General features: G+C 73.4%; 100 protein-coding genes, 6 tRNA genes and 1 pseudogene (2 of these 107 only partly in view). 39 read left to right on the top strand and 68 right to left on the bottom strand.

Annotated features, from left to right (window positions below):
• Window positions 1-421 carry the end of an LCP family protein gene (locus ACIQOW_RS01020; RefSeq protein WP_401078210.1) on the top strand. The gene continues 1,109 nt to the left of window position 1, outside the view, so the window shows 421 of its 1,530 coding nt (coding positions 1,110-1,530); its start codon lies off the left edge, out of view; the stop codon is at window positions 419-421.
• A 7-nt stretch (window positions 422-428) separates the two neighbouring features.
• Here ACIQOW_RS01020 and ACIQOW_RS01015 read toward each other — a convergent pair whose 3' ends face one another.
• The 4 genes from ACIQOW_RS01015 to ACIQOW_RS01000 all read right to left on the bottom strand — a co-directional run bounded on the left by ACIQOW_RS01015 (window position 429) and on the right by ACIQOW_RS01000 (window position 3,327).
• A complete protein-coding gene (locus tag ACIQOW_RS01015; protein WP_401078207.1) occupies window positions 429-1,340 on the bottom strand; it encodes a 1-aminocyclopropane-1-carboxylate deaminase/D-cysteine desulfhydrase in 912 nt (303 codons plus the stop codon).
• A gap of 94 nt (window positions 1,341-1,434) precedes the next feature.
• Complete coding sequence (locus ACIQOW_RS01010) at window positions 1,435-2,103, bottom strand: GPP34 family phosphoprotein (RefSeq protein WP_401078204.1); 669 nt, start codon at window positions 2,101-2,103, stop codon at window positions 1,435-1,437.
• Window positions 2,104-2,142: 39 nt separating this feature from the next.
• Window positions 2,143-2,370: a hypothetical protein gene (locus ACIQOW_RS01005; protein WP_401078201.1), complete on the bottom strand. Its 228-nt coding sequence runs from the start codon at window positions 2,368-2,370 to the stop codon at window positions 2,143-2,145.
• Between the two features lie 9 nt (window positions 2,371-2,379).
• Window positions 2,380-3,327, bottom strand: coding sequence for an SPFH domain-containing protein (locus tag ACIQOW_RS01000; protein ID WP_188296471.1), 948 nt, complete (start codon window positions 3,325-3,327; stop codon window positions 2,380-2,382).
• A 201-nt stretch (window positions 3,328-3,528) separates the two neighbouring features.
• Here ACIQOW_RS01000 and ACIQOW_RS00995 point away from each other — a divergent pair, with 201 nt between their 5' ends.
• Window positions 3,529-5,619, top strand: coding sequence for a hypothetical protein (locus tag ACIQOW_RS00995; protein ID WP_401078196.1), 2,091 nt, complete (start codon window positions 3,529-3,531; stop codon window positions 5,617-5,619).
• A gap of 227 nt (window positions 5,620-5,846) precedes the next feature.
• Here the strand turns inward: ACIQOW_RS00995 and ACIQOW_RS00990 are convergent.
• A tRNA-Ile gene (locus ACIQOW_RS00990) sits at window positions 5,847-5,920 on the bottom strand.
• A 336-nt stretch (window positions 5,921-6,256) separates the two neighbouring features.
• Between ACIQOW_RS00990 and ACIQOW_RS00985 the strand changes: the two genes are divergently transcribed.
• A complete protein-coding gene (locus tag ACIQOW_RS00985; protein WP_401078193.1) occupies window positions 6,257-7,003 on the top strand; it encodes a trypsin-like serine peptidase in 747 nt (248 codons plus the stop codon).
• Between the two features lie 156 nt (window positions 7,004-7,159).
• Here ACIQOW_RS00985 and ACIQOW_RS00980 read toward each other — a convergent pair.
• Window positions 7,160-7,232, bottom strand: a tRNA-Asn gene (locus ACIQOW_RS00980).
• A 61-nt stretch (window positions 7,233-7,293) separates the two neighbouring features.
• Window positions 7,294-7,366 (bottom strand) — tRNA-Asn (locus tag ACIQOW_RS00975).
• A 229-nt stretch (window positions 7,367-7,595) separates the two neighbouring features.
• Between ACIQOW_RS00975 and ACIQOW_RS00970 the strand changes: the two genes are divergently transcribed.
• From ACIQOW_RS00970 to ACIQOW_RS00955, 4 genes are all read left to right on the top strand, one after another.
• Window positions 7,596-7,901, top strand: coding sequence for a hypothetical protein (locus ACIQOW_RS00970; protein ID WP_401078190.1), 306 nt, complete (start codon window positions 7,596-7,598; stop codon window positions 7,899-7,901).
• Between the two features lie 169 nt (window positions 7,902-8,070).
• Window positions 8,071-9,504 (top strand): FGGY family carbohydrate kinase, encoded by a 1,434-nt coding sequence (locus ACIQOW_RS00965; protein ID WP_188298244.1) that lies wholly within the window; start codon window positions 8,071-8,073, stop codon window positions 9,502-9,504.
• A gap of 106 nt (window positions 9,505-9,610) precedes the next feature.
• Entirely contained in the window at window positions 9,611-11,014 is a 1,404-nt protein-coding gene (locus ACIQOW_RS00960) for a glutamate decarboxylase (RefSeq protein WP_401078186.1), read from the top strand.
• A 444-nt stretch (window positions 11,015-11,458) separates the two neighbouring features.
• On the top strand, window positions 11,459-12,613 hold the full coding sequence (locus ACIQOW_RS00955) for a DUF2690 domain-containing protein (RefSeq protein WP_401078183.1): 1,155 nt from the start codon (window positions 11,459-11,461) through the stop codon (window positions 12,611-12,613).
• A 12-nt stretch (window positions 12,614-12,625) separates the two neighbouring features.
• Here the strand turns inward: ACIQOW_RS00955 and ACIQOW_RS00950 are convergent, their stop codons facing one another.
• The 5 genes from ACIQOW_RS00950 to ACIQOW_RS00930 form a co-directional block, all read right to left on the bottom strand.
• On the bottom strand, window positions 12,626-13,807 hold the full coding sequence (locus ACIQOW_RS00950; protein WP_401078180.1) for an RNA polymerase sigma factor: 1,182 nt from the start codon (window positions 13,805-13,807) through the stop codon (window positions 12,626-12,628).
• 133 nt (window positions 13,808-13,940) lie between these two features.
• On the bottom strand, window positions 13,941-15,845 hold the full coding sequence (gene dnaG / locus ACIQOW_RS00945) for a DNA primase (protein ID WP_401078177.1): 1,905 nt from the start codon (window positions 15,843-15,845) through the stop codon (window positions 13,941-13,943).
• 74 nt (window positions 15,846-15,919) lie between these two features.
• A complete protein-coding gene (locus ACIQOW_RS00940; RefSeq protein ID WP_401078174.1) occupies window positions 15,920-17,230 on the bottom strand; it encodes a deoxyguanosinetriphosphate triphosphohydrolase in 1,311 nt (436 codons plus the stop codon).
• 208 nt (window positions 17,231-17,438) lie between these two features.
• The gene (locus ACIQOW_RS00935; RefSeq protein ID WP_401078171.1) at window positions 17,439-18,446 is read right to left on the bottom strand and encodes an SGNH/GDSL hydrolase family protein; all 1,008 of its coding nucleotides are present in this window, start codon (window positions 18,444-18,446) and stop codon (window positions 17,439-17,441) included.
• A gap of 224 nt (window positions 18,447-18,670) precedes the next feature.
• Entirely contained in the window at window positions 18,671-19,615 is a 945-nt protein-coding gene (locus ACIQOW_RS00930) for a PAC2 family protein (RefSeq protein ID WP_401078168.1), read from the bottom strand.
• Window positions 19,616-20,331: 716 nt separating this feature from the next.
• On the opposite strand from ACIQOW_RS00930, the gene ACIQOW_RS00925 reads away from it, so the two are divergent.
• Entirely contained in the window at window positions 20,332-21,066 is a 735-nt protein-coding gene (locus tag ACIQOW_RS00925) for a GNAT family N-acetyltransferase (RefSeq protein ID WP_188298617.1), read from the top strand.
• Here the strand turns inward: ACIQOW_RS00925 and ACIQOW_RS00920 are convergent.
• Window positions 21,056-21,829 carry an ADP-ribosylglycohydrolase family protein gene (locus ACIQOW_RS00920; RefSeq protein ID WP_401078164.1) on the bottom strand — a complete coding sequence of 258 codons (774 nt, stop codon included), beginning with the start codon at window positions 21,827-21,829 and terminating at the stop codon, window positions 21,056-21,058. The two genes, ACIQOW_RS00925 and ACIQOW_RS00920, sit on opposite strands and share 11 nt — an antisense overlap.
• A gap of 131 nt (window positions 21,830-21,960) precedes the next feature.
• On the opposite strand from ACIQOW_RS00920, the gene ACIQOW_RS00915 reads away from it, so the two are divergent.
• Entirely contained in the window at window positions 21,961-22,956 is a 996-nt protein-coding gene (locus ACIQOW_RS00915; protein ID WP_401078161.1) for a hypothetical protein, read from the top strand.
• A gap of 29 nt (window positions 22,957-22,985) precedes the next feature.
• Here ACIQOW_RS00915 and ACIQOW_RS00910 read toward each other — a convergent pair whose 3' ends face one another.
• From ACIQOW_RS00910 to ACIQOW_RS00885, 6 genes are all read right to left on the bottom strand, one after another.
• Complete coding sequence (locus ACIQOW_RS00910; protein WP_401078158.1) at window positions 22,986-23,519, bottom strand: ribonuclease; 534 nt, start codon at window positions 23,517-23,519, stop codon at window positions 22,986-22,988.
• A gap of 245 nt (window positions 23,520-23,764) precedes the next feature.
• Window positions 23,765-26,473 carry a pyruvate, phosphate dikinase gene (gene ppdK, locus ACIQOW_RS00905; RefSeq protein WP_401078155.1) on the bottom strand — a complete coding sequence of 903 codons (2,709 nt, stop codon included), beginning with the start codon at window positions 26,471-26,473 and terminating at the stop codon, window positions 23,765-23,767.
• Between the two features lie 562 nt (window positions 26,474-27,035).
• Window positions 27,036-28,205, bottom strand: coding sequence for a tRNA dihydrouridine synthase DusB (gene dusB / locus ACIQOW_RS00900; protein ID WP_401078152.1), 1,170 nt, complete (start codon window positions 28,203-28,205; stop codon window positions 27,036-27,038).
• Between the two features lie 88 nt (window positions 28,206-28,293).
• Complete coding sequence (locus ACIQOW_RS00895; RefSeq protein WP_401078149.1) at window positions 28,294-29,148, bottom strand: DUF4097 family beta strand repeat-containing protein; 855 nt, start codon at window positions 29,146-29,148, stop codon at window positions 28,294-28,296.
• Between the two features lie 2 nt (window positions 29,149-29,150).
• Window positions 29,151-29,795, bottom strand: coding sequence for a response regulator (locus ACIQOW_RS00890; RefSeq protein WP_401078146.1), 645 nt, complete (start codon window positions 29,793-29,795; stop codon window positions 29,151-29,153).
• Window positions 29,783-30,997 carry a histidine kinase gene (locus ACIQOW_RS00885; protein ID WP_401078143.1) on the bottom strand — a complete coding sequence of 405 codons (1,215 nt, stop codon included), beginning with the start codon at window positions 30,995-30,997 and terminating at the stop codon, window positions 29,783-29,785. Before ACIQOW_RS00885 ends, ACIQOW_RS00890 begins: the two co-directional genes overlap by 13 nt.
• A gap of 135 nt (window positions 30,998-31,132) precedes the next feature.
• On the opposite strand from ACIQOW_RS00885, the gene ACIQOW_RS00880 reads away from it, so the two are divergent.
• Complete coding sequence (locus tag ACIQOW_RS00880) at window positions 31,133-31,696, top strand: hypothetical protein (RefSeq protein WP_401078140.1); 564 nt, start codon at window positions 31,133-31,135, stop codon at window positions 31,694-31,696.
• On the top strand, window positions 31,693-32,079 hold the full coding sequence (locus ACIQOW_RS00875; RefSeq protein ID WP_188298626.1) for a hypothetical protein: 387 nt from the start codon (window positions 31,693-31,695) through the stop codon (window positions 32,077-32,079). Before ACIQOW_RS00880 ends, ACIQOW_RS00875 begins: the two co-directional genes overlap by 4 nt.
• 1 nt (window position 32,080) lies before the next feature.
• On the opposite strand, the gene ACIQOW_RS00870 is transcribed toward ACIQOW_RS00875, so the two are convergent.
• Entirely contained in the window at window positions 32,081-32,968 is an 888-nt protein-coding gene (locus ACIQOW_RS00870) for a helix-turn-helix transcriptional regulator (RefSeq protein ID WP_401078136.1), read from the bottom strand.
• 102 nt (window positions 32,969-33,070) lie between these two features.
• Here ACIQOW_RS00870 and ACIQOW_RS00865 point away from each other — a divergent pair, with 102 nt between their 5' ends.
• Window positions 33,071-34,555 carry an MFS transporter gene (locus tag ACIQOW_RS00865; RefSeq protein ID WP_401078133.1) on the top strand — a complete coding sequence of 495 codons (1,485 nt, stop codon included), beginning with the start codon at window positions 33,071-33,073 and terminating at the stop codon, window positions 34,553-34,555.
• A gap of 162 nt (window positions 34,556-34,717) precedes the next feature.
• Here the strand turns inward: ACIQOW_RS00865 and ACIQOW_RS00860 are convergent, their stop codons facing one another.
• Both ACIQOW_RS00860 and ACIQOW_RS00855 read right to left on the bottom strand, forming a co-directional pair.
• Window positions 34,718-35,521, bottom strand: coding sequence for an alpha/beta fold hydrolase (locus tag ACIQOW_RS00860; RefSeq protein ID WP_401078130.1), 804 nt, complete (start codon window positions 35,519-35,521; stop codon window positions 34,718-34,720).
• Window positions 35,522-35,556: 35 nt separating this feature from the next.
• On the bottom strand, window positions 35,557-35,943 hold the full coding sequence (locus ACIQOW_RS00855; RefSeq protein ID WP_401078127.1) for a MerR family transcriptional regulator: 387 nt from the start codon (window positions 35,941-35,943) through the stop codon (window positions 35,557-35,559).
• A gap of 77 nt (window positions 35,944-36,020) precedes the next feature.
• Here ACIQOW_RS00855 and ACIQOW_RS00850 point away from each other — a divergent pair, with 77 nt between their 5' ends.
• Both ACIQOW_RS00850 and ACIQOW_RS00845 read left to right on the top strand, forming a co-directional pair.
• Complete coding sequence (locus ACIQOW_RS00850; RefSeq protein ID WP_401078124.1) at window positions 36,021-37,256, top strand: MFS transporter; 1,236 nt, start codon at window positions 36,021-36,023, stop codon at window positions 37,254-37,256.
• Between the two features lie 127 nt (window positions 37,257-37,383).
• Window positions 37,384-37,557, top strand: a complete 174-nt coding sequence (locus ACIQOW_RS00845; protein WP_401078121.1) for a hypothetical protein — start codon at window positions 37,384-37,386, stop codon at window positions 37,555-37,557.
• 817 nt (window positions 37,558-38,374) lie between these two features.
• On the opposite strand, the gene ACIQOW_RS00840 is transcribed toward ACIQOW_RS00845, so the two are convergent.
• Entirely contained in the window at window positions 38,375-38,554 is a 180-nt protein-coding gene (locus ACIQOW_RS00840) for a hypothetical protein (RefSeq protein ID WP_401079825.1), read from the bottom strand.
• Here ACIQOW_RS00840 and ACIQOW_RS00835 point away from each other — a divergent pair.
• Window positions 38,520-38,816, top strand: a pseudogene (locus tag ACIQOW_RS00835) (phosphatase PAP2 family protein); the annotation flags it as partial. The gene ACIQOW_RS00840 and the pseudogene ACIQOW_RS00835 sit on opposite strands and share 35 nt — an antisense overlap.
• Before the next feature lie 237 nt (window positions 38,817-39,053).
• On the opposite strand, the gene ACIQOW_RS00830 reads toward ACIQOW_RS00835, so the two are convergent.
• Together ACIQOW_RS00830 and ACIQOW_RS00825 are read right to left on the bottom strand one after the other, a co-directional pair.
• Window positions 39,054-39,758 carry a response regulator gene (locus ACIQOW_RS00830; RefSeq protein WP_401078118.1) on the bottom strand — a complete coding sequence of 235 codons (705 nt, stop codon included), beginning with the start codon at window positions 39,756-39,758 and terminating at the stop codon, window positions 39,054-39,056.
• 85 nt (window positions 39,759-39,843) lie between these two features.
• Window positions 39,844-41,436, bottom strand: coding sequence for a sensor histidine kinase (locus ACIQOW_RS00825; protein ID WP_401078115.1), 1,593 nt, complete (start codon window positions 41,434-41,436; stop codon window positions 39,844-39,846).
• 181 nt (window positions 41,437-41,617) lie between these two features.
• On the opposite strand from ACIQOW_RS00825, the gene ACIQOW_RS00820 reads away from it, so the two are divergent.
• Window positions 41,618-41,851 carry a hypothetical protein gene (locus tag ACIQOW_RS00820; protein ID WP_188298634.1) on the top strand — a complete coding sequence of 78 codons (234 nt, stop codon included), beginning with the start codon at window positions 41,618-41,620 and terminating at the stop codon, window positions 41,849-41,851.
• A 111-nt stretch (window positions 41,852-41,962) separates the two neighbouring features.
• On the opposite strand, the gene ACIQOW_RS00815 is transcribed toward ACIQOW_RS00820, so the two are convergent.
• Window positions 41,963-43,066 carry a serine hydrolase domain-containing protein gene (locus tag ACIQOW_RS00815; RefSeq protein WP_401079753.1) on the bottom strand — a complete coding sequence of 368 codons (1,104 nt, stop codon included), beginning with the start codon at window positions 43,064-43,066 and terminating at the stop codon, window positions 41,963-41,965.
• Between the two features lie 142 nt (window positions 43,067-43,208).
• The gene (locus tag ACIQOW_RS00810) at window positions 43,209-43,655 is read right to left on the bottom strand and encodes an Lrp/AsnC family transcriptional regulator (RefSeq protein ID WP_401078112.1); all 447 of its coding nucleotides are present in this window, start codon (window positions 43,653-43,655) and stop codon (window positions 43,209-43,211) included.
• A 93-nt stretch (window positions 43,656-43,748) separates the two neighbouring features.
• Between ACIQOW_RS00810 and ACIQOW_RS00805 the strand changes: the two genes are divergently transcribed.
• The 6 genes from ACIQOW_RS00805 (at window position 43,749) to ACIQOW_RS00780 (ending at window position 49,348) form a co-directional block, all read left to right on the top strand.
• Window positions 43,749-44,558 carry an LLM class flavin-dependent oxidoreductase gene (locus ACIQOW_RS00805; protein ID WP_401078109.1) on the top strand — a complete coding sequence of 270 codons (810 nt, stop codon included), beginning with the start codon at window positions 43,749-43,751 and terminating at the stop codon, window positions 44,556-44,558.
• Window positions 44,555-44,992 (top strand): nucleoside deaminase, encoded by a 438-nt coding sequence (locus tag ACIQOW_RS00800; RefSeq protein WP_401078106.1) that lies wholly within the window; start codon window positions 44,555-44,557, stop codon window positions 44,990-44,992. The genes ACIQOW_RS00805 and ACIQOW_RS00800 overlap by 4 nt, the downstream gene beginning before the upstream one ends.
• Window positions 44,993-45,144: 152 nt before the next feature.
• Window positions 45,145-46,254, top strand: a complete 1,110-nt coding sequence (locus tag ACIQOW_RS00795) for a threonine aldolase family protein (RefSeq protein ID WP_401078103.1) — start codon at window positions 45,145-45,147, stop codon at window positions 46,252-46,254.
• A 117-nt stretch (window positions 46,255-46,371) separates the two neighbouring features.
• Window positions 46,372-46,950: an NADAR family protein gene (locus ACIQOW_RS00790; protein WP_401078100.1), complete on the top strand. Its 579-nt coding sequence runs from the start codon at window positions 46,372-46,374 to the stop codon at window positions 46,948-46,950.
• Window positions 46,947-48,092, top strand: coding sequence for a hypothetical protein (locus ACIQOW_RS00785; RefSeq protein ID WP_401078097.1), 1,146 nt, complete (start codon window positions 46,947-46,949; stop codon window positions 48,090-48,092). The genes ACIQOW_RS00790 and ACIQOW_RS00785 overlap by 4 nt, the downstream gene beginning before the upstream one ends.
• Window positions 48,093-48,160: 68 nt before the next feature.
• Window positions 48,161-49,348 (top strand): hypothetical protein, encoded by a 1,188-nt coding sequence (locus ACIQOW_RS00780; RefSeq protein WP_401078094.1) that lies wholly within the window; start codon window positions 48,161-48,163, stop codon window positions 49,346-49,348.
• 112 nt (window positions 49,349-49,460) lie between these two features.
• Here ACIQOW_RS00780 and ACIQOW_RS00775 read toward each other — a convergent pair whose 3' ends face one another.
• A complete protein-coding gene (locus ACIQOW_RS00775; protein WP_188298285.1) occupies window positions 49,461-50,843 on the bottom strand; it encodes a glycine--tRNA ligase in 1,383 nt (460 codons plus the stop codon).
• A gap of 191 nt (window positions 50,844-51,034) precedes the next feature.
• Here ACIQOW_RS00775 and ACIQOW_RS00770 point away from each other — a divergent pair, with 191 nt between their 5' ends.
• Genes ACIQOW_RS00770 through ACIQOW_RS00755 form a run of 4 tightly spaced genes read left to right on the top strand, consistent with a single transcriptional unit; the run spans window position 51,035 to window position 54,232 of the window.
• Window positions 51,035-52,081 carry a metal ABC transporter substrate-binding protein gene (locus ACIQOW_RS00770; protein WP_401078090.1) on the top strand — a complete coding sequence of 349 codons (1,047 nt, stop codon included), beginning with the start codon at window positions 51,035-51,037 and terminating at the stop codon, window positions 52,079-52,081.
• A gap of 14 nt (window positions 52,082-52,095) precedes the next feature.
• A complete protein-coding gene (locus tag ACIQOW_RS00765; protein ID WP_401078086.1) occupies window positions 52,096-52,860 on the top strand; it encodes a metal ABC transporter ATP-binding protein in 765 nt (254 codons plus the stop codon).
• Entirely contained in the window at window positions 52,857-53,786 is a 930-nt protein-coding gene (locus ACIQOW_RS00760; protein ID WP_401078083.1) for a metal ABC transporter permease, read from the top strand. Before ACIQOW_RS00765 ends, ACIQOW_RS00760 begins: the two co-directional genes overlap by 4 nt.
• Before the next feature lie 35 nt (window positions 53,787-53,821).
• Window positions 53,822-54,232: a Fur family transcriptional regulator gene (locus ACIQOW_RS00755; protein WP_188298282.1), complete on the top strand. Its 411-nt coding sequence runs from the start codon at window positions 53,822-53,824 to the stop codon at window positions 54,230-54,232.
• 111 nt (window positions 54,233-54,343) lie between these two features.
• Here the strand turns inward: ACIQOW_RS00755 and ACIQOW_RS00750 are convergent, their stop codons facing one another.
• The 4 genes from ACIQOW_RS00750 to leuA form a co-directional block, all read right to left on the bottom strand.
• Window positions 54,344-55,177, bottom strand: a complete 834-nt coding sequence (locus ACIQOW_RS00750) for an isoprenyl transferase (RefSeq protein WP_401078079.1) — start codon at window positions 55,175-55,177, stop codon at window positions 54,344-54,346.
• Window positions 55,178-55,181: 4 nt separating this feature from the next.
• Complete coding sequence (recO, locus tag ACIQOW_RS00745) at window positions 55,182-55,928, bottom strand: DNA repair protein RecO (protein WP_401078076.1); 747 nt, start codon at window positions 55,926-55,928, stop codon at window positions 55,182-55,184.
• Between the two features lie 286 nt (window positions 55,929-56,214).
• Entirely contained in the window at window positions 56,215-56,910 is a 696-nt protein-coding gene (locus tag ACIQOW_RS00740) for a TerB family tellurite resistance protein (RefSeq protein WP_401078073.1), read from the bottom strand.
• A gap of 250 nt (window positions 56,911-57,160) precedes the next feature.
• On the bottom strand, window positions 57,161-58,957 hold the full coding sequence (gene leuA, locus ACIQOW_RS00735; protein ID WP_401078070.1) for a 2-isopropylmalate synthase: 1,797 nt from the start codon (window positions 58,955-58,957) through the stop codon (window positions 57,161-57,163).
• A 340-nt stretch (window positions 58,958-59,297) separates the two neighbouring features.
• Between leuA and ACIQOW_RS00730 the strand changes: the two genes are divergently transcribed.
• Together ACIQOW_RS00730 and ACIQOW_RS00725 are read left to right on the top strand one after the other, a co-directional pair.
• Window positions 59,298-60,320, top strand: coding sequence for a M4 family metallopeptidase (locus tag ACIQOW_RS00730; RefSeq protein WP_401078067.1), 1,023 nt, complete (start codon window positions 59,298-59,300; stop codon window positions 60,318-60,320).
• Between the two features lie 157 nt (window positions 60,321-60,477).
• A complete protein-coding gene (locus tag ACIQOW_RS00725) occupies window positions 60,478-60,744 on the top strand; it encodes a protealysin inhibitor emfourin (protein WP_188298276.1) in 267 nt (88 codons plus the stop codon).
• 169 nt (window positions 60,745-60,913) lie between these two features.
• Here the strand turns inward: ACIQOW_RS00725 and ACIQOW_RS00720 are convergent, their stop codons facing one another.
• The 14 genes from ACIQOW_RS00720 to hrcA all read right to left on the bottom strand — a co-directional run bounded on the left by ACIQOW_RS00720 (window position 60,914) and on the right by hrcA (window position 74,873).
• On the bottom strand, window positions 60,914-61,894 hold the full coding sequence (locus tag ACIQOW_RS00720; RefSeq protein WP_401078062.1) for a GTPase Era: 981 nt from the start codon (window positions 61,892-61,894) through the stop codon (window positions 60,914-60,916).
• Between the two features lie 70 nt (window positions 61,895-61,964).
• Window positions 61,965-62,141: a hypothetical protein gene (locus tag ACIQOW_RS00715; RefSeq protein ID WP_188298274.1), complete on the bottom strand. Its 177-nt coding sequence runs from the start codon at window positions 62,139-62,141 to the stop codon at window positions 61,965-61,967.
• 187 nt (window positions 62,142-62,328) lie between these two features.
• Entirely contained in the window at window positions 62,329-62,682 is a 354-nt protein-coding gene (locus ACIQOW_RS00710; RefSeq protein ID WP_188298273.1) for a cytidine deaminase, read from the bottom strand.
• A 28-nt stretch (window positions 62,683-62,710) separates the two neighbouring features.
• A complete protein-coding gene (locus tag ACIQOW_RS00705) occupies window positions 62,711-63,259 on the bottom strand; it encodes a DUF4383 domain-containing protein (RefSeq protein WP_401078057.1) in 549 nt (182 codons plus the stop codon).
• A gap of 26 nt (window positions 63,260-63,285) precedes the next feature.
• Window positions 63,286-63,522, bottom strand: coding sequence for a hypothetical protein (locus tag ACIQOW_RS00700; RefSeq protein WP_188298271.1), 237 nt, complete (start codon window positions 63,520-63,522; stop codon window positions 63,286-63,288).
• Between the two features lie 33 nt (window positions 63,523-63,555).
• Window positions 63,556-64,878, bottom strand: a complete 1,323-nt coding sequence (locus tag ACIQOW_RS00695) for a hemolysin family protein (RefSeq protein ID WP_401078053.1) — start codon at window positions 64,876-64,878, stop codon at window positions 63,556-63,558.
• A gap of 19 nt (window positions 64,879-64,897) precedes the next feature.
• On the bottom strand, window positions 64,898-65,392 hold the full coding sequence (ybeY, locus tag ACIQOW_RS00690) for an rRNA maturation RNase YbeY (protein WP_188298269.1): 495 nt from the start codon (window positions 65,390-65,392) through the stop codon (window positions 64,898-64,900).
• A 14-nt stretch (window positions 65,393-65,406) separates the two neighbouring features.
• Complete coding sequence (locus ACIQOW_RS00685; RefSeq protein ID WP_401079751.1) at window positions 65,407-66,447, bottom strand: PhoH family protein; 1,041 nt, start codon at window positions 66,445-66,447, stop codon at window positions 65,407-65,409.
• A 277-nt stretch (window positions 66,448-66,724) separates the two neighbouring features.
• Window positions 66,725-67,648, bottom strand: a complete 924-nt coding sequence (locus tag ACIQOW_RS00680) for a ribonuclease Z (protein ID WP_401078048.1) — start codon at window positions 67,646-67,648, stop codon at window positions 66,725-66,727.
• Window positions 67,649-67,654: 6 nt separating this feature from the next.
• Window positions 67,655-68,008: an HIT domain-containing protein gene (locus tag ACIQOW_RS00675; RefSeq protein ID WP_401078045.1), complete on the bottom strand. Its 354-nt coding sequence runs from the start codon at window positions 68,006-68,008 to the stop codon at window positions 67,655-67,657.
• A gap of 318 nt (window positions 68,009-68,326) precedes the next feature.
• Complete coding sequence (locus ACIQOW_RS00670; RefSeq protein ID WP_401078042.1) at window positions 68,327-71,602, bottom strand: PDZ domain-containing protein; 3,276 nt, start codon at window positions 71,600-71,602, stop codon at window positions 68,327-68,329.
• 138 nt (window positions 71,603-71,740) lie between these two features.
• A complete protein-coding gene (locus ACIQOW_RS00665) occupies window positions 71,741-72,490 on the bottom strand; it encodes a 16S rRNA (uracil(1498)-N(3))-methyltransferase (RefSeq protein WP_401078039.1) in 750 nt (249 codons plus the stop codon).
• A gap of 133 nt (window positions 72,491-72,623) precedes the next feature.
• Window positions 72,624-73,763: a molecular chaperone DnaJ gene (dnaJ, locus tag ACIQOW_RS00660; protein ID WP_188298262.1), complete on the bottom strand. Its 1,140-nt coding sequence runs from the start codon at window positions 73,761-73,763 to the stop codon at window positions 72,624-72,626.
• 75 nt (window positions 73,764-73,838) lie between these two features.
• On the bottom strand, window positions 73,839-74,873 hold the full coding sequence (gene hrcA / locus ACIQOW_RS00655; protein WP_401078035.1) for a heat-inducible transcriptional repressor HrcA: 1,035 nt from the start codon (window positions 74,871-74,873) through the stop codon (window positions 73,839-73,841).
• Between the two features lie 287 nt (window positions 74,874-75,160).
• On the opposite strand from hrcA, the gene htpX reads away from it, so the two are divergent.
• The 3 genes from htpX to ACIQOW_RS00640 are packed head-to-tail and all read left to right on the top strand — an operon-like array spanning window position 75,161 to window position 77,549.
• Window positions 75,161-76,081 carry a zinc metalloprotease HtpX gene (gene htpX / locus ACIQOW_RS00650; protein WP_401078032.1) on the top strand — a complete coding sequence of 307 codons (921 nt, stop codon included), beginning with the start codon at window positions 75,161-75,163 and terminating at the stop codon, window positions 76,079-76,081.
• A 24-nt stretch (window positions 76,082-76,105) separates the two neighbouring features.
• Window positions 76,106-76,690, top strand: coding sequence for a hypothetical protein (locus ACIQOW_RS00645; protein WP_188298259.1), 585 nt, complete (start codon window positions 76,106-76,108; stop codon window positions 76,688-76,690).
• Between the two features lie 31 nt (window positions 76,691-76,721).
• Window positions 76,722-77,549 (top strand): DUF3097 domain-containing protein, encoded by an 828-nt coding sequence (locus tag ACIQOW_RS00640; protein ID WP_401078027.1) that lies wholly within the window; start codon window positions 76,722-76,724, stop codon window positions 77,547-77,549.
• 6 nt (window positions 77,550-77,555) lie between these two features.
• Here ACIQOW_RS00640 and ACIQOW_RS00635 read toward each other — a convergent pair whose 3' ends face one another.
• From ACIQOW_RS00635 to ACIQOW_RS00625, 3 genes are all read right to left on the bottom strand, one after another.
• Window positions 77,556-78,113, bottom strand: a complete 558-nt coding sequence (locus tag ACIQOW_RS00635; RefSeq protein WP_401078024.1) for a Uma2 family endonuclease — start codon at window positions 78,111-78,113, stop codon at window positions 77,556-77,558.
• A gap of 41 nt (window positions 78,114-78,154) precedes the next feature.
• Complete coding sequence (gene hemW, locus ACIQOW_RS00630) at window positions 78,155-79,384, bottom strand: radical SAM family heme chaperone HemW (RefSeq protein ID WP_401078021.1); 1,230 nt, start codon at window positions 79,382-79,384, stop codon at window positions 78,155-78,157.
• 93 nt (window positions 79,385-79,477) lie between these two features.
• The gene (locus ACIQOW_RS00625; protein WP_401078018.1) at window positions 79,478-81,400 is read right to left on the bottom strand and encodes an AMP-dependent synthetase/ligase; all 1,923 of its coding nucleotides are present in this window, start codon (window positions 81,398-81,400) and stop codon (window positions 79,478-79,480) included.
• Between the two features lie 361 nt (window positions 81,401-81,761).
• Here ACIQOW_RS00625 and ACIQOW_RS00620 point away from each other — a divergent pair, with 361 nt between their 5' ends.
• The 4 genes from ACIQOW_RS00620 to ACIQOW_RS00605 all read left to right on the top strand — a co-directional run bounded on the left by ACIQOW_RS00620 (window position 81,762) and on the right by ACIQOW_RS00605 (window position 87,906).
• Entirely contained in the window at window positions 81,762-83,495 is a 1,734-nt protein-coding gene (locus tag ACIQOW_RS00620) for an ABC transporter ATP-binding protein (protein WP_401078015.1), read from the top strand.
• A 206-nt stretch (window positions 83,496-83,701) separates the two neighbouring features.
• Window positions 83,702-85,573 carry an ABC transporter ATP-binding protein gene (locus ACIQOW_RS00615; RefSeq protein WP_401079749.1) on the top strand — a complete coding sequence of 624 codons (1,872 nt, stop codon included), beginning with the start codon at window positions 83,702-83,704 and terminating at the stop codon, window positions 85,571-85,573.
• A gap of 94 nt (window positions 85,574-85,667) precedes the next feature.
• The gene (locus ACIQOW_RS00610; RefSeq protein ID WP_401078012.1) at window positions 85,668-86,738 is read left to right on the top strand and encodes a sigma-70 family RNA polymerase sigma factor; all 1,071 of its coding nucleotides are present in this window, start codon (window positions 85,668-85,670) and stop codon (window positions 86,736-86,738) included.
• Window positions 86,739-86,826: 88 nt separating this feature from the next.
• The gene (locus ACIQOW_RS00605; RefSeq protein ID WP_401078009.1) at window positions 86,827-87,906 is read left to right on the top strand and encodes an NAD(P)/FAD-dependent oxidoreductase; all 1,080 of its coding nucleotides are present in this window, start codon (window positions 86,827-86,829) and stop codon (window positions 87,904-87,906) included.
• 105 nt (window positions 87,907-88,011) lie between these two features.
• Here ACIQOW_RS00605 and lepA read toward each other — a convergent pair whose 3' ends face one another.
• Window positions 88,012-89,880, bottom strand: coding sequence for a translation elongation factor 4 (gene lepA / locus ACIQOW_RS00600; protein ID WP_401078006.1), 1,869 nt, complete (start codon window positions 89,878-89,880; stop codon window positions 88,012-88,014).
• A 297-nt stretch (window positions 89,881-90,177) separates the two neighbouring features.
• On the opposite strand from lepA, the gene rpsT reads away from it, so the two are divergent.
• Entirely contained in the window at window positions 90,178-90,447 is a 270-nt protein-coding gene (gene rpsT, locus ACIQOW_RS00595) for a 30S ribosomal protein S20 (RefSeq protein WP_188298251.1), read from the top strand.
• A 421-nt stretch (window positions 90,448-90,868) separates the two neighbouring features.
• The gene (locus tag ACIQOW_RS00590) at window positions 90,869-91,561 is read left to right on the top strand and encodes a hypothetical protein (RefSeq protein ID WP_401078001.1); all 693 of its coding nucleotides are present in this window, start codon (window positions 90,869-90,871) and stop codon (window positions 91,559-91,561) included.
• 28 nt (window positions 91,562-91,589) lie between these two features.
• On the opposite strand, the gene holA is transcribed toward ACIQOW_RS00590, so the two are convergent.
• Complete coding sequence (gene holA / locus ACIQOW_RS00585) at window positions 91,590-92,588, bottom strand: DNA polymerase III subunit delta (protein ID WP_188298249.1); 999 nt, start codon at window positions 92,586-92,588, stop codon at window positions 91,590-91,592.
• 131 nt (window positions 92,589-92,719) lie between these two features.
• On the opposite strand from holA, the gene ACIQOW_RS00580 reads away from it, so the two are divergent.
• Window positions 92,720-92,956, top strand: a complete 237-nt coding sequence (locus ACIQOW_RS00580; protein ID WP_401079747.1) for a hypothetical protein — start codon at window positions 92,720-92,722, stop codon at window positions 92,954-92,956.
• 92 nt (window positions 92,957-93,048) lie between these two features.
• Here the strand turns inward: ACIQOW_RS00580 and ACIQOW_RS00575 are convergent, their stop codons facing one another.
• The 16 genes from ACIQOW_RS00575 to ACIQOW_RS00500 all read right to left on the bottom strand — a co-directional run bounded on the left by ACIQOW_RS00575 (window position 93,049) and on the right by ACIQOW_RS00500 (window position 110,232).
• Window positions 93,049-94,374 (bottom strand): tetratricopeptide repeat protein, encoded by a 1,326-nt coding sequence (locus ACIQOW_RS00575; RefSeq protein ID WP_401077998.1) that lies wholly within the window; start codon window positions 94,372-94,374, stop codon window positions 93,049-93,051.
• Between the two features lie 313 nt (window positions 94,375-94,687).
• The gene (locus tag ACIQOW_RS00570; protein ID WP_401077995.1) at window positions 94,688-97,324 is read right to left on the bottom strand and encodes a ComEC/Rec2 family competence protein; all 2,637 of its coding nucleotides are present in this window, start codon (window positions 97,322-97,324) and stop codon (window positions 94,688-94,690) included.
• A gap of 57 nt (window positions 97,325-97,381) precedes the next feature.
• Entirely contained in the window at window positions 97,382-98,398 is a 1,017-nt protein-coding gene (locus tag ACIQOW_RS00565) for a helix-hairpin-helix domain-containing protein (RefSeq protein ID WP_401077993.1), read from the bottom strand.
• Between the two features lie 154 nt (window positions 98,399-98,552).
• Window positions 98,553-99,398 (bottom strand): DegV family protein, encoded by an 846-nt coding sequence (locus ACIQOW_RS00560; RefSeq protein WP_401077990.1) that lies wholly within the window; start codon window positions 99,396-99,398, stop codon window positions 98,553-98,555.
• 115 nt (window positions 99,399-99,513) lie between these two features.
• Window positions 99,514-100,263 carry a hypothetical protein gene (locus ACIQOW_RS00555; protein ID WP_401077987.1) on the bottom strand — a complete coding sequence of 250 codons (750 nt, stop codon included), beginning with the start codon at window positions 100,261-100,263 and terminating at the stop codon, window positions 99,514-99,516.
• 277 nt (window positions 100,264-100,540) lie between these two features.
• Entirely contained in the window at window positions 100,541-103,429 is a 2,889-nt protein-coding gene (leuS, locus tag ACIQOW_RS00550) for a leucine--tRNA ligase (RefSeq protein WP_401077985.1), read from the bottom strand.
• 281 nt (window positions 103,430-103,710) lie between these two features.
• Window positions 103,711-105,006 (bottom strand): hypothetical protein, encoded by a 1,296-nt coding sequence (locus ACIQOW_RS00545; RefSeq protein WP_401077982.1) that lies wholly within the window; start codon window positions 105,004-105,006, stop codon window positions 103,711-103,713.
• A 98-nt stretch (window positions 105,007-105,104) separates the two neighbouring features.
• Window positions 105,105-105,177 (bottom strand) — tRNA-Ala (locus ACIQOW_RS00540).
• A gap of 381 nt (window positions 105,178-105,558) precedes the next feature.
• Window positions 105,559-105,631 (bottom strand) — tRNA-Ala (locus ACIQOW_RS00535).
• Between the two features lie 43 nt (window positions 105,632-105,674).
• Window positions 105,675-105,747 (bottom strand) — tRNA-Ala (locus tag ACIQOW_RS00530).
• Window positions 105,748-105,911: 164 nt separating this feature from the next.
• On the bottom strand, window positions 105,912-106,562 hold the full coding sequence (locus tag ACIQOW_RS00525; protein ID WP_401079745.1) for a histidine phosphatase family protein: 651 nt from the start codon (window positions 106,560-106,562) through the stop codon (window positions 105,912-105,914).
• Window positions 106,559-107,017: a ribosome silencing factor gene (gene rsfS, locus ACIQOW_RS00520; RefSeq protein WP_401077980.1), complete on the bottom strand. Its 459-nt coding sequence runs from the start codon at window positions 107,015-107,017 to the stop codon at window positions 106,559-106,561. The genes ACIQOW_RS00525 and rsfS overlap by 4 nt, the downstream gene beginning before the upstream one ends.
• A 133-nt stretch (window positions 107,018-107,150) precedes the next feature.
• The gene (locus tag ACIQOW_RS00515) at window positions 107,151-108,986 is read right to left on the bottom strand and encodes a LytR C-terminal domain-containing protein (RefSeq protein ID WP_401077977.1); all 1,836 of its coding nucleotides are present in this window, start codon (window positions 108,984-108,986) and stop codon (window positions 107,151-107,153) included.
• A 14-nt stretch (window positions 108,987-109,000) separates the two neighbouring features.
• Window positions 109,001-109,633, bottom strand: a complete 633-nt coding sequence (gene nadD / locus ACIQOW_RS00510) for a nicotinate-nucleotide adenylyltransferase (protein WP_401077974.1) — start codon at window positions 109,631-109,633, stop codon at window positions 109,001-109,003.
• A gap of 145 nt (window positions 109,634-109,778) precedes the next feature.
• Window positions 109,779-109,934, bottom strand: coding sequence for a hypothetical protein (locus ACIQOW_RS00505; protein WP_188295497.1), 156 nt, complete (start codon window positions 109,932-109,934; stop codon window positions 109,779-109,781).
• A 151-nt stretch (window positions 109,935-110,085) separates the two neighbouring features.
• Window positions 110,086-110,232 carry a hypothetical protein gene (locus ACIQOW_RS00500; protein ID WP_401077972.1) on the bottom strand — a complete coding sequence of 49 codons (147 nt, stop codon included), beginning with the start codon at window positions 110,230-110,232 and terminating at the stop codon, window positions 110,086-110,088.
• A 297-nt stretch (window positions 110,233-110,529) separates the two neighbouring features.
• On the opposite strand from ACIQOW_RS00500, the gene ACIQOW_RS00495 reads away from it, so the two are divergent.
• A complete protein-coding gene (locus ACIQOW_RS00495; protein ID WP_401077970.1) occupies window positions 110,530-111,618 on the top strand; it encodes a M48 family metallopeptidase in 1,089 nt (362 codons plus the stop codon).
• Between the two features lie 109 nt (window positions 111,619-111,727).
• On the opposite strand, the gene ACIQOW_RS00490 is transcribed toward ACIQOW_RS00495, so the two are convergent.
• Window positions 111,728-112,678 carry the 3' portion of a hypothetical protein gene (locus tag ACIQOW_RS00490; RefSeq protein ID WP_401077967.1) on the bottom strand. Its footprint extends 111 nt past the window's final position, so the window shows 951 of its 1,062 coding nt (coding positions 112-1,062); the start codon falls outside the window, past its right edge; its stop codon occupies window positions 111,728-111,730.

Here is a 112,678-nt window from a genome sequence, read left to right as displayed (position 1 = left end):
GATCACCGTGGTCAACGGGGTCGGCACGCCCGGCCTGGCCGGCTCCGGCGCCGAGACGCTCAAGGCGCGCGGCTTCCGGAACATCACGCTCGGCCCCAACTCCCCCGGGCAGCAGGCCACCCGGGTCTCCTACGACCCCGCGCTGAAGGCCACCGCCGACCAGGTGGTGGCGCTCTTCCCCGGCGCCAAGGCCGTCGAGGAGCCCGGCTCGGAGGCGATCACCGTCACCCTCGGCCCCGACTACCCCACGGCGGGCACCCGGATCGACTCGGTCACCGCCCCGAGCCCGGCACCCGGCGCGCCGGCCGGCACCACCCCGGGCGCCGGCCCCGGTGCCACCCCGGGCGGCATTCCCACCGGGATAGCGGAGAACACCCGCAACGCCGACACCGACCCGTGCGCCAAGCTGTCCTTCGGCTGACCGCCCGCTACCGCGGGTCCGGCAGCCCGGTGACGACGGCGGTGAGGCGGGTGCCCCGGGGGAAGGCGCCCGCCGCCGCCAGGTCGGCCAGCGCGGCGAGCAGCTTGGCGACGTAGCGGCGCTCCAGCGGGACGCCGTGCCGGCGCTCGAACCGCTCGGCGAAGCCGTCCAGTTCGGCCGGGACCTTGCCGTACCCGCCACCGTGGTGCCCGTGGTCGATCCGCCAGTTGCCGAACTCGCGTCCGTAGGCGGCCCGGTGCAGCCGGGCGACCTCCGCCTCCAGGTAGCCCTCGCCGCCGCGCAGCACGGCCACCCCGAGCGCCCGGGCACCCGGCGGCAGGCCCGCCGCGATGCCCGCCAGGGTGCCGCCGGTGCCGACCGGGCAGCAGACCACGTCCCGCTCGCCGAGCCCGGGCAGTTCGGCCGGGATCGCGGCCGCGCCGACGGCGGCCAGCGCGTTGGAGCCGCCCTCGGGGAGCACCAGGCAGCGGCCCCAGCGGCGGAGCAGGGCGTCCGTGCCGTGCTCCCCCTCGGCCCGGCCGGTGGCCTCCCGGTACTCGGCGCGGGTCAGGAACTCCAGCCGCATCCCGGAGGCCTCGGCGGCCCGCAGCGACCAGTTGCGCGGCCGGCCGGCCAGCTCCTCGCCGCGGACCAGACCGACGCTCTCCAGCCCGAGCGCCCCGGCGGCCGCCGCCACGGCCCGCAGATGGGTCGAGTACGCGCCGCCGAAGGTCAGCAGCCGGGTGTGGCCCCGCTCCACGGCGGCGGCCAGGTTGGGCGCCAGCTTGCGCCACTTGTTGCCGGGGACGGTGGGGTGCAGCAGGTCGTCGCGCTTCAGCCGCAGCGCCACCCCGGCCCGGGCGAAGGCCTCGTCGGCGCAGTCCACCAGCGGGGTCGGCAGCAGGGCGGGTTCGAGCACCCGGCCAGCTTACGGGTGTGCGTGGAGCCCGGCCGCCGGATCGGCGACCGGGCTCCAGCCCCCTGTCCGGGCCGTCTCCCCCGTGGACGGCCCGTCAGCCCACCGAGGCGCTCTCCGCCGCCTGGCCCGCCATCCGCCAGGCCAGCGCCGTGCCGAGCGCGCGCGGGACCGGGCCGGCCGCCAGGGCCAGCTTCCCGATCCGGCCCCGGTACTCCCTGCGCTGCCCGGAGCTCAGGACCGAACGGAGCTTCCCCGCCGCGACCAGGGCGGTCAGCGCCGCGTCGACCGGGTCGACCCGGCTGAGCGGTCCCTTGAGCGCCCCGGTGACGGAGGCCACCAGCGCCTCGCGGGCCCCCGGGCCGTCCGGGGCGACCAGGGTCACCGGGAACAGCCCGGCCACCCGGTGCGGCCGGAGGGTGATCCGGCCGGAGTCCGCCAGGCCGTCCCTGACCCGGCGGATCGGCTGGTCGTGCCCGTAGCTCCTGGCACGGCCGACCCACCAGCTCCAGCTGTGCGGCCGGGTCTCCCTGATCTGGCCCAACAGGCGGGCGCTGTAAGGGTCGAGGCCCGTCTCGGCGGCGCCGGCCCGGACCCGGGCGACGGCCTTGCGGCCCTCCTCGTACAACAGGCCCCGGCGCAGCAGTTCGGTCAGCGCCGCCGCCTGGAGCAGCAGGTTGAGCGAGGAGTGCTGGGTGGTCCGCCCGCGCCGCGGGTCGTAGGCGAGCAGGTACAGCTTCTCGGGGAGGGTGGCGGGCAGTTCCATGTCGGTCTCCGAAGGTCTTCTGAGCGCCCGGCCCCGCAGTCAGTCCTCGCCGGGACCGACGCTCTCCGGGCTCTCCTTGGGCGGGCGGCCGCGCCTGGGAAGCCGGGCCGCGCCGGTGGGCATCCGGCCCGCGTCGCCGAGGGCGCGGCGGAGCAGGAACTCGATCTGCGCGTTGGTGCTGCGCAGGTCGTCCGCGGCCCATCGGGCGAGTGCGTCGTGAACTGAAGGGTCCAGCCGCAACAGGAGCTTCTTCCGTTCCGTCGCCAAGGCCTCGCCTTACTGGTAGAGGGAACCCGTGTTCACGACGGGCTGGGTGCCGCGCTCGCCGCAGAGCACCACCAGGAGGTTGCTCACCATGGCGGCCTTGCGCTCCTCGTCCAGATCCACGACATCGCGTTCGGCGAGCCGGTCCAGCGCCTCCTCGACCATGCCGACGGCGCCCTCGACGATCAGTCTGCGCGCCGCGACCACGGCCCCGGCCTGCTGGCGCTGGAGCATCACCTGGGCGACCTCCGGAGCGTACGCGAGCCTGGTGATCCGCGACTCGACGACCCGCACACCGGCCGCGGCGACCCGGGCGGAGATCTCGGCGGAGAGCTTGCGGGCGATCTCCTCCGCGCCGTCGCGCAGCGACAACTGGCCCTCGTGGTGGGCGTCGTAGGGGTAGCTGGTGGCGATGTGCCGCACGGCCGTCTCGGTCTGGATGGCGACGAAGTCGGCGTAGTCGTCCACCTCGAACACCGCCATCGCGGTGTCCTCGACCTGCCAGACCACCACGGCGGCGATCTCGATCGGGTTGCCGTCCGCGTCGTTGACCTTGCTGGTCTCGGTCTCGTGGTTGCGGATCCGCAGCGAGATGTGCCGACGGCTGGTGAACGGGTTCAGCCAGGTCATCCCCTCGGCCCGGATGGTGCCCCGGTAGCGCCCGAGCAGCTGGACCACCCTGGCCTGGCCCGGCGAGACCACCGTCAGCCCGAACATCAGCAGCAGCGAGCCGAGCAGCAGCAGCGGCCCGACGACCATCAGCGCGACGCCCGCCCCCTTGCTACCGCCGGACAGCTGGACCGCACCGCCGACGAAGGAGCCGATCCCGGCGAGCAGCCCGAGCAGCGTGCCGCCGAGCACCGGCAGGCCGGCCGCTCCGGTGATGACCTTCTCGGTGATCTTGGGGACCGGGAGGTCCAGGGCGGGGCCGTCCTCGACGGTCGTACGCGGCGTGGTCATGGGGCGGCTCCTTCGGCAGGCACTCTCATCCGATGGCAAAGTGATATCACTTTTTCCCACCCGCCGCCATCCGGCCGTACGGGGCGACCCCCGGCACCGGCCACCCGCCACCGATGCGGCAGACTTGTCGACCCGTACGAATGTTCATAAGTGCCACCCGACATCTGCACACTCAGCATCGTTTGTGGGGGAATCGCATCCATGACAGCGCTTGCCGGATCTGTCGACATACCGGACAGAACGAACCCGGGCGCGGGGACCGAGCGGCACCGCCCGGGGACCGGGTTCGAACGGCCGAACGCGGCACAGCTCCGGCTCGCCGCGGCCCTCCTGGTCCTCCCGCCGCTGTTCCACCTGGTCTCGGCCGACCTGCTGACCTTCGCACTGATCTGGTACGCCGCCGCGACCCTCATCCGCTCCCGGGCCACCGCCTTCGACCGGCTGATGGTCTCCGGCGGCGTCCTGATCGGCTGGACCTGCGCCCTCAGCCTGCTCGCCGGCTACTGGCCGTGGGGCCTGCACCCGGTGGCGCTCGCCGAGGCCACCGCGGTGCCGCTGACCGCGGTCCTGCTCCTCCAGGGCCCCCGGCCCGCCGGGCGGGCCCAGCGGCCGTGGGTGCGGCTGCGCCGGCTGGTCCCCACCCGGGACCTCGCGCTGCTGCTGCCGGCGGCCGCGGCCGTCGCGTTCACGATGTACCCGGTCGTCATCCGGAACGCCACCGAGCGGCTGGGCCTGATCATCTCCTTCGAGGACCTCGCCCGGCACGCGGCGCTGTACGACACCATCCTGCGCGTGGGCGGCCTGACCTCCCTGCACAAGAGCGAGGCCGCCGTCTCCGTCACGACGGGCCTCGACACCTACCCGCAGGGCAGTCACCTGACGCTGGCCGTGATCACCGACTTCCTGCGGGGCGGTACCACCCAGGGCCCGGCGCTCGCCCAGATGTCGCTCTTCATCCTGCTGTCCGCCCTGACCGCGGCCGGCCTGGCGGTCGCCGTCCTGTGGGCGGTGCAGCGGGTCGCCGGCCGCGCGCTGCGCGGCTGGCGCGGCCTGGCCCTCGCCCTGCCCACCGCCGTCTACCTGGTCGTCGCCGAGGTGCCGCAGCTACAGGCCCGCGGCTTCCTGAGCGAGATCTTCGCGCTCGGGCTGTTCGCCCTGCTGCTCGCCCTGGCGATCAGGCCGCTCAGCCGCTTCCACGAGCAGGTCGTGGCACTCGGCGCACTGACGGTCGGCATCTCCTTCGGCCACTACCTGCTGCTGCCGGCCGTCGGAGCCGTGGTGCTCGCCTGGGCCGTCATGCACCGGCGGAACTGCTTCCGGCACTGGCCGACCGTGCTGGCCACCGCCGCGGTGACCGGCCTCCTCGCGCTGTTCCCGCCGTACAGCAACGCCAAGTCGGCCGGTTCGGCGGACGTGCTGACCCTTCCCGGCAGCATCAGCCCGGTCGGCCGGCACCTGCTGCTCCCCCTCGTGGTGGCCGCGTTCCTGGCCCTGCTGACCCGCAGCGCGCGCGCCAACCGCTCGCGCCGGGTCGCGCTGGCCTCGCTCGCCGCGGTCTCGCTGCTCTGCTACGGCGTGATGGAGTACCAGCTCCGCACGGCGGGCACCACCTCGTACTTCTACGAGAAGATGATCCATCAGCTGATGGTCGTCGGGGTGATCTGCTTCTCCGCCGCCCTGCTGCCCGCGTTCGGCCGCCGCGTGTTCGCCGGGCCGGGCACCGCACCGGCCCCCGGCGCGCGCCGGAGCGTGCGGTCCCGCTTCCGCTCGGGGGTGCCCGTGGTCGCCGTCGCGGGCTGCCTGGCCTTCGCCGTCCTCAGCAACGCCCAGCCCGACTCCGGCAAGGCCGGCTGGGAGGGCAGCCCCGGGCGGTTCCAGCTGAACGGCGCCGGCGCCCACTTCAAGCTGGCCCAGCGGATCGCCGTCCTCAACACCGACCACCCTCAGGACGGCCGGCTGCCGGTCTCGCTCGCCGGCGCCCGCGCCTGGGGCGAGGCCAGCCCGGACTGGAGCGGCGTCGAGGACAACCTCTGGCTGAGCGTGCTCAACCGCAACCAGGGCAGCACCTGGGAGCTGTGGGCCTGGGCGATCGGCCACCGCAGCGCCCAGGAGATGGCGGACTTCGCCGCCTCCCGGCCGTCGACCCCGCTCCGCTTCTACGTCGACGAGGGCTCGCCGCTGATCGCCGACCTGAAGGCGCTGGCAGCCGCGGGCAGGCTCCCGGACCTGGCCGTCTCCGCGCTGCACTACGAGAACGGCGACGTGAGCATCCGGCCGGTCGCCCTCCGCTGAGCCACACCGACGACTGTGGGGCCGTCACCGTTCGCCGGTGACGGCCCCACAGTCCTGGCCCGGCTCCGTCGCCCGGCCTCGCCGGATGTCCCCGGGCCGGGTGAAACGCGGCGTGGCAAACTCCGGCGGACGAGATCCTGGCCTACAGTTCCACTCGGCGGAAACGGGCGTTCGGGCTGGTCAGGGGCCTTCTCGAAGGCGGCCGACAACAGCCGGGGGCAGGAAGGTGGGGCGGGTGGGACTCGAACCCACGACCAAGGGATTATGAGTCCCCTGCTCTAACCGGCTGAGCTACCGCCCCGGTTCGCCGCACGCGCCGGTCGTCGGCACGGCAGCAGCAGACGGCCCCAGCGAGGCCGTCCCGGGCAGCATAGCCGGTCGATCACCCGCGGTGCGCGCCGGGGGCGCAGCCGGGGCGACGGTCCGCTCCGCTCCGGGCGGCGCAGCCCGGGTGGCGGGCGGAGCTCCCCGCCCGGGCAGCCTGGGCGGATGACGGCGTGTGGGACACCGGCGGCGACACCACCGGCCTGCCGGGCACCCGGCGGTGGCGCCGCCGGGCACGGCCTGGTAGATCTTCCTCACGAACGGCGGAACGCACGGCCCCGGTGCCCGCCCCGAGGAACGAGACGGAGACCCGATGGCCTCCCGCCCGGCACGGCCCGCGCGCACGGTACGAACGGTCGCGCTGACCGCCCTGCTGCTGGCCGTCGGCACCGCGTGCGGCGGCCAGGACGGGGCGCCCACGGCCGAGGTCGCGCAGCAGAGCCCCGCCCGGGACCGGATCGGCACCCTCTCCATCCACACCGCGCAGGGCCCCCGGGCCTGCACCGCGAGCGTGGTGCACAGCCCCCGGCGCAATCTGCTGGTCACCGCGGCGCACTGCGTGCAGACCCGCCGGATCGGTCTGCTGGACGGCCTGGTGTTCACCCCCGGCTACCGCAACGGATCAACCCCGTACGGGACTTGGCCGGTACAGGCGATCACCGTCGACCCGCGCTGGGCGGCCGGCGACGACCCCGAGTACGACGTGGCGTTCGTCACCGTGGGGCCGGTCGACGGCCGGCAGGTCGAGGACGCGGTCGGCGGCAACCCGCTCGGCACCGGCCAGGGCTTCGGGCTGTCCGTCTCGGTGACCGGCTACCCGAACGAGAGCGACGAGCCGATCACCTGCGCGGTCCGGACCCGCGAGCAGAGCGCCACCCAGGAGCGCTTCGACTGCGGCGGCTACACCGACGGCACCAGCGGCAGCCCGTGGGTCGCGACGGACGGCACGGTGGTGGGCGTGATCGGCGGCTACCAGGAGGGCGGGGAGACCCCGGGCACCTCGTACAGCATCACCTTCGACCAGCGGGTCGCCGCCCTCTACCGGACCGCGACCACCTGACCCGGAACCGGGCGGGGCGGCGGCGCCCACCCCGGCCCGTACCCGGGCCCGGTGTCGCGTACGTCACGTCGCGCGAGCGTGCGGGGACAACACGAAGGCCCCCCGGTCGACCGAGGGGCCTTCGCTCTGAGCAGTCACCGGGCGGACCCGGTGCAGCTCCCGCAATTGGACTCGAACCAATAACCTGCCGATTAACAGTCGGCTGCTCTGCCAATTGAGCTATGCGGGATCGCGGTACTCGACTTCCGTACCACGGAAGGGAACTGGGCCCCGGAGGGCTTCGCTCCCGGCTCCCCCAATTGGACTCGAACCAATAACCTGCCGATTAACAGTCGGCTGCTCTGCCAATTGAGCTATGGGGGATCGGCTTCCGCTTCGGCCCCCGGTGTCCCGGGTTCCTCGGCGCTCGCTGCGGGACATACATTAGCGCACTCGGGGGGGTGGTCCGCCAATCGCTTTCCAGGGTTGCCGCCGGGCGGCCGCCCGGCGTGCCCCGCGCGCGCCCGGCGACGGGGGCGGGGATGCTGGGGCGCGGACGGTTCGCCGTCCCGACGGACGGGTAGGGCAATGCGGCAGAAGCCGCCAGGAGAGGGTGGATCCGATCATGTGGAAGCTGTCGTTGGCCGCGGGCTTCGCGGCCGGCTACGTCCTGGGCTCGCGAGCCGGGCGCCGGCGCTACGAACAGATCTCCAAGGTCACCCGGCAGATCGCCCGGAACCCCACGGTGCAGGGGGCGACCGACCGGGCACGGCAGCAGGCCGGCGCGGTGGCCGGGAAGGCCGCCGGGGTGGTCGCGGACCGGGTCGGCGACCGGCTGCCGAACGTCGTCACCGACCGGGTGCCGTACTTCAACCGCTCCCGGGCGGAGGACGACGGCTGGGGCACCTTCCGGCCGTGACGGGCAGCCGGCCCACCGCCTCACGTGAGGCGGTGGGCCGGTGACCCACCGCCCGTCCGTGACGGGACGGTGACGCCCGGGCCACGCGCACCCGGGCCCGGTGTCGCGAACCGGCAACGGCCCGCCCGGCCCGGACGCGTCCGGAGCCGGGCTGAGGCATGATCTCGACATGGCCATCGTCGCGGGGATAGACAGCTCGACCAACCGCACCAGGATCGTCGCGTGCGACGCCGACACCGGCGCCGTCCTGCGCTCGGGCAAGGCGCCGCACCCCGTCCCCGAGGACCAGGACCTGCGCCCGGGCGAGGCCGACCCGCAGGTCTGGCTGCACTCGCTCGGCGACGCCGCCACCGGCGGCCTGCTGGAGGGCGTCCGGGCGATCGGGGTCAGCGCGCAGCAGCACGGGATGATCGGCCTGGACGCGGGCGGGGTGCTGGTCCGCCCGGCGATCCTGTGGAACGACCCCCGCTCCAGCGGCGCCGCCGCCAAGCTGCTGGACGCCCTCGGCGGCCCGGCCGCCTGGACCGCCGCGATCGGCGCCGTGCCCGCCCCCACGTACACCGTCGCCAAGCTGCGCTGGCTGGCCGAGTTCGAGCCGGCCAACGCCCGCCGGGTCGCCGAGGTGCTGCTGCCCCACGACTGGCTGGTCTGGCAGCTGCTCGGCCACCCCAGGCGCCGCACCACCGACCGCGGCGACGCCTCCGGCACCGGCTACTGGTCGCCGGTCACCGGCGAGTACCGCCAGGACCTGGTCGAGCTGGCACTCGGCCACGAACTCAGGCTGCCCGACGTCCTGCCCCCGTCCGAGCCCGCCGGGCACACCCCCGAAGGCCTGCTGATCTCGGCCGGCACCGGCGACAACATGGCCGCCGCGCTGGGCCTGGGCCTCGGCCCCGGCGACGCGGTGGTCTCGCTCGGCAGCGCCGGGACGATCTTCGCGGTGCACGAGGAGGCCGTGGTGGACGCCTCCGGACTGGTCTCCTCCTTCGCCGACGCCAGCGGCCGGCACCTGCCGATGGTCGCCACCCTCAACGCCGCCCAGGTGCTGCGCTCCACCGCCGCCCTGCTCGGCCGGGACCTGGAGGGCCTGAGCGACCTCGCCCTGCACTCCTCCCCCGGCGCGTACGGCCTGGTGCTGCTGCCCTACCTGGACGGCGAGCGCACCCCCGCGCTGCCTCACGCGGCGGGCACCCTGACCGGCCTGCGGGCCGAGGCGATGACCCCTCAGCACCTGGCCAGGGCCGCCGTCGAGGGCATGCTGTGCAACATCGCCGACGCCCTCGACGTGCTGCGCGCCCAGGGAGTCGAGGTGAAGCGGGTGTTCCTGCTCGGCACGGCCGGGCGGCTGCCCGCCGTCCGGCACATCGCCCCGATGCTGTTCGGCGTCCCGGTCGTGGTGCCGCCGCCGGGTGCGCACGCCGCCCGCGGGGCCGCCCGGCAGGCCGCCTGGGCCCTGGCGGGCACCCCGGAGCCGCCGCGGTGGGAGCTGCCGGACGCCGAGACCGTGGAACCGGACGGGGAGCAGGACCTGGCGATCGGCTCGGCGGTGCGTCAGCAGTACCGGGCCGCCCGCGACCAGGTCCACCCGGAGACGGCGGCCTGATCCGGGGTCGGGGTACCGGCCGCCGGCCGGTGCGGATGCGTCACCCGGCGCCCGGTGGCAGCGTGGGACGGGACACGGCCACCGACGCGAAGGGCGGCAGGACGCCATGGCGCTGCACAAGGGGGCCGGCGGCGACCGCCGGTTGAGCATCGGCCCGTACCCGAGCGCCGCCGACCCGCTGGGCGCGATGAAGCTGGCCCCGCCGCTGCACCGGCTCGGCGAGGGGCCGGTCGCGGCCGACACCGCGTACCAGCTGATCCACGACGAGCTGATGCTGGACGGCAACGCGAAGCTCAACCTGGCGACCTTCGTCACCACCTCGATGGAGGCCCAGGCCACCCGGCTGATGACCGAGTGCCTGGACAAGAACATGATCGACAAGGACGAGTACCCGCAGACCGCCGAGCTGGAGCGGCGCTGCGTGGCGATCCTCGCCGACCTCTGGCACGCCCCCGTCCCGGACGCCGCGGTCGGCTGCTCCACCACCGGCTCCAGCGAGGCGTGCATGCTGGCCGGCATGGCGCTCAAGCGCCGCTGGACGCGCCGCAACGCCGACCGCTACGCCGCCGGGGCCAGGCCCAACCTGGTGATGGGCGTCAACGTGCAGGTGTGCTGGGAGAAGTTCTGCAACTTCTGGGAGGTCGAGGCCCGCACCTCCCCGATGGAGGGCACCCGCTTCCACCTGGACGCCGAGCGGGCGGTCGCGCTGTGCGACGAGAACACCATCGGCGTGGTCGGCGTGCTCGGCTCCACCTTCGACGGCTCGTACGAACCGGTCACGGAGATCTGCGCGGCCCTGGACGCCCTCCAGGAGCGCACCGGCATCGACGTCCCGGTGCACGTGGACGGCGCCTCCGGCGGCATGGTGGCGCCCTTCCTCGACCCCGGGCTGGTCTGGGACTTCCGGCTGCCCCGGGTGGCCTCGATCAACACCTCGGGCCACAAGTACGGGCTGGTGTACCCGGGCGTGGGCTGGGCACTCTGGCGCGACAAGGAGGCGCTGCCCGAGGAACTGGTCTTCCGGGTCAACTACCTCGGCGGCGAGATGCCGACCTTCGCGCTCAACTTCTCCCGGCCCGGCGCCGAGGTGGTGGCCCAGTACTTCGTCTTCCTGCGGCTCGGCCGGGAGGGCTTCCGGGCCGTCCAGGGCGCCTGCCGCGAGGTCGCCACCTACCTGGCCGGGCAGATCGGGAAACTGGACTGCTTCCGGCTGCTGACCCGGGGCGACCAGCTCCCGGTGTTCGCGTTCACCACCGAAGGGGACCTCCCCTTCGACGTGTTCGACGTCTCACGGCGGCTGCGCGAGCGCGGCTGGCAGGTGCCCGCGTACCGGTTCCCGGCGGACCGGGAGGACCTGTCGGTGCTCCGGGTGGTCTGCCGCAACGGCTTCTCCCGGGACCTCGCCGACCTCCTGCTGGCCGACCTCGACCGGCTGCTGCCCGAGCTGCGGTGCCAGCCCGTCCCGCTCAAGGAGCTCGGGGTGCCGGCCAGGTCCGGCTTCCACCACTGATCGTCCACACGGCGGAGAGGTCGGGGCCGCCGAGCGCCACCGCAGGGGACGTCACGGCGGGGAACGTCACGGTGGGGAGGGCGCGGCGAAGCGTCCTCCCCACCGGAGCATCCCGGACGGTCCCGGGCAGCCTCCCCCCGCGAGGCTGTCCGGGACCGGTGGGGGAACCGGGACCGGGTGCGGACCGATGACGGGTCGTCGATCGGTGTCCGAACGGTTCGCCGACGGCCGGACCGCACCGGCCAGAGAACTGTGCACGACGGCGACGTGCACGGTCGAGCGTCTCCGGGGGTTGTGAGACACTTCCGTCCGTCTCAGCGCCGTGACCTGGGATTTGGGACGCCGGGCCGGTGAGGTTGGAGAAGCGGAAACGCCGAACGGCCCGGGCCGGGACCCTTCCGGTCACCCGCCCCACGTCCCGTTTCGCGAATTTGGAGCGCCGTATTGGGTTCCGCCTGGAAGCAGCTGCCCGAGGAGCTGTCCGAGCCCGCCAGACGCCTGGCGCAGGAGCTCCGGGCCATCAAGGACGCCGCCGGACTGTCGCTGTCCGAGCTGGCCGCCAGGACGCACTACAGCCGGGCGTCCTGGGAGCGCTGGCTCAACGGCAAACGGATCGTCACCGAGCAGGCGCTGGACGCGCTGGTCGGTGCGGTGGACTGCGACGGGGCCGCGCTGCGGGCGCTGTGGCGGCAGGCGGTGGCGGGGCCCGCCGTCACGGCCGGGGTCCCGGAGCGGCCCGCCCTCGCCGAAGCCCCTGCCGAGACCGCCCCTGCCGAGGCCGTCGCTGCCGAGGCCGTCGCTGACGGACCCTCGGGTCCGGAGGAGCCGCCCGCCGAGGAACCGGCCGCCGACGAGGCGCTGGTGACCGGGCAGGAGCCCGGACCCGCCCCCGCCGCCTGGTGGCGGCGCCCGGCGGCGCTGGTCTCCGTCGCCGCCGTCCTGGCACTGCTGCTGGTCCTGACCGGCCTGCGGATCAGCCGGCACGACGGGCAGGCCGCGGCGGTCGGCGGACCGGCGGCCGGGTCGCCCTCCGCCACGGCCGGCGGTACCGCCGGGGCCAGGACGGGACCGGACTGCCAGGCCGTCGGCTGCGCGCACAAGGACCCCAAGACCACCGGCTGCGGCAAGGACGCCAGGACCCTGCAGACCCAGGTGATCGGCAAGGTGGTCGTCTACCTCCGGTACAGCCGGACCTGCCAGGCCGCCTGGGCGGCCATCACCGAGGGCCAGCCGAAGGACTACGCGACGATCACCGACGGCAGCGGTGACAGCGAGACGGCGCTCATCCACTGGGGCTACGACAACTACTCGCCGATGCTGAACGCGGCGGACCCGGCCGTCACCTTCCAGGTCTGCGGGTACCAGCCGGCCGGCCACGACTGCACGGCGGTGGTCTCCGGCCTTGCCTCGGTGGTGGCCTCCACCCCGATCCCGATCGGGCCGGCCTCTCCCCCGCCGGGCGCCGGCGCCGGCGCACCCACGACCCCGGCCCCGGCCACCCCGGCGGCGGCCGACCCCGCCGCCACACCGGCCGACCCCGTCGCGACGCCGGCTGGGACCGGCCCGCCGGCCGAGCCCGGCCCGGCGGATCCGTCCTAGCCGCGGCCGGCACTAGTCGAGGTAGCCGCGAAGCTGCTCGGCGTACGCGTGGTCGCGGAGCTTGACCAGGGTCTTCGACTCGATCTGGCGGATCCGCTCCCGCGTCACGCCGAACACCGCGCCGATCTCCTCCAGCGTGCGCGGGCGGCCGTCGTCCAGCCCGTAGCGGAGCTGGACGACCTGGCGCTCCCGCTCGCCCAGGGTGGCCAGGACCGCGTCCAGGTGCAGGCGCAGCAGCAGGAAGGCCGCGGACTCGGCGGGTGAGGCGGCGTCGGCGTCCTCGATCAGGTCCCCCAGGGCGACGTCCTCCTCCTCACCGACCGGGGTGTGCAGCGAGATCGGCTCCTGGGCCAGCCTGAGCAGTTCGCGCACCCGTTCCTCGGTGAGCTCCAGGGCGGCGGCGACCTCGGCCGCCGTGGGTTCCAGGCCGCGCTCCTGGAGCAGGCCGCGCTGCACCCTGACCACCCGGTTGATCAGCTCGACCACGTGCACCGGCACCCGGATCGTGCGGGCCTGGTCGGCCAGGGCCCGGCTCATCGACTGCCGGATCCACCAGGTCGCGTACGTGGAGAACTTGAAGCCCCGGGTGTAGTCGAACTTCTCCACCGCCCGGATCAGGCCCAGGTTGCCCTCCTGGACCAGGTCCAGGAGGGTCAGCCCGCGGCCGACGTAGCGCTTGGCGACGGAGACGACCAGGCGCAGGTTCGCCTCGATCAGCCGGCGCTTGGCGATCCGGCCCCGCACCACCAGGGTGTCCAGCTCGCCGGCCGACGGGTCCGGCGGCGGCGGGTCGCCGTTCAGCCGCTCCTCGGCGAAGATTCCGGCCTCCACCCGGCGGGCCAGCTCGACCTCCTCCTCGGCGGTGAGCAGGCGGATCCGGCCGATCTCGCGCAGGTACTGGCGCAGCAGGTCGGCGGCCGGGCCGGTGTCGTCGGCGGGCGCGCGGCGCTCCTCCGGCTCCTCCTCCCCGGCCCGCGCTTCGGCCTGCGCTTCGGGATCGGGATCGGGCTCGGGGCTCTCCGGGTGGCCCTCCGGCAGGCCCCGGGCGGGAGCCCTCGCGCCGTCCGGCGGCGCCGTCCCGGCCCTGGCGTGGTGGGTCTCCTGCTCCCCGGCCTGCTGCCGGCCCGCCGGACCGGCGGGGTTCGCTCCCGTACTGGTGGTGGTCGCTGCGACGAGGCCTTGCTCCACGGGCATCCCCTCGGGGCGGGCGCGACTCTGGCGGACCCGCGCTGTACGGAGGTGGGACGCCTTCCAGTGTGCGGTACGCCACACTCCGTGGCCGAGACTCGTGCGCCGACTTTCTGCACGGCCGGTGGTGCGGCCGGTACTACAGCGCCGCCGCACCACCACTGCGCAACTGCTGCCCGTACTGCTGGAGCTGCCACAGCTCGGTCTGCACCGCGTGCTGCTGCTCGGCCTCGGCGCGGGGCCCGAGCCGCTGGAGGTACCCGCGGACCTCGGTGATCCGCCGCTCCACCGCCAGCAGCCGCAGCTTGACCAGGAACTCGCCCGCGTAGATCGCGTCCACCTTGCGGCGCGAGCGCACCGGTTCGACGGTCAGCTCGGTGACCAGCGAGCGCACCCGGTCGTCCGGGGCCGCCTCGCGCACCGCGCTGGTGAAGTCGGGCAGGGTCGCCCCGTACGCGGCGCCGCCGGCCTTCGCGACGGCCTGCCGGACGGCGGTGTACGGCGGGGTCGGGAACTCGTCCTCGCCGTAGTGGTCGAAGGCCGGGCTGACCAGGTCGGGGTGCTGGAGCGCCAGCTTGAGCAGCTCGCGCTCGACGAACTGGGCCGGGTCGCGCGGGTTGAGCCGGAAGGCGGGCTGCGCTGGGCGCTGCGGCTGGGCGGGCTCGGGGCGGCGCTGGGCGGCTCCGCGCGGGTTCTGCTGGCGCTCGCGGTCCCAGCGGGCCAGCTGGGAGATCCGGCGGACGACGAACTGCTCGTCCAGGATGCCGAGCATGCCGGCCAGCCGGACCGCGTACTCGTGCTGGATCGAGCGGTCCTTGATCTTGGCCACGATCGGGGCCGCCTCCTCCAGCGCCGCCGAGCGCCCCTCCGGGGTGTCCACCCGGTGCCGGGCCACCGCCGAGGTCAGCGCGAACTCGAACAGCGGGACCGGGTTGTCGATCAGCTGCTTGACCGCCTCGTCGCCCTGGGCCAGGCGCAGCTCGCACGGGTCCATGCCGCCGGGGCTGACCGCGATGGAGGTCTTGGCGGCGAACTTCTGGTCGTCCTCGAAGGCGCGCAGGGCCGCCTTCTGGCCGGCCGCGTCGCCGTCGAAGGTGAAGACGGTCTCACCCCGGTACTGCGAGGTGTCCATCAGCAGCCGGCGGATGATCTTGATGTGGTCCTCGGCGAAGGCGGTGCCGCAGGTGGCCACCGCCGAGGTGACCCCGGCCAGGTGGCAGGCCATCACGTCGGTGTAGCCCTCGACCACCACCGCGCGGCCCGACTTGGCGATCTCCTTCTTCGCCAGGTCGATGCCGTACAGCACGTGGGACTTCTTGTAGATCGGCGTCTCGGGGGTGTTGAGGTACTTCGGGCCGTTGTCGTCCTCGCGCAGGCGGCGGGCGCCGAAGCCGATCACCTCGCCGGCGATGTCCCGGATCGGCCAGACCAGCCGGCCCCGGAAGCGGTCGATCAGGCCGCCGCGCTGGCCCTGCGAGGCGAGGCCGCCGAGCAGGATCTCCTTGTCGGTGAAGCCCTTGCCGCGCAGGTACCGGACCAGGTGCTCCCACCCCGCGGGGGCGTAGCCGACGCCGAAGGTCTTCGCGGCCTCCTCGTCGAAGCCGCGCTCGCCGAGGAAGCGGCGGCCGATCTCCCCCTCCGCCGAGGCCAGCTGCTCCTGGTACCAGGCGGCGGCCACCTTGTGCGCCTCGACCAGGCGGGTGCGCTCGCCCTGCTGGTGGCGGGGGTTGTAGCCGCCCTCCTCGTAGCGCAGGGTGATGCCGGCCTGGGCGGCCATCCGCTCGACGGCCTCGGCGAAGGTGAAGTGCTCGATCTTCATCAGGAAGGCGATGGTGTCGCCGTTCTCCTGGCAGCCGAAGCAGTGGAAGACGCCCTTGGCGGGGTTCACGTAGAAGGAGGCGGACTTCTCGTCGTGGAAGGGGCAGACGCCCTTGTACTCGCCACCGCCACCGTTGGTCAGCTGTACGTAGTCGCCGACCACCGCGTCGATCGGCAGTGCGCTGCGCACCGCCTGTACGTCTTCGTCCCTGATCCGCCCGGCCACCCCGGAAGTCTACTGGTGCGGCCGGGCCTTCCGGCGGGGAGCCGGGCCCGTCCGCCAGCGCGCTCCCGCACCGGTCACGCCCAGGCGGCGCCGACGAGCCTGGCGTGCAGGGCCAGGGCGGAGGCGTCGGTCAGGGTGGCGATCTGGTCGACGACCGTGCGCAGCGCGGCGCGGTCGTCCTCGGCCTCGCGGTACATGGCGGCGAACACCGGGTCCAGCCCCTCGGGGGCGCGCTGGGTGAGGACGTACGCCAGCTCGGCGATCACGATCCGCTGGCGGGCCCGCAGCTGGGCCTGCTCGTCGCGCTGCATCACGTAGCGGACGGCGACCGCCTTGAGCACCGCGCACTCCAGCCGGACGTCCCTCGGCACCACCAGCTCGGCGGCGTAGCGGGTGAGCCGGCCGGGGCCGTAGCGGGCCCGGGTGGCCTGCTCGGCGGCCAGGCAGAAGCGGCCGATCAGCTGGCTGGTGAGGTCCTTGAGCCCGGCCCGGGCGCGCGCGGTGCCTTCGTACGAACGGGGCCACCACTCCTGGGCGAGCAGCCGGTCCAGGGCGGCGGCCAGCTCCTCCGGCTCCGCGTCGGGGGCGTAGCGCTCGGCGACCTTGAAGAGCCCGGCGCGCTCGCCGGGGGCGCGCAGGGCGGCCGGGTCGATGTGACCGGCCTGGAGGCCGTCCTCGACGTCGTGGGTGGAGTAGGCCACGTCGTCGGCCCAGTCCATCACGGTGGCCTCGAAGCACTTGCGCCCGGCCGGGGAGCCGGCCCGGAGCCAGCGGAAGACCGGCAGGTCGTCGGCGTAGACGCCGTACTTGGGCGAGGCCGGGTCGGTGGGGTGGGCGCCCTTGGGCCACGGGTACTTGGTGGCGGCGTCGAGGGCGGCCCTGGTCAGGTTGAGGCCGACGCTGCGGCCCGGCCAGGGGGCGAGCCGGGCGGCGGGCTGCTCCTCCTGGGGCGCGAAGCGCTTGGGTTCGAGCCTGGTCAGGATGCGCAGCGACTGGGCGTTGCCCTCGAAGCCGCCGCAGGCCTCGGCGGCCTGGTCGAGGGCCTCCTCGCCGGTGTGGCCGAAGGGCGGGTGGCCGATGTCGTGGGCCAGGCAGCCGGCCTCCACGAGATCCGGGTCACAGCCCAGGGCGGCGCCCAACTCCCGCCCGACCTGGGCGCATTCGAGGGAGTGGGTGAGCCGGGTGCGGGGGAAGTCACTGCGCATCGGGGCGACCACCTGGGTGGTGCCGGCCAGCCGGCGCAGCGCCGCCGAGTGCAGCACCCGGGCGCGGTCGCGCTGGAAGGCCGTACGGCCGGGGCGCTTGTCGGGTTCGGGGACCCAGCGGGCCTCGGCGGCGTGGTCGTACGGGTTCGGGGCGGCGAGGCGGTGCGCGGTGTCATCCATATGCCACTCACGGTACGCCGCGCCCCCGACACGCGGGGTGTGCCGCGCACGAAGGCGCGCGGGCCGGGGCGTGAACGGTGCGGGGCGGGCGGGTGCCCGCCACCGTGAACCGGCCCCACCCGGACGGCGCAGCCCGTACGTCGCGCCCCGGCGCCCGGAGCCCCGGGCGTCCTCGGCCCTGGACCGGCCCTCGGCCCTTGACCGGCCCTCAGCCCTTGATCGCCTTCTGGACCACGCCGGCCATCGCCTCCTGCCCCCTGGCGTTGGGGTGGATCGGCACCAGCCCCCTGGCCGGGAGCGGCGGCTCGACCCAGCGCTTGTCCTCCCCCGCGCACATGTCGTGCCCGGCCGAGGGCCCGGCGAGGTCGACGAACACCGCGCCGGCCGCCTCCGCGCGCTTCCTGAGCATGCCGTTGAGCTGCTGCTCCTTCTCCACCAGGAAGCCCAGGTCGGAGACGGCCACCGTCTTGCCGAGCACCGGCAGGCAGCTCGCCGGGTCGGCCGGGAGCAGACCCGGGTACCCGATCACGTACACCCTGGCCTTCGGGGAGCGCTTCCCGACGTCCTGGAGCACCTGGCCGAGCCGGTCGCCGGCCGCGTCCACCTTGCGCTGGACCTCGTCGGTGCCGTTGCCGGAGGCGTAGTGGTCACGGCAGGGCGACTTGCCGGCCCGGTCGCCGCCGTCGGTGATCACGCCCTTGAGGATGTCCACCAGGTTGTCCTTGGCGCACTCGGTCACGACCTCCATGAAGCCCGCGTCGTTGCCGCCGATGCCCAGGGTGACCAGCCGGGTGTCCGCGGTCAGGGCGTCCAGCTGGGCCGGGTTGGTGCCGCCCGGCACCTTCTGCGGGCCGGTCAGGTCCTCGGTGCGGGCGCCGGAGCAGCTGACGTCCTTGAACTGCCCGGCGGCGATCGAGAGCCCCTTGGCCACCAGGGACGGGTAGTTGACCCCCGAGCGGTAGCAGCCGTCCGGCCCGCCGGCCCGCGGGGGGAGCTTCATCCCCGCGGTGTACGAGTCGCCGAGTGCGACGTACGGGCCGGTGGGCGGTGGGGTGGGGGTCGGCGACGCGGTCGCGCCGGCCTGCGCGCGGTCGGGCACCGCGCCCCCGAAACCGGTCCCCTTGCTGTCCGAACCCCCTCCGCCGGTGCACCCGGCCAGCAGCAGCGCCGCCGTCGCGGCGGTCAGGGCGAAGGTCGGACGTACGGTCCTCGGCATGGTCTCCCCCCGGGGAAACGAGTCATGGTCGGCTCCTCACGGCGGCCCGTCCCCCGGGCAGCCCCAGGGCCAACGAACGGCCGTGGCCGATGACTCCCGCATCGGCGAAGTCGTCCCCCCGCGGGCCCGAACCGGCCGGAATCCGCCCCCGGGCGGGCCCGGCGCCCGGAGCCCGCCGGCGCCGTGCGCGCGCCGCACCCGTCCCGCCGCGCGCCGTACCCGCGCTACTCCGCGCCGCGCTCGTGCTCGGCCAGGAACTGCTCGAAGCGCCGCCCCAGTTCGTCCGCCGAGGGCAGGTCCACCGGCTCGGCCAGCAGGCTCTCCCGGCTCTCCGCGCCCGCCACGGCGTCGTACTGGCCCTCCATGCCGCGGATCGCCGAGCGCAACTCGCCGTCCCCCTGGGCCAGCTGCTCCTCGATGTCGGCGTAGACCTCGGAGACCCGCTCGCGCAGCGGGGTGCCGGGCAGCACCAGCCCGGTGGCGGACTGCACCGCCTCCAGGATCTGCACCGCCGCCGCCGGGTAGGCGGAGCGGGCGACGTAGTGCGGGACGTGCACGGCGAAGCCCAGGACGTCGTGCCCGGCCTCGGCCAGCCGGTACTCCACCAGCGCCTGGGCGCTGCCGGGGACCTGCGCCTGCTCGAACCACTGCGGGTAGCCGGGGGCGAGGTCCAGCCGGTTGCCGTGCGGCGTCAGACCGACCGGACGGGTGTGCGGCACGCCCATCGGGATGCCGTGGAAGTCGACCGCGAGCCTGACCTCGAACCGCTCCGCCAACTCGCGGACGGCACCCGCGAAACGCTCCCACTCGACGTCCGGCTCGGGGCCGCTGAGCAGCAGGAACGGCGCGCCGGCGGCGTCGTGGACGAGCTGGAGCAGGATCTCCGGCGGGTCGTAGGAGGCCCAGCGGTCGTGGTCGAAGACCATCGCCGGGCGGCGGGCCCGGTAGTCCACCAGGCGGTCGTGGTCGAAGCGGGCCACCACCTGCGGCGATCCCGTCTCCAGCAGGTGGTCCACCACCTGGCCGCCGGCCTCCCCGGCGTCCATGAAGCCCTCGAAGTGCTGGAGCAGCACCAGGCCGGCACCGGTGTCGCGCAACTGCTCGTTGGCCGCGGCCACGGCGGCCACGCCCTGCTGATCCAGCTCGTACAGCGCCTGGAAGTCACGCACCGCGCACCCAACCCCGTTCTCTGCTCGTCCCGGTCGACCGGCTCGTCGTCCAGTCCAGCGTGCCGGGCCCCGCCGGAATTCCCGCCCCGGCCCCCGTCCTGCGGAGGACCCGCCGGGGAACCGTCCCGGAGCGTCCGGCGGCTCCCCCGACAACCCCCGGGGGACTCGCCCGACGGCCTCGGCCGACCGCTCCGGACCATGATCGCACCCGGGGGAAGAGCCCCTGGTCACGGCCCCGGAAGGGGCCCGTCCGGAGGGCCCGCGAAGGACCCGCGCGGCCATGGGCGCGCCGCGAGGTGACGCACCGCCTTCTGGCGGGTATCGTCCTCTCGCTGCCTCGCATCGTCGCGTCGTCGTCACGTCGTCCGTAACGCCGTCGGCCACGTCCCGGTCCGGTGCTCGGCCAGTCACCCACGACGCATCTTGCCTTCACCTGGCCGCCCGCTTCCCTTCGCGCTCTCGTTTCCTCTTCGGCCATTTCGCGGACGCACACTGTCCCCTCGCTGCTCCTGCCGGACCGGTCCGAGGACCCGTGTCCGTTCCGGCACCCCGCGCCGCCCGTTCCGGGCCGTCGCCCCCACCCCGTCCGACCGGACCTCCGGCGTGCGCGGGTACCCGGCGCACGGACCCGGGCCCAGGCGTACCCAGACCAGCGCACCCCGTGCCGTACCCCGGCGCGGGAGGCACCCTCCGACCGATGAAGGACCGAAGGTTCCGTGCCCGTACCTGTCATCCTCACCGGCCGCACCGTGCGGCTGGAGCCCCTCGCCGCGCGCCATGCCGAGGCCATCGCCCAGGCCGGCGCCGAGGACCGTACGACTTACGCCTTCACCCCCGTTCCGCACGGCCTGGAAGCCGCCCGCGACTACGTCGCGCGGGCGCTCGCGGAACAGGCGGCGGGCCGGTCACTGTCGTTCGCGACGGTGAACGTCGCCGACGGCCGGGTGGTCGGCTCCACCCGGTTCCTGGAACTCGACTACTGGCAGGGGCCGCTGGTGTGGCCGCCGGTGCCCGGGGTCCCGTTCGGCGATCCGGCCACGGCCGTCCCCGACGCGGCCGAGATCGGCAACACCTGGCTCTCGCCGCGCGCCCAGGGCACCGGCATCAACACCGAGGCCAAGCTGCTGATGCTGCGCCACGCCTTCGAGACCTGGGGCGTGCAGCGCGTCTCGCTGCGCGCGGACGCCCGCAACCTGCGCTCGCGCACCGCGATCGAGCGGCTCGGCGCGACCTCCGAGGGCGTCCGCCGGGCGCACTCGCGCGGGCTGGACGGGGTGGTGCGCTCCACCGCGTTCTACTCGATCCTCGGCGACGAGTGGCCGGCCGTCCGGGACATCATCGAGCTGCGGATCGCCGCCGCCACCTCGCCGAGCGCCCCGGATCCGGCGATCAACCAGGAGTGCCTTAGACAGGGCGGCAGCGGCGCCGGGCAGCTGATGATCACGGCCTGAGGCCGTACCCCCGCGCGTCGCGGCCGGGTTCCGCCGTCTCCAGGGCGTCCCGCAGGAGGCCGTGGCCGTCCCGGCCCCGGAGGTATCCGGGGTCGGCCTCGACCAGGGCCGACACCGGCCGCCAGCCGCCCTTCACCCGGCCCACCCGGACGCGCCAGATCTCCCGGCCGTCGGTGCCGCGGTGCAGGTGCAGGACGCCCCCGGAGGTGTACGAGACCCAGCGCCCGTCCGCCTCCCGGGGCCCCAGACCGCGCCTGATCCGCTCCCACCGGCCGTCCGACCAGACCAGGTCGGGCACCGGGTACGGGCGGGGCAGGCTGATCGGTGCCAGGTGCGGTTCGCCGCCCGCGCGGACACCGCCCGGCTCGGGGAACGTCCACCCGGGCAGCGGCTCCCGGGCGGCCAGCCAGGCGCGCGGGATGCCTCCGGTGCCGGTGTGGGCGGCGACCGCTCCGCCGGTGACGGCCGCGACGGTGTCCATGTCGCCGCCGGCCGCGATCGCCTCCCAGAGGGCGGTGCGGTAGTCGGCCAGGTTCCTGGCGGCGCACCACAGCGCGTACGGGACGGTGTCGGCCGCGGACGTGCGGCTGCCGTTGCCGAGCACCTGCGCGGCGACCCGGAAGTCCGGCTGGGCGAGCAGCTCGCGGGCCTCCGTGAGGCCGTCCCTGACCGGGCCGTCCGGGGTGAGGTCGGCCACCGACTCCAGGAAGCGTTCCGGAGCCACCGGCCGGGTGCGCGCCCGCACGGCGTACGCGGCCGCCACCGCGAAACTGGTGTGGTCATATGCCCCCAGCTCAGCGGCTCGCCGGCCGGTCCGTCAACCTCCGCCGACGCCGGCCCCACCGACGGGGGATGTTTCGCATACCTCCGAACGCGACGGGCAGGCACCGGGGCATGATCCGCGCGAATCCCCTCGACCCGGTCGCCCTGCTCGGCGCCGACCAGCAGCACATCGCCACCCGGGCGCAGCTGCGCCGCCTCGGGGTGCCCTCCGGCACCATCGCCCACCGGCTGCGGCCGGGCGGGCCCTGGCAGCAGGTGCTGCCCCGGGTGATCTGCCTCCAGAGCGGAAGACTGACGATCCACCAGAAGCTGCGGGCCGCCCTGGCGTACGCGACCCCCAAGGGGCGGGACCCGAGGATCGGGGAGGTGCTGCTGACCGGATTCGCGGTCCTGGCCCAGGCCGGGCTGCCGAGCGCCGGGCACCCGGCCGACCTGCGCTCCGTCGACATCCTGATCCCCGGCCAACGGCGCGTCGGCGACCGGGAGTTCGTCCGGATCCACCGGGCCTCAGGGGCGATGCCGAGCGGCTTCGAGCGGGCCGACGGGCTGTGGAGCACCACCGTCGCCCGGGCGCTGGCCGATCTCGCCCCGAGGGAGACCGGGGAGCGCCGGTTCCGGGCGCTGTGCGCGGAGGCCGTCCAGCGGCGGCACTGCGAACTAGGCGAGCTGCTCGACCAGTTGCTGTCCAGGCCGGGTGCGCTCGGGCTGCCCCGGGTGGCCCGGGTGGTGGAGGACCTGACGGCCGGGGTGCGGTCGGTGGTGGAGGGCGAGGCCCGCGAGCTGCTGGCCCACGCGGGCCTGCCGGAGCCACTGTGGAACCCGGTGCTCTTCCTGGACGGCCGCTTCCTCGCCGTCCCGGACGCCTACTGGCCGCACTCCTGCGTGGCCCTGGAGATCGACTCCCGCTCCTGGCACCTGCGCCCGGCCGACCACGAACGGGGGCTGGCCCGTGCCAACCGGCTCACCGCCGCCGGCCTCCCGGTGGTCCGCACCACCCCGTCCCAGCTCCGCCGCGACCCGGCGCCGGTCCTCCACGAACTGACCGCCCTGGTCACCACCGGCCCGCACGCCCCGCACCCCCGCATCACCTGGCGCCGGGCCCGGTGAGGGGGGGTGCTCCCCCCCTGCGGCGCCGGTCAGCAGCGGGAGTCGATCTCCTGGAAGGTGGCGTAGTGGTCGGCGGACCAGTACTGCTCGCCCGAGGTGCCGGTCACGACGCGGCGGGTGCCCCGGTCGTTGGAGCCCGGGGTGACGACGGTGTACTCGTGGTAGTAGTCGCCGCCCTTCCTGGGCAGGCGGCTCTCCCGGTTCTCGAAGACGATGCCGTCGCGGTTGTAGGGGTACGGCCCGCCCTTGGCGATCAGGGTGAGGGTGTCCACGGCCTGGCTGGGGAGCTTGGTGCGGCAGACGTCGGCCATGGCCGGGTCGGTCGGGACCCAGGTGCCGGCCGGGGCGGGGGCGGTGGCCCCGGCGGGCGGGCTCGGCTTGGGGGCCGAGGGCTTGGGCGCCGCGGACCCGGACGTCGAAGCACCGGCGGTGGCGGCCGCCGTGGGGCTCGCGGCGGCCTTGGGGTGGCTGCTCCCCGTGTTGGTGAGGAGGTACCCGGCCCCGGCCAGCAGCGCCAGGATCAGCACGGCCACGACGACGAGCGGGTTTCTGCGGTTGGTCATGCGGTCCAGCTTGGCAGGCGGCCGGGCCGTACCGGGCCGGCTACACACGTGGCCGCCGCCACACCGGCCGGTGCCCGGGGCCGTGCACAGCTGTACGTCCGGGCGGGGACGGACGCCGTTGTCCGTCCCCGCCCGGCCGTGTCACGTACGCCGGTTCTCCTGCGCCGAGCTCCGGTGTACGCCCTCCCGACGGGAGGGAGAGCGGTCAGTCGTACCCGCGCGTGCGGAGGGGATGCCTACCCTCCTCAGCGCGAGTCGCTGCCCGCCGTCTCGATGGCGGCGCGGCCGGCCTCCAGGCGCGCCACCGGGATCCGGAAGGGGGAGCAGGAGACGTAGTCCAGCCCCACCTCGTGGAAGAAGTGGACCGAGTCCGGGTCGCCGCCGTGCTCGCCGCAGACGCCGAGCTTGAGGTCGGGGCGGGTGGCCCGGCCGGCCTCGACGGCGTGCTTGACCAGCGAGCCGACGCCGTCGCGGTCGATGGTCTCGAACGGGGAGACCCCGAAGATGCCCTTCTCCAGGTAGGCGGTGAAGAACGAGGCCTCCACGTCGTCCCGGGAGAAGCCCCAGACCGTCTGGGTGAGGTCGTTGGTGCCGAAGGAGAAGAACTCGGCGGCCTCGGCGATCTGCCCGGCGGTCACCGCGGCGCGCGGCAGCTCGATCATGGTGCCGAGCTTGATGTCCAGCTGGACGCCGGTGGACCGGGCGACCTCGGCGAGCACCCGCTCGCACTCGTCGCGGACCAGCTCCAGCTCCTGGACGGTGCCGACCAGCGGGATCATCACCTCGGGGCGAGGGTCCCCGCCGGCCAGCTTCCGCTCGGCGGCGGCCTCGGCGATGGCCCGGACCTGCATGCCGAACAGGCCGGGGATGACCAGGCCGAGACGGACGCCGCGCAGGCCGAGCATCGGGTTCTGCTCGTGCAGCTTGTGCACCGCCTGGAGCAGGCGCAGGTCGTTCTCGTTCGGGTCCTTGCGGGCCTCGGCGAGGGCGACGCGCACCGACAGCTCGGTGATGTCCGGCAGGAACTCGTGCAGCGGCGGGTCGAGCAGCCGGACGGTGACCGGCAGGCCGTCCATCGCCTGGAACAGCTCCAGGAAGTCGCTCTTCTGGAGCGGCAGCAGGGTGGAGAGGGCGAGCTCGCGGTCCTTGTCGTTGTCCGCGAGGATCAGGTGCTCGACCTCCTTGCGGCGCTCCTCGCCGAGGAACATGTGCTCGGTGCGGCACAGGCCGATGCCCTGGGCGCCGTAGCGGCGGGCGCGCCCGCCGTCCTCGGCGTTGTCGGCGTTGGCGCGCACGGCCAGCCGGCGGCGGCCGTCGGCGTGCGACATCAGCCGGTGCACGGCCTGGACCAGTCCGCCCTGGACGTCGGCGCCGGCGTGCAGGGTGCCCTCGAAGTACTCGACCACGGGGGACGGCAGGACGGGGACCTCACCGAGGTAGACCTTGCCGGTGGCGCCGTCGATCGAGACGACGTCGCCCTCGTGGATCACCTGGCCGTCGGCGGTGGTGAAGCGGCGGGCCTTGGTGTCGACCTCCAGCTCCTCGGCGCCGCAGACGCAGGTCTTGCCCATGCCGCGGGCGACCACGGCCGCGTGCGAGGTCTTGCCGCCGCGCGAGGTCAGGATGCCCTCGGCGGCGATCATGCCGTCCAGGTCGTCGGGGTTGGTCTCGCGGCGGACCAGGATGACCTTCTCGCCCGAGCGGGACCACTTGACGGCGGTGTACGAGTCGAAGACGACCTTGCCGATCGCGGCGCCCGGCGAGGCGGCGAGGCCCCAGGCGATCTGCCGCGACCCGGCGTCGGGGGCGAACCGGGGGAACATCAGCTGCGAGAGCTGGCCGCCGGTGACCCGCATCAGGGCCTCGTCCAGGTCGATCAGGCCCTGGTCGACCAGCTGGACGGCGATCCGGAAGGCGGCCGCGGCGGTGCGCTTGCCGACCCGGGTCTGGAGCATCCAGAGCTTGCCGCGCTCGATGGTGAACTCGATGTCGCAGAGGTCGAGGTAGTGGTTCTCGAGCTTCTGCATGATCGCCATCAGCTCGTCGTACGACTTCTTGTCGAGCTTCTCCAGCTCGGCCAGCGGCAGGGTGTTGCGGATGCCGGCGACGACGTCCTCGCCCTGGGCGTTGGACAGGTAGTCGCCGTAGACGCCCTGGGTGCCGGTGGAGGGGTCGCGGGTGAAGGCGACGCCGGTGCCGGAGTCCTCGCCGAGGTTGCCGAAGACCATGGTGCAGACGTTGACCGCGGTGCCCAGGTCGTTCGGGATGCGCTCCTGGCGGCGGTACAGCCGGGCGCGGTCGCCGTTCCAGGAGTGGAAGACGGCGTGGATCGCGAGGTCCATCTGGACGCGCGGGTCCTGCGGGAAGGCCCGGCCGGTCTCGCGCTCGACGATGCCCTTGAACACCTCGACCAGTTCCCTGAGGTCGGCGGCGTCCAGGGCCAGGTCGTCGGTGGTGCCCTTGGCGTGCTTGGCCTCGTCCAGGGCCTCCTCGAACAGCTCGCCGTCGACGCCCAGCACGGTCTTGCCGAACATCTGGACCAGGCGGCGGTAGGAGTCCCAGGCGAAGCGCTCGTTGCCGGACTGGGCGACGAGGCCGGCCACCGAGGCGTCCGAGAGGCCGATGTTGAGGACGGTGTCCATCATGCCGGGCATGGAGAACTTCGCGCCGGAGCGGACCGAGACCAGGAGGGGGTTGTCGGCCTGGCCGAGCTTCTTGCCCATCTCCTGTTCGAGGGCGTCCAGGTGGGCGCTGATCTCCTCGTGGAGGGAGGTGGGCTCGCTGCCGGTCTCCAGGAAGACCTTGCAGGCCTCGGTGGTGATGGTGAACCCGGGAGGAACGGGGAGGCCCAGGTTGGTCATCTCGGCCAGGTTCGCGCCCTTGCCGCCGAGAAGATCCTTGAGCTCCTTGTTTCCTTCAGTGAAGGAGTAAACAAACTTCTGCTGGGACGGCACGGGTCGGTCTCCTCGTACGCGGTTGCCCTGACGCCGGAGAACATACCCATTTCGAAGGCACTTCTCTGCCCTGAATAGGCCAGCCGAGGCTCGTACCGAGTGGTCACCCGTTAGATCGAATGTACATAAAGGCGTTCACCTCTGTGGCGAAATCGTCCGCCTGACGCTAGTGAGTGTTCAATTCTTGAACACGGCCAACCCGAACGTCGCACGATCGGGACGCACGGTAGCGGCCGCGGTTCCGTCGCGTTGCCCCGGCTTGATTTCCTGCACCCGGATCGCCCGATCGGCGGGCGGTCGGCTTCGGGAAGCGATTCACGGTCGACCTGTCCATTTCGTCCACCGGCCGGCCGCCGGCCTCCACCGTATGTGGCAAGCGTCACCAGGGCATCCCACGGGTCGGACGTAGAACACCTCAGCCGATCGTCGCACTGCGTCCGGAAACGTGCCCGCTCCGTGATGTTCGGACGACGAAAAGGAGCCCTCCTGTCCAGGATGGACAAGAGGGCTGGGCCTTAGTGGCAGACGGCCCCGGAAGGCCGTTTTCTACACTTCGGCCAGGTCAGCCACCAGAGGTGTCCGATTCGGCGTCCGCACCCGGCCGGGCGCAGTCATACGGATCGTCCAACCAGTGCTCGGGCAGAACCACCCGGTTGTTGCCGCTGGTCCGCCCGCGCGGGCCGTCCGCACCGGCCGGCCAGGCCTGGGACTGCTCCACCTGGGCGAGGGTTTCGGCCAGTTCGGCCAACGAGGAGGAGCCGGCGAGCCGCACCCGCAGCTCGGAGCCGACCGAGAAGCCCTTGGTGTACCAGGCGACGTGCTTGCGGAAGTCGATCACGCCGCGCGTCTCGTCCCCGATCCACTCGCCGAGCAGCTGCGCGTGGCGCACCATCGCCGCGGCCACGTAGCCGAAGTCGGGGCGGGCGTAGTCCACGTCGCCCTCGAAGATCGCGACCAGGTCCTTGAACAGCCACGGCCGGCCCAGGCAGCCGCGGCCCACCACCACGCCGTCGCAGCCGGTCTCGCGCATCATCCGCAGCGCGTCGTCGGCCGACCAGATGTCCCCGTTGCCCAGCACCGGGATGTGCGCCGGGACGGACTCCCGCAGCCGGGCGATCGCCGACCAGTCGGCCGTCCCGCCGTAGTGCTGGGCGGCGGTGCGGCCGTGCAGGGCGATCGCGGCCACGCCCTCCTCCGCGCCGATCCGGCCGGCGTCCAGGTAGGTGAGGTGGTCGTCGTCGATGCCCTTGCGCATCTTCATGGTCACCGGCAGGTCGCCCGCGTTGGCGACGGCCTCGCGCAGGATCTCGCGCAGCAGGTTGCGCTTGTACGGCAGCGCCGAGCCGCCGCCCTTGCGGGTGACCTTGGGGACCGGGCAGCCGAAGTTGAGGTCGATGTGGTCGGCCAGGCCCTCCTCGGAGATCATCCGGGCGGCCTTGCCGACGGTCTCCGGGTCCACCCCGTACAGCTGGATCGAGCGCGGCTTCTCGCTCGGGTCGAACCTGATCAGCTGCATGGTCTTGGCGTTGCGCTCGACCAGCGCCCGGGTGGTGATCATCTCCGAGACGTACAGGCCCTTGCCGCCGCTCTGCTCACGGCACAGGGTGCGGAACGGCGCGTTGGTGATGCCGGCCATCGGCGCCAGCACGACGGGCGGCCACACCCGGATCGGGCCGATGTCGAGCGGCGCGAACTCGGTGTCCGACGCGGTGGGTGCGGGCGTGGCTGTCATGCGCGGCTGACCTCGGGTGGTGGGGACGGGACTCTCCATTGTCCCCCACCCGGGTGAGCGGCCTCCGCGTCGCGCCGGGAGGCCCCGGCTACGGGGCCGACCGCGGCGCGAACGTCGGATCCGGGTGGGACGACGGCTCCGGCGGTTCCACCGGCTCCGACGGCTCCGACGACATCGACGGGTTGACCGAGATCGACCCGGAGGTGACCGCGACGTGCATCCGGTTCGGGCTCCCGGGGTCCGCGAGCAGCGGGTCGATCCCGCCGTGCCCGCTGCCGGTCTCGCTGGAGAAGGCGTACCGGCTGTCCTTCGGCACGGTCATCTCCACCGAACCGGACGTGGCCGCGGCGTCCACCACGGCCGGGGCCTTGGCGAAGTTCAGCGACACCGAGCCCGAGTTCGCCCGGGCCGTCACCCGCCGGGCGCTCAGGTTGCCACCCCGCACCTGCCCGGAGGTGACGCCCACGGTCACGTCCCCCGAGGTGTCCGACAGCACCAGCTCCCCGGAGGTCAGCTCCATCCGCACGTTCCCGCTCAGCCCCTCCACCCGGACGGATCCTGAGCCCACCGATCCGGACACCTCGGTCGCGGCCGGTACCTCCAGCTCGATCTCGGCGCCGCAGCCGAAGTCCGCGAACGGCAGCACCCTGCGGCAGCGCATGGCGACGGTGAGCACCCCGTCGACGATGGTGACGGACACCACCGGCTTGCGCACCAGCCAGTCCAGGCTCTGGTGGACCACCACGTGGCCCTCCCGGCCGGCCCGCACCCTGACCGAGGCGTTGCCGGTCTCCAGCCGGACCCCGCGGATCGCCTTGTCGTACGGCCGGCTGCTGCTGGTGCGCTGCTGCACCGCCATCGACCAGGTCTGCAGCGCGCCGCCGGTCATGACCAGGACGATCACGCCCGCCCCGACGACCCGCCAGGCCTTCACCCCACTCACCGCTACCCGACCTCCAGGAAGCGCAGCACGGCCATCACCCGGCGGTGGCTGTCCTCGGCCGGCGGCAGGTCGAGCTTGGTGAAGATCGAGTTGATGTGCTTGGCCACCGCGCTGTCGCTCACCACCAGCGAGCCGGCGATGGCCGCGTTGGAGCGGCCCTCCGCCATCAGGGCGAGCACGTCGCGCTCGCGCGGGGTCAGCTTCTCCAGCGGGTCCCGGTGCCGGCGCAGCAGCAGCTGGGCGACCACCTCGGGGTCCAGCGCGGTGCCGCCCGCCGCGACCCGCTGGAGCGCCTCCAGGAAGTCGTCCACGTTGGCCACCCGCTGCTTGAGCAGGTAGCCGACCCCCCTGGTGTTGGTCGCCAGCAGGTCCGCGGCGTAGCGCTCCTCCACGAACTGGGAGAGCAGCAGGACGGCCGTGTCCGGCCACTGCCGGCGAATCACCATCGCCGCCTTCACCCCCTCGTCGCTGAATCCGGGAGGCATCCGGACGTCGGCGACCACCACCTGCGGGCGGTGGTCCTCGACGGCGGCCAGCAGTTCCTCGGCGTCCCCGACGGCCGCCACGACCTCGAAGTCCACCGCCTCCAGGACCTTGACCAGGCCGACCCTCAGCAGGACCGAGTCCTCGGCGATCACAGCACGCACGGCAACTCCACGGTGATGGTGGTGGGCCCCCCGAGGGGGCTGAGAACGGACAGCGTGCCGTCGACCGAGGCGGCGCGCTTGCGCAGGCCGGTGAGCCCGGTGCCGCGCGCCGGGTCCGCGCCGCCCACGCCGTCGTCGCTGATGACCAGCCGCAGCCGCCCGCCGGCCGCCCGTACCGAGAGGTCGACCCGGTTGGCCCTGGCGTGCTTGGCCACGTTGGTGAGCGCCTCGGAGACGGTGAAGTAGGCGACCGCCTCGACGGTCGGGGCGACCGGCTCGGAGAGGTCGACGTCCAGCCGCACCGGCAGCGGCGCGCGGGCGGCGACACCGGACAGCGCCGCGTCCAGGCCGCGGTCCTCCAGGACGGCGGGGTGCAGGCCTCGGACCAGGTCGCGCAGCTCGTCGATGGCCGCCTGGGCCGCCTCGTGGGCGTCGACGATCACCTGCATCGCCTCGGGCGGCACGTCCTTGAGGGTGCGCCGGGCCAGGCCCAGGTTCATCGCGAGGGAGGTGAGCCGCTGCTGGGCGCCGTCGTGCAGGTCGCGCTCGATCCGGCGGCGCTCGGCGTCCACCTCGTCGACCAGCCCGGCCCGGCTCTCGGCGATCTCCTCGACCCGCCGCTCCAGCGCCTCCACCCGGTCGGGGCCGAGCAGCCGGCGCGCCGCCCACGCCTCCAGCCGGGCCAGCTGCGTCCCCGGCCAGGGCAGCACCGCCAGCAGCAGCACCCCGGCGAGGGTGAACAGGACGTCCTCCCCCGCCAGGCCGGTGCGCACGTCCGTCCCCGCGGGCATCAGCCAGACCCAGCCGTACACGGTGGCCAGCACCACGGCGGCGGCCCAGGCGTACAGCACCACCAGCGCGCCCGCCGCCAGCAGCGGTCCGGCCACCAGGTGGTAGAGGGCCTGACGCCAGGTCACTCCCAGCAGCAGCAACTGGCGTCCCACCGGCGGCCGCAGCGGCGGCACCTCCACCCCGTACAGGGCGCGCAGCCGGCCGCGTTGGACCGCGGTCAGCGGGCGGGAGCAGAGCAGGACGGCGGCGAGCGCGGGGAACAGCAGCCGCGGATCGGTGACGGCCAGCCAGACCGGCAGCGCCATCGGCGTTCCGGCGGCCGTGAAGCGGATGTCCCGCCAGACCTCGGGCGACCACGGTGGGCGCCGGAGGCTCCTGACGAGCGCTCGGCGCAACGTGGTGGAGGGCATGCCGGACAGCGTAGGGCCCGGTGATCACGGGCCGCCATGAAGGGGGGTTCCCAGTGGGGGTGTATCTAGCTACACCCCCGATTCGGTGTGGGGCACCACCGACAGGAAGGGGGTCGGGCCGGAAGTCTTGAGGGCATGACGAGCACTGCATCGCACTCCGCCACTCCGCCGCACGGGCGGCCCGGCCCCGGGAGCCACGGGGGTGTTTCCGGGGCCGCGCTCCGGTCGGCGTCGGGGGCGGAGGGGTCGCTGCCCACCGGGGCCGGCCCCTGGTCGGTCCGGATCGTCGGGTCCGGGCGCGGCCGGGCCGCGCTGGAGCTGTACCAGCACGGCGAGTTGACCGACGTCCTGGTCGCCTCCCGGCTCACCCCGCAACTGCTGCGCGGGGCGCGGCACTGCCCGTCGGCCGGGCGGGCCAGGCACGTGCTCGCCTGGGGCCGGCTGGCGGCCGACGGCGCGGTGCCCTCGGTGGTGTTCACCGGGCGGCGGCCGTTCCGCCGGGTACGGGCGTCGGCCGAGGTGGTCACGGTCGCCGGGCGGTTCTGGGTCTCCTGGGCCGAGGGGCCGTTCGACGCGGTGCGGGTCGGACACCCGGCCGGCGGGACGGCCGAGCGGCTGCCGCTGGAGCGGGTGCGGGAGCAGGGCCCGGGCCGGTGGCCCGCTCCCGGCCGGGCGCGTCGGGTCCGGGGTGCGGCATGAGCACCGCCGTCCTCGCCCCTCGCGCCGCTTCCCCGTACGTCCTGCCCGCGCGCTTCGCCCGGGTGCCGGTCCTGGCGGCGGTCGCGCTGCTGCCCTGGCTGGCGGTCCTCGCCGTCTGCCACGAGACCCCGTGGGTCGTGCTCGACCTCACGGAGTTCGCGGCCCTGCTCTCGCTGGACGCGCTGCTGCGCCGGCGCAGTGCCGCCGCGCTGTGGGCCGGCGCGGCGGTGGCCCTGCTGCTCACCGGGGACGCGCTGGCCGACATAGCCTGCGCGGGACCGGGCCCCGCGATGCTCGCGGCCCTGGTGATGGCCTTCTGCATCGAGCTGCCGCTCGCGGTGGTGTGCCTGCGGCTCGGGCGGGACGCCGCGGTGCGGGGCTGAGTCAGCCCCTCGTGGGCAGTTCGTCCATCAGCGCGCGGGTCTCGTCGTCCAGCGGGGTGTACGTGATCATCCGGCTCCCCTGCCGCGGGCTGAGCCAGAAGTTGGTGTACTCGCAGCGCAGCAGTCCGACGCCGGGCACCCGGAACCGCTTGATGCCGTTCCCGGGCCGCATCACGTCGTGCCGCTGCCAGGTCTCCGCGAAGTCCGGCGAGGCCTTGAGCAGCCGGGCCAGCAGTGCCTTCCAGGCCGGTTCCGAGCTGTGGTCGGCCATCGCCGAGCGGAACCGGGCCACCATCCCGAGGCGCTCGGTGCGGTAGTCGACCAGCACCTCGCGGAACTGCGAGGGCGTGAACGCCATCCAGATCAGGTTGCGGTCCTCGGGGGCCAGTTCACCGAGGTCGCCGACGATCGAGGTGTACTGGGCGTTGGACGCCAGCACGTCGTAGCGGGAGTTGAGCACCACCGCCGGGTACGGCGCCAACTGCTCCAGCAGCAGCCGCACGCCCGGGGTCACCGAGGGGCACTCCTTCACCGGCGCCGGGTCGTCCGCGCCGGCCAGGGTGAACAGGTGGGCGCGCTCGCTCGGATCCAGCAGCAGCGCCCTGGCCACCGCGTCCAGCACCTGGGTGGACACCTGGATCTCCCTCCCCTGCTCCAGCCACGTGTACCAGGTCACCCCGACCGCGGCGAGCTGCGCGACCTCCTCCCGGCGCAGCCCCGGCGTCCGGCGGCGGCCGGTCATCGGCAGGCCCACCTGCTCGGGCGCGATGCGCTCGCGGCGGCTGCGCAGGAAGGCGCCCAGCTCGTGCCGGCGGGCGTCGCCGGGGGTGGTCCGGTGCGCGGCGTCGGCGGCCGGACGGGCTTGCGCGGGGCGTGTGGCGAGGCTCATGCTCCCCAGCATGCGACAGCTGCCGGCCCGTTGCCAGGTACTTCTTATACCCGGATAACCACACTCTGGTACCAGGGTACGGAGCGGCGGATCGTAGGACCAGTGACCCAACCACTCGCCGTCGCCCCCTCATCGGACCGCACCGCCGCCACCCCTGGCACCGCGGCCGACCGCACCGCCGCCCCCGGCCCCGCCGGATCCGCGGCCGCCACCCTCGGCACCGCCGGGCTGGTCACCGTCCTGCTCGGCGCCTTCCTCCCGATGCTCGACTTCTTCATCGTCAACGTCGCCCTGCCCACCATCGACCACGACCTGGCCGCCGGGCCCGCCGTCCTCGAACTGGTCGCCGCCGGCTACGGCATCGCCTTCGCCGTGCTGCTCGTCCTCGGCGGGCGCCTCGGCGACACCTACGGCCGGCGCCGGCTCTTCGTCGTCGGCGCCGCCGCCTTCGCCCTCACCTCGCTGGCCTGCGGCCTCGCCCCCGGCGCGTGGTCCCTGGTCGCCGCCAGGGCCGCCCAGGGCGCCTCGGCCGCGCTGCTGATCCCGCAGGTGCTCGGCACCATCACCGCCGCCACCGAGGGCGCCAGGCGCGGCCGCGCGCTCAGCGTCTACGGCGCGGTCGGCGGCATCTCGGTGGTGATCGGGCAGGTGCTCGGCGGAATGCTGGTCGCCGCCGACCTGTTCGGCACCGGCTGGCGCTCCGTGTTCCTGCTGAACGTGCCGTTCGCGCTGCTCGCCGTGGTGCTCGCGGTCCGCTACGTCCCGGAGAGCAAGGCCCCCCGGGCCGCCCGGATCGACATCCCCGGCACCGTCCTGCTCACCGCCGCGCTGATCTCCCTGCTCATCCCGCTGATGGAGGGCCGCGCCGCCGGCTGGCCGCTCTGGTCCTGGGTGCTGCTGGCCCTGTTCCCGGTCCTCGCCGTCGCCTTCGGCGTCGTCGAGCGCCGCGCCGAACGGCGCGGGGACACCCCGCTGGTGCCGCCCTCCCTGCTGCGCATCCCGGAGATGCGGCGCGGTCTCGGCATCGCGCTCCCCTACTTCGCGGGCTTCGGCGGCTTCATGTTCGTCATCGCGGTCGCCCTCCAGCAGGGCCTCCACCTCGGCCCGGTCGCGGCCGGCTGGGCCCTCGTCCCGATGGCCGTCGGCTACTTCTCCGCCTCGCTCGCGGGACCGCGGCTGATCAGCCGCTGGGGCAGCCGGGTGCTCAGCGCCGGCGCCGTCGTGCAGGCCGCCGGCCTCGCCACCCTGGCCCTGACCATCACGGCCGACTGGGCCCACTTCTCCCCGCTGCGGATGGCCCCTGGCGTCGCCCTCGCGGGCATCGGGCAGGGCCTGATCGGCACCCCGCTGTTCCGGGTCGTCCTCGCCAAGGTGCCCGCCGCCCGGGCCGGCGTCGGCAGCGGCGTCCTGGCCACCGGCCAGCAGTCCAGCCTCGCCCTCGGCGTCGCCACCCTCGGCACCCTCTACCTCTCGCTCTCCCCCAGCCTCGGCCTGGACCGGGCCCTCGTCCTCTGCCTGGGCATCCAGCTCCTCGGCTCCTTCACCATCCTGTACCTGACCACCCGCCTTCCCCGTTCCATCGGCTGATCCGGGCCTGCGGGCTTCGGGCTCTCGGGCTCTCGGGCTCTCGGGCTCTCGGGCTTCGGGCTCTCGGGCTTCGGGCTCTCGGGCTCCGACGGCGGCGAACGCCCTCGCGGCCACCGGTACTTCCGGTGGCCGCGAGGGCGTCGGCGTTCGCGGTACCGGTCCTCAGCGTTCGAGCAGGGCGAGCCGGTCGAGCCAGGCGCCGAACGGGGCGCGGACGGCTTCGGCGGCCTCCACCTGGGGGTTGTGGCCGGCGCCGTCGAGGACGGTGGCGGCCATCCGGGGGTAGTGGTCGAGCAGGGCGAGCTGGTCGCGCCAGCCGACCAGGGCGTCCTGCCGGGTGGTGACCAGGAGGTGGTGGCCGCGGTGCTGCGGGGCGCCGTGCTCGGGCCAGCGCGGCAGCAGGAAGTCGGCTTCGAGCTCGGCGGCGGCCGCCCGGTCGTGCGCCTGCCAGCCCGGCCGGACGTACCGCTCGAAGAGCTCCCGGCTCTCCTCGGTCTGCCGGGCCATGACGTACCGGAACAGCTCGCGGTCGGCGACCGGGAGCCGGGCGACGAGTTCCTCGTCCCGTTCGACCACGGTCTCCTCGGGCAGGGCGCGGTCGGCGCCCCAGCGCACCACCGGGACCAGCAGCGCCGAACCCAGCACCTGCTCGCCGAACCGCGCGGTCACCGCCCTCGCCAGCTGTCCGCCGAAGGACTGCCCGACCACGGCGAAGGGCTCCCGGCCGACCGTGGCCCCGATCCAGCCGAGGACGGCCTCGGTCAGGGTGCTCGCCGAGGCGGGGCCCGGCAGCCGGGGGCTGGTGCCGTGACCGGGGAGGTCGAGGTAGAGGCGCCGCCAGCCGGGGCGGCCGGCGAAGGCGGGTTCGAGCGGGAGCAGCACGCGGTGGTCGAGGGTGTAGCCGTGGATCAGGACGATCGGGGTGCCCTCGCCGAAGGCGGTGTGGTGGATCGCGGAGTCGGTCATGACCGTAGCGTCCAACCGTGACACCGGTGACAAGGTCAAGCGGCGGGTCGGACGGCCGGGTCGGAGAGGCCCTTGACCACGTCCAGGTACTCCCGGATGGCGTCCCGGTTGCGCGTCAGACACTGGATCCGGCTGGTCATCCGGTCCGTCTCGGACTCCAGGGTGGCGAGCATCTCCGGTGTGGCGTCGACGAAGTGGATCGTCCGCGGGGTGTCCAGGCAGGGCAGGATCTGCTTGATGATCCGGGTCGGCAACCCCGCGTCCAGCAGCCCACGGATCTGCAGGACCCGGTCCACGAGGTACTCGTCGTACGCGCGGTAGCCGTTGGCCTCGCGGCGCGGCGTGATCAGCCCCTGCTGCTCGTAGTAGCGCAGCAGGCGCGGGGTCGTCTCGGTCAGTCCGGCGAGTTCGCCGATGCGCATGTGTGACCACCCTCACCCCGGGCCGGAGCTTCCCGGCTGGACCTTGACATGGATGTCAACGATAGACGATCGGGCCCATGCCCACTCCCGAGCTCCCCGCTTCCGAACTCCGCAGCCCTGAACTCCGCACCCCCGGCCCGCCGGTGGCCCCCGCGCCCCGGCTGCCCTGGCCCGCGCTGCTGGCCATGAGCACCGGCGGATTCGTCACGATCATGACCGAGGCCCTGCCCGCCGGGGTGCTGCCCGCCATGAGCGCGGACCTCGGCGTCGGCCAGTCCGCCGCCGGACAGTCCGTCACCCTCTACGCGGTCGGCTCCATCGCGGCCGCCATCCCGCTGACCGCCGTGACCGGACGCCTGCCGCGCAAGCGCCTGCTGCTGGTCGCCGTCGGCGGCTTCGCCGCGGCCAACGCCGTCACCGCGCTCTCACCGAGCTACCCGCTCACCATGGCCGCCCGGTTCGCGGCCGGCCTGGTCGCCGGGCTGCTCTGGGCCCTGCTCGCCGGGTACGCCCGGGGCATCGTCACACCGGAGCAGCGCGGACGGGCGATGGCCGTCGCCATGACCGGCTCGACGGTCGCCCTGTCGGTGGGCGTGCCCGCCGGCACCCTGCTGGCCGGCCTGACGGGCTGGCGGGCCACCTTCGGGCTGATGAGCGTGATCGCCGTGGCGCTGACCGGCTGGATGCTGCTCGCGCTGCCGGAACTGCCCGGGCGCGAGGGCCGGGCCCGCACCCCCGTGCGGCAGGTGCTGCGGATTCCGGGCGTGGCCACCGTCCTGGCCGTCACGGCGACCTTCGTGCTCGCCCACAACATCCTCTACACGTACGTCGCCGCGCTGCTCGAACCGCTGGGGCTCGACGGCCGGACGGACGTCGTCCTGCTCGTCATCGGGCTGTCCTCGCTGGTGAGCGTCCTCGGCACCGGCGCCCTCATCGACCGGCACCTGCGCACCCTGACCATCGCCTCCTGCGTCCTCCTCGCCGTCGCGGCACTGGTCATCGCCGCCGCCCTGCTCGGCAGGACGGGCCTGCCCGTCTACGCCGCCGCCGCGGTCTGGGGCCTCGGCTTCGGCGGCGCCGCCACCCTCCTCCAGACCGCCGTCGCCGACGCGTCCGGCCCGGCCGGGGACATCGCCCAGTCACTCCTCGTCACCTGCTGGAACCTCGGCATCGCCGTGGCCGGGATGGCGGGCGGCCTGCTCCTCGACCACGCCGGGCCGACCGCGCTGCCCTGGTCCGCCCTCGTCCTGCTGGCCGTCGCACTGGCCGTGACCGTCGGCGGACGGCGGCACGGGTTCCCGGGGCGGGAGTGAGAGTCTGGCTGCACTCCTTCGTGTGAAATCGACGCACGTCCTCGTCATCGCCGCACGGCCGGCCCTACCGTGAAGTCGTATGACAGTCGGCGCCCACATCCGCCAACTCCAGTAGCACACCAGTGAGTTGACCGACCCCGAACATCAGGTGCCGGAGGGCCTCGTTCGTGACGGCACCATCGACCCGGAGAACGCCGCCACCGCGCGCGGCCTGGCCGACTGGCCACTCCCCGGGGCCGGGGCCGGGCTCGGTTCGGCCGCCGGTGCCCTGCTCGCCATGCGGGGCGAGGAGGACCACTGATCCACCTGGACTCCTGCGCGCCCCTCGAGCCCCTGGTGCCCCTGGTGCCCCTGGTGCCGGAGAACGAATCCACGACGCTGGGCGCGCTCCTCTCGTCGCACGGTCCCGAAGGCCGTACGACCAGTGCCTGGCCCGGGTCGAGGTACCGCGCGCGCTGATCCGGACCGGCGCACCACAGGAGTTGCCGGACACGTCCACCGACCCGCTCGACCGGCTGCTCCGCGCCCGGCGCCTCCGCACGCTCGACGCCGTTCACCTCGCCTGCGCCGAACACTCTGAGCACGTGCTCACGGCCTTCGTCACGCATGACGAGCGCCTGGCCGGCGTGCAGCAGCGGCCTGGCGGGCGAGTAGCCGGTGCCGGGGACGATCAGGGCGGCGACCCGGCCGGGGTCGCCGGAGTGGCGGGTGGGAAAGGTCGGCGCGTTGCGGGCGGACATGGGCGCAGGGTACCCGCGCGGCCTGTGTCGCCGTGTCAACCCTGACCATCGTCATGGTCGTTACCTGACTTTCGGGTCGGGTGGAAAGGGCTCCTCGGCTTCTACCGTCCGGACCATGACGTACACGGACAGGAATTCCAGGACGACCGGCCCGAGCGGTGCCGCCGGTCCCGGGAGAGCGGCCGGAGCGACCCGGGCGACCCGGGCGACCCGGGCGACCCGGACCCGGGCGAGCGGGGCGTCGGGCAGGGGCAGGCCCGCCCTCGCCGTGCCCCTGCTCTGCGCGGGGGCCGGGGTGGTGGCCTGGCTGGCGCCGGAGCGGGGTGGCGGGGGCGGGGCGGGGCCGGTGCGCGTGCTGTCCGGGTGGTCGGCCGGCGGCTACCGGCGGGTGGCGGAGGCCGTCGGCGACGCTCCGGACGCGGTGGCCTCGCTGCTGGAGCCGGCCACCGAGGTCGGGCTGCTGGTGCTGGGGCTCCTGCTGGTCTTCTGCTGGTGGACGGCCCGGGCCCGGCGGGCCGCCGATGTGGTCGCGGGGGTGGCGTTGGTCGGGCTCGGCACCGTGCTGGCCTACGGGGCGAGCGAGGCGCTGAAGGTGGTCCTCGACGAGGAGCGGCCCTGCCGGGCCCTGACCGGGCTGCCGGGCACGGCCACCGCCGAGTGCCCGCCGCCGGGCGACTGGTCGTTCCCCAGCAACCACGCCACCCTGGCCGTCGCGCTGGCGACGGGGCTGGTGCTGCTGCGCCCGCGCTGGGCGCTGCCGGCCGTACTCGTCGGCGGTGCCACGGCGGCGCTGCGGGTGGCGGCCGGGGTGCACTACCCGCACGACGTGCTGGCCGGCGCCGCGCTCGGCGGCACCGTCACGGCGGCCGTGGTCCTCGTCCTGCGGCCGGTGGCCACCGGCGCCGTGACGGCCCTGGCCGGGGCGCCCGTGCTCGGGAAGCTGCTGTCGGCACCACCGATACCGTCGGCCCCGGGCTCGGGCGGGGCCTCGGCTCCGGGCCCGGACGGGGGCTCCGGCGTGACCACCGCCCCGCCGACAATCGCGCCCCCGGCCGTCTCAGTCCCGTGGGCCGCCCGCGCAGGTCGCGCCGAGGGTCAGCCCGGCCTCGTGGGCGAGAACGGCGGCGGCCGCCCGGTTGGCCACGCCGAGCCGCGCCAGGACGGAGCTCACATGGGCCTTCACGGTGCCTTCCACCACCCCCAGTCGGCGGGCGATCTGGCCGTTGGACAGCCCGGCGGCGATCAGGGTCAGTACGTCCCGCTCCCTGGCGGTCAGGGCGGCCACCTGTTCCCTGGCTCCGGCACGCCGGTCGGCGGGGCCACCGGCACCGGTGGCGGCCAGGTGGGCGACCACCCGGGCGGCCACCTTGGGTGAGAGGTAGGCCGCCCCTCCCGCCACCGCGTGCACCCCGGCGAGCAGTTCCTCGGGCTCACCGGACTTGATCAGGAACCCGTTCGCGCCGCCGCTGAGCGCGCGCAGGATGTAGTCGTCCTCACCGAAGGTGGTCAGCATGAGTACTCCGGTGGCCAGGCCGGTCCGGCGGATCTCGGCGGCGGCCGTGATGCCGTCCGTCCCGGGCATCCGGATGTCCAGCACGGCGACGTCCGGCCGGTGGCGCCGGACCAGCTCGACGGCCTCCCGGCCGTCCCCGGTCTCGGCGACGATCTCGATGCCGGGGTCGGTCGCGAGCACCGCGCACAGGCCCGCGCGGATCATGGGCTCGTCGTCGGCGAGCAGCACCCGGATCGGTGCGGTGGTCATCGGCGGCTCCTGTCGGTCGCCCGGTACGGAGGTACGGGCTGAGGTGGGAAAGAAGGTGAGGGCGAAGGCGGGGTGTGCCGGTCCGTCAGGACCGGAGCACATCACGCGAGAGCAGCCGGGAGTCCCGGAAGCACAGCCGGTAGGCGTCGCCGGCCCGGTCCACGAAGAGCTCGGCGGTGATGGCGTAGTGGGTGCACGAGATCCCCTCCCCCGACGGCAGCGCGGGCGTCGACGGCCCGCTCGGCGGACGGTACGGCAACCGGTGGCCCGGCAGCAGGCGCTCGACCGAGGCCTGGTCCTGCCCGAGCTGGAGGGAGGCGTAGACCTCCGGGTCCAGCACCGACAGGCCGACCACGTAGAACGTCCATACTCGCAGGGCCACGATCAGCAGCACGGCCGTCGTCAGCGGGACGAGCACCACGGCGGCCAGCGTCCGGCCCACCTTCCGCCGTGCCCGGCGCAGCTCGCGCACCGGCGACGGCGGGGCGGCGGGCGGCGGCGGGACGGGCCCGGCGGCGCGGCGTGGCAGGTCCGCCGTGACCTCGAACCCGCCGTCCGGGCGGGCGCCGTGGGCGAAGGTGCCGCCCGCGAGCCGGACGCGCTCGGTCAGCCCGACCAGACCGCGGCCGCCGACGGGCGGTACGGCGGGCGTCGCGGTGGGCGTCGCGGTGGGCGCTCCGGCGGCCGGCGTGGAGCTGCCGGTGAACGTTCCGGTGGGCGTTGCGCCGCGCGGGGTTGACGCCGGCGCCGACGGCGCCGCGCCGGGGCCGGCGGGCGTGGGCCGAAGCACGGACACGGACGCGGATGCGGCCGCGGACACAGGAGCGGATGCGGACACAGGCGCAGGGCCGTTGGCCACCCGGACCCGAGCGCCCTCGGCCGAGTACGCCACCTCCACGGTGACGGGAGCCCGCGGGGCGTGCTTCGCTGCGTTGGTCAGCGCCTCCTGAACCACCCGGTACGCGGCATGCTCGGTCGCGCGCGGCAGCCCGCCCGGCTCACCGAGGATCTCCGAGCGGACGTCCAGGCCCGCGGCGGCCGCCTCGGCGACCAGCTGCGGAATGTCCGAGTCCGCCGGCCCGTGGGCCCTGCGGGCGCTGCCGTCGCTCTCGTCCCCGTCGCGCAGTATGCCGATCACCTCGCCGAGCCGCTCGACGGCGGCGGCCGCACCCGCCCTGATCTCCTGGACGGCCTCCCGGTGGGGCGGGGCCAGGTCAGGGGCGAGTTTGAGTGCCCCGGCACGCAGCGCGATCAGGCTGAGGTCGTGGCCGAGGGCGTCGTGCATGTCCTGGGCGATCCGGGCCCGTTCGCGCAGCCGGGCCTGCTCGGCGACCAGTTGCTGCTCGCGCTCCAGCCGCTCGGCCCGTTCCCACCCGGCACGGACGAGTTCCTGCGACTGCCACCAGAACCGGCCCAGCAGCCACGGGCCCATCCCGGCGCTCACGGCGAGCGCGACGAACCGCAGGCCGAGGACGATCCAGGAGGGCACCGACCCGACCACCAGCACCCCGCCCCCGACCAGGACGGCGAACACCACCGCTGCCGGCCGTACCCGGTCCGTCCGCAGCCCGGCCAGGAAGGAGAACCCGATCGCCGGCAGAGCCCACCACAGGCTCGTGACAGCCAGCCCGACACACACGGACGCCGCCACCGGCAGCGCCACCCCACTCATCCGCATGCCCACGACCCTACGAGGGCCGCCGGCGCACCGGATCTGTCGAAAGTCATGCCCGCGGCGCCCGGTGTGCCCGCGACGCCCCGGGGACCATCGACCCGTCGGCCCTCAGTGAGCCGGTGACATCACGGAGCAACTGTGAGATAAGAAGGGGACGCACTCGAACCAGGGGAAGGGTGACGTCATGGTCCTCGTCACGGTGTTCCTGCTCGTACTCGTCGGCACCGTCATCGGCGCCACCACCTACCTGGTGCTCCGGGAACGGGCGCGGCGGCACCAGTTCGACGACGCCGAGGGAATCCTGATCGAGCAGCAGCGCACCGCCCACGCCGCACGCATGCGGGCGACGTACTCCAGCATCTCCGTCCACCACGGGAACGCCGTCATGGGTGACGAGGGGAACAGCCGTCGCTCCTGACCACCCGGTCCAGCGAAGCGGCCGACGATCAGCGCACCGACCAGCGGTCCGGTCAGCGGTCCGACCAGCCCACGGCCGGACGTCCGATCAGCGGTCCGGTCAGCGCACCGGTCAGCGGCACAGGGCGGCGTCCACGACTCCTTCGAGCCGCTCGGTGACGGCGTAGTCGGCCGGGATGGTGGTCACCGTGATGTTCACCGCCCGCCCGTCCTCGGTGACGCCGCCCCGGGTCTCGTAGCCGGGGATGTCGCCGCCGTGCCCCCAGTAGACCCCGCCGCAGGTCAGCGGCCGGCTGAGGATGCCCAGTCCGGAGCCCGCGCCGCTGTCCCCGATCGGCACGGTGGTGCGCATCTGGGCGAGTTGGGCCTCCGGCAGCAGGCGGCCCGGGGTCAGCAGCTCGGTGAAGAAGCGGTTGAGGTCCGCGTTGGTGGAGATCATCTGTCCGGCCGCCCAGCCCGCCGAGGGGTCCATCTCCGTGAAGTCGGTCAGCGGCCCGTCGGCGGAGTCCTTGCGGTAGCCCTTGGGATGGGCCTCCCGGATGGTCCGGTCCCCCGCGGCCGGGAAGTAGGTGTGCCGCAGCCCGATGCGCCGGACGATCCGCCGGTCGATCTCCTCGGCGAGCGGCCGCCCGGTGACCCGCTGGACGATCAGGCCCGCCAGCACGTAGTTGGTGCTGCTGTAGCCGAACTTCTCGCCGGGGGCGAAGACCGGCTTCCCCCCGAGGGCCATGTCCAGCAGCTCCCGGGGCTCGAAGTACCGCTGGCGCAGGGAGGCTTCGTCCAGCAGCCCCTCGTAGTCGGGCAGGCCGCTGGTGTGCTGGAGGAGCTGCCGGACGGTGATGCCGTGCCCGTCGACGCCCTCCCCGCGGACCAGCCCGGGGAGGTAGGTGTCGACCGAGGCGTCGAGGTCGATCCTCCCCTCCCCCACCAGCTGGAGCACGACGACGGCGGTGAAGGTCTTGGTGTTGCTGCCGATCCGCACCTGTCCGTCGGCGGGGACCGCGGCGCGGGTGGCCAGGTCCCCCACCCCTGCGGTGTAGTCACGGGTCCGGCCCCACCCGTCCCGGACGGTCGCGAGCGCGGCGGGCACCCCGTCCGTCCGCACCAGCGCGTTCAGCCCCTGCTGCACCGCGTCCGGTGAGGCCGCGGCCGATGCGGTGGACGGCGTCAGCACCCCGGCGGCCGCGGCGGTCGAGAGCGAGAGGGCGAGTGCCATGTGGCGGATCTTCGGACGGCGCACGGTTCAACTCCGTTGGGAACGTGGGGAGCAAGGAATCTCCCTGGTCACGCCCGCCAGTCTGGTCGCGCGGAGAGCGGCCGGCCTCCCCCGATCGAGGGAGCACCTTCGCCCGCGGACATCAGGGCCGGCCGGGCCCGCGCAGCGGCAGCGTCCGGCTGTAGACGACGCTGGTGGTGGTGCTGCCGAAGCCCGCCAGCTCGTCCACCAGGGTCTCCAGGTGCTCCATGGAGGCGGCCGCCACCTTCAGGGTGTAGCAGTCGTCGCCGGTGGTGCGCAGGCACTCCAGGATCTCCCGCCGCTCGGCGAGCAGCCGGCGCAGCGGCTCGTGGCGGTTGCCCGGGTACTTCAGCCGGACGACGGCGAGCACCGGATAGCCGACCTTCGCCAGGTCCACCACCGCGTGGTAGCCGGTGATGACGCCCAGCGACTCCAGGTTCCGCACCCGCTCCGTGGTCGCCGACGGGCTGAGGGAGACCCGCCGCCCCAGCTCGCTGAGGGAGATGCGGGCCTCCCGTTGCAGCTGCTCGATGATCGCCCAGTCGATGTCGTCGAGATTCACGGCCATGGCACGAATCTACCGGGAGAACCACGGCGGTCAACGGCCAGGACGGGGAAGATCCCATTCCGTCCGCCATGATCACGGGGATAGCCTCACAGCATGCAACTTGGCGTCAACGTACCGAACTTCGGCCCGGGGACCGACCCCGGCGTGCTGCGCGAGTGGGCCCGGACCGCGGAGGGCCTCGGCTTCGACCTCCTCATGGTGTCGGACCACGTGGCGGTGACCCCGGACGTGGCCGAGCGGTACCCGGAGCCGTTCTACGAGCCGTTCACCACGCTCTCCTGGCTGGCCGGGATCGCCCCCGGCCTGCGGCTGGGCACGACCGTGCTCGTCCTGCCCTACCGGAACCCCCTGCTGGTGGCGCGGATGGCGAGCACCCTCGACCGGCTCAGCGGCGGCCGGTTCGTCCTCGGCGTGGGGGTCGGCTGGGCACGCCAGGAGTTCGACGCCCTCGGCGTGCCGTTCGGCGCGCGCGGCAGGCTGACCGACGAGTACCTGGGCACCCTGCGGGACGCCTGGGCCGGTGAGCCCGACCGCCGGACGGTACCGGTCTGGGTCGGCGGCCACAGCGAGGCGGCACTCCGGCGGACGGTCCGGTTCGGCGACGCCTGGCACCCGCTGCGGCTCCCGCTCGCCCGGATGCGGTCGGTCCTGGGCGAGCACCCGATGCCGGGGTTCGCCCCGCGCATCGCCCTGCGGCTGACGACCACGCCGGTCGACGGCCCCGAGCGGCCCGCCGGAGTCGGCACCCTCGACCAGGTCCTCGACGACCTCCACCAGCTGCGCGAACTCGGCGCCGGGACCGTCGTGTTCGACCCCTACCACGGGAGTCCGGAGGACACCCGGCGACCGCGGGAGGCCTGGCAGGCACTCACCACCCTGACCACCCACTGGAGGACCGCGTGATCACCGAAGCCGACGAGGCCCTGCTGCGCCGCGCCATCGCCATCGCCGCCCGCGCGGTCGTCCTGGGCGACGCCCCGTACGGCTCCCTGCTGGCCGGCCCGGACGGCGGGATCCTCGCCGAGGCCCACAACACCGTGCGCCGCGACGACGACATCACGGCCCACCCCGAGCTGAAGCTCGCCCGCTGGGCCGCCCGCGAACTCGACCCGGACGCGGCCGCACGCACCACGATGTACACCAGCTGCCGGCCGTGCGGGATGTGTGGCGGCGGCATCGTCCGCTCCGGCATCGGCCGGGTCGTGTACGCGCTGTCGACGGAGCAACTCGTCGCGCTCAACCCGGAGTCCGGCGCCTGGCCGGTGGTGGCGCAGGAGGGCCCGGCCCTGTACGAAGAGGCCCGGACCCCCGTCGAGGCCTACTACCGGTCCCGCTGACGGCCGGGGCGGACCCGGAGGACCCGGAGGAGTCGGCCCGGAGCCGGGGCCGCCGGGCGGCAGGGCGACAGGACGGCAGGGCGGGATCGCCGGGCGGCAGCCGGGCCGGAAAGCAGTTGGCCCGACCGCGCCACGGGTTCGACAATCGTCGGATGACCGACGATCAGAGCCTGCCCCACCGGCGCCGCGCGGCCCGCAGGTCCGCCACCCGCTTCCTCTCCGGCGACCGCCTCCTCAGCATCCGCGAGCGCCTCACCCAGCTCGCCGCCCTGGACGGCTCGGACGCCGTCCCCGACGTCTACGGCGACGACGGGCCGGTGCGACAGCTGGAGGAGCGGACCGCCGCGCTGCTCGGCAAGGAGGACGCGGTCTTCTTCCCGACCGGGACGATGGCCCAGCAGGTCGCCCTGCGCCACCACGCCGAGCGCACCGGCAACCCGGCCGTGGCCCTCCACCCGCTCAGCCACATCGAGCGGCACGAGCGGCACGCCCACACCCAGCTCACCGGCCTGCGCGGCCTGTGGCCCACCACCGGGCAGCGCCAGCCCACCCCGGCGGAACTCCACGCGCTGGGCGAGCCGTTCGGCACCCTGGCGGTCGAACTCCCGCTGCGCGACCCCGGCTACCTCCTCCCCACCTGGGAGGAGCTGACCGCCCTCGTCGCCGCCGCCCGCGAGGCCGGCGCCCGGGTGCACTTCGACGGCGCCCGGCTCTGGAACACCACCGTCCACTTCGACCGGCCGCTCGACGAGATCGCCGCCCTCGCCGACAGCGTCTACGTCTCCTACTACAAGGACCTCGGCGGCATCAGCGGGGCCGCTCTCGCGGGCGACGCCGCTCTCACCTCGTACGCCCGCACCTGGCGCCACCGCTACGGCGGCAAGCTCTTCCAGCAGTGGCCGGCCGCCCTCGCCGCCCTCCACGGCCTGGACACCGTGCTGCCCCTCCTGCCCGACTGCGTCCGCCACACCGCGACCACCCTCGCCCCGGCGCTGGCCGCGCTTCCGGGCGCCCGCCTCCACCCGGTGGTCCCGCCCACCCACGAGTTCCAGCTCTGGCTCCCCCACCCCGCCGAGGCCCTGAACGCCGCCCACCTGGCGCTCGCCGAGCAGGAGGGGATCTGGTTCGTCTCCCACTGGGAGGACGCCGCCCCCGGCCTCGCGATGGCCGAGGTCAGTCTCGGCGAGCAGGCCCGCTCCTGGACCGCCGACGACGTGACCGGGGTCGGCCTCCGCTTCCTGGAGCTGGCCGCGAAGGGCTGACCGAGGACAGCCGACCGCGAAGGGCCGGCCGTGGAGGGCGACCGGCCCCGGAGCGACCCGCCGGGCGGCCCCCCAAACGGTTGGCGACCCCCGAACCCTTTGTGTCAGGATGACGATATGAGCGAGATGCACGTGGGGGACCTGGCCGCCGTCCGCAGCCGCGAGGAGCTGGCCGCGGCGATGGCCGACGGGGCGCGTCCGAAGTGGGTGATGTTCTGGGGGCACACCGAGCGCAAGGGCGGCGGGACCAGGCAGGAGTGCCTGAGCCAGTGGTGGCCGGGCGAGTTCACCGTCGACGGGGTCACGTACGCCTCCGCCGAGCACTGGATGATGGCCGGCAAGGCCCGGATGTTCGGTGACGAGGAGATCGTGCGGCGGGTGCTGGCGGCCCGGACGCCCGCCGAGGCGAAGAAGCTGGGCCGGCTGGTCCAGGGCTTCGACGACGAGACCTGGGTGGCCGGCCGCTTCGAGCTGGTGGTGGCGGGCAACGTCGCCAAGTTCGGCCAGGACGAGGCACTGCGCGGCTACCTGCTGGGCACCGGCGACCGGGTGCTGGTGGAGGCCAGCCCGCTGGACCGGATCTGGGGCATCGGGCTCGCCGCCGACGACATCCGGTCCCAGCAGCCCGCCGAGTGGCGCGGGTCGAACCTGCTCGGCTTCGCGCTGATGGAGGCCAGGGCCCGGCTGGGCGCGTGAGTACGGTCGCCGCGCTGCTGGACGGGACGGTGGTGGCCTCGGCCGCCGTCGCCCTGGTCCTGGCGCCGAGGGTGCTGCGCCGCGGGGCCCCGGCCCGGCGGCCCGGCCGCGTGTTCGGCCGCGCGTTCGGCCCGGAGCCGGTGCTGGCGGCCGTCGTCGCGCTGGTCTTCCTCAACCAGGTCCTCGTCGCGGTCCACGTGGACCGGGTGCACGGCGGCGACGTCTCCTTCATCACCCGCTACCTGCCGCCCGGGTGGTTCGACGTCCCGCGTCTGGGCCCCCTCGCCGCCCGCTTCCCCGCCCCGGAGCTGCTGGCCCCGTCCGTGCTCCGGGTCCAGGCCTTCCTCGAACTGCCGCTGGTACTGCTGGCGTTCACCGCCGTCGTCCGGCGGCTGGACCGCGCGCTGTACGTCCGGCTGGCCCGCTCACCGCTGATCCCGCTCGCCGCCGTCTCCTACACGGTGGCGTTCGGCGCGGTGGAGTGGCACCTGCGGAATCCGTACACCGTGGACGACCTCGTCCTGCGCGGGCTCGCGGCCTGCCTCACACCCCCGCTCATCGCCTGGCTGGCCCGGAGCGAACCCGTGACCTGCGGCGAGCCCGAAGCCGGCGGCGAGCCCGCCCGCAGCCTGTTCCGCTTCGCGCTCGACCTGTGGGCGTACGGCCAGCTGATGCTGGTGCTGTACGACACCGTGCTGCTCTACAACCTCGCCCGGATCGGCGACCGTCTCCCGTCCGCCGCGGCCGCGCTGGCGGTGCTCGTCGCCACCCGCGCCGTTCCGGCCCGGGCCCCGCGGCCGCCCGGCCCGCGCACCGCCGCACTCGCCGGCACGATCGGCCGGGCCCTCGCGCTGTTCCTCGTCCCCGCGCTGGCGATCCGGTACGCGCAGACCTTCGGCACACCCGAACTCGCCGCCCTGGCAGGGCTCCTGGTGGTCGGCGCGGCGGTCCGCGGGGACGTGTCGCCGCTCCTGCTCCCGGCCCTCGCCGGAGTCGCCGCAGGATGGGCCGTCGCGACCCTCGCTCCGGGCCCCTACTACGAGGCGACCCTCCTCCGGAGCGCGACCGGCGCACTTCTCACAACGACCGCCCTCTGCGCGCTCCTTGACACCACTCGGACACGACTGGTCGTGCACTCTTAACGCCCCAGCCACATACTGACGCCAGGATGTCACGCAGTCAGGGTCTGGATGGACAGGTTGGGGCGATCATGCGCATGCGGCCGACGGCACAACCCGCGGGCCGACAGCCGGAGGGCGAGCAACAGGTCGCCGAACTCCGCGTAGAACTGGACGAGTTACTCCGCGCGAGCCGCTACGCGAGTCAGCGCGAACGACGACTGGACGAGGCCGTCCGGGCCGCCCCCGGCCGCCAGCGGCCGGACGACGAGCTGTTGCGGCAGCTCACCCAGGCCCGCACCCTGCGCGAGGGCCTGAGCGCCCGCTGCCTCCAACTCAGCGATCAGCTGGAGGAGTTGGAGAGCCGGATCAGGCAACGGCAGCAGCCGCCATCACCGCAGCAGCAACAGCCGCCGCAACAGCCGCCGCAACAGCCGTCACCACAGCAGCACCCGCAGCCGCCGGCGCGGCAGCACCAGCCGCCACCGCCACCACCTCGGCAACACCGGCAGCAGGCCACGCTGACGCCCGTCCGCCCCGACATCGGTGCCCTCACCGAGCGGATCACCGCCCTCCACCGGTCCGGCTCCCTCGCCGAGGCCACCGAGGTGATCGACGCGGCCGCCGCCCGCCTCACCCCCGCCGACGCCGCGCTGCTGGTCGGGATGCTGTCCCGGTACGGCCCGGCCGGCGCCTCCCTCCAACTCGCCCGCGGCATCGCCCGGTCGGCGCCCGAGCACTCCGTCGCCGTGCTCGCCGAGCTGCGCGAACTGGGTCTGGCCGAGGAGGCCGCCGAGGTGTTCCACGCCTTCTGGAGCCACCCGGCCGCCTCCCTCCCCGGCCTGCTCTCCGCGCTGGAGCGGGCCGGGCTGGCCGCCGACAGCGCGACGCTGCTCTGGGAGTGGGGCTCGGCGCCGGTGCCCGAGCTGACCTCCCTCGCCGCCTGCCTCCAGCAGCACGGCCGGGCCGGCGACGTCCGGACCCTGCTGCGCCAGGCCGCCGGCCGCTCCACCCCCGACCTCGCCGACCTCGCGACCGGCCTGCCGCCCGCGCTCGCCACCCTCCTGCTGCACGAACTCGCGGTCCTGCGCCCGCCCGTCGAGGTCGTCCGGCTGGCCGCCGCCCTGGACGGCGCCGGCAGTTCCGGGCTGTACGGGCAGCTGCTGGCCGCGCTGCTCGCCGACGAGGCCCGCCACCGCACCACCCTCGCCGCCCTGCGCACCGCCGGCCTCCCGACCCGCCCGCCCGCGGCCCCGCGCTCCCGCTGGGGACGGCGGTAGCGCCCGGGCCGGCCGGCCCGCTCCGTGCGGCAGGCCGGGGAAGCCCCCGGACGGCAAGGAGCCCTCGCCCGCCCCACCGGAGCTGACGAGGGCTCCTCGAACAGGGACCCGCCTAGCAGCCGATCAGCCGCGCGCCCAGGTACGCCTTGACCTGGTCCAGCGAGACCCGCTCCTGCGACATGGTGTCGCGGTCGCGGACGGTCACCGCGTTGTCCTCGAGGGTGTCGAAGTCGACCGTGACGCAGAACGGCGTGCCGATCTCGTCCTGGCGGCGGTAGCGCTTGCCGATCGCGCCGGCGTCGTCGAACTCGACGTTCCAGGCGGTGCGCAGGTCGGCGGCCAGGCCGCGGGCCTTCGGGGACAGCTCGGCGTTGCGCGACAGCGGCAGGACGGCGACCTTGACCGGGGCCAGCCGCGGGTCGAGCCGCATGCCGACGCGCTTCTCCATGACGCCCTTGGCGTTCGGCGCCTCGTCCTCGAAGTAGGCGTCGATCAGGAACGCCAGCATGGCGCGGTTGAGGCCCGCCGCCGGCTCGATGACGAACGGGAAGTACCGCTCGCCGGACTCCTGGTCGAAGTACTTCAGGTCCTGGCCGGAGGCCTCGCTGTGCACCCGCAGGTCGTAGTCGGTGCGGTTGGCCACGCCCTCCAGCTCGGAGAACTCGGTGCCGCCGAAGTTGAAGCGGTACTCGATGTCCACCGTGCGCTTGGCGTAGTGGGAGAGCTTCTCCTTCGGGTGCTCGAAGAAGCGCATGTTCTCGGTGCGCAGGCCGAGGCCGACGTACCAGTCCCAGCGCTGCTGGAGCCAGTACTCGTGCCACTCCTCGTCCTCACCCGGCTTGACGAAGAACTCCATCTCCATCTGCTCGAACTCGCGGGTCCGGAAGATGAAGTTGCCGGGGGTGATCTCGTTGCGGAAGCTCTTGCCGGTCTGGGCGATGCCGAACGGCGGCTTCTTGCGCGAAGTGGTCTGGACGGCCTTGAAGTTGGTGAAGATGCCCTGGGCGGTCTCCGGGCGCAGGAACGCGAGGCCGCTCGCCTCCTCGGTGACGCCGAGGTGGGTCTTCAGCATGCCCGAGAAGTCCTTGGGCTCGGTGAACTGGCCCTTGGTGCCACAGTCGGGGCAGTTGACGTCCTTGAGGCCGTTCGGCGGCGGGAAGCCGTGCTTGGCCTCGTACTTCTCCTCCAGGTGGTCGGCCCGGTGGCGCTTGTGGCAGGAGAGGCACTCGGTCAGCGGATCGTTGAAGGTCGCGACGTGGCCGGAGGCCTCCCACACCTCGCGGGCGAGGATCACCGACGAGTCGAGTCCGACGACGTCCTCACGGGCCTGGACCATCGCACGCCACCACTGGCGCTTGATGTTCTCCTTGAGCTCGACACCCAGCGGTCCGTAGTCCCAGGCGGCACGCGTGCCGCCGTAGATCTCGCTGCAGGGGTAGACGAAGCCACGGCGCTTGCTCAGGCTGACGATCGTGTCGATCTTGTCGGCGGCCACAGTGCTCTCTTCAGTACGTACGGCACGGTCAGGGCACGGCTGGTTACGCGTACCCGAATACCTCAGGTTACCGGCCATACGGGTACGTGATTCAAATCGGTATCGTCCGGCCGCCCCCACCCTCCGTCACCTTCCGTTCACCCGTCCGAGTGAGTTGACAATCATTTCCATCTAAGATGAGAATGATTGTCATGATGATCGGACTGACTCGACGACGCGCTCGCCGCTCCATAGCCATCGGCACCACCGCCCTCGCCGCCTCGCTGGCCCTCACGGCCTGCGGAGGCAGCGGCGGCGCCGCGGACGGCAGCGGCAGGCTGAAGGTCGTCGCGTCCTTCTACCCGATGGAGTACCTGGCCCAGCAGATCGGCAAGGAGCACGTCGCGGTCACCGACCTCACCGCGGCCGGCGTCGAGCCGCACGACCTGGAGCTCACCGCCAAGCAGGTCGGCACGGTCCAGAAGGCCGACGCGATCATCTACCTCAAGGGCCTCCAGCCCACCGTCGACCAGGCCGTCGCGCAGTCGTCCAGCAAGCACAAGATCGACGCCACCGCCGCCGCCCCGCTGGTCGACCACCACCTCGACGAGGGCACCGAGGAGGAGGGCCACGGAGGCGAGGGCCACAAGCACGAGGGCCCGGCCGGCGACCCGCACATCTGGCTCGACCCGACCCGCTACGCGGCGATCGCCAAGAGCGTCGGCGACGAGTTCGCCAAGGCCGACCCGTCCCACGCCGAGGACTACCGGAAGAACACCGACGACCTGGTCACCAGGCTCACCGCGCTCGACCAGGAGTTCCGGGCCGGACTGAAGGACACCGGGACGAAGACCTTCGTCACCAGCCACGCCGCCTTCGGCTACCTCGCCGACCACTACGGCCTCACCCAGGTCGCCATCAACGGCGTCGACCCGGAGTCCGAGCCCACCCCGGCCCGCCTGACCGCGGTGCAGAAGGCCGCCAAGGACAACGGCGTCACCACGATCTTCTTCGAGACCCTGGTCGACCCCAAGCTCGCCGACACCGTCGCCAAGGACCTCGGCCTCAGGACCGCCGTCCTGGACCCCCTGGAGGGCGTCAAGGACACCGCCAAGGACGACTACCTGTCCGTCATGAGGCAGAACCTGGCCAACCTCCAGGCCGCCCTCGGCGCCCCGGCCGCCCCCGCCGCGACCGACGCCACCACTCCGGCCGGGACCCCCGGAGCCGGCACCACCACCCCTGCCGCCACCAGCTGACGGGAATCCGCACCATGACCGACCCGATACCCCCGGCCGTCCGCCTCCGTGACGCCGTCGCCTCGCGCGGCGGCCGGCCGGTGCTGCGCGGCGTCGACCTCACCGTCCGCCCCGGCGAGGTCGTCGCCCTGCTCGGCGCCAACGGCTCCGGCAAGTCGACCACCGTCAAGGCCGTGATCGGCTCCGTCCCGCTGGAGCAGGGCACCCTGGAACTGTTCGGCACCCCGCGCCGCTCCTTCCGCGCCTGGCACCGGATCGGGTACGTCCCGCAGCGCACCACCGCCGCCTCCGGCGTCCCCGCCACCGTGCGCGAGGTGGTCTCCACCGGGCGGCTGCCGCAGCACCGGCTGCTGCCGTTCCGCCGCAGGGACCGCGAGGCGGTGGACCGCGCGCTGACCGCCGTCGGCATGCTGGAGCGGGCCGAGGACGGCGTCGCCGACCTGTCCGGCGGCCAGCAGCAGCGGGTGCTGATCGCCCGCGCCCTGGTCGGCTCCCCCGACCTGCTGATCATGGACGAGCCGATGGCCGGCGTGGACGCCGCCAGCCAGCAGGTGCTGGCCGACACCCTGCGCGCCGAGGTCGGCCGCGGCGCCTCCGTCCTCCTCGTGCTGCACGAACTCGGGCCGCTGGAGCCGCTGATCGACCGCGCCGTGGTACTGCGGGACGGCTGCGTCGCCCACGACGGCCCGCCCGTGCCCAACACCGGCCTGCACGCGCTGCCCGGCCACGACCACGTCCACCCGCACGCCGACCTGACCCCGCCGAGGCTGCTCGCATGACCGAGATGCTCTCCTACGACTTCATGCAGCGCGCGCTGCTCGCCGCCGTCCTGGTCGGGATCACCGCCCCGGCCGTCGGCATCTACCTGGTGCAGCGCCGCCAGGCGCTGATGGGCGACGGCATGGGCCACGTCGCGATGACCGGCGTCGGCCTCGGCTTCGTCTTCCAGACCAGCCCGGTCTGGATGGCCGTGCTGGTCTGCGTGCTCGGCGCCGTCACCATGGAGCTGGTCCGCTCGCGCGGCAACCAGCGCGGCGACATCGCCCTCGCGATGCTCTTCTACGGCGGCATGGCCTGCGGCAAGCTGCTGGTCTCGCTCTCCGCGCAGGCCGGGGCCGGCTCCCTGGAGAGCTACCTGTGGGGCTCCATCCTCACCGTCGCCCCCGCCGACCTGGCCGTCATCGCGGGGCTCGGCGCGGTGGTCATCGCGGTCACCGTCGGCCTGCGCCGCCAGCTCTTCGCGATCTGCCAGGACGAGGACTTCGCCCGGGTCACCGGTCTGCCGGTGCGCACCCTCAACCTGCTGCTCGCGGTGATGGCCGCGGTCACCGTCACGGTCGCCATGCGGGTGGTCGGGCTGCTGCTGGTCAGCGCGCTGATGGTGGTCCCGGTGGTCGCCGCCCAGCAGCTCACCCGCTCCTTCGCCGCCACCCAGGCCGCCTCGATCGCGCTCGGCGTGATCGTCTCGCTGGCCGGCGTCACCGGCTCCTACCACCTCGACGTGCCCTCGGGGCCGGCCATCGTGCTGCTCGCCATCGCGGTCTTCGCGGTGTTCAGCCTGCTCGCCGCCCCGCTCGCCCGACGGCGCCACCGCGGCGCGGCCGAGAACGGGCCGAAGGTCTGCGACGTCGAACTGCCGGAACAGGCCGCCTCCGGTCCCTCCGACACGACCACCCCTGGGCGGGGGGCCGGGCTGGCACAATGATGTGCGAGACGCCCACGACCCCAGGAGGACCCACGGTGACCACCGCAGGCCCGTCGCCGCGCGCCCGATCGACCCGGCAGCGTGCCGCCGTCTCGGCCGCCCTGGACGAGATCGCGGACTTCCGCAGCGCGCAGGAGCTCCACGACCTGCTCAAGCACCGCGGGGACTCCGTCGGTCTGACCACGGTCTACCGCACGCTCCAGTCACTCGCGGACGCCGGTGAGGTGGACGTGCTGCGCACCGCCGACGGCGAGGCGGTCTACCGCCGGTGCAGCAGCGGACACCACCACCACCTGGTCTGCCGGCACTGCGGTGCCACCGTCGAGGTGGAGGGCCCCGCGGTGGAACGCTGGGCCAACTCGGTCGCCGCCGAGCACGGTTTCAGCGACATCGCGCACACCCTGGAGATCTTCGGGACCTGCGCGGAGTGCGCCAAGAGGATCTGAGCACGGCCCGTACGAAGGAGAGGACCCACCGGGTAGCCGGTGGGTCCTCTCCTTCGTACGGGTCCGTCGTACGGGTCCGTCGTACGGGTCCGAGGCAGGTGCCGGAGCGCCTCAGCGCGGCGACGGGACGGGCGCGCCGACCTCGTTCGGGATCGCCCCGCCGAAGCGCCGGTCGCGCATCGCGTACTGCTCGCAGGCGCGCCACAGGTCACGCCGGTCGAAGTCCGGCCAGAGCACGTCCTGGAACACGAACTCGGCGTAAGCCGACTGCCAGAGCAGGAAGTTGGAGGTGCGCTGCTCACCGCTGGGGCGCAGGAACAGGTCCACGTCCGGCATGTCCGGGTGGTACATGTACCTGGCCAGGGTCTTCTCGTTGACCTTCTTCGGGTCCAGCTTCCCGGCCGCGACGTCCTGGGCGATCGCCTGCGCCGCGTCGGCGAGTTCGGCCCGGCCGCCGTAGTTGACGCACATGTAGAGCGTGACGGCGTCGTTGTCCCTGGTCTGCTCCTCGGCGACCTGGAGCTCCTGGACGACGCTCTTCCACAGCTTGGGCATCCGGCCCGCCCAGCGGATCCGCACGCCCATCGCGTCCATCTCGTCGCGGCGGCGGGCGATGACGTCCCGGTTGAAGTTCATCAGGAACTTCACCTCGTCGGGCGAGCGCTTCCAGTTCTCGGTGGAGAACGCGTACAGCGAGATGTTCTTGACCCCGAGCTCGATGGCGCCCTTGAGCACGTCCAGCACCACGGACTCGCCGACCTTGTGGCCCTCGGTGCGGGGCAGCCCGCGCTCCTTCGCCCAACGGCCGTTGCCGTCCATCACGATGGCGACGTGGCCGGGGACCAGCTCGCCGGGGATCTTCGGGGGCTGTGCGCCGCTGGGGTGCGGGGTCGGGGGGACGTACGCCCTCTGCTTGCCGCCGCCGAAGAGCCGTCGCGCTGCCATGTGCTCACTTCTCCACGTATCTCATCGAGCGGATGCCCCGCTCCAGGTGCCACTGCAGATAGGCCGCGACCAGGCCGCTGCCCTCCCGCCAGTACCGGGGCTCACAGGAATCGGCCGTCTGCCAGTCCCCTGACAACAGCGCCCCGAGCAGTACCAGTGTCTCAGGGGAGGGTACGGCACATCCGGGCACTCGGCAGTCCCCGCAGAGCACCCCGCCCGCGGGGAGCGAGAAGAAACGGTTCGGCCCCTCCAGGCCGCATTTGGCGCAGTCGGTGAAGCTCGCGCCGTACCCGTTCACCGCGAGCGAGCGCAGCAGGAAGGCGTCCATCACCAGGTGCGACTCGTGCAGTCCGGCCGCCAGGGTGCGCAGCGCGCCGACCAGCAGCAGGTACTGCTGGACGGCCGGTTCGCCCTCGTTCTCGGCGAAGCGCTCGGCGGTCTCCAGCATCGCGGTGCCGGCGGTGTAGCGGCCGTAGTCGGTGACGATCGAACCGCCGTACGGCGCGATGGTCTCCACCTGGGTGCAGAGCGGCAACCCGCGGCCGATCAGCTCACTCCCCCGGCTGAAGAACTGCACGTCCACGTGCGAGAACGGTTCCAGCCGGGCGCCGAACTTGGACTTGGTCTTCCGCACCCCGCGCGCGACCGCCCGCACCTTGCCGTGGTGGCGGGTCAGCAGGGTGATGATCCGATCGGCCTCGCCGAGCTTCTGCGCCCGCAGCACGACGCCGTCGTCCCGGAAAAGACTCATGGAGACCATTCTCCCCCACCCGGCACCGGTGCCGGACAGCCGTGTTGCCCGCACCGGGGCCGTGGGGGAGGACCACTGCGGTGCGGGTCACGGCGGGCCCGGAGGGGGGGAGTCCGGGCCCGTTTTGTGGGGGATTCGGAGTGGTCTGCGGGAATCCCGGTGTGGCGCCACCGGACTGTTCGTGCCGTCGGCTGATCCGTGCCGTCGGTCGTTCGCGCGGCCGTCGGTCGTGCGGCCCGCGGTCGTGCGGCCGGTCGTCCGTAGCGTCGACCGGTCGCGCCGTCGGCTACTTGTACGGTGCCCGGGTCGCCGCCTCCAGCAGCGCCCCGACCCTGGACTTCGGCAGGTCCAGGCACTGCCCGACCGCGGCCAGCGCGTCGCGCTCCTGCGGCAGGTAGCGCCCGTCGGCCAGCGCGATCCCCGCGCCCTGCAACAGCAGCCGCTCGCGGCCGTGGTGGGCCAGGTGCGGGGTGAGCGGTTCGAGCACCGCGTGCAGTTCGACGGCCAGCCCGCCGGACTCCCCCAGCCCCCGGCCGGGAGGTGCCCCCAGGTCGTGGGCTTCGTGGAGTTCACCGCCGAGCCCGGAGAGCGCGGCGAGCGCGGCCAGCACCTGGGCCTCGCCGCAGTCCTCGAACCCGGCCTCGCGCACCGCCGCGCAGGCCGCTTCGCGGGCCGCCCGGTGGGCGGTGCCGCCGGCCGCGAGCAGGGCCAGCGCGATGGTGTACTGCGCGTCCCGCAGCATCGCGCCGAGGCGCACGCTGGTGGGCTGCTCCAGGCTCTCGACGCCGTACCGGCCGTGGCAGCCGGTGCACTGCACACTGCCGATCACCGGTCCGAGCGGGACCACCGGGGTCCCCAGCAGCCGCAGCCACCGCCGGCCGTGCTGCCGGCGGTAGTTGCGGTCCCCGCCACAGCCGGGGCAGAAGAAGTCACCGAGAACGTCAGTCCGCCACCTCGGGCGAACACCCCACAACCTGGTCACGGCGCCACTCCCCAGACATGGCAGGCGGCCTGCTCGACAATGGGCAGGTCACGCGACCGGACACCGAGCCGTCCCACCGACCCGGCTTTCCGGTGGATCGATGTTGCCACGGTTACCGGCACGTGTCAGTACCTCGAACGGCTTCCGATCCGAAAAAATGTGGCGCAGGACACAGCGCCGGGCGCGGTGCGCGGCGGGCACGGCGAAGGGCCGCCCCGCGGGACGGCCCTTCGCACACCACCCTCGCGAATCAGTCGCGCTGCGCCCGGTTGACGGCGCTGATCATCGCCTTCAGCGAGGCCAGCACGGTGTTGCCGTCGATGCCGACGCCCCACCGCACCTTGCCGTCCACCGCGCACTCCACGTACGCGGCGGCCTGGGCGTCGCCGCCCTCGCTCAGCGCGTGCTCGGCGTAGTCCAGGACGCGTACGTCCACGCCGATCCTGGCCAGCGCGTCGGCGAAGGCCGAGACCGGGCCGTTGCCGGTACCGGTCATGGTCACCGGAGCGCCGTCCACCAGGGCCTCGGCGGTCAGCGCGTCCCGGCCGTCCTCGGTGGTCAGGGTGCGCGAGCCGCTCAGCGCGATCCGGCCCCACGGGTTGTCGGTGGTCGGCAGGTACTCGTCCTCGAAGACCCGCCAGATCTCGGCCGGGCTGACCTCGCCGCCCTCGGCGTCGGTCTTGGCCTGGATGATCCGGGAGAACTCGATCTGCATCCGGCGCGGCAGGTCCAGCTTGTGGTCGTTCTTCAGCACGTACGCCACGCCGCCCTTGCCGGACTGGCTGTTGACCCGGATGACCGCCTCGTAGGTGCGGCCGACGTCCTTCGGGTCGATCGGCAGGTACGGCACGCCCCAGGTGTGCTCCTCCACCGGCACGCCCGCCGCCTTCGCGTCCGCCTCCAGGACGTCGAAGCCCTTCTTGATGGCGTCCTGGTGCGAACCGGAGAAGGAGGTGTACACCAGGTCGCCGGCGTACGGGTGGCGCGGGTGCACCTCCATCTGGTTGCAGTACTCGGCGGTGCGGCGCACCTCGTCGATGTCGGAGAAGTCGATCCGCGGGTCGATGCCCTGCGAGAACAGGTTCATCCCCAGCGTCACCAGGTCGACGTTGCCGGTCCGCTCGCCCTGCCCGAACAGGCAGCCCTCGATGCGGTCCGCGCCGGCCATGTAGGACAGCTCGGCGGAGGCGACGGCGGTGCCGCGGTCGTTGTGCGGGTGCACCGACAGGCAGACGGACTCGCGGCGGGACAGGTGGCGCGACATCCACTCGAACTGGTCGGCCTGGACGTTGGGGGTGGCCCGCTCGACGGTGGCGGGCAGGTTCAGGATGATCTCGCGGCCCTCGCCCGGCTGCCAGACGTCCATGACCGCCTCGCAGACCTCCAGCGCGAAGTCCAGCTCGGTGTCGACGAAGATCTCCGGCGAGTACTGGTAGCCGAAGGCGGTGTCCTCGCCCAGCAGCTTCTCCGCGTACTCCATCACCAGCCGGGTGCCCTCGGTGGCGATCGCCTTGGTGGCCGCCCTGTCGTTGCGGAACACCACCCGGCGGAACAGCGGCGCGGTCGCGTTGTACAGGTGGACGGTCGCCCGCGGGGCGCCGACCAGCGACTCCACGGTCTTCTCGATCAGTTCCTCGCGGGCCTGCGTCAGCACCGAGATGGTGACGTCCTCGGGGATCGCCCCCTCCTCGATCAGCGACCGTACGAAGGCGTGGTCGGTGGCGCCGGAGGAGGGGAAGCCGACCTCGATCTCCTTGTAGCCCATCTTCACCAGCAGGTCGAACATCATCCGCTTGCGGGCCGGGGACATCGGGTCGATCAGCGCCTGGTTGCCGTCCCGCAGGTCGGTGGAGAGCCAGCGCGGCGCCTTGGTGATCACCTTCTCCGGCCAGGTCCGGTCCGGCAGGTCCACGGTGCCGAACGGCAGGTAGCGCCCGTACCGCATGCCGGACGGGCGCTGGCGCACCGAGGCGGCGGTGATCGGGGTGGGGCGGTCGACGAAGGGGCGGCCGGCGGGGACGGGCGCGGCGGAGTTCTGCTCGGTCATGGAGGTGACTCGGCTTCCTGTGATGCGTACTGCGGGCGGGTCCGGTGGTCGACACCTGGTCGACACCGACTGGCCGGCCTCTGCTGCCGCTCGCGATACACCGTCGGATCGCCGATTGCGCGCACAGCTCGTTCCCCGCGGCGAGGGTGCCGGCCCCTGTGGACTACAGGCCCTCGACGCGGCAGCTAAGAAGAAGCAGCCCGTTGCGCATGATGGCCCCAGCGTAACCCAGCGCCGCGCGCCCCCGAAGTGATCCGGGCTTCCGTTCCACTCCTTGAGACACCGGCCGGTCCCGTCAAAGGTGGTGACAACAAGTCATCGAGGCCTCACCCTGGGCGACATGACCGCAGCAGTGCCGCTCTGCACGATCGTCCCGCCGTACGTCCTGGACCACCTCGCCGAGGCCGGTCACGAGCCCGCCGTCCACTCCCTCGCCCTCGACGCCGCGCACCGCGCGGCCCGCCTCGCCCCGCCCCCGGCCGTCGCCGGCGCCCCCGGCCTCAGCAGGGTGGTCTGCGACGCCGCCCACGGCCAGCGGCTGCCCGGCCGCCGGGTGCGCGCCGAGGGGCAGGGCGCGTCCTCCGACAGCTCCGTCAACCGCGCCTACGACGGCCTGGGCGCCACCTTCGCGCTCTACGCCGACGCCTTCGGCCGGCACTCGATCGACGACCGTAACCTGCGGCTGGACGCCAGCGTCCACTACGGCCGCGACTACGACAACGCCTTCTGGAACGGCCACCAGATGGTCTTCGGCGACGGCGACAACGTGGTGTTCGGCGACTTCACCGCCTGCATCGACGTCATCGGCCACGAACTCACCCACGGCGTCACCCAGTTCACCGCCGGCCTGGACTACCAGGACCAGCCCGGCGCGCTCAACGAGTCGGTCTCCGACGTCTTCGGCTCGCTGGTCAAGCAGTACGCGCTGCACCAGGGCGCCGCCGACGCCGACTGGCTGATCGGCGCCGGGCTGCTCGCCCCCGGTGTCCAGGGCGTGGCACTGCGCTCGATGAAGGCGCCCGGCACCGCCTACGACGACCCGCGGCTCGGCAAGGACCCGCAGCCCGCGCACATGCGGGACTACGTGGACACCTCCCAGGACAACGGCGGGGTGCACATCAACTCCGGCATCCCCAACCACGCGTTCTACCTGCTGGCCACCGCGCTCGGCGGCTCGGCCTGGGAGCGCGCGGGGCGGATCTGGTACGACGCGCTGACCGGGCGCACGCTGCCCGCCGACGCCGACTTCACCGCCTTCGCCCGGGCCACCGTGGCCGCCGCCGGGGCCCGCTACCCCGGCGACCGGTCGGTGGTGGACACCGTCACGGCCTCCTGGGCGCAGGTCGGGGTCAGCCCGGGGTGACGGCGCCCGGCGGCCCGGGCGGTCGGCGGCCCGCGGGTGGCGCTCCGGGGGCGGCGGTCCGGGCCCGGTGATGGTTGAGACCGGGTTGAGGCGGGCTTAAGGTCACGGTCCGGGAAAAGCCCGGCAAACCCCCTCCCCGGGTAGCACCATGGACACCATGCGTATCCAGGTGACCCGGACCGGCGGCTTCGCGGGGATCGTCCGCCATGCGGAGATCGACACCGCCGACCGCACGGACGCCCCGCACGTGCACGCACTCGCCCGCGAGGCCGTCGCGGGCGGGCTGCGCGCGCCCTCGTACGGGGTGCCGGACGGCTTCCACTACGAGATCACCGTCGACGGCCGGACGGTGCACTGCGCCGACCCGAAGCTCACCGACTCGCAGCGCGAGCTGGTCTCCCTGGTGCTGCGCGAGGGCGCCTAGCGCCGGGAAGGGGCCGGGCGGCCCCCCGCCTGACGCCCCGTGGGGCCGGACCGACGACACGGGCCCGGCCGGACGCGAAACGTCCGGCCGGGCCCTCGACGGTCCCGCCGTGGTGAACTCCCCCGTCAGGGGCCGTGGTTCACGAGCCCCCGGTCCGGAAGCCCCCGGTTCAGAAGCCCAGCTTGCGCAGTTGCTTGGGGTCGCGCTGCCAGTCCTTGGCGACCTTGACGTGCAGGTCCAGGTAGACCGGCGTGCCGAGCAGCGCCTCGATGTGCTTGCGGGCGGTGGTGCCGACGTGCTTCAGCCGCGCGCCCTTGGCGCCGATCACGATCGCCTTCTGGCTCTGCCGCTCGATGTAGACGTTGGCGTGGATGTCCAGCAGCGGGCGGTCCGCCGGGCGGCCCTCGCGCGGGAGCATCTCCTCGACCACGACGGCCAGCGAGTGCGGCAGTTCGTCGCGCACGCCCTCCAGCGCGGCCTCGCGGATCAGCTCGGCGACCATGACCTGCTCGGGCTCGTCGGTGAGGTCACCCTCCGGGTAGAGCTGGTCGCCCTCCGGCAGCAGCTTGGTGAGCAGGTCGGCGACCAGTTCGACCTGGCCGGCCCCTCGCCCACCACCACCCTTGTCCGAGGGACTGCGTCCCGCTGCCTGACCACCCACGGCGGAGACCGGGATGATCTCGTCCCACTCGAAGCCCAGCTCGATGCCGAGCTGGTGGATCGCGATCAGCTGCTCGGCCAGGCGCTTGGAGTCGACCAGGTCGGTCTTGGTGACGATGGCGACCTTCGGGGTCTTCTTGATCCCGGCGATCTCCTTGGCGATGAACTTGTCGCCGGGGCCGATCTTCTGGTCGGCGGGCAGGCAGAAGCCGATCACGTCGACCTCGGCCCAGGTGGTGCGGACCAGGTCGTTGAGGCGTTCGCCGAGCAGGGTGCGCGGCTTGTGCAGACCGGGGGTGTCGACCAGCACGAGCTGGGCGTCCGGGCGGTGCACGATGCCGCGCACGGTGTGCCGGGTGGTCTGCGGGCGGTCGGAGGTGATCGCGACCTTCGTCCCCACCAGAGCGTTGGTCAGGGTCGACTTGCCCGCGTTGGGCCGGCCGACGAAGCACGCGAACCCGGAGCGGTACGAGGAGGAAGGGGCATTCATGGGCTCCATTCTCCCTGATCACCGGAGCCCCGCCGTCCGGGCCCGCCTCCGGGGGTTTCAGGACACCCGCTCAGCCCTTCTTGCCGCCCTTCCCGCCCTTGCCGCCGGTGGGGATCAGCGAGACCACCACCAGCGCCAGCAGGAAGCCGAGCGAGCCGAACAGCCAGACGTCCGACTTGGTCTCCTGCCACTTGCCCAGCCCCATCACGAACAGCAGCAGCCCGGCGAAGAACGCCACCGCCCCCATGCCCCCAGCCCCCTCACCGAGTCCACTCCCCCCGGTGAGATTATCTGCCGGGCACGGCCGAGGGCCATGCCGGTCGGCACGGTCGCCGAAGGCCCGCCACGGGACCCCCGACGGCCCCGTGCGGGCCTCCCCGCGCCGAGGCCCGTAGCAGCCCCGTACGGGCCCCGTGCGGGCCCCCCGCCGAGTCTCAGCGCGCCTCGGCGGCCACCCGCAGCGTCCCGTCGGGACCGGCCAGCAACACCGGCGTCCCGGCCCCGCCCAGGTCCCGTACGGCCGCCAGATCCGCCTCGTCCGGCTGCTCCGCCTCGCTCACCACGGCCGCCGCCTCCAGCGACCTGGCGCCGCTGGCCACCGCCATCGCCACCGCCGTCCGCAGGGCGCTCAGCCGCAGCGACTCCAGCGCGACCGTCCCGGCCACGTAGGTGCGACCGGTCTCGTCACGCACCGCGGCCCCCTCGGCGACGCCGTTGCGGGCGCGGGCCGAGCGGGCCAGGGTGATGATCTTCTTGTCTTCGGGGTCGAGCTCGACGATGTCACTCATGCCGCCGAGCATAGGCACCCGGCGCCGGTCAGTGGCCGACCGGGTGGGTCCGCCCCGGGTTCGGCCTGAGGACCTTGACGAAGGTCTTCGGCCCGGTCGGCCGCGCCTCCTCGTGCTCGGCGCGCTCGCGCCAGAACGGGTTGTCGTGCGGCAGGTGGCTGCTCACCCTGCCGTACATGCCGAAGGTCGTCAGGACGATCCCGAAGACGAACGCGAACAGCACGTTCGACATCCGGAAGTTGAGGATGTTGGCGTCCGGCCGCCCGAGCACCGCCAGGCCGTAGAAGCCGGACAGGACGAACAGCACGCCGACCGCCATGTTGAGGTTGGACGCGAAGTTCCCGCCGATCACCGCTCCCAGCACCAGGACCGCGCCCGCCACGATGGACAGGATGCTCAGCGCCCCGTTGGTCGACAGCCCGGCGATCCGGTCACCGTGGGTGGACAGGAAGCCGGAGTGGTCGGCCAGCCCCAGGCACCCGAACACGATCAGGAAGATCCCCCCGAGCCCCGCCCCGACCCGCCACACCAGGGCGAGTCGTCTGTCGACGGACGGCAGAGTGTCTTGCAGCTTCATGGCGACCTCCAGAGCTCGGCCATGGTCTAGCTGTAGGGATGGAGCTTCTCCATGTGCGGCGTCTCGTGCATGTAGAGCGAGCCGCACTGCTGGCAGCAGCGCAACCCGGTGCCCCACTCCTCCTCGGGCCGGGTCTCGGCGTCGTCGGACATGGTCCGGCCGCAGAGCGCCACCGACGGGTCCTCGTCCCGCACCACGTGCCAGGACTTGACTCCGCCGGCCGCCCCCTGCGGGCCGTACTCCGCGCGAAGTTTGTGCGTCATGCCCTCCATGGTCGCTCGGCGACCGCCCGCCCGCTACTCGCCCGGGGACTCCTCGGCGTCCTCGGCGCGGACGGGGGCGGCGACCATGGAGCCGATCCGGTTGCGCCGGCCCGCCGAGGACTCGGCGGTCAGCAGGATGCCGGTCAGGCCGCCCGCGACCGGCTCGGGCAGCGGGATCTCGCAGGCGGAGCCGGGGATCGGCACCCGGCCCAGGTGCTTGGCCAGCAGGCCGCCGACGGTCTCGACGTCCTCGTCCTCCAGCTCGATGCCGAACAGCTCGCCCAGGTCCTCCACCAGCAGCCGGGCGGTGATCCGGTACGAGCCGTCGCCGAGGTCCTCCACCGGGGCGATCTCCCGGTCGTACTCGTCGGTGATCTCCCCGACGATCTCCTCCAGGACGTCCTCGATGGTGACCAGGCCGGCCGTGCCGCCGTACTCGTCGATCACGATCGCCACGTGCGAGCGGCGCTGCTGCATCTCGCGCAGCAGGTCGCCGGCCGGCTTGGAGTCGGGGACGAAGACGGCCGGGCGCATCACCGCGCCGACCTCCTCGGACTCCGCCTCCCGGTTGATGTGGGTGCGGCGCACCAGGTCCTTGAGGTAGACGATGCCGACCACGTCGTCCTCGTTGTCGCCGACCACGGGAATGCGCGAGAAGCCCGAGCGCAGCGCCAGGGTGAGCGCCTGCCGCACGGTCTTGTGCCGCTCGATCATCACCAGGTCGGTGCGCGGCACCATCACCTCGCGCACGATGGTGTCGCCCAGCTCGAAGACCGAGTGCACCATCCGGCGCTCCTCGTCCTCGATCAGGTCGTCCTTCTCGGCGAGGTCCACCAGCGCCCGCAGCTCCGCCTCGGAGGCGAACGGCCCCTCCCGGTATCCCTTGCCCGGGGTCAGCGCGTTGCCGAGCAGGATCAGCAGCCGCGGGATCGGGCCCAGCACCGCGGCCAGCGGCAGCAGCACGAAGGAGGCCGCGGCCGCGGTGGTCACCGGGTGCTGGCGCCCGATCGTGCGCGGCGAGACCCCCACCGCGACGAAGGACACCAGCACCATCACGCCGAACGCCAGCAGCACGGCCTGCCAGGTCGGACTGACGTTGCGCACGCAGACCACGGTGACCAGGACGGCCGCCGCCATCTCGCTGGCCACCCGGATCAGGGTGGCCAGGTTGAGGTAGCGGATCGGGTCGGAGGCGACGGTCAGCAGCCGCGCGGAGCCGCGCCGTCCGCTGCGCACCGCCTCCTCCGCCCGGAACCGGGAGACCCGGGAGATGCCCGCCTCGGCGCACGCGGCCAGCCAGCCGAGCACGACGAGCAGCACGGCACCCAGGATGAAGCTCGTACTCTCACCACTCACAGGGGTTCGGGCTCCGCGCTCAGTGGGTGGTGGGGGCCGGGGAGATGCCGCCGAGGCCCCGGCCCGCCCGCCAGTCGTCCAGGATGCGCTTCTGGAGGGCGAACATCTCCTCCTCCTCCTCGGGCTCCTCGTGGTCGTAGCCGAGGACGTGCAGCACACCGTGCACGGTGAGCAGTTGCAGCTCCTCGTCCATCGAGTGCTTGGAGGGGGCCGCCTTGCCCTGCTGCTCGGCCACCTCGGGGCAGAGCACGATGTCGCCGAGCAGCCCCTGCGGCAGCTCCTCGCCGTCCTTGCCGGGACGCAGCTCGTCCATCGGGAAGGACATCACGTCGGTGGGTCCTGGCAGGTCCATCCACTGGATGTGCAGCTCCTCCATCGCCGCCCCGTCCACCAGGATCACGGACAGTTCGGACTGCGGGTGGATCCGCATCTTGTCCAGTGCGAAGCGGGCGACGTCGAGGATGGCTTCCTCGTCGGCCTCCCAACCGGACTCGTTGGCGATGTCGATCGACATGACGGGCTCTGTGCTCAGCTTTCGGTGCGATGGGACTGTCGGGGTGCGCGGGGTGCGCGGGGTGCGGCGGCCTTGCCGGGCCGCCGCTGGGCGGGCTTGCGGGCCGCCGGGGCGGGCTCCTCGGCCTCCTGGCGGGCGTCCCAGCGCTCGTAGGCGTCCACGATCCGGCCGACCAGCTTGTGGCGGACCACGTCGGTGCTGGTGAGGACGGAGAAGTGGATGTCCGGCACGCCGGCCAGGATCTCCTGGACCACCTTGAGGCCGCTGCGGGTGCCGCCCGGGAGGTCGATCTGGCTGGTGTCGCCGGTGACCACCACCCGGGAGTTGAACCCGAGGCGGGTGAGGAACATCTTCATCTGCTCGGGCGAGGTGTTCTGGGCCTCGTCGAGGATGATGAAGGCGTCGTTGAGGGTGCGACCGCGCATGTACGCGAGCGGGGCGACCTCGATAGTGCCGGCCGCCATCAGGCGCGGGATGGAGTCCGGGTCCATCATGTCGTGCAGCGCGTCGTACAGCGGGCGCAGGTACGGGTCGATCTTCTCGTAGAGGGTGCCGGGCAGGAAGCCCAGCCGCTCCCCCGCCTCGACCGCGGGACGGGTCAGGATGATCCGGTTGACCTCCTTGGCCTGGAGGGCCTGGACGGCCTTGGCCATCGCGAGGTAGGTCTTGCCGGTACCGGCGGGGCCGAGGCCGAAGACGATCGTGTGCTTGTCGATCGCCTCGACGTAGCGCTGCTGGTTGAGGGTCTTCGGGCGGATCGTGCGGCCCCGGTTGGACAGGATGTTCGCGGTGAACACCTGCGAGGGGGCCGGGCTGTCCGGGTCCTCCTCCTGGCTGCGGAGCATGGCGATGGAGCGCTCCACGGAGTCCTCCGTCAGGGGCTGGCCGGTGCGCAGCACCAGCATCATCTCGTTGAAGAGCCGCTGGACGAGGGCGACCTCGGCCCGGGCTCCGGTGGCGGTCACCTCGTTGCCGCGCACGTGGATGTCGGCGGCGGGGAAGCCCTGTTCGATCACGCGCAGCAGCGAGTCCGCGGCACCGAGCAGGGTGACCATCGGGTGCTTCTCGGGGATGACGAACCGGGCGCTGACGCGGCCGTCGTCGGCGGGTTCGGGGCGCGACTGTCCGTTCGTACGGGTCTGCGATGTGTCACTCATAGGTCGGCGCGGGGCCTGCCTCATCCCATCCGTGGTCTCGTGTGCCGCTCGGTGTCTCCGGGGCACCAGGGTACGCCGCGAGCGTGGTCGCCGTGGCGGGCGGCGGGGCCGCACCCGTCGATGCTGCGGCAGTTCGGGGAGCGACGCGAACCCTTTTTCCGGCCGTTCACGGCGTTCACGCCGGGCGGCGGGGCGGGACGGGCACCCGGTCGAGGTCGGCGGCCAGCACCAGCTCCCCGTCGAAGTGCCTGCGGGCGTCGGCCAGGTGCCCGCCGAGGTCCGGGTAGCGCTGGGAGAAGTGGGTCAGCACCAGGGTGCGCACCCCGGCCTCGGTGGCGACCTTGGCGGCCTGCCCGGCGGTGAGGTGGCCGTGCTCCTCGGCGAGGCGGGCGTCGGCGTCGGTGAACGTCGCCTCGACCACCAGCAGGTCGGCGCCCTCGGCGAGCCGGTGCACGCCCTCGCACAGCCGGGTGTCCATCACGAAGGCGAACTTCTGGCCCGGCCGCGGCTCGCTGACCTGCTCCAGGGTCACCGTGCGGCCGTCCGCCTCGATCGCGCCCTCGTGCTGGAGCCGGCCCACCGCCGGGCCGCGCACGCCGAGCGCGGCGAGCCGCTCCGGCACCAGCCGGCGGCCGTCCGGCTCGGACAGCCGGTAGCCGAAGGACTCGACGGGGTGGTCCAGCCGGACGGCGTCCAGCGCGAAGCGGGCGCCGGGCGCGGGCAGCGGCCCCGGCTCGTCGATCGGCCGGGGCCGCAGCACGGCCGTCTCGTGGTAGGCGGTGGAGTGCCGCAGCCGCTCGAAGTAGACCTCGCCGGAGGCCGGGAAGTAGACGTCGACCGGGTGCGGGACCCGGTCGAGGTTGATCCGCTGGATCACCCCGGCGAGGCCCAGGCAGTGGTCCCCGTGGAAGTGGGTCACCGCGATCCGGGTGATCTGGGTGGCCGTGACCCCGGCGTGCAGCATCTGGCGCTGGGTGCCCTCGCCGGGGTCGAACAGCAGGCCCTCGCCGTCCCAGCGCAGCAGGTAGCCGTTGTGGTTGCGGTGCCGGGTGGGCACCTGGCTGGCGGTGCCGAGGACGACGAGTTCGCGCTGGGACACCTGGGATCAGACCATGCTCTCGGTCATGGGCTTGCCGCCGAGCACGTGGACGTGTGCGTGGAAGACGGTCTGCCCGGCGCCCGCACCGGTGTTGAAGATCAGCCGGTAGTCCTCGACGCCCTCGTCCCTGGCCACCGCGCCCGCCTCGGCGAGCAGTTCGGCGGCGGCCTCCGGCTCGGCGGCGGCCAGCGCGGCGGCGTTCGGGAAGTGGACGTGCGGGATGACCAGCACGTGCAGGGGCGCCTTGGGGGCGATGTCCCGGAAGGCGAGGGTGCGTTCGGTCTTGCGCACCACCGTCGCGGGGATCTCGCCCGCCACGATCTTGCAGAACACGCAGTCGGGCTGGGGCTCGCCGGCCATCGGCTACTCCTCGGAGTCGGTACGTCGGGTGGTGGTGGGGCCGTACGGGCGCAGCCTAGCCGAGCCCGGCGACGGCCTGCCGGTACTCCTGGAGGTGCTTCCGGCGCACCGCGCGGATGCCGACGACGTCGCCGTCGTCCGTGTCGAAGTCCTCAGTGAGGAAGGCGACCGCGAGGATGACGAAGCCGAGCAGCCAGCGCCTGGTGAGGCGCCAGGTGTTCGGGGCCGCCGCTCTGCGCGGCGTGGCCGGCGCCCCCGCGCCCCGGAGCAGGAGGTCGGACCGGCCGACTTCCCGCTCCGGGAGGCACTGCGCCGCGGCTACGCCCAGGGCAGCGGCGGAGCCGTGCGGGCCGGGGTCCCGGCGAGCGCGGCCAGGGCCAGCCGGACGCCCTCGGACAGCTGCGGGTCCTCGCCGGCCGCCCAGTGGTGCGGGGCGAACGGCACCTCGACGTCCGGGTCGACGCCGTGGTTCTCCAGGCCCCAGCCGTAGTTCTCCAGCCAGAACGCGTACTTGGGCTGGGTGACCAGGGTGCCGTCGACCAGCCGGTAGCGGCTGTCGATGCCGATCACCCCGCCCCAGGTGCGCACACCGACCACCGGGCCGATCCCGAGCGCCTGGATGGCCGCGCCGACCACGTCGCCGTCCGAGCCGGTGAACTCGTCGGCGAGCGCGACCACGGGACCTCGCGGGGCGTCCGACGGGTAGGGCAGCGAGTGGTCGACATCCCGCACGACGTCCCAGCCGACGATCCGGCGGGCCAGCTTCTCGATCACCAGCTGCGAGGTGTGGCCGCCCCGGTTCCCCCGGACGTCGACGACCAGGCCCTCCCTGGCCATCTCGGTGCTCAGGTCGCGGTGCAGCTGGGCCCAGCCGGCCGTCTGCATGTCGGGCAGGTGCAGGTAGCCCAGCCGCCCGCCGGACAGCTCCCGGACGACGGCCCGCCGTCCGGCCACCCAGTCGTGGTACCGCAGCGGCTCCTCGTCGGCGAGCGGGACGACCACCGGGTGGCGCCGGTCGGTGCCGTCCTTCCCGGCCACGGTCAGCTCGACCGGCTGCCCGGCGGTGCCGGCCAGCAGCGGCGCCGGGCCGGCGACCGGGTCCACCGGGCGGCCGTTGACGGCGAGCACCGCGTCGCCCGGGCGGATCGCGGCGCCGGGCGCGGCCAGCGGCGAACGGGCCCTGGGGTCGGAGGACTCCCCGGGCAGGATGCGGGCGATCCGCCACTGCTCACCGTCCCTGACCAGGTCGGCGCCGAGCAGGCCCTGGCACCGGGCGGGCTCGGTGTACCGGCCGTACGGCAGCACGTAGGCGTGCGAGGTGCCGAGTTCGCCGTGCACCTCCCAGAGCAGGTCGACCAGTTCGTCGTGCGAGCCGATCCGCTCGACCAGCGGCCGGTAGCGCTCCAGCACCCCGGCCCAGTCCACGCCGGCCAGGTCGGGGCGCCAGAAGTTGTCCCGCATCAGCCGGCCGTTCTCGGCGTACATCTGCCGCCACTCGGCGGCCGGGTCGACGCTCACCCGCAGCCGGGCGAGGTCGACGGTGGTCTCCTCCTCGTCGCCGCCCTTGTGGTCGGCCGGGACGACCCGCAGCTCGCCCTCGTCCAGCACGGCCACCCGGGTGCCGTCCCCGCTGACCGCGAAGCCGTCCAGGCCGTGCACCAGCTGCTCCACCCGGCGCTTGCGCAGGTCGAAGCGCTCCAGCACCGGGCGGGGCCGGTCGTCGTCCAACGAGGCGGCCTCGTCGCCGAGTTCACCCATCAGCGGGGCCCTGGTCCAGAGCACGCCGTCCTTGGCGGCGGCCAGTTCCTCGAAGCGGCCGCCCTCGACCGGGAAGGGGATGATCCGGTCGGCGATGCCGTCCAGGTCCACCCTGGTGACCGGTGCGGCGTCGGCGGCCGCCTCCTCGCCGTCCGCCTTCCTGGCCTTCGGCTCCTCCTCCTCCCCGCCGAGCGGGCGCCCGGCCCGCTGCGGCCCGAACGGGGAGGGCGTGTCGGCGGCCAGCGTGACCAGGTAGGGGCGGCAGCCGTTCGGGAAGGACAGGTCGAAGACGTGGGCGTCGTAGACCGGGTCGAAGTTGCGCACCGACAGGAAGGCCAGGTAGCGGCCGTCCGCGGTGAAGGAGGGCGAGGTGTCCACGAAGCGCGGCTGGGTGACCTCGCCGACCGTCCTGGTGGCCGGGTTGGCCAGCACGATCTGGCGCAGCGAGTGCGGGCCCGTCCCGCGCACCGGGCGCGACCAGGCCAGCCAGGCCGAGTCCGGGCTGAACGACAGCCCGCCGGCCTCGCCGTCGGTGCTGCGGTCCAGCTCGTGCACGGCGCCGTCGGCCAGCGCGACCAGCAGCACCCGGCCGTCGTGCACGCCGAGCGCGGCCTGCTTGCCGTCCGGGGAGACCACCAGCGAGTTGACCCGGCCGAGCTGCCCCGCGGCCAGCCGGCGGCGCTCGGCGCCGTGCAGGTCGGGGGCGAACTCCAGGGCGTCCTCGCCCTCGGCGTCGGACACCCACAGCACGCCCTGGGCGCCGTCCTCGCCCGGCACCACCCGCACCAGCCGCCCGCGCACCCCCGGCGTCTCGTCCAGCACCCGGGCCGGGCCCTCCCGGTGGGTCAGCCAGTGCACGCTGCCGCGCACCACCACGGCGCTGCCCCGGCCGGTGCGGTCGGGGGCGACGGACTCCAGCCAGTGCGCGGCGGGCACCGGACGGGGGCGGCGCCCGGCCCGCGGACCGGCCGGGCGGACGTCGAGCCGGCGCGGCTCGGCGCCCTCCAGGTCGTCCAGCAGCCAGAGGTCGCCGGCCCGGTGGAAGACCACCCGGGTGCCGTCGCTGGTGGCGCCCCGGGCGTAGAAGCCGTCCGGGTCGGTGGTGTGGCGCCGCAGGTCGGTGCCGTCCGGGAGGCTGGACCACAGCTCGCCGACGCCCTCGTGGTCGGAGAGGAAGGCGATCCTCCCGCCGTGCCCGCCGTCGGGCCGAGCGGGCCCGGCCACCCACATCGGCGAGTCCAGCTGGCCGTCCAGCTCCTCGTGGACGCGGGCGAACTCCCGCCGGCCGAGCCACAGCCGGCCGGCCCGGCCGCCCCGGTAGCGCTTCCACCAGGCCGGGTCGCGGCCGTTGACGGTGCTCAGCAGCACCCCGTCCCCGCCCGGTTCGAAGGCGATCCCGCCGACCGGTCCGTACGGCAGCCGCTGCGGCTCGCCGCCGTCCAGCGGCACGGCGTGCGCCCAGGTGCGGCGCAGGCTGCCCTCGCCGGCGCTGGTGGCGGCGATCGGGCGGCCGTCGGCGGTCCAGCCGAGCACCCTGGTCTGGTGGCTGCCCCAGTGGGTGAGCCGGCGCGACGGGCCGCCGTCCACCGGCACCACGTGCACCTCGGGGGCGCCGTCCCGGGTGGAGGTGAAGGCGAGGTGCCGGCCGTCCGGGGAGAACCGCGGGTGGTGGACCGGCAGGTGGTCGGCCGTCAGCCGCCAGGCCCGGCCGCCGTCCAGCGGGGCGAGCCAGAGGTCGTCCTCGGCGACGAAGGCGACCAGGTCGCCGTGCAGGTGGGGATGGCGCAGGTAGGCGCCCGCCGAGGTGGTCGGAGAGGTGTTGAGGGAGTCCGTCACCCGGCCAGCCTAGGCAGGTGCGGGTACGCCCCGGGCCGGTTTTCCGAGACTCCGGACCGCACCCGCGGGCACCGTTGCGGCGGCCGCGGCCGGGGTGCACGAGTGGCGGGACCGGAGTGCGCGACCGGCACGAGGGGGCTACGACCAGCGGCCGGTGCGCCCGAGCAGCAGCGCGCCGGCGGCCACCCCCGCGGTGGAGGTCCGCAGCACCGAGGGGCCCAGCCGGTACGGCTTGGCGCCGGCCTCGGCGAAGGCGGCCAGCTCCTCCGGGGAGACCCCGCCCTCGGGGCCGACCACCAGGACGATGTCCCCGGTCTCCGGCAGCGCGGCGTGCGCCAGCGGCTCGGCGCCCTCCTCGTGCAGCACGGCGGCGAACGCGGCCCGCGCCAGGAGCGGCGCCAGCTGCCTGGTGGTCATCGGCTCGCGCACCTCGGGGAAGCGCAGCCGGCGGGACTGCTTGCCGGCCTCCCTGGCGGTGGAGCGCCACTTGGCGAGCGCCTTGGCGCCGCGCTCGCCCTTCCACTGGGTGATGCAGCGCGAGGCGGCCCACGGGACCACCACGTCCACGCCGGCCTCGGTCATGGTCTCCACGGCCAGCTCGCCGCGGTCGCCCTTGGGCAGGGCCTGGACGACGACGATCCGCGGCGCGGGCTCCGGCTCGCGGCGCACGGCGGCGACCGCCACGTCGATCGCGTCCTTGCCGAGCACCTCGGCGACCGTGCCCTCCACGCCGAGTCCCAGCCCGTCGGCCAGGGTCACCGCCTCGCCCGGCTCCAGCCGCTTCACCGCGGCCGCGTGCCGCCCCTCCGCGCCGTCCAGGCGCACCACGGCCCCGGGCACGGCGGCGGCGATCCGCTCGGTCTCGACGACGAAGACGGGCGCGGTCATGACGGGGACCTTCCAGGAGGGGGCTGCGGCCGGAGGGGCCTGCGGCGGAGAGGGGGAGGGGGTTGCGGCGGAGGGGGCGGACACGGAAGGGGTGCCGGGGGCAGGCCCCCCGGCACCCCTCCGCGGACGACGGCTACCGGCCGTTGAAGGCGTCCTTCAGCCGGGAGAAGAGGCCCTGCTGGCCCGGCGCGAACTGGCCGGACGGCCGCTCCTCGCCGCGCAGCACCGCGAGGCGGCGCAGCAGGTCCTCCTGCTCGGCGTCGAGCTTGCTGGGCGTCTTCACCTCGACGTGCACTATCAGGTCGCCCCGGCCGCCGCCGCGCAGGTGGGTGATGCCCCTGCCGTGCAGCGGGATCGACTGGCCGGACTGGGTGCCGGGCCTGATGTCGACCTCCTCCAGTCCGTCCAGGGTCTGCAGCGGCACCTGGGTGCCGAGCGAGGCCGCCGTCATCGGGATGGTGACGGTGCAGTGCAGGTCGTCCCCGCGCCGCTGGAAGATGTTGTGGCTGGTCTCGGCGATCTCGACGTACAGGTCGCCGGCCGGGCCGCCGCCGGGGCCGACCTCGCCCTCGCCGGCCAGCTGGATCCTGGTGCCGTTGTCGACACCGGCCGGGATCTTGACGGTCAGGGTGCGGCGGGCGCGCACCCGGCCGTCGCCGGCGCACTCCGGGCAGGGGGTCGGCACGACGGTGCCGAAGCCCTGGCACTGCGGGCAGGGGCGGGAGGTCATGACCTGGCCCAGGAAGGACCGGGTGACCTGGGAGACCTCGCCCTTGCCCCGGCACATGTCACAGGTCTGCGCCGAGGTGCCGGGGGCCGCGCCCTCGCCACTGCAGGTGGTGCAGGTGACGGCGGTGTCGACCTGGAGTTCCTTGGTGGTGCCGAAGGCGGCCTCCTCCAGGGTGATCTCCAGCCGGATCATGGCGTCCTGGCCCCGGCGGGTGCGCGAGCGCGGGCCGCGCTGGCCCGCCGCGGCGCCGAAGAAGGCGTCCATGATGTCGGAGAAGCCGAATCCCGCCGCGCCGGCGCCGAAGCCGCCCGCGCCACCGCCGCCCGGGGACAGCGGGTCCCCGCCGAGGTCGTAGACCTGACGCTTCTGCGGGTCGGAGAGCACCTCGTAAGCGGCGTTGATCTCCTTGAACCGCTCCTGCGTCTTCGGGTCCGGGTTGACGTCCGGGTGCAGTTCGCGTGCCAGGCGCCGGAACGCCTTCTTGATCTCGTCCTGCCCCGCATCCCGTCGGACGCCGAGTACCGCGTAGTAGTCCGTGGCCACCAAATGCTCCGCTTGTTCCGCCTGTAGTAGTGCTGCGACTGGTCGCCATCGCCGGATTTCCGGCGATGGCCTCTGCTAGGACTCGGCCAGGATCTGGCCCACGTACCGCGCCACCGCTCGCACCGCCCCCATTGTGCCCGGATAGTCCATCCGGGTCGGACCGATCACACCCAGTTTGGCCACGCTCTCGTCGCCCGAACCGTAGCCGACCGAAACCACCGAGGTGGAATTCAGCCCCTCGTAGGCGTTCTCCCGCCCGATCCGGACCGTCATCGCGGCGTCCCCGGTCTCACCCAGGAGGCGGAGCAGGATGACCTGCTCCTCCAGTGCCTCCAGCACCGGCTGGATGGTGAGCGGGAAGTCGTGCCCGAAGCGGGTCAGGTTGGCCGTGCCGGCCAGCATGATCCGCTCCTCGTTATGTTCGGCGAGCGTCTCGAACAGGGTCGCCAGGACGGTGCTGACGGTCGGCCGGTCGGCCTGGTCGAACAGCGCCGGCAGTTCCTCCAGCATCCCGGGGACCTCCGGGAGCCGCCGGCCGGCGGCTCTCGCGTTGATCCGGGTCCGCAGGTCCGACAGCACCGTCTCGCCGACCGAGCCGGGGCAGTCGACCATCCGCTGCTCGACCCGGCCGGTGTTGGTGATCAGCACCAGCATCACCTTGGCCGGGGCCAGCGCCACCAGCTCGATGTGCCGGACGGTGGAGCGGGTCAGCGAGGGGTACTGCACCACCGCGACCTGCCGGGTGAGCTGCGCGAGCAGCCGCACCGTGCGGGCGACCACGTCGTCCAGGTCGACGGCGCCGTCCAGGAAGTGCCGGATGGCCCGGCGCTCGGGGGCGCTCATGGGTTTGATCTCGGCGAGCTTGTCGACGAAGAGGCGGTACCCCTTGTCGGTGGGGATGCGGCCGGCGCTGGTGTGCGGCTGGTGGATGTAACCCTCCTCCTCCAGCGCCGCCATGTCGTTGCGGACGGTCGCCGGCGAGACCCCGAGGTTGTGCCGTTCCACCAGGGCCTTGGAGCCGACCGGCTCCTCGGTGCCCACGTAGTCCTGCACGATCGCGCGGAGCACGGCGAGCTTGCGTTCGTCCAGCTGGCGGACCTCACCGGCCATGGGGCGCGCACCTCCGTCTTCGCACGTTGTCCGTCTGTGTCCCTTGCCGCCGCGGGCCGCTTCCCGAGACCCCGGCCTGGCACTCTGAACACGCGAGTGCCAGAACCGTACCTGCCAGTGTAAGGCCCGGGCCCTACGGCAGGAACGGTCCGGCCGGGGTGATCCTCCCCGCAGTTCCAGCCACGGCCCGCGGGGCCCCCGCGGTTCGATCCTCCCGGCGCCGGGGTGGTGCCCGGAGGCCGTCCGGGTGGCAGCATCGAAAGCGACGGCGAACGGAGGAGCAAGCGATGTCGAGCTCGGGCCAGCACACCCGATTCGCGCCCGACCGCGGCCTGACCGGCCGCATGGTCGCGACGATGTTCGTGATCGGGCTGCTGTACGTCGGTTTCACCGGCCTGCTGATCGCGCTGCTGCGCGGCGCGTGGCCACTGATCGTCCTGATCTCCGGCGGGCTGTTCGTGGCCCAGTTCTGGTTCAGCGACAAGATCACCGAACGGGCGATGGGAGCCCGCCAGGTGTCCCCCGAACAGTTCCCCCAGCTGCACGGCACGGTCGACCGGCTGTGCGCGCTGGCCGACATGCCCAAACCCCGGGTCGCGGTCGCCGACAACGACATGCCGAACGCCTTCGCCACCGGCCGCAACCCGCAGAACGCCGTGGTCTGCGTGACCACCGGGCTGCTGCGCCGGCTGGAGCCGGAGGAACTGGAGGGCGTCCTCGCCCACGAGCTGTCGCACGTCGCCCACCGGGACGTCGCGGTGATGACGATCGCGGGCTTCCTCGGCGTGCTCGCCGGGGCGATGACCCGGATCGCCGTGTACGGCGGGTTCATGGGCGGCGGGCGCAACAACAACGACCAGAACGCGGCCGTCGTGGCGCTGGTCATCCCGCTGGTGTCGATGGTCGTCTACGCCGTCAGCTTCCTGCTCACCAGGCTGCTGTCCCGCTACCGCGAGCTGGCCGCCGACCGGGCCGCCGCCCAGCTCACCGGCCGGCCCAGCGCGCTGGCCTCGGCGCTCACCAAGGTCACCGGGCAGATCGCGGCCATCCCCAGCAAGGACCTGCGCCAGGCCCAGCCGTACAACGCCTTCTACTTCGCCCCCGCGCTGAGCGCCCGGGAGACCGCCTCGCAGTTGCTGTCCACCCATCCGAGCCTGGAGAAGCGGCTGGAGCAGCTGGCGCGGATCTCCGAGCAGCTCGGCCGCTGAAGCCCCGAACCCGAGAGGACCGCCGTGGGAATCCTGGACACCCTGTTCGGCCGCACCAAGCCCGTCAAACCCGACCTCGACCAGCTGTTCGGCGTGCCGTCCGCCGCGCTCACCCTGGAGGCCGGGGCCGGCTTCACCCCCACCGGGCTCGGCTCGGTCTGCTTCGCGGCCGTCGAGGGTGCGGCCTTCGTCCAGGTCGAGCAGCAGGTCAGGGCGCTGCTGGACGCCGACACCGAGCGCGGCGGCGTCCCCGTGGAGGCCTCCAAGGACGGCTACGGCTACTCCTGGCTGCTCGCCCGGCACCGGCCCGAGGAGCTGCCGGAGCTGGTGAACGACCTGCACGCGGTCAACAGCGAGCTGGAGGCGAACGGCTTCGGGCCGCAGCTGCTCTGCTCGCTGGTGGCCTTCAGGAATCCGGAGGGACAGTCACTGGCCCTGGTCTACCTCTACAAGCGGGGGACGTTCTACCCCTTCGCCCCGATGCCCGGCGGCGGGGAGCGGCGCAACAGCCCGCTGGAGTTGCAGGTCAACGCGATGCTGGGGAACGACCTGCGGCTGGAGAAGGACCTGAGCCGCTGGTTCCCGGTCTGGGGCGCGCCGGGCCTCTGACGCACCGTCCGCCCTCCCTATGATCACCCGTATGCGCAGCCGCCAGTACGGACCCGACCTGACCCCGCCGTGGAAGAACCAGGCCCCCGCCCCCGAGGTGCCCGCCGAGCGGGACCTGGTGGTGGAGGAGGCGGCCACCGGCTTCTGCGGGGCGGTGGTGCGCTGCGAGAAGACCGCCGAGGGGTTCACCGTCACCCTGGAGGACCGGTTCGGCAAGCACCGGGTGTTCCCGCTGGTGCCGCGCGGCTTCCTGCTGGAGGGCAGGGCCGTCACCCTGGTCCGCCCCACCGGCCCCGCGGCCCCCCGCACGCCGTCCCGCACCGCCTCCGGCTCGGTCGCCGTCCCCGGCGCCCGCGCCCGGGTCGCCCGCGAGTCGCGGATCTACGTCGAGGGCCGGCACGACGCCGAGCTGGTCGAGCGGGTCTGGGGCGACGACCTGCGGATCGAGGGCGTGGTCGTCGAGTACCTGCGGGGCATCGACGACCTGCCCGCGATCGTCGCCGACTTCGCCCCCGGCCCCGGCCGCCGCCTCGGCGTCCTGGTCGACCACCTGCTCCCCGGCACCAAGGAGCACCGCATCGCCGCCCGGGTCACCGGCGACTCGGTGCTGGTCGTCGGCCACCCCTACATCGACATCTGGCAGGCCGTGAAGCCCGCGAGCGTCGGCATCCCCGCCTGGCCCGCCGTCCCGCGGGGGGAGGACTGGAAGGAGGGCACCTGCCGCCGCCTCGGCTGGCCGGTGGACACCCCGGCGGCGTGGAAGCACATCCTGTCGAAGGTCGACAGCTACAAGGACCTGGAGCCCGAACTGCTGGGCCGGGTCGAGGAGCTGATCGACTTCACGGCCCTGCCGGAATGAGGCCGGTCAGACGTACTTCTGAAAGTCCGTGGTGTCCAGATCGACATCAAGCAGGTCGACGGGGACGGGCTCGCCGAACTTGCTGGTCCGCTCGGACATGTACCTCGGGAGGCCGGAGCCGGGATCCTGACCCAACTCGGTCAGCAGCACGCACACCCCCTTGATCGGGTCGACGATCAGGTACGCGGGGACAGTGCCCTCGGCATAGAGCTCCCGCTTGGTCCGGTAATCGCGGTCGACACTGGTCTTCGAGACCACCTCGACCACCAGGGAGACGGCAGGCGACGGGAGCAGTCGCCCATGCTCCTCGACCGCCCCGCGTTCGAAGACGACGAGGTCGGGCTGAGGTTCGCTGGCCTGGCCGGGGATCCCCAGATCCTGCGTGGTGAGGGGGCGCCACCGACCGTACGGAAGCTGGTGCTGAATCGCCAGGACGATGAGGTTGTGGACCATGTCAGGGCCCGCCATCATCACGATTTCCCCCCTGATGAGTTCGGCCTTGACGCCTTCCGGCACTTCCAGGTTCTCGAAGATCCCGGTCATCCGATCATCGATGGCGGTCATCGCACGCTCCCTCCGACGGCTGACACCCACGTTAACGAAAGTCAGTCCACCAGGTCACGCACAATCGCGTCCGCGAGGAGCCTGCCCCGGAGGGTGAGGACGGCGCGGCCCCGCTCGTACGGGCCCGGGTCGAGGAGGCCGTCGGCGAGGTGCCGGGCGGCGGCCTCCCGGCCGGTGCCGGTGAGCAGGTCCAGGGTGACGCCCTCCACCAGGCGCAGCTCCAGGAGGATGCGCTCGACACGGCGGTCCTCGTCCGCCAGCACCTCGCGGGCCAGGGCCGGGGTGCGGCCCTCGGTGAGGGCCCGGGCGTAGGCGGCGGGGTGCTTGGCGTTCCACCAGCGGACGCCGCCGACGTGACTGTGGGCGCCGGGGCCGGCGCCCCACCAGTCGGCGCCGGTCCAGTAGAGCTCGTTGTGGTGGCAGCGGCCCTCGGGGGTGGTGGCCCAGTTGGAGACCTCGTACCAGGAGTAGCCGGCGGCGCCGAGCGCCTCCTCGGCGATCAGGTAGCGGTCGGCGTGCACGTCGTCGTCGATCATCGGCAGTTCGCCGCGCTTGACCCTGGCGGCGAGCCGGGTGCCCTCCTCTACGATCAGGGAGTACGCGGAGACGTGGTCGGGCCCGGCGCCGATGGCGGCGTCCAGGGAGGCCCGCCAGTCGTCGTCGGACTCGCCCGGGGTGCCGTAGATCAGGTCGAGGTTGACGTGCTCGAAGCCGGCCGCGCGGGCCTCGGCCACGCAGGCCTCGGGGCGGCCCGGGGTGTGGTGGCGGTCGAGCAGCTTCAGGACGTGCGGGCGGGCGCTCTGCATGCCGAAGGAGAGCCGGTTGTAGCCGCCCTCGCGCAGTTCGGCCAGGTACCCCGGGTCGACCGACTCCGGGTTGGCCTCGGTGGTGACCTCGGCCCCCTCGGCGAGCCCGAACTCCTCGCGGATCGCGGCGAGCATCTTCACCAGGTCGCGGGCGGGCAGCAGGGTCGGGGTGCCGCCGCCGAGGAACACGGTCCGCACCGGCGGCGCCGCGTCCCCCAGCACCTTCCGGGCCAGCCGGACCTCGGCGACCACGTTGTCCGCGTACGTCTCCTGCGAGGCGACGGCCCCGGACGAGCGCAGCTCGGTGGCGGTGTAGGTGTTGAAGTCGCAGTAGCCGCAGCGGCTTGCGCAGTACGGCACGTGCAGGTAGAAGCCGAACGGCCGGGAGCCCAGCCCGTCGAGGGCGGGTGCGGGCAGGGAACCGTCGGACGGCACCGGTTCACCGTCGGGAAGTGCGGAGGGCATGAGCCCATTGTCCCGTACGGCCCGCGAAGCGTTCACGGGCCGTACGGGAGCAGGACGGGAGCGGGGGCGGGGCAGGACGGGAACGGGCCCGGCTCAGGCCTCGTTGGCGCCCGCGTACATCGCGGTCACCGCGTCCGCGTAGGTCCGCTCGACCACCGGGCGCTTGATCTTCAGGCTCGGGGTGAGCTCGCCGTGCTCGATGTCGAGGTCGCGCGGCAGCAGGTGGAACTTCTTGATCGTCTGCCAGCGCTGGAGGTCGGCGTTGACCCGCTTCACGAAGCCCTCGATCAGCTCGTGCACGGCCGGCTCGACGGCCAGCTCCCCGTAGGAGCGGCCGGCCAGGCCGTGCTCGGCGGCCCACGGCAGCAGCACCGCCTCGTCCAGGCCGATCAGCGCGGTGCAGTAGTTGCGGCCGTTGCCGATCACCAGGATGTTGCTGACGAACGGGCAGACCGCCTTGAACTTGCCCTCCACCTCGCTGGGCGCCACGTACTTGCCCCCGGAGGTCTTGAACAGGTCCTTCTTGCGGTCGGTGATCCGCAGGAAGCCGTCCGGGGTGAGTTCGCCGATGTCCTCGGTGTGGAACCAGCCGTCCGGCTCCAGCACCTCGGCGGTCTTCTCCGGCAGGTTGTGGTAGCCGCGCATGACGCCCGGGCCGCGCAGCAGGATCTCGCCGTCCTCGGCGATCCGCACCTCGGTGCCGGGCAACGGGCGGCCCACCGTGCCGATCCGCACGTCCTCGGCGCGGTTGACGCAGGAGCCGGCGCTGGTCTCGCTCAGCCCGTAGCCCTCCAGGACCGGCACCCCGGCGCCCAGGAAGAAGTAGCCGATCTCCGGGGCGAGCGCCGCACTGCCGGAGACCGCGCCGCGCATCCGGCCGCCGAAGGCCGCCCGGATCTTCGCGAACACCAGCTTGTCGGCCAGCGCGTGCTGCGCCCGCAGGCCCAGCGGGGCGGTGCCGGTGCCGGTGGCGATCCGGCTCTCCTGGACCGCCCTGGCGTACTCGCGGGCGACCTTGGCCGCCCACAGGAAGATCTTGTACTTGGCGCCGCCCTCGGCCCTGGCCCTGCCCGCGATGCCGTTGTAGACCTTCTCGAAGATGCGCGGTGCCGAGGCCATGATGGTCGGCCGGATCACCGGCAGGTTGTGGATGATCCGGTCCACCCGGCCGTCCAGCGCCATCACGTGCCCGGTGGCGATCTGCCCGGAGATCAGCGTCTTGCCGAAGACGTGCGACAGCGGCAGCCACATGAACTGCACGTCGTCCGGGCCCAGCAGCCCGCTCGCCTCCTGCGCCCGGCCCTCGTACGCCCAGCAGTCGTGCACCAGGCGCACGCCCTTGGGGCGGCCGGTGGTGCCGGAGGTGTAGATGAGGGTCGCCAGCTGCTCCTTGCCGAGCCCGTCGACGGCCTTCTCCACCGCGTCCGGGTGCTCCGCCAGGTACCGGGCGCCGCGCTCCTCCAGCCCGGCGAGGGTGAGCAGCTCCAGCCCGCCGGTCTCGGGCGCCTCGGCGGGCTCGTCGAAGAGGATCACGGTGCGCAGCCCGGGCAGTTGGCCGAGCTGCCCGACGGCCTTGGCCAGCTGGGCCGCGTTCTCCGCGAACAGCGCCCTGGAGCCGGAGTCGGAGAGGATGAACGCGGTCTCGTCCGCGTTGGTGCTCGGGTAGACGGTGGTGATCGCGGCGCCCGCGCACATGGCGCCGAGGTCGGCGAGGACCCACTCGACCCGGGTCGAGGAGGCCAGGGCCACCCGGTCCTCCGGGCGGATGCCGAGCGCCATCAGGCCGGCGGCCACCGCCTTGACCCTGGTCGCGGTCTGCGCCCAGGTGAGCGAGCGCCACTGCTCGGCGCCGGGTGCGCCGTCCGCGGCCTGCTCGTCCACGGGCGCGGGGTAGCGGTAGGCCTCGGCGCTCGGGGTCAGGGCGACCCGCTCCAGGAACAGGTGGGCGACGGAGGCGGGACGGCCGGCGACGAGGTCGGGCCTGCCGGAGTCGATCAGGGACTGCGCGGAACTCAACGAGGACCTCCGGGGACGGGTGGCCGTCTGAGGGATTGTCGCGGCGTCCGTGGGGGCGGTCGCCGGGCCCCCGGTTCACCTGAACGGTACCGGTCAGTAACAAAGGGGCAACCAGCAGCCTAGGCGGAAACCGGTCATTCCGTAAGGGGGCAGCACCCGACGGCACCCCGCCACGACACCGGTGCCGCGCCCCGCCACCGCCCGCACCCCGCGCGGGAACGCCGTCCCGCGCCGGCCCGTCCCGCCGGTTCGGCAAAAGCCCGGCAAACCCCGGGTTCCCACCCGCCGAATCGCCTGTACGACACTACAGAACACCCAGAATTGGGGTGCGAACCCGACCGGCGACGACAAGAGTGTGCCAGTGCTGATCAGACTCCTCAGGGCGTACCTGCGCCCGTACTCCCGACCGCTCACCCTGCTGGTACTGCTCCAGCTGGTGTCCACCCTCGCGGCGCTCTACCTGCCGACGCTCAACGCCGACATCATCGACGACGGCGTGGTCAAGGGCGACACCGGCTACATCCTGCGCGTCGGCGGGGTGATGATCGGAGTGACCCTCGTCCAGGCCCTCTGCGCCATCGGCGCCGTCCACATCGGCTCCCGCACCGCCATGGCCTTCGGCCGGGACCTCCGAGCCGCCGTCTTCGACCGGGTGCAGAGCTTCTCCGCCCGCGAACTCGGCCAGTTCGGCGCACCCTCCCTGATCACCCGCACCACCAACGACGTCCAGCAGGTCCAGATGCTCACCCTGATGAGCTTCACGCTCATGGTCGCCGCGCCGATCATGTGCGTCGGCGGCATCATCATGGCGCTCAACCAGGACGTCCCGCTGTCCGGCCTGCTGCTCGCCGTCGTCCCCGCCCTCGGCGTCGTCGTCGTGCTGCTCGTCCGCGCGCTGCGCCCCAAGTTCCGCAGCATGCAGGAGCGGATCGACACCGTGAACCGCATCCTGCGCGAGCAGATCACCGGCATCCGGGTCATCCGCGCCTTCGTCAAGGACGACCACGAGCAGAACCGCTTCGCCGACGCCAACGAGGACCTCACCGACGTCGCCCGCCAGGTCGGCCGGCTGCTGTCCGTCATGTTCCCCGCCGTCATGCTGGTCGTGAACGTCTCCAGCGTCGCCGTGCTCTGGTTCGGCGCCCACCGCATCGACAGCGGCGCCATGGAGATCGGCGCGCTCACCGCGTTCCTCTCCTACCTGATGCAGATCCTGATGAGCGTCATGATGGCCACCTTCATGTTCATGATGGTGCCGCGCGCCGAGGTCTGCGCCGAACGCGTCGAAGAGGTCCTCGCCACCCGCAGCAGCGTCGTCCCGCCCACCGCCCCGGTCACCGAGCTGCCGCGCCGCGGCAACCTGGAACTGCGCGACGTCGACTTCCGCTACCCCGGCGCCGAGGCCTCGGTGCTGCGCGGCATCGACCTCAGCGCCCGCCCCGGCGAGACCACCGCGATCATCGGCTCCACCGGCAGCGGCAAGTCCACCCTGCTCGGCCTCGTCCCCCGGCTCTTCGACGCCACCTCCGGACAGGTCCTGATCGACGGCGTGGACGTCCGCGAACTCGCCCCCGCCACGATCGCCGAGAACGTCTCCATCGTCCCGCAGAAGCCCTACCTCTTCTCCGGCACCATCGCCAGCAACCTCCGCTACGGCCGGCCCGACGCCACCGACGAGGAGCTCTGGCACGCCCTGGAGATCGCCCAGGCCAAGGAGTTCGTCGAGAAGCTGCCCGAAGGCCTGGACGCCCCCATCGCCCAGGGCGGCGGCAACGTCTCCGGCGGCCAGCGCCAACGCCTGGCCATCGCCAGGACCCTGGTCCGCCGGCCCTCCGTCTACCTCTTCGACGACTCCTTCTCCGCCCTCGACTACGCCACCGACGCCAAGCTGCGCAAGGCCCTGGCCCGCGAGACCTCCGACGCCACCGTCCTGATCGTCGCCCAACGGGTGTCCACCATCCGCGACGCCCACCGGATCGTCGTCCTCGACGAGGGCGCCGTCGTCGGCTCCGGGACCCACCACGAGCTGATGGCCGACAACCCGACGTACCGGGAGATCGTGCTCTCCCAGCTCACCGAGCAGGAGGCGGCGTGACCACCCCAGGAAAGCCCCCGGCGAAGCCGGACGCCCCGAAGACCGGCCCGGCCGGCGAGAAGACCGACCTGACGAAGGCCGGTGGGAAAGCCGGGGGGAAGCCCGGTGGGAAGGCCGACCTGCCCAGCGACTCGCAGGCCGCCGCCGCCCGCCGCGGCCCGGCCGGTCCCGGCCGCTTCGCGGGCGGCCAGGGCGCCGAGAAGTCCATGGACTTCAAGGGCTCGGGCAAGCGCGTCCTCGGCCTGTTGCGCCCCGAACGCACCACCCTGATCGGCGTCATGCTCCTCGGCGTGCTCAGCATCGGCTGCGCCGTCATCGGCCCCAAGATCCTCGGCGACGCCACCGACCTGATCTTCGCCGGCGTCGTCGGCGCCCGCTTCGAACCGGGCACCACCAAGGCCCAGGCCGTCGAAGGGCTGCGCGCCCACGGCGACAACGGCGTCGCCGACCTGCTCTCCTCCGTCGACTTCACCCCCGGCCAGGGCATGGACTTCGGCGCCATCGGCACCGTCCTGCTCTGGGTGCTCGGCATCTACCTGGTCTCCGCCGTCTTCGGCATCTTCCAGGGCCGGCTCGCCACCCGGGCCGTCCAGGCCGCCGGCTACCGGCTGCGCCAGGACGTCGAGGCCAAGCTCTCCCGGCTGCCGCTCAGCTACTTCGACAAGCAGCCGCGCGGCGAGGTGCTCAGCCGGGTCACCAACGACATCGACAACATCGGCCAGTCCATGCAGCAGACCATGGGACAGGTCGTCAACTCGCTGCTCACCGTGGTCGGCGTGCTCGCGATGATGTTCTGGATCTCCCCGCTGCTCGCGACGATCGCCCTGGTCTCGGTGCCGTTCTCGGTGGTCGTCGCCACCAAGGTCGGCAAGCGGGCCCAGCCGCAGTTCGTCCAGCAGTGGAAGTCCACCGGCCAGCTCAACGCCCACATCGAGGAGATGTACACCGGCCACACCCTGGTCAAGGTGTTCGGCCGGCAGCAGGAGGCCGCGGAGACCTTCCGCGAGCACAACGAGTCGCTCTACCAGGCCGGCTACAAGGCCCAGTTCATCTCCGGCATCATCCAGCCCGCGATGATGCTGATCGGCAACCTCCAGTACGTGCTGGTCGCCGTCGTCGGCGGCCTGCGGGTGGCCAGCGGCGCGCTGTCCATCGGCGACGTCCAGGCGTTCATCCAGTACTCGCGGCAGTTCAGCCAGCCGCTCACCCAGGTCGCCAGCATGGCCAACCTGGTGCAGTCCGGCGTCGCCTCCGCCGAGCGCGTCTTCGAGCTGCTGGACGCCCCCGAGCAGAGCCCCGAACCGGCCATGCCGGAACGGCCCGAGGTGGTGCGCGGCCGGGTCGCCTTCCAGGACGTGTCCTTCCGCTACGACCCCGAGAAGCCGCTCATCGAGGACCTCTCGCTCAAGGTCGAGCCCGGCCAGACCGTCGCCATCGTCGGCCCCACCGGCGCCGGCAAGACCACCCTGGTCAACCTGCTGATGCGGTTCTACGAGGTCAGCTCGGGGCGGATCACCCTCGACGGCACGGACATCTCCGCGATGTCCCGCGAGGACCTGCGCTCCGGCATCGGCATGGTGCTCCAGGACACCTGGCTGTTCGGCGGCAGCATCGCCGACAACATCGCCTACGGCGCCGAGTCCGCCACCCGCGAGCAGGTCGTCGAGGCCGCCAAGGCCGCCCACGTCGACCGCTTCGTGCGCACCCTGCCCAACGGCTACGACACCGTCATCGACGACGAGGGCGCCGGCGTCAGCGCCGGCGAGAAGCAGCTGATCACCATCGCCCGGGCGTTCCTCGCCCAGCCGTCCATCCTGGTCCTGGACGAGGCGACCAGCTCCGTCGACACCCGCACCGAGGTGCTGATCCAGCGGGCCATGGCCCGGCTGCGCACCGGCCGCACCAGCTTCGTGATCGCCCACCGGCTCTCCACCATCCGGGACGCCGACGTGATCCTGGTGATGGAGAACGGCTCGATCGTCGAACAGGGCTCGCACGACCGGCTGATCGCCGCCGACGGCGCCTACGCCCGGCTCTACCAGGCGCAGTTCGCCGAGGCCGCGGTCGAGGTGGACTGACGGACCACCATGCGGCGGGCCGGGGCGGGGACTTCCCGCCCCGGCCCTTCGCCTTTGCCTTCGCCTTCCGGAGGCCACGCGCTACCTTGGGCCGGTGATCGACGACCAGGCCCAAGGCCGCCCGGATGTTCCGGAAGCTCCGGAGGTTCCGAACACTCCGAACACTCCGAACACTCCGGAGGCTCCGGAGGCTCCGGAGGCTCCGGAAGCTCCGGACGCCTTCGAGGCGAACCGCCGCTACCTGGGCTCGGTCGCCTACCGGCTGCTCGGCTCGTTCACCGACGCCGAGGACGTCCTCCAGGACGCCTGGCTGCGCTGGCAGGCCGCCGACCGCACCGCCGTCGCCGACCCGCGCGCCTTCCTCACCACCGTCGTCACCCGGCTCTGCTACGACCAGCTGGGCTCCGCCCGCGCCCGCCGCGAGGCCTACTACGGCGAGTGGCTGCCGGAGCCGTCCGTCTCCTACGCCGACGGACCCGACTCCCCCGCCGAACTGGCCGAACGCGGCGAGTCCGTCTCGCTCGCCCTGCTGGCCGTCCTGGAGCAGCTCACCCCCGCCGAGCGGGCCGCCTTCGTGCTGCACGACGTCTTCGCCGTCGGCTTCGAGGAGATCGGCACCTCCCTGGACCGCACCGCCGACGCGGCCCGCCAGCTCGCCTCGCGGGCCCGCCGCCGGGTCCGCGCGGGAGGCCGGGGCGAGGGAAGCCGGGGCGAGGACGGCCCGGGAGGCCGGGACCAGGGCGGCCGCCGGGCCGGCGCGGGCGCCCCGCGCACCGGCGCCGACCCGGCCGGGCACCGCCAGGCCGTCGAGGCCTTCGCCGCCGCCAGCACCCGCGGCGACATCCTCGCCCTGATGGAGGTCCTCGACCCCGACGTGGTCTGGCACTCCGACGGCGGCGGCATCGTGCGCGCCGGAGTCCGCCCGGTCCACGGCGCCGACCGGGTGTCCCGGCTGGTGGCCGGCCTGGTCGCCAAGTGGTTCACCCCCGGCACGGGCATCGGCCGCGCCGCGGTCAACGGCGAGCCCGGACTGCTCTGGTACGACCTGGCCACCGGAACGGTCGGCGGCGTCCTCGCCTTCACCGTCGACGCCGGACGGATCACCGAGGCGTACGCCATGCTCAACCCCGAGAAGCTCGGCCGCGTCCCGGCCGTGGAGCTGTGACACGGGTCACCGTCACACCCCGTCCGGCCGCGTCGTCCCCTTCCCGAACAGCGCTCCACCGGAGCGCCCTCGCGAGGAGGCGGACGAGATGAGCAGCACCACCACCGGGCAGCGGATCGTCGTACTGGGTGCCGGTTACGCCGGGCTCACCGCGGCCAAGGGCGCCGCACGGCGGCACGCCGTCACCCTGGTCGCCCCCGAGGACCGGCTCCTGCACCGCGTCCGCCGGCACGAGACCGCCGCCGGCCGCGGCCGCGACTGGCCCGCCGTCAGCGAACTCACCCACGGCCTCCCCGTCACCCACCGGCGGGCCAGGGCCGTCGGGCTCGACCCGGCCGCCCACCGGGTCCACCTGGACGACGGCACCGGCCTGGAGTACGACACCCTGGTCTACGCCCTCGGCAGCCGCACCGCCTGGCACGGCGTCCCCGGCGCCGAACGGCACGCCTACTCGGCGGAGCGCGCCACCGAACTGCGCCGCCGGATCGACACCGCCGAACGGCCCGGCACCCTGGCCGTGGTCGGCGGCGGCGCCACCGGCATCGAACTGGCCACCGAACTCGCCGAGGCCCACCCCCGCTGGAAGGTGCGGATCGTCGCGTCCGGCCAGGTCGGCGGCGTCTACTCGGCCAGGGGCCGGGCCCACGTCCGACGCGTCCTCGCCCGGCTCGGCGTGGCCGTCCACGAGAACACCACCGTCACCGAGGTCACCCCCGACGGGCTGCGCACCACCGCCGGCCCGCTCGGGGCCGACGTCACCGTCTGGGCCGCCTCCCTGGAGGTGCACCCGCTGGCCGCCGAGGCCGGACTCGCCGTGGACGAGCACGGCCGGGCCCTGGTGGACGACCGTCTGCGGTCGGTCTCCCACCCGGACGTCCACGTGATCGGCGACGCCGCCGCCGTCACCGTCCCCGGCGTCGGCACCCTGCGGATGGGCTGCGCCACCGCGCTGCCGCAGGGCCGGTACCTCGGCAGACTGCTGGCCGGCCGCACCAGCGAGCCGTTCGCCTTCCGGTACGTGGTGCAGTGCGTGAGCCTCGGCAGGCGGGACGGGCTGCTCCAGGTGGTCGGCGCGGACGACTCGATGCGGCCCACCGTGTTCACCGGCACCGCGGGGCGGCTGGCGAAGGCCGCGATCGTCACCGCGGTCCTCCACAGCCTGAAGTAGGGCTCCGAAGGACCTCAACGCTCTGGAGGGCCTCAGCGCGCCGGAAACGCCGGAAGGGCCCGGGCTGGTGCCCGGGCCCTTCCGGCGTTCGTCGCCGCCCTGCCGCTACTTCTTCTCCTTCGGCGCCTCGGCGTCGGTGGAGAGCGCGGCGATGAAGGCCTCCTGCGGGACCTCCACGCGGCCGACCATCTTCATCCGCTTCTTGCCTTCCTTCTGCTTCTCCAGCAGCTTCCGCTTACGGGAGATGTCACCGCCGTAGCACTTGGCGAGGACGTCCTTGCGGATCGCGCGGACCGTCTCGCGGGCGATCACCCGGGAGCCGATGGCCGCCTGGATCGGCACCTCGAACTGCTGGCGCGGGATGAGCTTCTGGAGCTTGCCCGCCATCATCACGCCGTAGCCGTAGGCCTTGTCCTTGTGGACGATCGCGGAGAAGGCGTCCACCGCGTCGCCGTGCAGCAGGATGTCGACCTTGACCAGCTGGGCGGACTGCTCGCCGATCGGCTCGTAGTCGAAGGAGCCGTAGCCGCGGGTCTTGGACTTCAGCTGGTCGAAGAAGTCGAAGACGATCTCGGCGAGCGGCAGGGTGTAGCGCAGCTCGACCCGGTCCTCGGAGAGGTAGTCCATGCCCTGGAGGTTGCCGCGGCGGGCCTGGCAGAGCTCCATGATCGCGCCGACGAACTCGTTGGGCGCGAGGATGGTGCCGCGCACGATCGGCTCGTACACCTCGGCGAGCTTGCCGGTCGGGAACTCGCTCGGGTTGGTGACGGTGTGCTCGGTGCCGTCCTCCATCACCACGCGGTAGACCACGTTCGGGGCGGTGGAGATCAGGTCGAGGTTGAACTCGCGCTCCAGGCGCTCCCGGATGATCTCCAGGTGCAGCAGGCCGAGGAAGCCGCAGCGGTAGCCGAAGCCGAGCGCGACCGAGGTCTCCGGCTCGTACACCAGCGCGGCGTCGTTGAGCCGCAGCTTGTCCAGGGCGTCGCGCAGCAGCGGGTAGTCCGAGCCGTCCAGCGGGTACAGGCCGGAGAACACCATCGGACGCGGGTCCTTGTAGCCGCCCAGCGGCTCGGTCGCACCCTTGTGCATCGAGGTGATGGTGTCACCGACCTTGGACTGCCGGACGTCCTTCACACCGGTGATGATGTAGCCCACCTCGCCGACGCCGAGGCCGTCGGCGACCTTCGGCTCGGGCGAGATGACGCCGATCTCCAGCAGCTCGTGGGTCGCGCCGGTGGACATCATGGCGATCCGCTCACGCTTGGTGAGCTGGCCGTCGACCACCCGGACGTAGGTCACCACGCCGCGGTAGGAGTCGTAGACCGAGTCGAAGATCATCGCGCGGGCCGGGGCGTCCTTGACGCCGACCGGGGCCGGGACGGTGTGGACGATGTGGTCCAGCAGGTCCTCGACGCCCAGACCGGTCTTGGCGCTGACCTGCAGCACGTCCGAGGGGTCGCAGCCGATGATGTGGGCGATCTCGGCCGCGTACTTCTCCGGCTGGGCGGCCGGGAGGTCGATCTTGTTGAGGACCGGGACGATCGTGAGGTCGTTCTCCAGCGCCAGGTAGAGGTTGGCGAGGGTCTGCGCCTCGATGCCCTGGGCCGCGTCGACCACCAGGATGGTGCCCTCGCACGCGGCGAGGGAGCGGGACACCTCGTACGTGAAGTCCACGTGGCCGGGGGTGTCGATCATGTTGAGGATGTGCGTGGCCCCGGCGTTCGGCCCCGTCTTCGGCGCCCACGGGAGGCGGACCGCCTGCGACTTGATGGTGATGCCGCGCTCGCGCTCGATGTCCATCCGGTCGAGGTACTGGGCACGCATCTGCCGGGGGTCGACGACGCCGGTGATCTGCAGCATCCGGTCTGCGAGCGTCGACTTGCCGTGGTCGATGTGGGCGATGATGCAGAAGTTGCGGATCAGCGCCGGGTCGGTACGGCTGGGCTCTGGCACATTGCTGGGGGTCGCGGGCACCTTGGTCCGATTCTCCGTTGGTCCGGGGCCGGGGGTGTCCGGGTCATCGCTGACCGGCTTCCCGGGGACCGGACGGTCTCGTCCGATCGAAATAGTTCCTCCCATCCTCCCACGAGCACGGGGCGGACTGCCGGTCGGGAGCCGGGAGCGGCCCGCGCGGGCGGCCGGTTTGGGGCGGGGAGCGGGCCCCTGGTAGCGTGGGATGCTGCACCTGGCCTCGGCATGCCCTCTCAGCAGGACCGAAGGCCGCCGGGTGTGACCCCGTTCGGATTTCTTTACACAGACTGAGGCTCTTTCGTGGCGAACATCAAGTCCCAGATCAAGCGCAACAAGACCAACGAGAAGGCGCGCCTGCGCAACAAGGCCGTCAAGTCCTCGCTGAAGACCGCTCTGCGCAAGGCCCGTGAGGCCGCTGCCGCCGGTGAGACCGAGAAGGCCACCGTGCTGGCCCGCGCCGCCTCCAAGGCACTGGACAAGGCCGTGAGCAAGGGCGTCATCCACGCCAACCAGGCCGCCAACAAGAAGTCGGCCATCACCAAGCGCGTCAACACGGCCGTCCAGGCCTGACGCCCCCGGGGGCTCCGGCCCCCACCGCTTCGGGACGACCCGGCCCTCTACCCGGACCCCCGAGGCGCGCAAGACTCGCACCGCACGCGGCCTGCGTTCGCCACGCGGGTGCGGTGCAACGAAGCAGTGCGACAGGCGTCGCAGTCGGTCTCCTTCCCGAGGCCACTGCGGCGCCTGTCGCGTTCCGCGGTCCGGCCGCTAGGGTCGGTCAGGTCCGATCGAGGTGCGGGGAGCACCCCGGCGCCAGGTCCAGGGGGGAACCTTCATGACGACGCCACCGCCACCACCTGCTCCGAACGGGCCCGGGTACGGGTTCCCGCAGCAGCAGCCGGGCGCAGGGGCGCAGCCCGTACCGGGGGCTCCCGGCCCGATGGGTCCGGCCGGCTTCGGACCGCCTCCCGGACTGCCCGCGGCACCGGGCATGGCCCCGGCACCCGGCCTGCCGACCGCTCCCGGGGCGGCGCCGCGCTCCGGCGGCAGCGGGAACCTGCGGCGCAACGCCGTCTGGGCGTTCGTCGGCGCCGTGATCGTCTCGGTCGGCTGGACCGCCGCCGTCCTGGTCGTCCCCGGCATGGTCGGCGGCGACTCCGCGCCGCGCGGCCTGCACGGCTACCACCTCTCGGACGACTTCTGCACCACGGGGAAGCCCGCCAAGCTCCTCCAGACGTACTCCGTCTCGGACAGCTCCGCGCCGACCCACCACACCGACCGGCACCCGGCGCTGGACAGCATGAACTGCTCGATGTCGCTCAAGCGCACCGGCGGCAACAGCGACAGCGAGTACGCCAACGTCTACCTGCGCGCCGACCTGCACAAGGCGGTCAACCCGGCGCCCGAGCTGGCGGCCAACAAGGAGCTGTACCGGGCGCGCGGCTACCAGGTCACCGAGATCACGGGAGTCGGCGAGGAGGCGTACTTCCTGTACAAGGACGACGGCTCGGGCACGTACCACAGCGTCTACGCCGAGCTGAACATCCTCGACGGCGGGATGACCTACTACATCAACTACTCGGCCAGCTACTCCGACGGGAAGGGCAAGCCGCCGTCCAAGGACGAGCTGCGCAGCACCCTCCAGTCCGACGGGCAGGACGCCGTGCGGGCCATGAAGAAGTAGGCCCGGCGCCGCCGGGGCCCGGCCGCCGTCAGTAGGCGGGCCGGGAGCCGGCCCTGGCGGCCCTGGCGACGGCGACCACCGCGCGCTCCAGGGCGAAGGCCGGGTCGTCCGAGCCGCCCTTGACGGCGGCGTCGGCCTGGGCGATCGCGGTCAGCGCGGTGGCCACCGCGTCGCCCGTCCAGCCGCGCATCTGCTGGCGGACCCGGTCGACCTTCCACGGCGGCATGCCCAGCTCGCGGGCCAGGTCGGCCGGGCGCATGTTCCGCCCGGTGGTCGCCAGCCGGCCGATGCTGCGCACGCCGGAGGCCAGCGCGTAGGTGATGCCGGTCGGCGGCTGGCCGACGGCCAGCGCCCAGCGCAGCCGCTCCAGGGCCTCCGCGGCCCGGCCGGTGACCGCCAGGTCGGCCACCTCGAAGCCGGTCGCCTCGGCCCGGCCGCTGTAGTAGCGGGCCACCACGGTGTCGTCGATCGCGCCCTCGACGTCCGAGGTCAGCTGGTGGCAGGCGGCCGCCAGCTCGCGCAGGTCGCTGCCGAGCGCGTCCAGCAGGGCCTGGCAGGCCTCCTGGGTCGCCGAGCGGCCCAGGGTTCGGAACTCGCCCTTGACGAAGGCCAGCCGCTCGCTCGCCTTGGTCATCTTGGCGCAGGCCACCTCGCGCCCGCCGGCCTTGCGCCCGGCGTCCAGCAGGCCCTTGCCCTTGGCTCCGCCGGCGTGCGCCAGCACGATGATCACTTCTTCGGCCGGTGCCTCGATGTACGCCTTGACCTCCTTCACCGAGTCGGCGGAGAGGTCCTGCGCGGCCCGGACCACGATCACCTTGCGCTCGGCGAACAGCGACGGCGTGGTCAGCTCGGCCAGGCTGCCGGGCTGCAGGCCGCCGGGCGGCAGGTCCCGTACGTCGGTGTCCGGGTCCGCCGCCTTCGCCGCCGCCACCACCTGGGCGACCGCGCGGTCCAGCAGCAGCTCCTCCTGGCCGACCGCGAGGGTCAGCGGGGCGAGCAGGTCGTCGGGTGCACTCTTCCTGGCCATCGCGTACCAGCATCCCACGGGCCGCGGACACTCCCGCCCGACGGAGCGGGTGGCCCGGCCTGGACAATGGCCGGGTGACCGAGAACCACACCACCGGCCTTCCGGACGTCGCCGACCCGTACGCCCGGCAGCTGCTCGTCCTGCCCGACCGCGACGCCGCCGAGGAGGCCGTCGAGGAACTCGGCGCCGCCCAGCCGGACCTCGGCGAACTCGAAGTCGTCCGCGACGCGCTCGCGGGCGAGGACGACGCCGAGGACGCCCAGTGGCTGGTGGTGGCCGAGGCCCCGGAGAGCGGCTGGACCTCCGCCCTGCTGCACGCCCTCGACACCCTCGCCGCCGGCCACGAGGGCTGGCGCGAGGAGGCCTGAGGGCCTGCGGGAGGAAGCCTGAGGGCCTGAGGGGCTGCGGGCGGCCGCACCCGGCGCCCCTGGGCCGGCTGCATCCCGCCGGCGGCGAGCCCCTAGCCCGAGCGCCCCGAGAGGAAGCAGGCGGCTCGCTCGTCCAGTTCCGCGGCGCCGTGAATGGTTCCAACCCGCGCGAGGCGGGCACGCATGTCCGTCACGGCGTCGTCCACCTTCACGGATCGGACGCCTTCGGCCAGCGCGAGGAAGTCACTCCACGTTGACAGGGCAGCCTCGTAGTTCTCCTGGCGGACCTGCACCGTTCCGAGGTCGGCCAGGACGATCGCGTGGCTGCGGCGCCGGTCGAGGCCGTGAACGTCAAGGGCCATCTGAAGGTGGTCCCGGGCGGCTCCGAAGTCGCCGAGCCGGGCAAGGATCATGCCCGAGTGATGGGCCCAGCGGCCGATACTGAAGTGACTCGCCCACGAGTCGCCCGGCACCGGGGAGGACCGCTCGATGTGCCGCTGGGATGCGGTGAGGAAGCGGGTAGCCGTAGTCCGATCACCGTCCTGGGCTGCGGCATCGGCGAGGGTGGTCTCGTAGTAGGCGAGCGCTTTCGGGTCGTCCAGACGTTTCGCCTGGTCGACGCACTCCTCGGCGATCCGCACGGCGGCCACCCGGTAGCCGAGGTCGACGGCCTGCACGGCGAGGCCGCGAAGTGCGGTGGCGGCGAGTTCCGCGTCACCGGCCTCGGCGGCAAGCCGGTACGAGTGCGCGTAGTACTTCTGGGCGACACCGTGGTTGCCTTCGTCCTGGGCCATCCATCCGATGAGGTGCGTCAACTGAGCTGCCCCGGCGAAGAGTTCACGCCCGGTGAACTCCGACCACACCCCGTCCAGCCACGGGGCGACACTCTCCGCGAGGTAGTGGACGGCGAGGTGCCGGGCATGACCACCACCCAGTTCCGACGCCGCATCACTGAGCGACTTGACCATCTGGCGAACAGCAAGGACTTCACCCCGGCCAACCCGCACTGGCGCACCGGAGTTGGCCGCCACCCTGCGGGTGATGCCGTCCAGATCAGGCAGACCGAGGGCCGCGAGCGCATAGCCGCTGGAGGCGGCCATGAATTCCCGGCGAAGCACTTCGCTCCTTCCCAGCGCGAGGACTGAGCTCACGGTATCGCCCGCACCGCCCTCGGGCACATCAACTTGCGACACAGGCGCACCATCGGATGAGCCGAACTCGAGAACCTCGCAGAGGTGCGGCCACCAGTACTTCGGCGCCCGCCCCTGCTTCTCCCACCGATAGACCTGCCCACGCCCCGGCCCCTTCTCCCCCCTGCCCTCGACCTTTCCCAGCTCGACGGCAAGACGTTCCTGAGACCAGCCCCTTGCGGTCCGCGCCCTTTTGATCATCTCGCCGGTGGAGGCATCTCCCAACACGGCGCCCCTTCCTTGGACTACGAAGTGGCTCACATCTGGCAGGACGTGAGGTCTTGCGTGGCGTGCTCCGGGCTCGCCCGGAGCACGCCGGGACCGCTTTGCCGAGCCCTCGCGACGTCCTGCGGCAGCTCGATGCGGGCCGCCCCTTGGTCCGTCAAGCCTGGCTTTTCTTCGGCGCGCTCCGGGATGCCCGGAGCGCGCCGAAACCTTTCTGCTGGCTCCGCTCCCGCGCCTCTCCGCTCCTCCCACCACCCCCTACCCCTTTCCATGCCCCACCTGGTTGGTGGGAGGAGGAGAGAGCGCGCGCGGAGGGCTACGTGGGTGGGGCCCGGGGGGAGGCGGAGTCCTGCTCGGGGTGGGCGGGGGCCGCGGGGCCGGTCCCGCCGTGACGGCGCGGGTGCCGGGCCGCGTGGGCGGGCTGCGGGTGGACTGCCACGCCGAGGGTGGCCGGGGAGTCGCCCGTCACCGCGATGTCCCCCTCCCTGTCCGTACGCAGCACGGTGGCGCCGAGGGCGCGCAGGTGGTCGACCGTCTTCGGGGACGGGTGACCGTACGGATTGCCCTCTCCGCAGGAGATCAGGGCCAGCCTGGGCCTCAGGGCACCGGCGAGGTCCCAGTCCTGGTGGGCCGACCCGTGGTGCGCCACCTTCACGACGTCCACCCTCCCGACCCGGCCCAACAGGGCCGACTGCGCCTGCGGTTCGAGATCTCCGAGCAGTGCCATCCGTAGTCCTCCTGTCAGTGACACCGTCAATGCGACGCTCGCGTTGTTCGGGCCCGGCGCCTCGAGAGCCGAACCGGGAACGGGCCACACCACCTCCCAGGCCGACCCCGCACCCACCGACCGCCGTTCACCCCGACCGGCTCTCAGCAACGGGACGCCGGCGCCTGCGGTCCACGCCCTCACCCGGGCCGCCTCACCCGGTGGGTCGTCGAGCGTGGTGCCCTCGATCGCACCGATCCGGCGGCCCCGCAACACCCCCGGCACACCTTCGACATGGTCGGCGTGGAAGTGCGTCAGGAGCAGGAGGGGGACCGTCGTGATGCCGAGGTCGCGCAGGCACCTGTCCGCGGCGTTCGGATCCGGCCCGGTGTCGATCACCACCGCGCTGCCCGGCGCCCCCGTCGCGAGGGCCAGCATGTCGCCCTGCCCGACGTCGCACGCCACCAGTCGCCACCCCGGCGGTGGCCAGCCGGTGACGATCCTGGTGAGTTGCGGCGGCCGCAGCAGGACGGCCAGCAGGATCACCGTCAGCACGCCGGCCACCAGGGCCCGCGCCCAGCGCCGCCGTGTGGGCGCCGGCCTGCCCGGCTCCGCCCGTCGGGGCAGCAGGAGCGGCGCCGCCCAGCAGGCGCCCAGGACGGCCAGTGCGACCGTCGCCGTCCCGAACCATCCGCCTGGCCAGGACAGTTGGCCGCCCGGCAGCTCTGCACCGCGTCTGGCCACCAGGGCGAGCCAGCCGGCCGGCACTCCGGCCGGTTCGGCGAGCAGCCGGGCCAGTGCCGGGAGGAGCGGGTGCAGCACGAGTACCCCGAAACCGAGCAGCGTCGCCGGGGCCACCGCCAGCTCGGCCAGCAGGTTGCACGGGATGCCGACCAGGCTGATGTGCCCGGACAGCACCACCGTCACCGGCGCGCACAGCGCCTGGGCTGCCGCCGTCGCCGCGAGCGCGCCCGCCAGGTGGTGGGGCCAGCGCCGGGCCCGCAGGGCCTCGGCCCAGTGCGGTCCGAGGACGAGCAGCCCGGCGGTGGCGAGCACCGAGAGCAGGAAGCCGAACGAGCGCGCCAGGAACGGGTCCAGCAGGACCAGCACCAGGACCGCTCCGGCGAGCGCGGACACCGCACGGCGGGGGCGGCCGGTGGCCAGGGCCAGCATGCCGACCAGTCCCGTCCCGGCCGCCCGCAGCACGCTGGGCTCCGGCCGGCAGACGGTGACGAAGGCCAGTGTCAGCGCGGTGCCGAGCAGGGCGCCGGTGCGCAGCGACAGCCCCAGGACCGCGGCCACCCCTCGCCGTTCCGGTGTGCCGGCCTGCCCGGGAGCGCCCAGCAGCGCACCGAGGACGATCGCCAGGTTGGCTCCGCTGACCGCCACCAGGTGGACCAGGTCGGTGGCCCGGAAGGCGTCGTCGAGGTCGTCGGGCAGGCGCGAGGTGTCGCCGACGACCAGCCCGGGGAGCAGTCCGCGCGCGTCCGCCGGAAGTCCGTCGGTGGCCGCACGCAGGCCTTCCCGCAACCGTCCGGCGATCCGCTGCGGCAGGCTCGGTGGCGCCAGCTGCCGGGGCGCCCCGTGGACGACCAGCAGCGCGGCGGACTCGGTGTCGTACCCCTCCCCCGCCGGTCGCACCTCGGCCTCCGCGGCCAGTCGCTGGGACGGGAGCAGCCGCTGCCAGGACTCGCTCTCCGCTCCTCGCGCCATGACGGTCACCGGGGTACGGGTGCGGGCGGTCCGCCCGTCCGGGAGCAGGGTGACGCGGTCGGCCACCGCGTCCACGGTGAGGAGCGGCCGGCCGCCGACGGGCCCGCCCCGGGAGGTGTGGGTCTTCGGATCCCCCGCGACGGTCAGCTCCACCGCCACCACCGGGGCGGTCGTGCCCGGCGCCCGCGGCACCGCGGAACCGGCCGCGCGGGCGAGTTCCGCCAGCGGCCCCCGGTGGAGGTCGGCGGTGTGCAGCGGGGTCGCGACCGCGGCCGCCGCGCCGGTGAGCAGGACGGCGGCCAGCGTCGCCGCGGACCCGCGCCGGCGCAGGACGCCCGGCCTGGTGAGCAGCAGGACGCCGGCGAGGGCGGTGACGCCTGCCGCGGCGAGGACGAGTGCCGAGTACGCCGGTTCCATCCGCAGGAGCGCCGCCGTGACCGCCCAGGCCGAGACGGCGGGCAGCAGCAGCCGGAAGTCGGTACCCGGAGAGCGCGGCGCAGCGGCCGGGTCGGCCGGTGTGGTGGCGACGGGCATGGCGGTGCCTCCCTTCGGGGGCCAGGGCAGTGAGTGGGGACAGCGGCGGTGCGGGAGTCAGAGGGTGAGCAGCGGCCGGAGTTCCGCGTACGTACGGGCGCCGATGCCGCTGACCTGCCGGAGCTGGTCGAGGGAGCGGAAGGAACCGTGCGAGGTGCGGTAGGCGAGGATGCGCTGGGCGAGGGTGGGGCCGACACCCGGGAGGGTGTCGAGCTGTTCGAGCGTGGCGCGGTTGAGGCTGACGGGTGGTCGGGGCGCGGCGGGGCCCGGAGGCCCGCTTCCGCTTCCGAGGGCCGGGGCGGGGGCGGGCGTCTGTTCGCCGACCAGGATCTGCTCACCGTCCGTCAGGACGCGGGCCAGGTTGAGGTTCCTGGTGTCCGTGTCCGGCAGCGGACCGCCCGCTGCCCGCAGGGCGTCGGCCACCCGGGAGCCTCCGGGCAGGGTGTGCAGGCCGGGGAGGCCGACCCGCCCCCCGATGTCCACCACGACGGCCGCCCCGGCACCGGAAGCGGCCCCGGCTTCGGCCCCGGTACCGGACCCGGTACCGGACCCGGGAGCGGCGGCGGCCGCGTCGACGGCGGGGACGGACGGCTCGGCCCCCGACGCTGCCGCGACCGCCGCCGGCGCGGGCACGGCGACCGTCTCCGGCCGGGCCAGCCAGAAGTGCTGCGCGGCGTAGCCGACCGCGAAGAGCAGCAGGATCGCCAGCCCTGCCACCGCGCGCCGGTCGAGCGACAGCGCCGAGGCGAACGAGGGGAACGGCGAGGCCGGGGAGAAGGAGGAGACCCGTGAGCGCACCGCCCCGGCCTCCGGCGGTTCCACGGCGTCGCCCGGACCAGGGAGCGCATCACCCGCATCCGGCGGCACCGGCACGGCACCACCGACGGGCGGCCCGGTCGCGGTCGCCGCCCGCTCCGTCGTCCGCTCCCGCGTCGGCGCCGGGGGCTCATCCGAAGGCGCACTCGAAGGCGCGCCCTCAGGCTCGTCCCGCACCGGCAACAGCGCGGCCATCCGCACGCGCAGCGTCTCGTTGATCGCGTGGCGCTTCGCCGCGCCCAGGCTCATGGTCGTCATGCCGAGGACGGTAGGAGTCCTCCGTCGGGTGCGCGGAGATTAACGAAACCCTGTGGAAAACCCGGGGGTTGTGGACAAAAAGCGTCACTCACAAGAGCGAGCGGAAGTGCAAGAGATTGACAGATCGAACGAATGAGCAATCGGCCACCGCGCCTCAGCGCGGCGCGACCACCACCGCGAGCAGCCCGGGCCCGACGTGCGCGCCGATCACCGCCCCCACCTCGCCGACGTACAGCTCCCGCAGTCCCGGCACCCGGGCCCGCAGCCGCTCCGCGAGCGGTTCGGCCCGGTCCTCGGCCGCCAGGTGGTGCACGGTGATGTCGACCTCCCGCTCCCCCGACCGCTCGACCGCGATCTCCTCCAGCCGGGCGATCGCCCGTGACGCCGTCCGCACCTTCTCCAGCGGCTCGATCCGCCCCCCGTCCAGGTGCAGCAGCGGCTTGACCGCCAGCGCCGAACCGAGCAGCGCCCGCGCCGCCCCGATCCGGCCGCCCCGGCGCAGGTGTTCCAGGGTGTCGACGTAGAAGAACCCGCTGGTCCCGGCCGCCCGCCGGCCGGCCGCCCCGGCCACCTCCGCCAGGTCCTGCCCCGCGGCGATCGCCTCGGCCGCCGCCAGCACCCCGTACCCGAGCGCCATCCCGACCAGCCGGCTGTCCACCACGCGCACCGGGACGGGCGCCTCGGCGGCCGCCAGCCGGGCGGCCTCGACGGTGCCGGACAGTTCGCCGGAGATGTGCACCGAGACGATCCCCGTGGCCCCGGCCTCGGCGGCCGCCCGGTAGGCGGCGGCGAAGGTCTCCGGGTTCGGCCGGGAGGTCGTCACCCGCTGCTTGCCGCGCAGCGCCTCGGCGACGTCCTTCGGGGAGATCTCGACACCCTCGCTCAGTACCGAGTCATCGACCGCGACGCTCAGCGGGACCACCGTGATCCCGTGCCGGTCGAGGGCCTCCTGCGGCAGATAGGCCGTGGAATCGGTGACAAGTGCGAGGTCGGAGGGCATGAGCCGGAGGTTACTCCCCGCCGGTCCGGGAGGACAGCGCCCGGGGCACCGGACACCGACCGGCCCCGGGAGGCGCCGGCGGCACCGCGGCCCACCGCACGGAATCCCGCGGGGCTCAGCCCGCGGAGGGCCCCGCCGACGGCTTGCGCAGCCGCTGCGCCAGCTTGGACAGCGGATCGGCCAGCCCGAGCAGTTCCTCCGCGCTCGGCCGCTCCTTCCCGTCGGTCAGCCCGGCCCGAGCAGCCCCTCCCGCGGTACCGGAGGCACCCGCCGCACCGGAGCTACCGGAAGCACCCGCCGCACCACCCCCCGCGACGTCCCAGTGCCGCAGCGCCCCGGCCTCGCTCTCGCACTCCTGGCTGAGCCGGGTCAGCTCGTCGTCCGCGAACCGGTGCATCCGGTCCTGCGCCGCCCACCGCATGCTCTCCGCCGAGTGGGTGATCCGCTCCGCCCGCTCACGCAGCTCCGGCAGCTTGGCGGCGATCCGCGCGGTGTCCGGCTCGCGCTCCAGTATCCGCAGCTCGCCGTCGAGTTCGGCGGCGTGCGCGTCGAGCCGGTCCAACAGGGCGAGCGACTCGCCGAGTTGGCCGTCCTGCGCGAGCCCGGCCTCCAGCACCTGCCGGGTGCCGTCGAGCGCGGTCCGCAGGCCCAGCCGGACGGAGGCGATCTGCGCGGGCGGGCCGACCTTGGTGTACGTCTTCGCCTTGAGGCCGACGTTCTCCACGGCGCGGCGGGCGGTGGCCTCGTGCTTCTCGATCTTCGCACCGACCGCCTTGGCGGCCTTGACCGTGCCGATCACGGCCAGGACCATCACCGCGACCCCGAAGAGCAGGACCAAGCCGATCATCACGCCGAACACGTCCATCGCGCGCCACCTTCCGCCGTCGTTCCGGCCCTCACCGGGCCCAACGCGGGCCGCATCGCCGAGGGTTCCACGGTAGCCGCCGCAGCCCGCCCGGGGGAGCCCGAACGATCCCGGCCGACGAAGATCAGGGTCAGATCCGGGATCTCCCCGAGCGCCCCCCGGCCGCCACCCCCGCAACCCCCACACCCTCCGTACACACCACACCCCCCGGCACCCCGCAGAACGCCGGACGAGCGCCCCGAAGGACGCCCGCCCGTCACTCCCGCGACAACCGCACTCAGCCGGTGACGATGTTCACCAGCTTCGGCGCCCGCGCGATCACCTTGCGCACCTCGGCCCCGCCGATCGCCGCGACGACCGCCGGCTCCGCCAGCGCCAGCGCCTCCAGCTCGGCGTCCGAGATGCCCGGCGCGACCTCCAGCCGCGCCTTGACCTTGCCCTTGATCTGGACCACGCAGGTCACCGACTCGTCCACCACGTACGCCGGGTCGGCGACCGGGTAGTCGGTGTGCGCCAGCGACTCGCCGTGGCCCAGCCGGCGCCACAGCTCCTCGGCGACGTGCGGGGCCAGCGGCGCGACCATCAGCACCAGCTGCTCGGCCACCGCGCGCGGCGTGGAACCGCGCTTGACCAGGTAGTTGTTCAGCTCGATGGCCTTGGCGACGGCCGTGTTGAAGCGCAGCCCGGCCATGTCGCCGCGGATGCCGTCGATCGTCTTGTGCAGGGCCCGCAGCGTCGCCTCGTCCGGCGCCTCCTCGGTGACGACCAGTTCGCCGGTGGTCTCCGAGACGACGTTGCGCCACAGCCGCTGCAGGAAGCGGTACGAGCCGACGACGGCGCGGGTGTCCCAGGGGCGGGAGACGTCCAGCGGGCCCATCGACATCTCGTACAGGCGCAGCGTGTCGGCGCCGTACTCGTCGGAGATGTCGTCGGGCGCGACGGCGTTCTTCAGGGACTTGCCCATCTTCCCGGCCTCGCGCTTGACCGGCTCGCCCTGCCAGGAGTACTGGCCGTCGCGCTCCTCGACCTCGGCGGCGGGCACCGGGAAGCCGCGCTCGTCGCGGTAGACGTCGGCGGTGATCATGCCCTGGTTGAACAGCTTGTGGAACGGCTCGACGGACGAGACGTGGCCCAGGTCGTGCAGCACCTTGTGCCAGAAGCGCGCGTACAGCAGGTGCAGCACGGCGTGCTCGGCGCCGCCGACGTACAGGTCGGCGCCGCCGGCCGGCTTGGTGGCCGTGGGGCCCAGCCAGTACTGCTCGTTGGCCGGGTCGACGACCGCGGCGGAGTTCGCCGGGTCGACGTAGCGCAGCTCGTACCAGCAGGAACCGGCCCAGTTGGGCATGGTGTTGGTCTCGCGGCGGTACTTCTTCGGGCCGTCGCCCAGGTCCAGTTCCACGTTGACCCAGGCCTCGTTGCGCGACAGCGGGGTCTCCGGCGAGGAGCTGGAGTCGTACGCGTCGAAGGTGCGCGGCGAGTAGTCGTCGACCTCGGGGACCTCGACCGGCAGCATCGAGTCGGGCAGCGCGTGCATGACGCCGTCCTCGTCGTAGACGATCGGGAAGGGCTCACCCCAGTACCGCTGGCGGCTGAACAGCCAGTCGCGCAGGCGGTAGTTGACGGTGCCCTCGCCGATGCCGCGCTCGCCCAGCCAGGCGGTGGCGGCGGCCTTGGCGTCGACGACGCTCAGCCCGTCCAGCGTCAGGTCGGCTTCCGCGCGGGCGGAGTTGACGATGACGGAGTCGTAGGTGTCGAACGCGTCGTCCCACTCGGCCGGGTCCGAGCCACGCCCGTCGGTCGGCTCGACGACGCAGCGCATCGGCAGGGCGAAGGCGCGGGCGAAGGCGAAGTCGCGGTGGTCGTGGGCGGGGACGGCCATGATGGCGCCGGTGCCGTAGCCCATCAGCACGTAGTCGGCGATGAACACCGGGACGGGCTCGCCGCTGACCGGGTTGACGGCGTAGGCGCCGGTGAAGACGCCGGTCTTGACCTTGGCCTCGACCTGCCGCTCGACGTCGGACTTGGCGGCGGCCGCGGCGCGGTAGGCGGCGACGGCCTCGGCGGGGGTGGCGGCGGCGCCGGTCCACTCGGCGGGCACGCCCTCGGGCCAGGCGGCGGGAACGATGGAGTCGACCAGGCCGTGCTCGGGGGCCAGCACCATGTAGGTGGCGCCGAACAGGGTGTCGGGCCGGGTGGTGAAGACGGTGATCTTCTCGTCACCGGGGGCCGCGAAGTCGACCCGGGCGCCCTCGGAGCGCCCGATCCAGTTGCGCTGTTGCAGCTTGATGGCCTCGGGCCAGTCCAGCAGGTCCAGGTCCTCGATCAGCCGGTCCGAGTACGCGGTGATGCGCATCATCCACTGGCGCAGGTTGGACTTGAACACCGGGAAGTTGCCGCGCTCGGAGCGGCCGTCCGCGGTGACCTCCTCGTTGGCCAGCACGGTGCCCAGGCCCGGGCACCAGTTGACCGGCACCTCCTTGGCGTACGCCAGGCGGTACTCGCCCAGCACCTCGTCGCGCTCGGCGGCGGACAGCGACGCCCACGGGCGGCCGTCCGGGGTCTGCCGCTCACCGGACTCGAACGCGGCGACCAGCTCGGCGATCGGACGGGCCCTGCGGGCGTCGCCGTCGTACCAGGAGTCGAAGATCTGCAGGAAGATCCACTGGGTCCAGCGGTAGTAGTCCGGGTCGATCGTGGAGATCGAGCGGCGCGGGTCGTGGCCCAGGCCCAGCCGGCGCAGCTGCCGGCGCATGTTGGCCATGTTGGCCTCGGTGGAGACCCGCGGGTGGGTGCCGGTCTGCACCGCGTACTGCTCGGCGGGCAGGCCGAAGGCGTCGTAGCCCAGCGTGTGCAGCACGTTGTGGCCGGTCATCCGCTGGTAGCGGGCGAAGACGTCGGTGGCGATGTAGCCCAGCGGGTGGCCGACGTGCAGGCCCGCGCCCGAGGGGTACGGGAACATGTCCATGATGAAGCTGTGCGGCTTCGCGGTGACGTCGCCGGCCGCCGGGTCGGCCAGCGCACCGGTGGGGTTGGGGGCGTGGAAGGTGCCCTCCTTCTCCCAGATGTCCTGCCAGCGGGACTCGATCTCGGCCGCCAGCGCGGCGCTGTACCGGAACGGCTCGGTCGCGGTCTCGGCCGCGCCGGACGCAGGGGTCGTCTCGCTCATGGTCCTTCAAGCTCCATCGGTGTCAGTTGGCGAACCGCGCAGGCGGCCGGCCCGTTGACCCGGCCCGGGTCGGGGTCGGGGGGCGGAAAACAAAAAATCCCCTCACAGGAGGGGACGCCACGCCGACTCCGGCACCGCCCGGGGGCGCAGCCGGTCCTGGTCAGCGCGGCCGGCTAAGGAGCAGGCGCACGGTTCGCATGGGCTCAGGGTACCGCAAGCGGGTCGGCCCGCTCCCGGGGATACCGGCCCCTGGGCCCCTCACCTGGGCCGGGGCACCGCCGTCAGCGCGCCGCCGTCCGCCCCGCCGCGTCGAACTCCCGCAGCGCCTTCGCCAGCCGCTCCGACTGCATCCCCGCCGCGAGCGAGCGCGCCAGCGCCGCGGTGCGGGCCGCCTCCCGCTGGTCGCCGAGCCGGCGGTGGGCCTCCGCGAGGCGGACCATCAGCAGCGCCTTGGAACGGGCCCGCCCCGGCCCGAGCCCGGACACCGCCTCGGCGAGCAGCACCTTGGCCAGCCGGTGCTGGCCGAGCGCCAGCCGCCCCTCCCCCACCATCCCGGCGAGGCCCGCCCTGGCCTCCTCCGCGCCGGGCAGGCCGTCCAGCTGGGCGAAGGCCCGGGCGGCGGCGGCCTCGGCCCGTTCGGCCTCGCCCCGGCGGCCGTAGGCGCGGGCGAGCCGGCCGTACTGGCGGGCCCGGCCGGTGGGGCCGAGCGCGGCGCCGTGGGTGTCCAGGGCGGTCGCGAGCGCGGAGACGGCGTCCAGCCCGCGCCCTCCGGTGCCCTGGGTGGCGAGCACGACCAGCGCGCCGAGCACGGCGACGCCGAGCCTGGGGTCGCCGCTGACGTGGGCGGCGCGCAGCGCGGCGACGAAGGCGCGCTGGGCGGCCGCGTCGTGGCCGAGGTCGTACCCGGCCCAGCCGGCCAGCCGGGCGAGTCTGCTGGCCGTGCCGTACAGCTCGCGGCCGAGCCGTTCGTCGTACGAGCCCAGTTCCAGCAGCTTGGCCAGCATGGCGAGTTCGGCCCGGACGGGGCCGAGGACGAGGCCGCCGCCGCAGGCCCGTTCGAGCTTCTGCTTGCTGCGGTAGGAGAGGCCGAGTTCGCCGGCCAGCCCCGGTTCGACGCGCAGCGCTCCCTCGCCGCCGCCGACGGGCGGGGGCGGGGAGTCGAGGCGGGCGGCGGCCTGGTCGAGGTCGGCGCTGCGGAACAGGTCGGTGAGGCGGACCGGCCCGGCGTCGGTGGCGGCCTCGCGCAGCGCGGTCTGGGCGGTGTCGGCGGTCCACGGGTCGGTGAGCAGCCGGGGCGAGAGGATCTTCGCGCCGCGGTGGCCGCCCATCCGGCCCCAGAGCTGCTCGTAGGTGACGGCGATGCCGAGGGTGCGGCTGAGCACCTCGCAGACCGCCTGGTCGTGCGGGCTGCGCGGCACCATGCCGCGGTCGCGCCACTTGTACGGGGCGGTGGAGCTGATGGCCAGGCCCGGCGGCAGGGCGAGGCTCACCTCGCGGGCGAGCCGTTCCGGACTCCAGCCGAGCTGGTGGAGTATCCGGGCCAGTTCCTCGTTCCGCCTTCGCTCCAGATCGGCCATGGCACGACGGTAGCGGGATTCCGGGCGCTCCGGCCGGTGGCGCGGGCAGAACGGCGAAGAGCCGCCCCCCGTTTCCGGGAGGCGGCTCTCGACTGCTGTGGAGCTATGGGGAATTGAACCCCAGACCTCTTGCATGCCATGCAAGCGCTCTACCAACTGAGCTATAGCCCCTTGACCTGCGTCGTCACCGTGGTTCCCGGTTGTTTCCGGCCGTTTCCCTCGGCGACATCGACTACTTTACACGCTCCGGGGTGTGCTCCCGAAATCCGTTTCCCGAGGTCCGCGCCACACGCCCCGGGAGTCCCGCCTCCCGCGCTCCCGGCGTACGCCTCCCGCCCGGGCGCCGGCCGACCAGGCGTACGCCCCGTCACCGCCCCGCACCCCGCCACCGCCGCCGTGCCGCCCGCCACCACCGCCATCCGTCGCGCCGCCATCCGCGCGAGGAGCAGAGGGAGACACCCGCGCACCACCGGAACCGGAACGCCCGGAGCCCCGGACCCCCGAAATGCCGGAAGGCCGCCACCCTTTGGGTGACGGCCTTCCGAACTACTGTGGAGCTATGGGGAATTGAACCCCAGACCTCTTGCATGCCATGCAAGCGCTCTACCAACTGAGCTATAGCCCCGCGACACGGACGACCATGGCTGACCACGACCGCCGGTGCGGAGTGGAGCTATGGGGAATTGAACCCCAGACCTCTTGCATGCCATGCAAGCGCTCTACCAACTGAGCTATAGCCCCGCACTCACCGGATTTCCCGCTTCCCTTCCGGGCCGCGTTCCTTCCCTGCGAACGAGGAAGACTCTAGCCGGTCAGGGCCGGAACTGCGAAATCCGCCCTTTCCGGCCCCCCGCCGGGGGTCCCGTGGGACCCCCGGCGTCCGGTGCCGCCCGCACCGTCACCGCTCAGGTGTCGTCGCCGATGACCGGCTGCGGGAGCGTGCCCGCGTTGTGCTCCAGCAGGCGCCAGCCACGCGCGCCCTGCCCGAGCACCGACCAGCAGCAGTTGGACAGCCCGCCGAAGCACTCCCACTGGGCGGGCTCCAGACCGAGCAGCCGCCCGAGCATGGTGCGGATCGTCCCGCCGTGGCTGACCACGACCAGGGTGCCGCCCTCAGGGAGCTTGCCGGCGGCGTCCAGCACCACCGGCACCGAACGGTCGGCGACCTCGGTGGCCAGCTCGCCGCCACCGCCGCGCCGCACCGGCTCGCCGGCCGCCCAGGCCGCGTACTCCTCCGGGAAGCGCTCCCGGATCTCGGCGTTGGTCAGGCCCTGCCAGGAGCCCGCGTAGGTCTCCCGCAGGCCCTCGTGGTGCTGCACGTCGAGCCCGGTGACCTCGGCCAGCTCCGCGGCGGTGCGCCGGGCCCGCACGAGGTCGGAGGAGATCAGCAGGTCGGGGCGGAGCCCGGCGAGCAGCCGGGCCGCCCGCTGGGCCTGGAGGACGCCCTGGCCGGTCAGCTCGATGTCCGTGGTGCCCTGGAAACGCGATTCGAGGTTCCAGGAGGTCTGGCCGTGCCGCCAGAAGACGATGCGCGGACCGCGCGCGCCGCGGCTCAGTGCAGGTCCTCGGGCTTGCCGAAGTCGTCGGCCGGGGCGACGGCGTTGCCGGCCTCGTCGGTGTGGGCGTCCGGACGGTTGCGCGTGGCCAGCGCGTCCTCGGGGAGCGGCAGCTCGGCGCAGTCCTTCCAGAGGCGGTCCAGCGAGTAGAAGGAGCGCTCCTCGGAGTGCTGGACGTGGACGACGATGTCCAGGTAGTCGAGCAGGATCCAGCGGCCCTCGCGCTCGCCCTCGCGGCGCACCGGCTTGATGTCCAGCTGCTCGCGCAGCTGGTCCTCGATCTCCTCGGCGATCGAGCGGACCTGGCGGTCGTTGTTCGCGGAGGCGATCAGGAAGGCGTCGGTGATCGACAGCACCTCGCTGACGTCGAAGGCGATGATGTTGTGCGCGAGCTTGTCGGCCGCCGCCTGGGCGGCGACGGTGATGAGCTGCTGGCTGTGGTCGGTGACGGTCACGGTGTTCTTCCGGCTCGGCGGCGTGGGGCGCCCCGGCGCGCGGCCGGGGTCAACTTCCAGGATCTCACGCCGCCCGGGCGGGCCCGGAACCGTTTTCCGGGCCCGCCCCGGCCGCCGCCGGAGCAGGGCCCCGCTACTGGTTCTTCGGCGGCTGGTAGTCCTTGCCGAGCACGACCAGCAGATCCGCGTTCTGGGTGTCGCCGGTCACCTTCTTCACCACCGAGTCCGGCAGGCCGAGGCTGGTCGCCAGCGACTTCGCCGCGCCCTGCCGGGCGTCGTCGGTGTAGCGGATCTCACTGGCGGCCTGCGGGGCGGCCTTGGCGCCGCCCGGGATGAACGTCAGGCCGGAGTTGACGATCTGGACCTGCACGGCGGCCGCCGCGGCGTCGTTGCCGCTGGCGTCCTGGACCGCGACCCGGGCCGGGGCGTCGCCGGCGGCCGCGGACTTCACGGTGCCGCCCAGTACGTCCTTGACCTGCTTGCCCGCGGTCGCCTCGTCCAGGCTGCCGTCCGGCTTGACGGTCAGCGCGGTGGTGCCGAAGTGGCCGTCCTTCGCCTGCTGGGCGAGCTCGGCGAGCACCCCGGCGAGGGCGTCCTCGGGCAGCGAGGGGTCGAGCACCGCGTTCATCCGGTGCACGTCGTCCTTGGCGTCCTTGAACTCGGTCGGCATGGTGCGCACCACCGCGTCCATGACCTGCCCGAACCGGGCCAGCTGGGCGTCCCGGTTCTCCCCCGGCGCCTGCCAGGTGGCGTAGGCGACCGCGGCCTTCCCGCTGAGCAGGATGTTCTTCCCGGCCGCGGACAGCGGCTTGCCGTCCGGCTTGTTGCCCTCGTGGATCTCGGCGTTGGTGTCCACCCGGACGCCGCCGAGCTGGGAGACCAGCAGCTCCAGGTACGGGGTGTCCAGCCGCCAGGTGCCGGCCACCGGGGCGCCGAGCACGGTGGACAGGCCGTCGCGGGTCGCCGAGGAGCCGATGCCGTCCATGGCCTGGCCGATCGTGGTGACCGGCGGGTCGCCCGGGCCGGGCAGCCGCAGGCTGTCGGGCAGCAACAGCACCGTGCCCTTCTTCCCGGAGGCGTCGTTGACCAGCAGCGCGCTGGACACCTTGCCCTGGAGGTCGCGCAGGTGGACGACGTTGACCTGCCGCCCGCCGGCGGCGGCGGCCGCGGTCGGCTTGTCGCCGGTGAGGAGGAGGTAGCCGCCGACGCCGCCGGCCGCGAGCGCCACCGCCACGCCGAGGCCGATCAGCCGGTTGCGCAGCTTGCGGCGGCGCTCGGCGCGCACCTCGCTGCGCGACTCGGCGAACTTCAGCCAGTCGATGACGTCCTCGGTCTCCTCCGCCTCCTCGTCGACGAAGGTGAACTCGCCCGTGGTGTAGTCGTCCTCGGGCGCCTTGCCGCCGGCCTTCCCGGCCCGCGCGCCGGAGACCTGCTCGGACGGCGCCCCGGCCTTGGCCGGCGCCGCCTCGGCGGCGGGCCGGGGCACCCGCGGACGCGGCGGCGCGGCAGCGGTCGCGGCAGCGGCGGCCGGAGCAACCGGCTCGGTCTCCGCCGGCGCCTGCGGCTCGGTGACGACCGGGGTGGCCGCCTGGTACTGCTGGTAGTCGCCCTGGTACCCCTGCTGCTGGTAGCCGTACGGGTCCTGGACGTACACCGGCTGCCCGTACTGGTCGTACTGGTCGTACTGCTGCTGCCCGTACGACTGCTGCTGCGGGAACTGCCCGGTGCCGCCGCCCTGTTGGTACCCGTCGTAGCCCTGGTACCCCTGCTGCTGGTAGCCGTACGGGTCCTGCGGGTACACCGGCTGCCCGTACTGGTCGTACTGCTGCTGCTCGTACGACTGCGGCTGCGGCCGCTGCTGTTGTTGCTGCGGCTGCGGTTGCTGCGGGTCCTGGTACTCCTGGTACGGCTGCCGGTACTGCCCGGTGGACCAGTCCTCCGGCCGCCGGCCGTCGCTGCGATCAGTCATGCACCGCTCCTGGATCAGTCCCCGCGCGGCGCGTACAGCGCCCGCTTGTCGATGTAGCGGACCACGCCGTCCGGAACGAGGTACCAGACGGGCTCGCCCTTGGCGACCCGGTTGCGGCAGTCCGTGGAGGAGATGGCCAGCGCCGGGACCTCCACCAGGGAGACCCCGCCCACCGGAAGCCCGGCGTCCGACAGAGTGTGCCCCGGGCGGGTGCATCCGATGAAGTGGGCCAGCGAGAACAGCTCGTCGGAGTCGTGCCAGGACAGGATCTGGGCGAGCGCGTCGGCACCGGTGATGAAGAAGAGGTCGGCGTCCGGGTGCATCGCGTGCAGGTCCCGCAGGGTGTCGACGGTGTACGTCGGGCCCTCGCGGTCGATGTCGATCCGGCTGACCGAGAACTGCGGGTTCTCGGCGGTGGCGATGACCGTCATCAGGTAGCGGTCCTCGGCGGCGGTGACGTGGCGGTCGCTCTTCTGCCACGGCTGCCCGGTCGGCACGAAGATCACCTCGTCCAGGTGGAACGCGCTCGCGACCTCACTGGCCGCGACGAGGTGGCCGTGGTGGATCGGGTCGAAGGTGCCGCCCATGACGCCCAGGCGCTTCTTCGCCGGTTCCGGTCCGCCGGGATTCCCGGCCTGCTCTCCCATGCCGCCACACCTTACGCGACGCCCGTTACGGTGCGGGAACGGTCGGGTGGGGGTCCTTCACAGACCGCGTGGGGGTTGTCCGCAGATGCGTGAGGGAGCGGCCGGCCGATGGCCGGACGCTCCCCGAGCGGTCCGTCGACCCGGCTCAGCGGTCCCGGTTGAAGCGGGTGGTGATGAAGAGCAGGACCAGCAGGATGAACAGCGCGGCGCCACCGGTCAGGGCCGGGTTCAGACTGTCGTGGTTGCCCCCCTCGCCCTCGGCGAGCAGGTTCAGGACGGGGAGTGCGGCAGCAGTGTTCATGGTCGGCTGGACCTTCTCGGCTCGGTGAACGGACCTGGGGGTGTTCGGAGGCCGATGAGGGCCCACCCGCCATCGTACGGGGGGTTACACGGCAACCGCTCGGCGGCCCACCGCCGCTGACCGGGCGTGAGCACCACCCGCCACGGAGGCCCTAGTTGTTCTTGAAGGCGCGGGCCATGATCCAGACCAGCAGGCCGATGCCCACGAAGGAGGCGACCACGATGATCCGCAGGAACAGGCCCGGACCGGCCTCGTCGGAGATGGGCGCGGCCAGGCTGACAAGCGTGTCGGTGGACATCTGCGGGGGCTCCTAGAACTGCTCGGTACCGCGGCCGGGTCCGGTCTCGGTCGTCCAGGAATCAGGTTAAACCGGCTTCACACCGGCGCCGCCCACCGGCCCCCGCGACCTGCCCGCACCGCGGGCCGGAACGTCCCGGCCGGAACGTCCCGGCCGCCGTCCCGGACCCGCGCGTACGCTGACCCCGGGGACGAGTACGCAACCGCGGACGTTGCAGAGACAGTCGTTGCAGGCGAAGACCAGCGGGGGGCGGGCCAGCGGGCCCGCGGCCGCCGTCGACCAGGAGGTACTCAGACCATGACCGACACGACCGCGAAGACCCCGAGCCGCCGCCGCGAACGCTTCCCCGGAATCTCCACCCGGGCCTGGGAGCACCCGGCGGACCGCTCGGCCCTGGTCGCCCTGCGCAAGCTGACCGGCTTCGACGACATCCTGAAGAAGCTGGCCGGCCTGGTCTCCGAGCGGGCGATCCGGCTGATGTTCCTGGCCACGGCCGTGAAGACCTCCGAGCGCCAGTTCCCCGAGCTGCACGCGATGGTGCGCGACGCCTCCTACGTGCTCGACCTGGAGCGGGTCCCCGACCTGTACGTCAGCCAGGACCCGACGGTCAACGCGTACTGCATCGGCATCGACACCCCGATCATCGTGATCACCAGCGGCCTGGTCGAGCTGCTGGACGAGGAGGAGCTGCGCTCGGTCATCGGCCACGAGGTGGGCCACGCGATGTCCGGCCACGCCGTCTACCGGACGATGCTGATGATCCTCACCAACATCGCCACCCGGATCGCCTGGGTGCCGCTCGGCAACCTGGCGATCACCGCGATCATCACCGCGCTCAAGGAGTGGTTCCGCAAGGCGGAGCTGTCCAGCGACCGGGCCGGCCTGCTCGCCGGGCAGGACCTCCAGGCGTCCATGCGGGCCCTGATGAAGCTCGCCGGCGGCCACAACCTGGCCGAGATGAACGTCGACGCCTTCCTGGAGCAGGCCGAGGAGTACGAGAAGGCCGGCGACCTGCGCGACGGCGTGCTCAAGGTGCTCCAGCTGCTGCCGCAGACCCACCCCTTCGCGGTCGTCCGGGTCGCCCAGCTGAAGAAGTGGGCGGAGAGCGACGAGTACCGCTCGATCCTGGCCGGCGCCTACCCGCGCCGCTCGGACGACCCGGACACCTCGGTCACCGAGCAGTGGAAGGCCGCCGCCGAGCACTACACGACCTCGGTCAAGGAGAGCAAGGACCCGCTGATGGGCCTGCTCAGGGACGTCGCCGGCGGCGCCGCGACCGTCGGCGGCAAGCTCCGCGACACCTTCACCGGCGCCACCGGCAGCCGCAGCGGCTCCGCGGGCAACGGCTCCTCGGGCAACGGTTCCTCGGACCGCGACGGCAGCTGACCCACCGGGACCGCGACGGCGGCCGGCGCCCGCCCGGGCACCGGCCGCCGCGCCGTTCCACGGGCCCGGAAACCGCCCGGCACGCCCCCCGCCTCCCGGCCCCCGCCCCTCAGCTGCCCGCCAGCACCCCGCACACCTGCCAGCCGGGACGGGCGTGGTTGCCGGGGTCGACCGGCGACGGCGGCGCGACCACCGTGCCCTGCGCCGTGGCCAGCACCGGCTGCAGGAAGCCCGCCGTCGAGGTCCCGCAGGACTCGGGCCCGGCCTGCACCACCGCGTCCACCAGCCGCAGCTGCGCCGAGGCCAGGTCGACCCGGTCGAACCGGAAGGTCAGCTGGCGCCGCACGGTCTCCAGGCCGGCCGGCGCTCCGGCCGGGGCACCGCCCGGCTTCAGCGCGTAGACGAAGGTGTGGTCGGTGGTGATCTGCAAGGTCCCGTCGTCCGCCTCGTCGATCCGCATCGCGCCGGCCACCTTCACGGTGTTCGAGGCCAGCGCGACCCGCGCCGGGTCGAAGCGGACCATCCAGCCGGTCGCCGCGTGGTGCCGGTCATCCACCGGCTGCGCCACGCTCGCGTCGAACCCCGCCAGCTCACCGGGCGTGACGAAGGCCCGCACGTCCGAGGTGGCCCCCCGGACCAGGACGGCCGGGGAGAGCGAGGAGGCCACCAGGTAGCGCTGGACGGTGTCCAGCGCCTTGGTCACCTCGACCCGGCTGAAGTGCCCGGTGGCGGCCCCGGTCGGGGTGTTCAGCCCGAGCGCGCCGTCCCCGTAGCCGGGCGTCAGCCCGGCGAACGGGTCCGCCGGGTCGGCGACCGGCCTGACGGCCGAAGCCGGGCTCAACGCGACCAGGCTGACGGTCAGTTGACTGCCCTCGGGATGCACCGCGGTCACCATCGGCGAACTCACCCCGAAGTACACCGCGGCCCCGAAGGCCAGCAGGATGAGCAGCAGCAGGGCGAGCGCCCGGCGCGGGACGGTGCCCAGCGGGCCGAGCCGCACCCGCGCCCGGGTGGCCCTGCCGAAGGTGCCGGCCAGCCGCTCCCGGGCGGAGAGCTCCTG

It is taken from the genome of Kitasatospora sp. NPDC091335 (assembly GCF_044757205.1).
Lineage (GTDB): Bacteria > Actinomycetota > Actinomycetes > Streptomycetales > Streptomycetaceae > Kitasatospora.
The sequence above is the reverse complement of the archived record's forward strand: the minus strand, read 5'-3'. Positions and strand labels throughout refer to the sequence as shown.

Excerpts from the sequence above, each read along its gene's own strand:
- ACIQOW_RS00765 (WP_401078086.1), top strand. The coding sequence starts at position 52,096 with ATGACCGACCCGATACCCCCGGCCGTCCGCCTCCGTGACGCCGTCGCC.
- ACIQOW_RS00640 (WP_401078027.1), top strand. The coding sequence starts at position 76,722 with ATGCGCAGCCGCCAGTACGGACCCGACCTGACCCCGCCGTGGAAGAAC.
- ACIQOW_RS00715 (WP_188298274.1), bottom strand. The coding sequence starts at position 62,141 with ATGGGGGCGGTGGCGTTCTTCGCCGGGCTGCTGCTGTTCGTGATGGGG.
- ACIQOW_RS00570 (WP_401077995.1), bottom strand. The coding sequence starts at position 97,324 with ATGCCCGTCGCCACCACACCGGCCGACCCGGCCGCTGCGCCGCGCTCT.
- ybeY (WP_188298269.1), bottom strand. The coding sequence starts at position 65,392 with ATGTCGATCGACATCGCCAACGAGTCCGGTTGGGAGGCCGACGAGGAA.
- ACIQOW_RS00915 (WP_401078161.1), top strand. The coding sequence starts at position 21,961 with ATGATCCGCGCGAATCCCCTCGACCCGGTCGCCCTGCTCGGCGCCGAC.
- ACIQOW_RS00515 (WP_401077977.1), bottom strand. The coding sequence starts at position 108,986 with ATGACTGATCGCAGCGACGGCCGGCGGCCGGAGGACTGGTCCACCGGG.
- ACIQOW_RS00560 (WP_401077990.1), bottom strand. The coding sequence starts at position 99,398 with ATGCCCTCCGACCTCGCACTTGTCACCGATTCCACGGCCTATCTGCCG.
- ACIQOW_RS00985 (WP_401078193.1), top strand. The coding sequence starts at position 6,257 with ATGGCCTCCCGCCCGGCACGGCCCGCGCGCACGGTACGAACGGTCGCG.
- ACIQOW_RS00555 (WP_401077987.1), bottom strand. The coding sequence starts at position 100,263 with ATGGACGTGTTCGGCGTGATGATCGGCTTGGTCCTGCTCTTCGGGGTC.
- ACIQOW_RS00795 (WP_401078103.1), top strand. The coding sequence starts at position 45,145 with ATGACCGACGATCAGAGCCTGCCCCACCGGCGCCGCGCGGCCCGCAGG.
- ACIQOW_RS00615 (WP_401079749.1), top strand. The coding sequence starts at position 83,702 with ATGGACTTCAAGGGCTCGGGCAAGCGCGTCCTCGGCCTGTTGCGCCCC.
- ACIQOW_RS00665 (WP_401078039.1), bottom strand. The coding sequence starts at position 72,490 with ATGACCGCGCCCGTCTTCGTCGTCGAGACCGAGCGGATCGCCGCCGCC.
- dusB (WP_401078152.1), bottom strand. The coding sequence starts at position 28,205 with ATGACAGCCACGCCCGCACCCACCGCGTCGGACACCGAGTTCGCGCCG.
- ACIQOW_RS00965 (WP_188298244.1), top strand. The coding sequence starts at position 8,071 with ATGGCCATCGTCGCGGGGATAGACAGCTCGACCAACCGCACCAGGATC.
- ACIQOW_RS00855 (WP_401078127.1), bottom strand. The coding sequence starts at position 35,943 with ATGCGCATCGGCGAACTCGCCGGACTGACCGAGACGACCCCGCGCCTG.
- ACIQOW_RS00590 (WP_401078001.1), top strand. The coding sequence starts at position 90,869 with ATGGCCCCGGCACCCGGCCTGCCGACCGCTCCCGGGGCGGCGCCGCGC.
- ACIQOW_RS00820 (WP_188298634.1), top strand. The coding sequence starts at position 41,618 with ATGGTCCTCGTCACGGTGTTCCTGCTCGTACTCGTCGGCACCGTCATC.
- ACIQOW_RS00545 (WP_401077982.1), bottom strand. The coding sequence starts at position 105,006 with ATGGCCGATCTGGAGCGAAGGCGGAACGAGGAACTGGCCCGGATACTC.
- ACIQOW_RS00720 (WP_401078062.1), bottom strand. The coding sequence starts at position 61,894 with ATGAATGCCCCTTCCTCCTCGTACCGCTCCGGGTTCGCGTGCTTCGTC.
- ACIQOW_RS00880 (WP_401078140.1), top strand. The coding sequence starts at position 31,133 with ATGACGAGCACTGCATCGCACTCCGCCACTCCGCCGCACGGGCGGCCC.
- ACIQOW_RS00565 (WP_401077993.1), bottom strand. The coding sequence starts at position 98,398 with ATGACGACCATGAGCCTGGGCGCGGCGAAGCGCCACGCGATCAACGAG.
- ACIQOW_RS00885 (WP_401078143.1), bottom strand. The coding sequence starts at position 30,997 with ATGCCCTCCACCACGTTGCGCCGAGCGCTCGTCAGGAGCCTCCGGCGC.
- ACIQOW_RS00505 (WP_188295497.1), bottom strand. The coding sequence starts at position 109,934 with ATGAACACTGCTGCCGCACTCCCCGTCCTGAACCTGCTCGCCGAGGGC.
- ACIQOW_RS00850 (WP_401078124.1), top strand. The coding sequence starts at position 36,021 with ATGCCCACTCCCGAGCTCCCCGCTTCCGAACTCCGCAGCCCTGAACTC.
- ACIQOW_RS01010 (WP_401078204.1), bottom strand. The coding sequence starts at position 2,103 with ATGGAACTGCCCGCCACCCTCCCCGAGAAGCTGTACCTGCTCGCCTAC.
- ACIQOW_RS00770 (WP_401078090.1), top strand. The coding sequence starts at position 51,035 with ATGATGATCGGACTGACTCGACGACGCGCTCGCCGCTCCATAGCCATC.
- hemW (WP_401078021.1), bottom strand. The coding sequence starts at position 79,384 with ATGCCCTCCGCACTTCCCGACGGTGAACCGGTGCCGTCCGACGGTTCC.
- ACIQOW_RS01000 (WP_188296471.1), bottom strand. The coding sequence starts at position 3,327 with ATGACCACGCCGCGTACGACCGTCGAGGACGGCCCCGCCCTGGACCTC.
- ACIQOW_RS00995 (WP_401078196.1), top strand. The coding sequence starts at position 3,529 with ATGACAGCGCTTGCCGGATCTGTCGACATACCGGACAGAACGAACCCG.
- ACIQOW_RS00495 (WP_401077970.1), top strand. The coding sequence starts at position 110,530 with ATGACCGACACGACCGCGAAGACCCCGAGCCGCCGCCGCGAACGCTTC.
- htpX (WP_401078032.1), top strand. The coding sequence starts at position 75,161 with ATGTCGAGCTCGGGCCAGCACACCCGATTCGCGCCCGACCGCGGCCTG.
- ACIQOW_RS00760 (WP_401078083.1), top strand. The coding sequence starts at position 52,857 with ATGACCGAGATGCTCTCCTACGACTTCATGCAGCGCGCGCTGCTCGCC.
- ACIQOW_RS00685 (WP_401079751.1), bottom strand. The coding sequence starts at position 66,447 with ATGGTCACCCTGCTCGGTGCCGCGGACTCGCTGCTGCGCGTGATCGAA.
- ACIQOW_RS00710 (WP_188298273.1), bottom strand. The coding sequence starts at position 62,682 with ATGAGTGACATCGTCGAGCTCGACCCCGAAGACAAGAAGATCATCACC.
- ACIQOW_RS00705 (WP_401078057.1), bottom strand. The coding sequence starts at position 63,259 with ATGAAGCTGCAAGACACTCTGCCGTCCGTCGACAGACGACTCGCCCTG.
- leuS (WP_401077985.1), bottom strand. The coding sequence starts at position 103,429 with ATGAGCGAGACGACCCCTGCGTCCGGCGCGGCCGAGACCGCGACCGAG.
- ACIQOW_RS00940 (WP_401078174.1), bottom strand. The coding sequence starts at position 17,230 with ATGGATGACACCGCGCACCGCCTCGCCGCCCCGAACCCGTACGACCAC.
- ACIQOW_RS00790 (WP_401078100.1), top strand. The coding sequence starts at position 46,372 with ATGAGCGAGATGCACGTGGGGGACCTGGCCGCCGTCCGCAGCCGCGAG.
- hrcA (WP_401078035.1), bottom strand. The coding sequence starts at position 74,873 with ATGGCCGGTGAGGTCCGCCAGCTGGACGAACGCAAGCTCGCCGTGCTC.
- holA (WP_188298249.1), bottom strand. The coding sequence starts at position 92,588 with ATGGCCAGGAAGAGTGCACCCGACGACCTGCTCGCCCCGCTGACCCTC.
- ACIQOW_RS00830 (WP_401078118.1), bottom strand. The coding sequence starts at position 39,758 with ATGACCACCGCACCGATCCGGGTGCTGCTCGCCGACGACGAGCCCATG.
- ACIQOW_RS00860 (WP_401078130.1), bottom strand. The coding sequence starts at position 35,521 with ATGACCGACTCCGCGATCCACCACACCGCCTTCGGCGAGGGCACCCCG.
- ACIQOW_RS00810 (WP_401078112.1), bottom strand. The coding sequence starts at position 43,655 with ATGGCCGTGAATCTCGACGACATCGACTGGGCGATCATCGAGCAGCTG.
- ACIQOW_RS00805 (WP_401078109.1), top strand. The coding sequence starts at position 43,749 with ATGCAACTTGGCGTCAACGTACCGAACTTCGGCCCGGGGACCGACCCC.
- ACIQOW_RS00780 (WP_401078094.1), top strand. The coding sequence starts at position 48,161 with ATGCGCATGCGGCCGACGGCACAACCCGCGGGCCGACAGCCGGAGGGC.
- leuA (WP_401078070.1), bottom strand. The coding sequence starts at position 58,957 with ATGACCGAGCAGAACTCCGCCGCGCCCGTCCCCGCCGGCCGCCCCTTC.
- ACIQOW_RS00870 (WP_401078136.1), bottom strand. The coding sequence starts at position 32,968 with ATGAGCCTCGCCACACGCCCCGCGCAAGCCCGTCCGGCCGCCGACGCC.
- nadD (WP_401077974.1), bottom strand. The coding sequence starts at position 109,633 with ATGGGAGAGCAGGCCGGGAATCCCGGCGGACCGGAACCGGCGAAGAAG.
- ACIQOW_RS00725 (WP_188298276.1), top strand. The coding sequence starts at position 60,478 with ATGCGTATCCAGGTGACCCGGACCGGCGGCTTCGCGGGGATCGTCCGC.
- ACIQOW_RS00825 (WP_401078115.1), bottom strand. The coding sequence starts at position 41,436 with ATGCGGATGAGTGGGGTGGCGCTGCCGGTGGCGGCGTCCGTGTGTGTC.
- ACIQOW_RS00500 (WP_401077972.1), bottom strand. The coding sequence starts at position 110,232 with ATGTCCACCGACACGCTTGTCAGCCTGGCCGCGCCCATCTCCGACGAG.
- ACIQOW_RS00815 (WP_401079753.1), bottom strand. The coding sequence starts at position 43,066 with ATGGCACTCGCCCTCTCGCTCTCGACCGCCGCGGCCGCCGGGGTGCTG.
- ACIQOW_RS00935 (WP_401078171.1), bottom strand. The coding sequence starts at position 18,446 with ATGCCGAGGACCGTACGTCCGACCTTCGCCCTGACCGCCGCGACGGCG.
- recO (WP_401078076.1), bottom strand. The coding sequence starts at position 55,928 with ATGAGTCTTTTCCGGGACGACGGCGTCGTGCTGCGGGCGCAGAAGCTC.
- ACIQOW_RS00750 (WP_401078079.1), bottom strand. The coding sequence starts at position 55,177 with ATGGCAGCGCGACGGCTCTTCGGCGGCGGCAAGCAGAGGGCGTACGTC.
- ACIQOW_RS00910 (WP_401078158.1), bottom strand. The coding sequence starts at position 23,519 with ATGACCAACCGCAGAAACCCGCTCGTCGTCGTGGCCGTGCTGATCCTG.
- ACIQOW_RS00875 (WP_188298626.1), top strand. The coding sequence starts at position 31,693 with ATGAGCACCGCCGTCCTCGCCCCTCGCGCCGCTTCCCCGTACGTCCTG.
- ACIQOW_RS00605 (WP_401078009.1), top strand. The coding sequence starts at position 86,827 with ATGAGCAGCACCACCACCGGGCAGCGGATCGTCGTACTGGGTGCCGGT.
- ACIQOW_RS00635 (WP_401078024.1), bottom strand. The coding sequence starts at position 78,113 with ATGACCGCCATCGATGATCGGATGACCGGGATCTTCGAGAACCTGGAA.
- ACIQOW_RS00960 (WP_401078186.1), top strand. The coding sequence starts at position 9,611 with ATGGCGCTGCACAAGGGGGCCGGCGGCGACCGCCGGTTGAGCATCGGC.
- ACIQOW_RS00675 (WP_401078045.1), bottom strand. The coding sequence starts at position 68,008 with ATGGCCGGCGAGCCCCAGCCCGACTGCGTGTTCTGCAAGATCGTGGCG.
- ACIQOW_RS00730 (WP_401078067.1), top strand. The coding sequence starts at position 59,298 with ATGACCGCAGCAGTGCCGCTCTGCACGATCGTCCCGCCGTACGTCCTG.
- ACIQOW_RS00950 (WP_401078180.1), bottom strand. The coding sequence starts at position 13,807 with ATGCCCGTGGAGCAAGGCCTCGTCGCAGCGACCACCACCAGTACGGGA.
- ACIQOW_RS00700 (WP_188298271.1), bottom strand. The coding sequence starts at position 63,522 with ATGACGCACAAACTTCGCGCGGAGTACGGCCCGCAGGGGGCGGCCGGC.